108 protein-coding genes, 6 tRNA genes, 1 rRNA gene and 2 pseudogenes (1 of these 117 running past the window's edge) are annotated in these 115,343 nt (G+C 54.0%); 44 read left to right on the top strand and 73 right to left on the bottom strand.

Translation table 11 applies throughout. The features are described 5' to 3' along the window. The 3 genes in view from trkH to pepQ are tightly spaced (at most 38 nt apart) and all read right to left on the bottom strand, a layout consistent with a single transcriptional unit that may run on beyond the window. On the bottom strand, positions 1–582 hold the 5' end (the start) of the coding sequence (trkH, locus tag C3432_RS26905) for a Trk system potassium transporter TrkH (protein WP_103780677.1). The gene continues 870 nt to the left of window position 1, outside the view; the window shows 582 of its 1,452 coding nt (coding positions 1–582); it begins with the start codon at positions 580–582; its stop codon lies off the left edge, out of view. A gap of 38 nt (positions 583–620) precedes the next feature. After that, entirely contained in the window at positions 621–1,235 is a 615-nt protein-coding gene (locus tag C3432_RS26900) for an IMPACT family protein (protein ID WP_103780675.1), read from the bottom strand. Continuing rightward, complete coding sequence (gene pepQ / locus C3432_RS26895; protein WP_103780673.1) at positions 1,235–2,566, bottom strand: Xaa-Pro dipeptidase; 1,332 nt, start codon at positions 2,564–2,566, stop codon at positions 1,235–1,237. The genes C3432_RS26900 and pepQ overlap by 1 nt, the downstream gene beginning before the upstream one ends. A gap of 189 nt (positions 2,567–2,755) precedes the next feature. Between pepQ and fadB the strand changes: the two genes are divergently transcribed. Beyond that, on the top strand, positions 2,756–4,945 hold the full coding sequence (gene fadB / locus C3432_RS26890) for a fatty acid oxidation complex subunit alpha FadB (protein ID WP_103780671.1): 2,190 nt from the start codon (positions 2,756–2,758) through the stop codon (positions 4,943–4,945). A gap of 9 nt (positions 4,946–4,954) precedes the next feature. Beyond that, positions 4,955–6,118, top strand: coding sequence for an acetyl-CoA C-acyltransferase FadA (gene fadA / locus C3432_RS26885; protein WP_103780668.1), 1,164 nt, complete (start codon positions 4,955–4,957; stop codon positions 6,116–6,118). Between the two features lie 216 nt (positions 6,119–6,334). Here the strand turns inward: fadA and fre are convergent, their stop codons facing one another. After that, positions 6,335–7,036 (bottom strand): NAD(P)H-flavin reductase, encoded by a 702-nt coding sequence (gene fre, locus C3432_RS26880; protein WP_103780666.1) that lies wholly within the window; start codon positions 7,034–7,036, stop codon positions 6,335–6,337. Positions 7,037–7,076: 40 nt separating this feature from the next. Beyond that, positions 7,077–8,570 (bottom strand): 4-hydroxy-3-polyprenylbenzoate decarboxylase, encoded by a 1,494-nt coding sequence (gene ubiD, locus C3432_RS26875; RefSeq protein WP_103780663.1) that lies wholly within the window; start codon positions 8,568–8,570, stop codon positions 7,077–7,079. A gap of 313 nt (positions 8,571–8,883) precedes the next feature. On the opposite strand from ubiD, the gene rfaH reads away from it, so the two are divergent. Next, entirely contained in the window at positions 8,884–9,372 is a 489-nt protein-coding gene (gene rfaH, locus C3432_RS26870; RefSeq protein WP_103780661.1) for a transcription/translation regulatory transformer protein RfaH, read from the top strand. A 6-nt stretch (positions 9,373–9,378) separates the two neighbouring features. On the opposite strand, the gene tatD is transcribed toward rfaH, so the two are convergent. From tatD to C3432_RS26820, 10 genes and pseudogenes are all read right to left on the bottom strand, one after another. Next, positions 9,379–10,161 carry a 3'-5' ssDNA/RNA exonuclease TatD gene (tatD, locus tag C3432_RS26865; protein WP_103780659.1) on the bottom strand — a complete coding sequence of 261 codons (783 nt, stop codon included), beginning with the start codon at positions 10,159–10,161 and terminating at the stop codon, positions 9,379–9,381. A gap of 41 nt (positions 10,162–10,202) precedes the next feature. Then, on the bottom strand, positions 10,203–10,994 hold the full coding sequence (gene tatC / locus C3432_RS26860; RefSeq protein WP_103780656.1) for a Sec-independent protein translocase subunit TatC: 792 nt from the start codon (positions 10,992–10,994) through the stop codon (positions 10,203–10,205). Positions 10,995–10,996: 2 nt separating this feature from the next. Beyond that, complete coding sequence (gene tatB, locus C3432_RS26855; RefSeq protein ID WP_103780654.1) at positions 10,997–11,545, bottom strand: Sec-independent protein translocase protein TatB; 549 nt, start codon at positions 11,543–11,545, stop codon at positions 10,997–10,999. Between the two features lie 3 nt (positions 11,546–11,548). Beyond that, complete coding sequence (gene tatA, locus C3432_RS26850; protein WP_103780652.1) at positions 11,549–11,818, bottom strand: Sec-independent protein translocase subunit TatA; 270 nt, start codon at positions 11,816–11,818, stop codon at positions 11,549–11,551. A 78-nt stretch (positions 11,819–11,896) separates the two neighbouring features. Beyond that, positions 11,897–13,537 carry a ubiquinone biosynthesis regulatory protein kinase UbiB gene (gene ubiB, locus C3432_RS26845; RefSeq protein WP_103780650.1) on the bottom strand — a complete coding sequence of 547 codons (1,641 nt, stop codon included), beginning with the start codon at positions 13,535–13,537 and terminating at the stop codon, positions 11,897–11,899. Continuing rightward, positions 13,534–14,139, bottom strand: a complete 606-nt coding sequence (ubiJ, locus tag C3432_RS26840) for a ubiquinone biosynthesis protein UbiJ (protein ID WP_103780648.1) — start codon at positions 14,137–14,139, stop codon at positions 13,534–13,536. The genes ubiB and ubiJ overlap by 4 nt, the downstream gene beginning before the upstream one ends. A gap of 13 nt (positions 14,140–14,152) precedes the next feature. Beyond that, entirely contained in the window at positions 14,153–14,908 is a 756-nt protein-coding gene (ubiE, locus tag C3432_RS26835) for a bifunctional demethylmenaquinone methyltransferase/2-methoxy-6-polyprenyl-1,4-benzoquinol methylase UbiE (protein WP_103780646.1), read from the bottom strand. A gap of 94 nt (positions 14,909–15,002) precedes the next feature. Further along, positions 15,003–16,430, bottom strand: coding sequence for a DNA recombination protein RmuC (rmuC, locus tag C3432_RS26830; RefSeq protein ID WP_103780644.1), 1,428 nt, complete (start codon positions 16,428–16,430; stop codon positions 15,003–15,005). Between the two features lie 65 nt (positions 16,431–16,495). Continuing rightward, a pseudogene (locus tag C3432_RS28205) lies at positions 16,496–16,752 on the bottom strand (hypothetical protein); the annotation flags it as partial. Positions 16,753–16,845: 93 nt separating this feature from the next. After that, a complete protein-coding gene (locus C3432_RS26820; protein WP_103780642.1) occupies positions 16,846–17,571 on the bottom strand; it encodes a GntR family transcriptional regulator in 726 nt (241 codons plus the stop codon). A gap of 139 nt (positions 17,572–17,710) precedes the next feature. On the opposite strand from C3432_RS26820, the gene C3432_RS26815 reads away from it, so the two are divergent. The 15 genes from C3432_RS26815 (at position 17,711) to C3432_RS26740 (ending at position 33,292) form a co-directional block, all read left to right on the top strand. Next, positions 17,711–18,514, top strand: coding sequence for an amidohydrolase family protein (locus C3432_RS26815; RefSeq protein ID WP_103780640.1), 804 nt, complete (start codon positions 17,711–17,713; stop codon positions 18,512–18,514). A 115-nt stretch (positions 18,515–18,629) separates the two neighbouring features. Beyond that, on the top strand, positions 18,630–19,931 hold the full coding sequence (locus C3432_RS26810) for an SLC13 family permease (RefSeq protein WP_103780638.1): 1,302 nt from the start codon (positions 18,630–18,632) through the stop codon (positions 19,929–19,931). Between the two features lie 93 nt (positions 19,932–20,024). After that, complete coding sequence (gene citC, locus C3432_RS26805) at positions 20,025–21,092, top strand: [citrate (pro-3S)-lyase] ligase (protein WP_103780636.1); 1,068 nt, start codon at positions 20,025–20,027, stop codon at positions 21,090–21,092. Then, positions 21,089–21,388 carry a citrate lyase acyl carrier protein gene (gene citD, locus C3432_RS26800; RefSeq protein WP_103780634.1) on the top strand — a complete coding sequence of 100 codons (300 nt, stop codon included), beginning with the start codon at positions 21,089–21,091 and terminating at the stop codon, positions 21,386–21,388. The genes citC and citD overlap by 4 nt, the downstream gene beginning before the upstream one ends. Beyond that, positions 21,385–22,281 carry a citrate (pro-3S)-lyase subunit beta gene (gene citE / locus C3432_RS26795; RefSeq protein ID WP_103780632.1) on the top strand — a complete coding sequence of 299 codons (897 nt, stop codon included), beginning with the start codon at positions 21,385–21,387 and terminating at the stop codon, positions 22,279–22,281. The genes citD and citE overlap by 4 nt, the downstream gene beginning before the upstream one ends. A gap of 3 nt (positions 22,282–22,284) precedes the next feature. Further along, the gene (gene citF / locus C3432_RS26790; RefSeq protein ID WP_103780630.1) at positions 22,285–23,772 is read left to right on the top strand and encodes a citrate lyase subunit alpha; all 1,488 of its coding nucleotides are present in this window, start codon (positions 22,285–22,287) and stop codon (positions 23,770–23,772) included. A 3-nt stretch (positions 23,773–23,775) separates the two neighbouring features. Beyond that, complete coding sequence (gene citX, locus C3432_RS26785) at positions 23,776–24,321, top strand: citrate lyase holo-[acyl-carrier protein] synthase (protein WP_103780628.1); 546 nt, start codon at positions 23,776–23,778, stop codon at positions 24,319–24,321. Then, positions 24,302–25,201, top strand: a complete 900-nt coding sequence (citG, locus tag C3432_RS26780) for a triphosphoribosyl-dephospho-CoA synthase CitG (RefSeq protein WP_103780626.1) — start codon at positions 24,302–24,304, stop codon at positions 25,199–25,201. The genes citX and citG overlap by 20 nt, the downstream gene beginning before the upstream one ends. Continuing rightward, on the top strand, positions 25,195–27,792 hold the full coding sequence (acnB, locus tag C3432_RS26775; RefSeq protein ID WP_103780623.1) for a bifunctional aconitate hydratase 2/2-methylisocitrate dehydratase: 2,598 nt from the start codon (positions 25,195–25,197) through the stop codon (positions 27,790–27,792). The genes citG and acnB overlap by 7 nt, the downstream gene beginning before the upstream one ends. A gap of 127 nt (positions 27,793–27,919) precedes the next feature. Further along, positions 27,920–28,165 (top strand): oxaloacetate decarboxylase subunit gamma, encoded by a 246-nt coding sequence (locus C3432_RS26770; RefSeq protein WP_103780621.1) that lies wholly within the window; start codon positions 27,920–27,922, stop codon positions 28,163–28,165. A gap of 15 nt (positions 28,166–28,180) precedes the next feature. After that, positions 28,181–29,935: a sodium-extruding oxaloacetate decarboxylase subunit alpha gene (oadA, locus tag C3432_RS26765; RefSeq protein ID WP_103780619.1), complete on the top strand. Its 1,755-nt coding sequence runs from the start codon at positions 28,181–28,183 to the stop codon at positions 29,933–29,935. Between the two features lie 12 nt (positions 29,936–29,947). Then, positions 29,948–31,249: an oxaloacetate decarboxylase subunit beta gene (locus C3432_RS26760; RefSeq protein ID WP_103780616.1), complete on the top strand. Its 1,302-nt coding sequence runs from the start codon at positions 29,948–29,950 to the stop codon at positions 31,247–31,249. Between the two features lie 52 nt (positions 31,250–31,301). Further along, complete coding sequence (locus C3432_RS26755) at positions 31,302–31,931, top strand: hypothetical protein (RefSeq protein ID WP_103780613.1); 630 nt, start codon at positions 31,302–31,304, stop codon at positions 31,929–31,931. A 47-nt stretch (positions 31,932–31,978) separates the two neighbouring features. Then, positions 31,979–32,170 carry a hypothetical protein gene (locus C3432_RS26750; protein ID WP_103780610.1) on the top strand — a complete coding sequence of 64 codons (192 nt, stop codon included), beginning with the start codon at positions 31,979–31,981 and terminating at the stop codon, positions 32,168–32,170. Positions 32,171–32,443: 273 nt separating this feature from the next. After that, positions 32,444–33,292 (top strand): fumarylacetoacetate hydrolase family protein, encoded by an 849-nt coding sequence (locus C3432_RS26740; RefSeq protein ID WP_103780608.1) that lies wholly within the window; start codon positions 32,444–32,446, stop codon positions 33,290–33,292. Positions 33,293–33,421: 129 nt separating this feature from the next. Here C3432_RS26740 and udp read toward each other — a convergent pair whose 3' ends face one another. Next, positions 33,422–34,183, bottom strand: coding sequence for a uridine phosphorylase (gene udp, locus C3432_RS26735; RefSeq protein ID WP_103780606.1), 762 nt, complete (start codon positions 34,181–34,183; stop codon positions 33,422–33,424). A gap of 249 nt (positions 34,184–34,432) precedes the next feature. Here udp and C3432_RS26730 point away from each other — a divergent pair, with 249 nt between their 5' ends. Further along, positions 34,433–35,242: a dienelactone hydrolase family protein gene (locus tag C3432_RS26730; protein ID WP_103780604.1), complete on the top strand. Its 810-nt coding sequence runs from the start codon at positions 34,433–34,435 to the stop codon at positions 35,240–35,242. 94 nt (positions 35,243–35,336) lie between these two features. On the opposite strand, the gene C3432_RS26725 is transcribed toward C3432_RS26730, so the two are convergent. From C3432_RS26725 to C3432_RS26705, 4 genes are all read right to left on the bottom strand, one after another. Next, positions 35,337–35,609, bottom strand: coding sequence for an arylsulfatase regulator (locus C3432_RS26725; RefSeq protein WP_103780602.1), 273 nt, complete (start codon positions 35,607–35,609; stop codon positions 35,337–35,339). A 56-nt stretch (positions 35,610–35,665) separates the two neighbouring features. Next, complete coding sequence (locus tag C3432_RS26720; RefSeq protein ID WP_103780600.1) at positions 35,666–36,145, bottom strand: Hcp family type VI secretion system effector; 480 nt, start codon at positions 36,143–36,145, stop codon at positions 35,666–35,668. 232 nt (positions 36,146–36,377) lie between these two features. Then, a complete protein-coding gene (locus C3432_RS26710; protein ID WP_103780596.1) occupies positions 36,378–37,070 on the bottom strand; it encodes a hypothetical protein in 693 nt (230 codons plus the stop codon). Between the two features lie 36 nt (positions 37,071–37,106). Continuing rightward, a complete protein-coding gene (locus tag C3432_RS26705; protein ID WP_103780594.1) occupies positions 37,107–37,682 on the bottom strand; it encodes a recombinase family protein in 576 nt (191 codons plus the stop codon). A gap of 148 nt (positions 37,683–37,830) precedes the next feature. Between C3432_RS26705 and C3432_RS26700 the strand changes: the two are divergent. The 10 genes and pseudogenes from C3432_RS26700 to C3432_RS26655 all read left to right on the top strand — a co-directional run. Continuing rightward, positions 37,831–38,780 (top strand): annotated as a pseudogene (locus tag C3432_RS26700) (DUF4158 domain-containing protein); the annotation flags it as partial. After that, on the top strand, positions 38,776–38,991 hold the full coding sequence (locus C3432_RS26695) for a Tn3 family transposase (protein WP_103780592.1): 216 nt from the start codon (positions 38,776–38,778) through the stop codon (positions 38,989–38,991). The pseudogene C3432_RS26700 and the gene C3432_RS26695, both read left to right, overlap by 5 nt. 266 nt (positions 38,992–39,257) lie before the next feature. After that, entirely contained in the window at positions 39,258–39,926 is a 669-nt protein-coding gene (locus C3432_RS26690) for a cysteine hydrolase family protein (protein ID WP_103780590.1), read from the top strand. 4 nt (positions 39,927–39,930) lie between these two features. Next, complete coding sequence (locus C3432_RS26685; protein WP_103780588.1) at positions 39,931–40,791, top strand: DUF2877 domain-containing protein; 861 nt, start codon at positions 39,931–39,933, stop codon at positions 40,789–40,791. Between the two features lie 90 nt (positions 40,792–40,881). Next, a complete protein-coding gene (gene fdrA / locus C3432_RS26680) occupies positions 40,882–42,441 on the top strand; it encodes an acyl-CoA synthetase FdrA (protein WP_103780586.1) in 1,560 nt (519 codons plus the stop codon). Next, positions 42,438–43,859, top strand: a complete 1,422-nt coding sequence (locus C3432_RS26675; protein WP_103780584.1) for a YlbE family protein — start codon at positions 42,438–42,440, stop codon at positions 43,857–43,859. Before fdrA ends, C3432_RS26675 begins: the two co-directional genes overlap by 4 nt. After that, a complete protein-coding gene (locus tag C3432_RS26670) occupies positions 43,856–44,815 on the top strand; it encodes a carbamate kinase (RefSeq protein WP_103780582.1) in 960 nt (319 codons plus the stop codon). Before C3432_RS26675 ends, C3432_RS26670 begins: the two co-directional genes overlap by 4 nt. Before the next feature lie 18 nt (positions 44,816–44,833). Then, entirely contained in the window at positions 44,834–45,226 is a 393-nt protein-coding gene (locus C3432_RS26665; RefSeq protein ID WP_103780580.1) for an allophanate hydrolase-related protein, read from the top strand. 25 nt (positions 45,227–45,251) lie between these two features. Then, positions 45,252–46,475 (top strand): cytosine permease, encoded by a 1,224-nt coding sequence (locus tag C3432_RS26660; protein ID WP_103780578.1) that lies wholly within the window; start codon positions 45,252–45,254, stop codon positions 46,473–46,475. Positions 46,476–46,552: 77 nt separating this feature from the next. Then, the gene (locus C3432_RS26655) at positions 46,553–47,452 is read left to right on the top strand and encodes a LysR substrate-binding domain-containing protein (RefSeq protein ID WP_103780576.1); all 900 of its coding nucleotides are present in this window, start codon (positions 46,553–46,555) and stop codon (positions 47,450–47,452) included. 32 nt (positions 47,453–47,484) lie between these two features. Here C3432_RS26655 and metE read toward each other — a convergent pair whose 3' ends face one another. Beyond that, positions 47,485–49,746 (bottom strand): 5-methyltetrahydropteroyltriglutamate--homocysteine S-methyltransferase, encoded by a 2,262-nt coding sequence (gene metE, locus C3432_RS26650; RefSeq protein WP_103780573.1) that lies wholly within the window; start codon positions 49,744–49,746, stop codon positions 47,485–47,487. A gap of 235 nt (positions 49,747–49,981) precedes the next feature. On the opposite strand from metE, the gene metR reads away from it, so the two are divergent. Continuing rightward, a complete protein-coding gene (metR, locus tag C3432_RS26645) occupies positions 49,982–50,935 on the top strand; it encodes an HTH-type transcriptional regulator MetR (protein WP_103780571.1) in 954 nt (317 codons plus the stop codon). On the opposite strand, the gene C3432_RS26640 is transcribed toward metR, so the two are convergent. From C3432_RS26640 to pldB, 3 genes are all read right to left on the bottom strand, one after another. Next, positions 50,823–51,722 (bottom strand): carboxylate/amino acid/amine transporter, encoded by a 900-nt coding sequence (locus C3432_RS26640; RefSeq protein WP_103780569.1) that lies wholly within the window; start codon positions 51,720–51,722, stop codon positions 50,823–50,825. The two genes, metR and C3432_RS26640, sit on opposite strands and share 113 nt — an antisense overlap. A gap of 75 nt (positions 51,723–51,797) precedes the next feature. After that, the gene (yigL, locus tag C3432_RS26635; RefSeq protein ID WP_103780566.1) at positions 51,798–52,598 is read right to left on the bottom strand and encodes a sugar/pyridoxal phosphate phosphatase YigL; all 801 of its coding nucleotides are present in this window, start codon (positions 52,596–52,598) and stop codon (positions 51,798–51,800) included. A gap of 8 nt (positions 52,599–52,606) precedes the next feature. Beyond that, positions 52,607–53,629 carry a lysophospholipase L2 gene (pldB, locus tag C3432_RS26630; RefSeq protein WP_103780564.1) on the bottom strand — a complete coding sequence of 341 codons (1,023 nt, stop codon included), beginning with the start codon at positions 53,627–53,629 and terminating at the stop codon, positions 52,607–52,609. Positions 53,630–53,857: 228 nt separating this feature from the next. Here pldB and rhtB point away from each other — a divergent pair, with 228 nt between their 5' ends. Further along, positions 53,858–54,478: a homoserine/homoserine lactone efflux protein gene (rhtB, locus tag C3432_RS26625; RefSeq protein ID WP_103780562.1), complete on the top strand. Its 621-nt coding sequence runs from the start codon at positions 53,858–53,860 to the stop codon at positions 54,476–54,478. A gap of 45 nt (positions 54,479–54,523) precedes the next feature. Here rhtB and rhtC read toward each other — a convergent pair whose 3' ends face one another. The 3 genes from rhtC to pldA all read right to left on the bottom strand — a co-directional run bounded on the left by rhtC (position 54,524) and on the right by pldA (position 57,995). Continuing rightward, positions 54,524–55,144, bottom strand: a complete 621-nt coding sequence (gene rhtC, locus C3432_RS26620) for a threonine export protein RhtC (RefSeq protein ID WP_103780560.1) — start codon at positions 55,142–55,144, stop codon at positions 54,524–54,526. 62 nt (positions 55,145–55,206) lie between these two features. Further along, a complete protein-coding gene (gene recQ / locus C3432_RS26615; protein WP_103780558.1) occupies positions 55,207–57,036 on the bottom strand; it encodes an ATP-dependent DNA helicase RecQ in 1,830 nt (609 codons plus the stop codon). A gap of 89 nt (positions 57,037–57,125) precedes the next feature. Continuing rightward, the gene (gene pldA / locus C3432_RS26610; RefSeq protein ID WP_103780556.1) at positions 57,126–57,995 is read right to left on the bottom strand and encodes a phospholipase A; all 870 of its coding nucleotides are present in this window, start codon (positions 57,993–57,995) and stop codon (positions 57,126–57,128) included. A gap of 296 nt (positions 57,996–58,291) precedes the next feature. Between pldA and yigI the strand changes: the two genes are divergently transcribed. Continuing rightward, the gene (gene yigI, locus C3432_RS26605; RefSeq protein ID WP_005133301.1) at positions 58,292–58,759 is read left to right on the top strand and encodes an acyl-CoA thioesterase YigI; all 468 of its coding nucleotides are present in this window, start codon (positions 58,292–58,294) and stop codon (positions 58,757–58,759) included. 43 nt (positions 58,760–58,802) lie between these two features. After that, positions 58,803–59,699, top strand: a complete 897-nt coding sequence (gene rarD, locus C3432_RS26600; RefSeq protein ID WP_103780554.1) for an EamA family transporter RarD — start codon at positions 58,803–58,805, stop codon at positions 59,697–59,699. Between the two features lie 84 nt (positions 59,700–59,783). Here the strand turns inward: rarD and corA are convergent, their stop codons facing one another. From corA to lptM, 8 genes are all read right to left on the bottom strand, one after another. Beyond that, positions 59,784–60,734, bottom strand: coding sequence for a magnesium/cobalt transporter CorA (gene corA / locus C3432_RS26595; RefSeq protein ID WP_103780552.1), 951 nt, complete (start codon positions 60,732–60,734; stop codon positions 59,784–59,786). A gap of 154 nt (positions 60,735–60,888) precedes the next feature. Then, positions 60,889–60,945 carry a YsgD/CorL family protein gene (gene ysgD / locus C3432_RS27865; protein WP_212723238.1) on the bottom strand — a complete coding sequence of 19 codons (57 nt, stop codon included), beginning with the start codon at positions 60,943–60,945 and terminating at the stop codon, positions 60,889–60,891. A 203-nt stretch (positions 60,946–61,148) separates the two neighbouring features. After that, positions 61,149–63,311, bottom strand: coding sequence for a DNA helicase II (gene uvrD / locus C3432_RS26585; protein WP_103780550.1), 2,163 nt, complete (start codon positions 63,309–63,311; stop codon positions 61,149–61,151). A gap of 77 nt (positions 63,312–63,388) precedes the next feature. Next, complete coding sequence (yigB, locus tag C3432_RS26580; protein ID WP_103780548.1) at positions 63,389–64,105, bottom strand: 5-amino-6-(5-phospho-D-ribitylamino)uracil phosphatase YigB; 717 nt, start codon at positions 64,103–64,105, stop codon at positions 63,389–63,391. After that, a complete protein-coding gene (xerC, locus tag C3432_RS26575; RefSeq protein WP_103780545.1) occupies positions 64,105–65,001 on the bottom strand; it encodes a tyrosine recombinase XerC in 897 nt (298 codons plus the stop codon). Before xerC ends, yigB begins: the two co-directional genes overlap by 1 nt. Beyond that, entirely contained in the window at positions 64,998–65,705 is a 708-nt protein-coding gene (locus tag C3432_RS26570) for a DUF484 domain-containing protein (RefSeq protein WP_103780543.1), read from the bottom strand. Before C3432_RS26570 ends, xerC begins: the two co-directional genes overlap by 4 nt. Then, the gene (gene dapF, locus C3432_RS26565; RefSeq protein ID WP_103780541.1) at positions 65,702–66,526 is read right to left on the bottom strand and encodes a diaminopimelate epimerase; all 825 of its coding nucleotides are present in this window, start codon (positions 66,524–66,526) and stop codon (positions 65,702–65,704) included. The genes C3432_RS26570 and dapF overlap by 4 nt, the downstream gene beginning before the upstream one ends. 36 nt (positions 66,527–66,562) lie before the next feature. Then, a complete protein-coding gene (gene lptM / locus C3432_RS26560) occupies positions 66,563–66,766 on the bottom strand; it encodes an LPS translocon maturation chaperone LptM (protein WP_103780539.1) in 204 nt (67 codons plus the stop codon). A gap of 139 nt (positions 66,767–66,905) precedes the next feature. Here lptM and cyaY point away from each other — a divergent pair, with 139 nt between their 5' ends. Then, a complete protein-coding gene (gene cyaY / locus C3432_RS26555; protein WP_103780536.1) occupies positions 66,906–67,226 on the top strand; it encodes an iron donor protein CyaY in 321 nt (106 codons plus the stop codon). A gap of 77 nt (positions 67,227–67,303) precedes the next feature. Here cyaY and cyaA read toward each other — a convergent pair whose 3' ends face one another. Next, complete coding sequence (gene cyaA / locus C3432_RS26550) at positions 67,304–69,850, bottom strand: class I adenylate cyclase (protein ID WP_103780534.1); 2,547 nt, start codon at positions 69,848–69,850, stop codon at positions 67,304–67,306. Between the two features lie 391 nt (positions 69,851–70,241). Here cyaA and hemC point away from each other — a divergent pair, with 391 nt between their 5' ends. Genes hemC through hemY form a run of 4 tightly spaced genes read left to right on the top strand, consistent with a single transcriptional unit; the run spans position 70,242 to position 74,327 of the window. Continuing rightward, positions 70,242–71,183, top strand: coding sequence for a hydroxymethylbilane synthase (gene hemC / locus C3432_RS26545; RefSeq protein ID WP_103780683.1), 942 nt, complete (start codon positions 70,242–70,244; stop codon positions 71,181–71,183). After that, positions 71,180–71,920 (top strand): uroporphyrinogen-III synthase, encoded by a 741-nt coding sequence (gene hemD, locus C3432_RS26540; protein ID WP_103780532.1) that lies wholly within the window; start codon positions 71,180–71,182, stop codon positions 71,918–71,920. The genes hemC and hemD overlap by 4 nt, the downstream gene beginning before the upstream one ends. Before the next feature lie 20 nt (positions 71,921–71,940). Beyond that, positions 71,941–73,125: a uroporphyrinogen-III C-methyltransferase gene (hemX, locus tag C3432_RS26535; protein WP_103780529.1), complete on the top strand. Its 1,185-nt coding sequence runs from the start codon at positions 71,941–71,943 to the stop codon at positions 73,123–73,125. Between the two features lie 2 nt (positions 73,126–73,127). After that, complete coding sequence (hemY, locus tag C3432_RS26530; RefSeq protein ID WP_103780527.1) at positions 73,128–74,327, top strand: protoheme IX biogenesis protein HemY; 1,200 nt, start codon at positions 73,128–73,130, stop codon at positions 74,325–74,327. A 67-nt stretch (positions 74,328–74,394) separates the two neighbouring features. Here the strand turns inward: hemY and C3432_RS26525 are convergent, their stop codons facing one another. The 20 genes from C3432_RS26525 to trxA form a co-directional block, all read right to left on the bottom strand. After that, positions 74,395–75,423 (bottom strand): ElaD/SseL family deubiquitinase, encoded by a 1,029-nt coding sequence (locus C3432_RS26525; protein WP_103780525.1) that lies wholly within the window; start codon positions 75,421–75,423, stop codon positions 74,395–74,397. Between the two features lie 658 nt (positions 75,424–76,081). Then, positions 76,082–76,158 (bottom strand) — tRNA-Pro (locus C3432_RS26520). A 41-nt stretch (positions 76,159–76,199) separates the two neighbouring features. Next, positions 76,200–76,286: transfer RNA gene (locus tag C3432_RS26515), tRNA-Leu, on the bottom strand. 19 nt (positions 76,287–76,305) lie between these two features. Further along, positions 76,306–76,381: transfer RNA gene (locus C3432_RS26510), tRNA-His, on the bottom strand. A 55-nt stretch (positions 76,382–76,436) separates the two neighbouring features. Then, positions 76,437–76,513: transfer RNA gene (locus C3432_RS26505), tRNA-Arg, on the bottom strand. Between the two features lie 102 nt (positions 76,514–76,615). Then, positions 76,616–78,001 carry a bifunctional threonine/serine APC transporter ThrP gene (gene thrP / locus C3432_RS26500; protein WP_103780522.1) on the bottom strand — a complete coding sequence of 462 codons (1,386 nt, stop codon included), beginning with the start codon at positions 77,999–78,001 and terminating at the stop codon, positions 76,616–76,618. 204 nt (positions 78,002–78,205) lie between these two features. Then, on the bottom strand, positions 78,206–78,946 hold the full coding sequence (gene wecG / locus C3432_RS26495; RefSeq protein WP_103780520.1) for a lipopolysaccharide N-acetylmannosaminouronosyltransferase: 741 nt from the start codon (positions 78,944–78,946) through the stop codon (positions 78,206–78,208). Positions 78,947–78,948: 2 nt separating this feature from the next. Further along, positions 78,949–80,301 (bottom strand): ECA oligosaccharide polymerase, encoded by a 1,353-nt coding sequence (gene wzyE / locus C3432_RS26490; protein ID WP_103780518.1) that lies wholly within the window; start codon positions 80,299–80,301, stop codon positions 78,949–78,951. Further along, positions 80,298–81,377 (bottom strand): TDP-N-acetylfucosamine:lipid II N-acetylfucosaminyltransferase, encoded by a 1,080-nt coding sequence (locus tag C3432_RS26485; protein WP_103780516.1) that lies wholly within the window; start codon positions 81,375–81,377, stop codon positions 80,298–80,300. The genes wzyE and C3432_RS26485 overlap by 4 nt, the downstream gene beginning before the upstream one ends. Beyond that, positions 81,374–82,624 (bottom strand): lipid III flippase WzxE, encoded by a 1,251-nt coding sequence (gene wzxE, locus C3432_RS26480; protein WP_103780514.1) that lies wholly within the window; start codon positions 82,622–82,624, stop codon positions 81,374–81,376. The genes C3432_RS26485 and wzxE overlap by 4 nt, the downstream gene beginning before the upstream one ends. Before the next feature lies 1 nt (position 82,625). Further along, positions 82,626–83,756 carry a dTDP-4-amino-4,6-dideoxygalactose transaminase gene (rffA, locus tag C3432_RS26475; protein WP_103780512.1) on the bottom strand — a complete coding sequence of 377 codons (1,131 nt, stop codon included), beginning with the start codon at positions 83,754–83,756 and terminating at the stop codon, positions 82,626–82,628. A gap of 4 nt (positions 83,757–83,760) precedes the next feature. After that, positions 83,761–84,438, bottom strand: coding sequence for a dTDP-4-amino-4,6-dideoxy-D-galactose acyltransferase (gene rffC, locus C3432_RS26470; protein WP_103780510.1), 678 nt, complete (start codon positions 84,436–84,438; stop codon positions 83,761–83,763). Continuing rightward, complete coding sequence (rfbA, locus tag C3432_RS26465; protein WP_103780508.1) at positions 84,416–85,297, bottom strand: glucose-1-phosphate thymidylyltransferase RfbA; 882 nt, start codon at positions 85,295–85,297, stop codon at positions 84,416–84,418. Before rfbA ends, rffC begins: the two co-directional genes overlap by 23 nt. A 227-nt stretch (positions 85,298–85,524) precedes the next feature. Continuing rightward, entirely contained in the window at positions 85,525–86,592 is a 1,068-nt protein-coding gene (gene rffG / locus C3432_RS26460) for a dTDP-glucose 4,6-dehydratase (RefSeq protein ID WP_103780506.1), read from the bottom strand. Next, positions 86,592–87,854 carry a UDP-N-acetyl-D-mannosamine dehydrogenase gene (wecC, locus tag C3432_RS26455; RefSeq protein ID WP_103780504.1) on the bottom strand — a complete coding sequence of 421 codons (1,263 nt, stop codon included), beginning with the start codon at positions 87,852–87,854 and terminating at the stop codon, positions 86,592–86,594. The genes rffG and wecC overlap by 1 nt, the downstream gene beginning before the upstream one ends. Continuing rightward, a complete protein-coding gene (gene wecB / locus C3432_RS26450; protein ID WP_103780502.1) occupies positions 87,851–88,981 on the bottom strand; it encodes a non-hydrolyzing UDP-N-acetylglucosamine 2-epimerase in 1,131 nt (376 codons plus the stop codon). The genes wecC and wecB overlap by 4 nt, the downstream gene beginning before the upstream one ends. 55 nt (positions 88,982–89,036) lie before the next feature. Beyond that, positions 89,037–90,083, bottom strand: coding sequence for an ECA polysaccharide chain length modulation protein (gene wzzE, locus C3432_RS26445; protein WP_103780500.1), 1,047 nt, complete (start codon positions 90,081–90,083; stop codon positions 89,037–89,039). 12 nt (positions 90,084–90,095) lie between these two features. After that, a complete protein-coding gene (gene wecA, locus C3432_RS26440) occupies positions 90,096–91,199 on the bottom strand; it encodes a UDP-N-acetylglucosamine--undecaprenyl-phosphate N-acetylglucosaminephosphotransferase (RefSeq protein ID WP_103780498.1) in 1,104 nt (367 codons plus the stop codon). Positions 91,200–91,445: 246 nt separating this feature from the next. Further along, positions 91,446–92,705, bottom strand: a complete 1,260-nt coding sequence (rho, locus tag C3432_RS26430) for a transcription termination factor Rho (protein WP_002437993.1) — start codon at positions 92,703–92,705, stop codon at positions 91,446–91,448. Positions 92,706–93,046: 341 nt separating this feature from the next. Then, on the bottom strand, positions 93,047–93,376 hold the full coding sequence (trxA, locus tag C3432_RS26420; protein ID WP_103780493.1) for a thioredoxin TrxA: 330 nt from the start codon (positions 93,374–93,376) through the stop codon (positions 93,047–93,049). 239 nt (positions 93,377–93,615) lie between these two features. Between trxA and rhlB the strand changes: the two genes are divergently transcribed. Beyond that, complete coding sequence (gene rhlB / locus C3432_RS26415) at positions 93,616–94,881, top strand: ATP-dependent RNA helicase RhlB (protein ID WP_103780491.1); 1,266 nt, start codon at positions 93,616–93,618, stop codon at positions 94,879–94,881. 5 nt (positions 94,882–94,886) lie between these two features. Continuing rightward, on the top strand, positions 94,887–96,371 hold the full coding sequence (gppA, locus tag C3432_RS26410) for a guanosine-5'-triphosphate,3'-diphosphate diphosphatase (RefSeq protein ID WP_103780489.1): 1,485 nt from the start codon (positions 94,887–94,889) through the stop codon (positions 96,369–96,371). Positions 96,372–96,415: 44 nt separating this feature from the next. Here gppA and rep read toward each other — a convergent pair whose 3' ends face one another. From rep to C3432_RS26390, 4 genes are all read right to left on the bottom strand, one after another. Then, positions 96,416–98,437, bottom strand: a complete 2,022-nt coding sequence (gene rep, locus C3432_RS26405; protein WP_103780487.1) for a DNA helicase Rep — start codon at positions 98,435–98,437, stop codon at positions 96,416–96,418. Positions 98,438–98,536: 99 nt separating this feature from the next. Beyond that, on the bottom strand, positions 98,537–99,265 hold the full coding sequence (gene pnuC, locus C3432_RS26400) for a nicotinamide riboside transporter PnuC (RefSeq protein WP_103780485.1): 729 nt from the start codon (positions 99,263–99,265) through the stop codon (positions 98,537–98,539). After that, entirely contained in the window at positions 99,265–100,008 is a 744-nt protein-coding gene (locus C3432_RS26395; RefSeq protein ID WP_103780483.1) for a nucleoside phosphorylase, read from the bottom strand. The genes pnuC and C3432_RS26395 overlap by 1 nt, the downstream gene beginning before the upstream one ends. A 28-nt stretch (positions 100,009–100,036) precedes the next feature. Then, positions 100,037–100,738 carry a Crp/Fnr family transcriptional regulator gene (locus tag C3432_RS26390; RefSeq protein WP_103780481.1) on the bottom strand — a complete coding sequence of 234 codons (702 nt, stop codon included), beginning with the start codon at positions 100,736–100,738 and terminating at the stop codon, positions 100,037–100,039. A 194-nt stretch (positions 100,739–100,932) separates the two neighbouring features. Between C3432_RS26390 and ppiC the strand changes: the two genes are divergently transcribed. Further along, positions 100,933–101,214, top strand: coding sequence for a peptidylprolyl isomerase PpiC (gene ppiC / locus C3432_RS26385; protein ID WP_103780479.1), 282 nt, complete (start codon positions 100,933–100,935; stop codon positions 101,212–101,214). 166 nt (positions 101,215–101,380) lie between these two features. On the opposite strand, the gene ilvC is transcribed toward ppiC, so the two are convergent. Next, a complete protein-coding gene (ilvC, locus tag C3432_RS26380; RefSeq protein WP_103780477.1) occupies positions 101,381–102,856 on the bottom strand; it encodes a ketol-acid reductoisomerase in 1,476 nt (491 codons plus the stop codon). A gap of 280 nt (positions 102,857–103,136) precedes the next feature. On the opposite strand from ilvC, the gene ilvY reads away from it, so the two are divergent. Further along, complete coding sequence (ilvY, locus tag C3432_RS26370; protein WP_103780475.1) at positions 103,137–104,045, top strand: HTH-type transcriptional activator IlvY; 909 nt, start codon at positions 103,137–103,139, stop codon at positions 104,043–104,045. A gap of 3 nt (positions 104,046–104,048) precedes the next feature. On the opposite strand, the gene C3432_RS26365 is transcribed toward ilvY, so the two are convergent. The 8 genes from C3432_RS26365 to ilvL form a co-directional block, all read right to left on the bottom strand. Next, a complete protein-coding gene (locus tag C3432_RS26365; protein WP_103780473.1) occupies positions 104,049–104,750 on the bottom strand; it encodes a DUF2461 domain-containing protein in 702 nt (233 codons plus the stop codon). A gap of 115 nt (positions 104,751–104,865) precedes the next feature. Beyond that, positions 104,866–106,410 (bottom strand): threonine ammonia-lyase, biosynthetic, encoded by a 1,545-nt coding sequence (ilvA, locus tag C3432_RS26360; protein ID WP_103780681.1) that lies wholly within the window; start codon positions 106,408–106,410, stop codon positions 104,866–104,868. A gap of 2 nt (positions 106,411–106,412) precedes the next feature. Continuing rightward, positions 106,413–108,263 (bottom strand): dihydroxy-acid dehydratase, encoded by a 1,851-nt coding sequence (gene ilvD / locus C3432_RS26355; RefSeq protein WP_103780471.1) that lies wholly within the window; start codon positions 108,261–108,263, stop codon positions 106,413–106,415. A gap of 194 nt (positions 108,264–108,457) precedes the next feature. Then, on the bottom strand, positions 108,458–109,387 hold the full coding sequence (gene ilvE, locus C3432_RS26350; protein WP_103780469.1) for a branched-chain-amino-acid transaminase: 930 nt from the start codon (positions 109,385–109,387) through the stop codon (positions 108,458–108,460). A gap of 16 nt (positions 109,388–109,403) precedes the next feature. Then, positions 109,404–109,667, bottom strand: coding sequence for an acetolactate synthase 2 small subunit (gene ilvM / locus C3432_RS26345; protein WP_103780467.1), 264 nt, complete (start codon positions 109,665–109,667; stop codon positions 109,404–109,406). After that, positions 109,664–111,310 carry an acetolactate synthase 2 catalytic subunit gene (gene ilvG, locus C3432_RS26340; RefSeq protein WP_103780465.1) on the bottom strand — a complete coding sequence of 549 codons (1,647 nt, stop codon included), beginning with the start codon at positions 111,308–111,310 and terminating at the stop codon, positions 109,664–109,666. Before ilvG ends, ilvM begins: the two co-directional genes overlap by 4 nt. A 2-nt stretch (positions 111,311–111,312) precedes the next feature. Beyond that, a complete protein-coding gene (gene ilvX, locus C3432_RS27860; RefSeq protein ID WP_219816773.1) occupies positions 111,313–111,363 on the bottom strand; it encodes a peptide IlvX in 51 nt (16 codons plus the stop codon). Positions 111,364–111,449: 86 nt separating this feature from the next. Then, positions 111,450–111,548 carry an ilv operon leader peptide gene (gene ilvL / locus C3432_RS26335; protein WP_001311244.1) on the bottom strand — a complete coding sequence of 33 codons (99 nt, stop codon included), beginning with the start codon at positions 111,546–111,548 and terminating at the stop codon, positions 111,450–111,452. Positions 111,549–111,899: 351 nt separating this feature from the next. On the opposite strand from ilvL, the gene C3432_RS26330 reads away from it, so the two are divergent. Next, complete coding sequence (locus tag C3432_RS26330) at positions 111,900–113,420, top strand: YifB family Mg chelatase-like AAA ATPase (protein WP_103780463.1); 1,521 nt, start codon at positions 111,900–111,902, stop codon at positions 113,418–113,420. Between the two features lie 23 nt (positions 113,421–113,443). Here C3432_RS26330 and maoP read toward each other — a convergent pair whose 3' ends face one another. After that, the gene (maoP, locus tag C3432_RS26325; protein WP_042326051.1) at positions 113,444–113,782 is read right to left on the bottom strand and encodes a macrodomain Ori organization protein MaoP; all 339 of its coding nucleotides are present in this window, start codon (positions 113,780–113,782) and stop codon (positions 113,444–113,446) included. Positions 113,783–113,900: 118 nt separating this feature from the next. Between maoP and hdfR the strand changes: the two genes are divergently transcribed. Beyond that, positions 113,901–114,734 carry an HTH-type transcriptional regulator HdfR gene (gene hdfR / locus C3432_RS26320; protein WP_103780461.1) on the top strand — a complete coding sequence of 278 codons (834 nt, stop codon included), beginning with the start codon at positions 113,901–113,903 and terminating at the stop codon, positions 114,732–114,734. Between the two features lie 108 nt (positions 114,735–114,842). On the opposite strand, the gene C3432_RS26315 is transcribed toward hdfR, so the two are convergent. The 3 genes from C3432_RS26315 to rrf all read right to left on the bottom strand — a co-directional run bounded on the left by C3432_RS26315 (position 114,843) and on the right by rrf (position 115,173). After that, positions 114,843–114,918, bottom strand: a tRNA-Trp gene (locus C3432_RS26315). A gap of 8 nt (positions 114,919–114,926) precedes the next feature. Then, positions 114,927–115,003 (bottom strand) — tRNA-Asp (locus C3432_RS26310). A gap of 54 nt (positions 115,004–115,057) precedes the next feature. Beyond that, positions 115,058–115,173: ribosomal RNA gene (gene rrf, locus C3432_RS26305) — 5S ribosomal RNA — on the bottom strand. Positions 115,174–115,343: the final 170 nt, after the last annotated feature.

Genomic DNA, 115,343 nt, shown 5'->3' with positions numbered 1-115,343 from the left:
CACTGTCAGCAAAACATAGATAAGCCATAGCGTTTTCGCCGTCTCAGCGATACGCGGACGCATTTTGTTATCTTTCAATGGACCCGGCATTTCTGCACGATAGAGCTGCATCCCACCAACGCCGAGAATCGGGAGAATGGCCACCGCCAGCACAATGATCCCCATCCCGCCAAACCATTGCAGCATCTGACGATAAAAGAGAATGGCATGGGGAAGTGAATCCAGCCCCACCAGCGTAGTCGCGCCGGTTGTGGTTAACCCGGAGAATGACTCAAAGAACGCATCGGTAATGGTGAGGTTTGGACTCTCCGAGAAGATGAACGGTAGCGCACCCACGCTGCCCAGCACCGTCCAGAACAGCACGACAATCAGAAATCCTTCGCGGGATTTGAGTTCGCCCTTCTCCTTACGGTTCGGCCACCACAACATGGAGCCAATCACCAGAGCGACAAAGAAGGTTTGCGTAAATGCACGTCCCGCCCCATCACGGTAGATGAGAGCTACCAGCCCGGGGAGGATCATTGTCCCCGAAAATAAGATGACCAGTAGTCCAACAATTCGGGTAATGGCACGAAAATGCATCTCTGCCGCTTCCTTAGTTCTTCAAAATAAGGTGGGGATTATTCTTCAATCGCTAACAATTGCAATGAACCACGGCTAAAATCCGCCAGCCTGGCTGAAAATTCGTTCACATTCGCATAAGGAAGCGCCACCCTGAGCCGAACGAATGCCTGGTAATCACTGGAAACAACCTGGCCGCTAAATTGCCCCAACAGTGATTCAATACCTGCCAACTGGCTGTACTCACACTGCAAAGTATATTCGGTTAATGGCGTCTTGCGCTGTGTCGTTAATTGACGCAACGCCTGACTTACGCCACCGCCGTAAGCCTTCACCAGCCCACCAGTGCCAAGCAAAACACCACCATAATAGCGCACCACTACCGCGGTAATCTCGCCAACGCCGCAGCCCATCAACTGCGCAAGCATCGGTTTACCTGCCGTTCCTGCCGGTTCACCATCGTCTGAAAAGCCAAGCTGTTGTGAATCATTCGGCGCACCCGCCACCCACGCCACGCAATGGTGACGGGCGTCCGGGTGTTCGGCTCTTACTGACTCAACAAAGGCTTTCGCCGCTTCAACGCCATCGGTATGGGCGAGAAGCGTAATGAAGCGGCTCTTTTTGATCTCTTCAACAACGGTGACCGGCGCCGCAGGAATTAACCAACTGTCCATCACGCCAGTTTTAAATCCCGCGTCATATTTTCAACGTTGTTCTCGTGGATCACCACGTTGTCTTCGATACGAATACCCCCAAATGGCTTCAGCGCTTCAATTTTTTGCCAGTTGAAGTGTTTGCTGAACTGTCCTTCACGCCACGGCGCCAGCAGAGATTCAATGAAGTAGAGACCTGGCTCAATGGTCAGCACCATTCCCGGCTGGAGCACCCGGGTGCAGCGCAGATATGGGTATTTCGACGGCGCAGCGAGATGCGTGCCGCTGTCATCCTGCATAAAGCCAGCAACATCATGGACCTGTAGCCCAAGCGGGTGACCGATACCGTGCGGCATAAACGGCCCGGTAAGATCGTTCTCAACCATCGCTTCTTCACTCATCCCGGTGATGATTTGATGTTTTCGCAGCAGCTTCGCGATGCGCTGATGGAACTGTATGTGGTAATCCACATAGCTGACGCCCGCCTTCATGGTGGCGATCAACGCCAGTTGCTCATCATTAACATCCTTCACCAGCTGCGCATAGTCATTGTCATTTTTCGCCGACCAGGTGCGCGTCAGGTCTGCCGCATAACCGTTGTACTCCGCACCGGCATCCAGCAGGAAACTGCGAATTTCAGACGGAGCCTGGTGATCCAGCTTCGTGTAGTGAAGAACAGAAGCATGTTCGTTGAGCGCAACGATGTTGCTGTACGGCACATCGGTATCGCGGTGACCGGTTGCGGTCAGGTAAGCCAGATTGATATCAAACTCGCTCATGCCGGAACGGAACGCTTCTTCCGCGGCACGGTGACCACTTACCGCCATTTTCTGCGCTTCACGCATGCAGGCCAGTTCGTATTCAGTTTTGCAGGAACGGTAATAGTGCAGATAATCGATCACCCCTTTCGGGTTGATGTTGCTGGCCGCAATATCCAGCTGCAATGCACGCTCCGGAACCGGTCCGATATAACCAATATTGCCGCGTGCCGCAGGCAGCAGGCTACCAATGCCGTCGGCTTTCGGCAGAGCAATCACCTCGACTTCATCCGTCCAGAAGGAGGTGGGCAGGGGTTCAACGTTATGCCAGTAATCAACCGGCAGCCAGAACCACAGTTTCGGCTTATTCACGCCATCGACCAGCAGCCAGCAGTTAGGAACCTGCGTCACTGGAACCCAGGCTTTAAACTGCGGATTGACCTTAAATGGATACGGATGATCGTCGAGAAAGACGTTAATAAGTTCGCCTGAGTGAATAAGTAAGGCATCCAGCTCGAAGCGCGCCAGCGCGTCACGCGTCCGCTCCTGTAAGGTAACGATATGATTTTTATAGAGTGCGGCCAGTGATTCCATTTTCTACCCTTCTGTTTTTTTGACCCGAAGTCCCCGCATCTTAGCACATCACTTTGTGAGTGCGTGATTTCTGCCGAGCGTGATCGCGCCGTCATTTCTTTAATCATTCATTTGCATTTCTTTAACATAAAATACACACTTTAGCTCATCTGGTATGACCAGATCACCTTGCGGATTCAGGAGACTGACATGCTTTACAAAGGCGACACCCTGTACCTCGACTGGCTGGAAGATGGCATCGCCGAACTGGTGTTCGATGCCCCTGGCTCAGTCAATAAACTCGACACGGCCACCGTTGCCAGCCTAGGCCATGCGCTTGACGTGCTGGAAAAACAACCGAATTTAAAAGGGCTGCTGCTGCGTTCTAACAAAGCAGCCTTTATTGTTGGTGCCGACATCACCGAATTCCTTTCACTGTTCCTCGTGCCTGAAGAGCAACTGAGCCAGTGGCTGCATTTTGCCAACAGCGTCTTTAACCGTCTGGAAGATTTACCCGTTCCGACCCTTGCCGCGGTAAATGGCTATGCGCTGGGTGGCGGCTGCGAGTGTGTACTGGCAACTGACTACCGTCTGGCAACGCCAGATCTGCGTATTGGCCTGCCGGAAACCAAACTGGGCATCATGCCGGGCTTTGGCGGCTCAGTACGTATGCCGCGTATGCTCGGCGCAGACAGCGCACTGGAAATCATTGCCGCCGGGAAAGATGTCGGTGCCGATCAGGCGCTGAAGATCGGCCTGGTTGATGGTGTGGTGAAGCCAGAGAAACTGCTTGAAGGCGCAATGGCGGTTTTACGTCAGGCGATTAACGGCAACCTTGACTGGAAAGCCAAACGCCAGCCGAAGCTGGAACCGCTGAAACTTAGCAAAATTGAAGCCACGATGAGTTTTACCATCGCCAAAGGGATGGTCGCACAGACGGCGGGCAAACATTATCCGGCTCCGATGACCGCCGTACGGACCATCGAAGCGGCCGCCCGTTTTGGTCGTGACGACGCGTTGGATCTGGAAAATAAAAGCTTTGTTCCGCTGGCGCATACCAACGAGGCTCGCGCGCTGGTCGGTATCTTTCTTAACGATCAGTTCGTGAAAGCCAAAGCCAAAAAGCTCACCAAAAATGTTGAAGCGCCAAAGCAAGCGGCTGTATTGGGCGCGGGCATTATGGGCGGCGGCATCGCTTACCAGTCGGCCTGGAAAGGCGTGCCGGTAATCATGAAGGATATCAACGATAAATCACTGACGCTCGGCATGAGCGAAGCGGCCAAGCTGCTGAACAAACAGCTTGAACGCGGCAAAATAGACGGCCTGAAGATGGCTGGGGTGATCTCAACCATCCACCCAACGCTGGACTATAGCGGTTTTGAACGCGTGGACGTGGTGGTTGAAGCGGTCGTTGAAAATCCGAAAGTGAAAAAAGCGGTACTGGCGGAAACCGAAGATCAGGTTCGCCCGGACACCGTACTGGCTTCGAATACCTCCACCATCCCAATCAACGAACTGGCCAGCGCGCTTAAGCGTCCGGAAAACTTCTGTGGGATGCACTTCTTTAACCCGGTGCACCGGATGCCGCTGGTTGAGATCATTCGCGGCGAGAAAAGCTCGGATGAAACCATCGCTAAGGTTGTCGCCTGGGCAAGCCAGATGGGCAAAACGCCGATTGTGGTTAATGACTGCCCCGGTTTCTTCGTTAACCGCGTGCTGTTCCCCTATTTTGCCGGTTTCAGTCAGCTGCTGCGCGACGGCGCAGACTTCCGCAAAGTCGACAAAGTCATGGAAAAACAGTTTGGCTGGCCGATGGGCCCGGCTTATCTGCTGGACGTGGTGGGCATTGATACCGCGCACCACGCACAGGCGGTAATGTCCGCAGGCTTCCCTCAGCGTATGCAGAAAGATTATCGCGATGCGATCGACGCCCTGTTTGATGCTAACCGTTTCGGGCAGAAAAACGGTCTCGGATTCTGGCGTTATAAAGAAGACAGCAAGGGCAAGCCGAAGAAAGAAGAAGATGCCACCGTTGACAGCCTGTTAAGCGACGTCAGCAAAGCGAAGCGCGATTTCAGCGACGAAGAGATTATCGCACGCATGATGATCCCGATGGTCAATGAAGTGGTGCGTTGTCTGGAAGAAGGCATTATTGCCAGCCCGGCAGAGGCCGATATGGCGCTGGTTTACGGCCTGGGCTTCCCGCCATTCCACGGCGGCGCGTTCCGCTGGCTGGACACGCTCGGCAGCGCAAAATATCTCGATATGGCGCAACAGTATCAGCACCTTGGTCCGCTGTATGAAGTTCCGGCCGGACTGCGTGATAAAGCGCGCCATAACGAACCGTATTATCCCCAGGTTGAGCCAGCCCGCCCGGTTGGCAGCCTGAAAACGGCTTAAGGAGTCACAATGGAACAGGTTGTCATTGTTGATATAGTTCGCACCCCGATGGGCCGTTCGAAAGGGGGCGCGTTTCGTCACGTGCGGGCAGAAGATCTCTCCGCACATTTAATGCGTAGCCTGCTGGCGCGTAATCCGGCGCTGGAGCCAACCGCGCTTGATGACATTTACTGGGGCTGCGTGCAGCAGACGCTGGAGCAAGGCTTTAACATCGCCCGTAACGCCGCACTGCTGGCGGAAGTCCCCCACTCCGTTCCGGCGGTGACCGTTAACCGTCTGTGCGGTTCATCGATGCAGGCGTTGCACGATGCGGCGCGCATGATCATGACCGGCGATGCGCAGGCTTGCCTGGTCGGTGGCGTGGAGCATATGGGTCACGTGCCAATGAGTCACGGCGTCGACTTTCATCCGGGGCTGAGTCGTAATGTGGCGAAAGCCGCGGGGATGATGGGGCTGACAGCAGAGATGCTCTCCCGCATGCACGGTATCAGCCGTGAAATGCAGGACGCTTTCGCCGCACGTTCACACGCTCGCGCCTGGGCAGCCACGCAGTCTGGCGCATTTAAAAATGAAATCATCCCGACCGGCGGTCATGATGCCGACGGCGTGCTGAAGCAGTTTAACTACGATGAAGTTATCCGTCCGGAAACGACTGTTGAAGCGCTCTCCACCCTGCGCCCGGCGTTCGATCCGGTTAACGGAACGGTCACTGCCGGTACCTCCTCTGCCCTTTCTGATGGCGCAGCGGCGATGCTGGTGATGAGTGAAAGCCGTGCGCGTGAACTGGGCCTGAAACCTCGTGCCCGCGTTCGCTCAATGGCGGTGGTTGGCTGTGACCCATCCATCATGGGTTACGGCCCGGTTCCGGCCTCAAAGCTGGCGCTGAAAAAAGCGGGGCTGACTACCAGCGATATCGGTTTGTTTGAGATGAACGAAGCGTTCGCTGCGCAGATCCTGCCATGTATTAAAGATCTGGGGCTGATGGAGCAGATCGATGAGAAGATCAACCTCAACGGCGGGGCGATCGCGCTCGGTCATCCGCTGGGCTGTTCTGGCGCACGTATCAGCACCACGCTGCTGAATCTGATGGAACGCAAAGACGTACAGTTTGGTCTGGCGACGATGTGTATCGGATTAGGTCAGGGCATCGCAACGGTGTTTGAGCGGGTTTAATCCAGCAGTGCCGGGGACGCTTCGCTTACCCGGCCGACAAAATAGTTTTTCAAAGCCATTGCTGCCAGAACAAGGCTCAACATCCCCGGAAGCATAGATAACGACTCTGTGACCGGGGGTGAGCGAAGGCAGCCAACGCAATGAAGCGTGGCCATGGCGAAGAGAGAAAGTTTAGTTGCCGTTCTTCCCGCCTGTCAGGGGCGGGTTTTTTATTGCTCAGATAAAGGCAAACGCATCGCCAAACAGGCGGTCTTCACGTGCGCTGCGTTCATTGCAAAACAGTTCACGGGCAATTTTCGCCATCTCAAAACGACCGGCAATATAGATATCATGATCTGCCAGCGTCCCGAAATCCTGCAATACCGCGGTTAACACGGTACCCGAACGGCCACGCCAACCGCTTTCCGGCTGCTCAACCACAGGCTCGACGCGCAAACCAGGATGCTTCACAGAAAGCGCCTCAAGTTCTGACAGATCGTAGAGATGCTTCTCTTCACGACCTCCCCAGTAAATAGTGATATCGCGGTTCGGATTACGCGCCAGCGCCGTCAGCAGGATTGAACGCACGTAAGAGAAGCCGGTACCGCCAGCAATCAGAATTAATGGGCGGTCTTCATCGTCACGTAACCAGGCTTCGCCATGCGGGATATCAACCACGATCTCCCGGTCTTTCAGGATACGATCCATCACCGCCATCGCGTAAAGGTTGATTTCAGAGGCACCGATGTGAAGCTCGATAAAACCTTGTTCATTCGGTGTGGAGGCCATCGAGAACGGACGTTTGTCGCGCTCATCCATTACGACCATCAAATACTGACCAGCACGAAAGGTAAATGCCGCGTCTGGCACTAAACGAACACGGTATACGGTATCGGTGATAGCCTCTACCGAAGTCACTTTACAGCTTAAGGTTGTCATGCGCTCCCTCTGTCGGGTGTTTAGGGCAAACGATCGCGCCTCAGGCGCCTTTACCGTTATCAAAAATGGCCAGTTCATCCCAAATCGCGTCGATACGCGCGGTTACGTCAGGATCTTTTTTAATGGGGCGTCCCCATTCGCGTTGAGTTTCGCCAGGCCATTTGTTTGTGGCATCCAGTCCCATTTTTGAACCAAGCCCGGAGACTGGCGAGGCAAAATCCAGGTAATCAATTGGCGTATTCTCAACCAGTACCGTATCCCGCGCCGGATCCATACGAGTGGTAATCGCCCAAATCACATCGTTCCAGTCACGTGCGTTAACATCATCATCGCAGACAATAACAAATTTGGTGTACATAAACTGGCGTAAAAAAGACCAGACGCCCATCATGACGCGTTTGGCATGCCCGGCGTACTGTTTTTTTATCGTCACAACGGCCAGTCGATAGGAACACCCTTCCGGCGGCAGATAAAAATCGACGATTTCCGGGAACTGCTTTTGCAGAATCGGCACGAACACTTCGTTTAGCGCGACACCCAGCACCGCGGGTTCATCCGGTGGACGCCCCGTATAGGTAGAGTGATAAATCGCATCTTCACGCTGGGTAACGTGCGTGACGGTAAACACCGGGAAGTTATCCACTTCATTGTAATAACCTGTGTGGTCGCCATAGGGCCCTTCTGGCGCCATCTCACCCGGCTCGATATACCCTTCCAGCACGATTTCAGCACTGGCAGGGACTTCGAGATCGTTAGAGAGACACTTAACCACCTCAGTCCTGGTGCCACGCAGCAGTCCGGCAAAGGCATATTCTGATAACGTGTCAGGCACGGGCGTGACCGCCCCCAGGATCGTCGCCGGGTCGGCCCCCAGGGCCACAGAAACCGGGAAGCGTTCACCGGGGTGCGCGGCGCACCACTCCTGATAATCCAGCGCTCCGCCACGATGGGAAAGCCAGCGCATGATCAGCTTATTTTTCCCAATCAACTGCTGACGATAAATACCCAGATTCTGCCGCTCCTTATGTGGGCCGCGCGTGACCGTCAGACCCCAGGTGATAAGCGGCGCAGCGTCATCCGGCCAGCAGGTCATGATGGGGATCCGGTTTAAATCGACCTCATCGCCGGTGAACACCTTCTGCTGGCACGGTGCGCCACGCAGTCGCTTCGTCGGCATGTTCAGCACCTGTTTGAATTGGGGTAATTTATCAAACAGATCGCGAAACCCTTTGGGTGGCTCCGGTTCTTTTAAAAACGCCAACAGCTTACCGACTTCCCGCAGCGCAGTGACATCATCCTGCCCCATCCCCATCGCCACCCGCTTCGGTGTACCAAACAGGTTACACAGCACCGGCATCGAATAGCCTTTGGGATTTTCAAACAACAGCGCAGGACCACCGGCACGCAAAGTACGGTCGGCAATTTCCGTGATTTCCAGATGGGGATCCACCGGGAGCGTGATGCGTTTAAGCTCGCCCTGCTGTTCAAGTAGCGTCAGAAAGTCGCGTAAATCGTGATATTTCATGGCGTCCATTATGGCCTCTTTGCAAGCGACTCATTATACGGTGTTCATCACCGTGATGCTGTCTTTTTGTTAAATTAGCGTGAACTCTGGCAACCGGCAAAGAAGCTGCCTGAAATACGAAGGGTATACTCAAAATAATTCGGGTTGCGGGACACAACGGCGTAGTCATTTTGTACTGCGCTTGCGCTCTGGTCCCGCAGGGGTGAGGCCGAAGGTCGGGTAACAAAGCCAGCATATCCACAACCCGAAGTATGACAAGTATAATTAACTTAGTGCATGGCTTTTGCTATGCTTGCGCCCGAACAAGCGGATAAGAGTCATTATGCAATCCTGGTATTTACTGTACTGCAAACGCGGGCAACTTCAGCGTGCCCAGGAACACCTCGAAAGACAGGCGGTTAACTGCCTGACGCCAATGATCACCCTGGAAAAAATGGTGCGCGGAAAACGTACCGCAGTGAGTGAGCCACTGTTCCCCAACTATCTGTTTGTGGAGTTCGATCCGGAAGTGATCCACACCACAACGATCAACGCCACGCGCGGCGTCAGCCACTTTGTCCGCTTTGGCGCCTCGCCTGCCACGGTTCCGTCCAGCGTCATCCATCAGCTTTCGGTTTATAAGCCTGAAGGCGTCGTTGATCCGGAGACACCGTACCCCGGCGATAGTGTGATCATCACCGAAGGCGCGTTTGAAGGGCTGAAAGCCATCTTCACCGAACCGGACGGCGAAGCGCGTTCAATGCTCCTGCTCAACCTGCTGAATAAAGAGGTTAAGCAGAGCGTGAAGAATACCGGCTTCCGTAAGATTTAATCTTACTCAGAACGTTATCCCAAACAGCTTTCTGACATTGGCATCCGTTGTGGCAGCCAGCCACTGCGGATCTTCCCCACGCCAGTGCGCGATGCGCTCAAGAATATGCGCCAGATAAGCCGGTTCATTACGTCTTGAGGCTGGTTTCGGCGACATGTCGCGCGGCAGCAGGTACGGCGCATCGGTTTCAATCAATAGCTTCTCTGCCGGAATAAACGGCAGCAGTTCCCGCAGTTCCAGACCTCGGCGCTCGTCGCACACCCACCCCGTGATGCCAATAGAGAGCCCACGCGCCACGCACGCCTGCATCTCTTCACGCGAGCCGGTAAAGCAGTGCAGTACCGCGCCGGGGAGCTTTTCCAGCCAGGGTTCCAGCAATGTCAGAAAACGTTCGTGGGCGTCACGACAATGCATAAAGACCGGCATTTGTAGCTCCGCGGCAATACGCAACTGCGCTTCAAACGCCCATTCCTGCTCCAGCGGCGTAGAAAAGTTACGGTTAAAATCGAGGCCGCATTCGCCGATTGCCACCACCTCTGGCTGGCCTGCCAGGGCGACAATCGTCTCTTCGGTTGATGGTTGCCATTGACTGCTGTCATGCGGATGTACGCCCGCCGTTGACCAGCAACGCGGATACTGGCGTGCCAGTATCTGCGCCTGCTGGCTTTCGTGCAGATTAGTGCCGGTGATAAGCATGCCGTTCAGACCTGTGGCAAACGCACGCGCCACAACATCATCACGGTCTTTGGTAAATTGTGAGCTGGTTAAATTCACACCAATATCAAACATGCCTCTCTCCATATGACAACCGCCCTGACGGGCGGTTGAATTTATTCTTCTGCTTTTTCGCTTTTCTCAGCGTCAGCTTCTGCCTCGGCCTCATTATCTTCATCACGCATCCGTCGTTTACCAACATAGAAACGGGAGAAGAACACCCCAATTTCAAACAAGAAATACATCGGTATTGCCAGCAGCGTTTGCGAAAACACATCCGGCGGGGTGAGTAACATGCCCACCACAAACGCGCCAACCAGCACGTAAGGACGCTTTTTGCGCAGATCTTCCGGTGTCGTTATGCCCATCCAGCACAGCAAGACGATAGCCACCGGCACCTCAAACGAGATGCCGAATGCCATAAACAACGCCATGACAAAGCTGAGATAGCTGGCGATATCGGTAGATACCTGTACGCCTTCCGGTGCCGTATTGGCAAGGAAACCAAACGCCAGCGGGAAGACGACAAAGTAAGCGAAAGCCATGCCGATGTAGAACAGCAATGAACTGGAGACCAGCAGCGGTACAACCAGGCGACGCTCGTGTTTATATAACGCCGGGGCAATAAACGCCCAAACCTGATAAAGGATCACCGGGGCTGAAAGAATCAGCGACACCATGAAGGTCAGCTTGATTGGCGTAAAGAACGGCGAAGCCACGTCGGTGGCAATCATCGTCGCGCCCTGCGGCAGCTGTTTGATCAGCGGCGCGGAAACCAGGTGATAAATGTCATTGGCAAAATAGACCAATGCCAGAAAAATCACGATAACCGCGATTATGCAGTTCAGCAGACGCTTACGCAGCTCAATCAGGTGCGTGATAAGCGGTTGGGTATCTTCTACAGCCATGTTTACGGTTTATCACTCGATGAAGGGGAGGAGTCAGTAACAGGCGCAACAGATTTCGGTTCAGCATCCATCGCGTTTACGGAAGATTTTTCCATCGACTCTGGTTTCTTAACTTCAACGGTCTCCGGCGTGTGCTCCGGTGAACTGGCCTGCGCTTCGGCGGTTGCGGGCGTCACACCTGCATGTTCCGCTTCATTCCCTTTCACCACCGGATTATGAATGGTGTGGGCTTCATCGCTTGCCTTTTCCGGCTCATTCGCGACATAAGAGCGCTTCATCGACTCAGCGGCCTGGCGCAGTTCATCCATTGATGCTTTAAGTTCAGGCGTCAGGTTTGTCAGGCTCGCTTTCTCCACCTTCTTCAGACTGTCCTGGAACTCCTGAAGCTTCAGCTCCTGAGTCAGTTCGTTCTGAACGGTGGTTGCAAGAGAACGCAAGGCACGAACCCAACCTGCTACCGTTTTTACCGCAACAGGCAGTCGTTGCGGCCCCAGGACGATGAGGCCGATAATGAAAACCAGTAGCAGTTCGCTAAAACCGATGTCAAACACGAATTACACCTGCTCTTTATCGTGGCGCTTTGCGTCTTCAGTTTTCGTGGCTTCCGGTTGCGCGTCGGTCTGCTTGTCAGCAATAGACTTAGCAGTAAAATCAGCATCCTGACTGGTTTTATCCTGCTTAGGCTCATCATCGCCCATTGCTTTTTTAAAGCCCTTGATAGACGCACCAAGATCGGAACCGATGGAGCCGAGTTTCTTGGTGCCGAACAGCAGCACAACGATGACGGCAATGATCAACAACTGCCAAATACTGATACCACCCATACATGTTCCTCTGTGATAGATGATGAATTAATTAGATCGCATTATACGTTACGCGACCCGCCTTGAGCGATGAAAAAATCAGCGAGTTTTGCGCCAGCCTACAATCCAGGAAACAATACCACCTGCCATTAACCAGCAGGGCATTAACCCCCATTCAGGACGATTGATAAGCAGGAATGTCCCACTTAGCAGCAACGTTGCGCCAATTCCCAATAAATAACGGGATTGTCCCTGCCGCACATGGTTCGCCTGAAGCTCGCGCGCAATCTTATCAACACTGTGTTGTAAATATTTGCCCTGGCGCAAACTGTCGTACACCAGTTCAGGGAGTTCTGGCATTTTTTCGACCCAGAACGGGGCTTTTTCCTTAAATGCTCTAACCAGAGCCGGAATACCCACCTGATCTTTAATCCATGATTCCAGAAAAGGCTTCGCCGTTTTCCATAAATCCAGTTGCGGATAAAGCTGGCGGCCTACCCCTTCAACATACAGCAATGTCTTTTGTAACAATACCAGTTGCGGCTGCACTTCCATATTAAACCGGCGCGCCGTATTGAAAAGATTCAACAAAACATGACCAAAAGAGATTTCCGCCAGCGGTTTTTCAAAAATCGGCTCACACACCGTACGGATGGCAAATTCAAATTCTTCAACATTGGTATCCGGTGGAACCCAACCGGAATCGACATGCAGCTCTGCTACCTTACGGTAGTCCCGGTTAAAGAACGCAATGAAGTTTTCCGCCAGGTAGCGTTTATCCTCTTTGTTCAGGGAGCCGACGATACCGCAGTCAATACCAATGTACTTCGGGTTTTCCGGATGCTCATAGCTGACAAAGATGTTACCGGGGTGCATATCCGCATGAAAAAAACTGTCGCGAAATACCTGGGTAAAGAAGACCTGGACGCCCCGCTCCGCCAGCAGTTTCATATTGGTACCGTTTTTCTCCAGCGCCGTCACATCAGAAACCGGGATCCCGTAGATACGCTCCATCACCATCATATTCTCACTGCAATAGTCAGAATAGACTTCGGGAATATAGAGCATTGGGCTGTCTTCAAAATTGCGGCGCAGCTGAATGGTGTTGGCCGATTCGCGCAGCAAGTTCAGCTCATCAATCAGTGTTTTTTCATATTCACGCACCACTTCCGTTGGCCGCAGACGCCGCCCATCCGGCAGTAAATGCGGTACCCAGCGGGCAAGACGATAGATGAGTTTAAGATCCGCCCTGATAACCGGCAGAATATCCGGACGGATAACCTTAATAACGACCTCTTTGCCGTTTGATTTCAGCCGGGCAGTGTGGACCTGGGCAATCGACGCTGACGCCAACGGCTGGATATCAAAATCATCAAACCAGGCTTCAACAGGCAATCCCTCCATCGCTTCTTCAATCTGCGCTTTTGCCAGCCGGCCATCAAAAGGAGCGACTTTGTCCTGTAGCAGCGCCAGCTGGTCGGCAATATGAGGAGGAAAAAGGTCACGACGGGTCGAGAGCATTTGGCCAAATTTGATCCATACCGGTCCTAACTCTTGCAGAGCCAGCCTCAGTCGCTCTCCCAACGGTTTGTCTTTATGCCGGTTCGGCATCCAGAACAGCGTCATGCGCCACAACCGAAGCGGCAACGTCAGACGCATCTTAGGGATGAGCTCATCAAGTCCGTAACTTAAAAAAGTGCGAATGATGAAATAGAGGCGCCGAATCTCACCTGGCGTCATTGAGCCTCCAGCTTTTCCAGGCGTGTGGTCAACGTATCCACAGCACGCTCAACGGCGGCTGTCTCTTCGGCAAACCATGCGACTTCGAGCGGTCCGGGCGCCATACGCCACTCTTCAGTGATTGCTTCGGCAACATAGCGCTGTTGACGTTGAATGCCGTGGCAGAGAAATTTAGCGCCACCGCGCAGGGCCTTACCGATCCCTTCAGCGGCGATATCACCGGTATAAGGCGCAAGAAGTTCAGCAGGGTCAAATTCGGCCAGATCGGTCAGCGTAACAAAATTTTGAACAACCTGAATGTCGCCCTGCACTTCCAGTTCGCCGCTACGAATCAGCGCGGCAAGGTTCTGGCGGTCGCGCAGCCTGGGTAACACGCTGGCGTGAGTGATTACCGTACAATCGGCCTCGCCCGCCCACTCCCCCAGCACGTCAACCTGACGCTCGCTGAATACCAGAATTAATGATGTCGAAAAGCCTTTTAGCTCCACGCGCAGCACTTTGCCCAACAGACGCGTGCGGGCAGACTTCAGCGCGGACGAGCGGTACAGGAACGTATTGAGCAGACTCTCGATTCCTGCAGTCACTAAGGGTTTAAAAGGCATCCCCGATCTCCTGTCAGAACTTATAGCCACGATGCAGGGCAACCACACCCGCCGTCAGGTTGTAATAGTCGACGCTTTCGAACCCGGCGTCCTGCATCATCGCCTTCAGCGTATCCTGATCGGGATGCATACGAATCGACTCTGCCAGATAGCGATAGCTGTCTGCATCATTGGCAATCATTGAGCCAATACGCGGCAGAATATGGAAAGAGTAGGCGTCATACGCTTTACTCAGCGGTTCCACGATCGGTTTGGAGAACTCCAGCACCAGCAGACGACCGCCAGGCTTGAGCACACGGAACATGGAGCGTAGCGCTTTATCTTTGTCTGTGACGTTGCGCAGGCCAAATGAGATGGTAATGCAGTCAAAGGTATTATCCGGGAAAGGCAGAGCTTCGGCGTTCGCCTGAACATACTCAACGTTGCCAATCACACCGATATTACGCAGTTTTTCACGCCCCATTTTAAGCATAGAGTCGTTGATATCTGCCAATACCACCTTGCCCGTTTCGCCAACCATTCGTGAGAATTTTGCTGTCAGGTCGCCAGTACCACCGGCCAGATCCAGAACGGTCTGTCCCCGGCGCACACCGCTGCAGTCGATGGTGAAACGCTTCCACAAACGATGGATGCCAAAAGACATCAGATCGTTCATGACATCGTATTTTGAGGCCACAGAATGAAAAACGTGGGCCACCATGTCCGCTTTCTGCTCTTTAGCGACGGTCTGAAAACCAAAGTGCGTCGTTTCTTGTGAATTATCCACCATCTCAGTGCCTGCTCATCAAAAAAATGTTTGAGAAGTGTAACAGATTGGGAGGCATTGCCCCACCCTTCTGCCTGCTTCAGCTACCCCTGACGGGTTAGCGTGTCTGCTGCTTTATCTCGTCATCATCGGGGTAAGCCGCATCCTGTCCCTCTTGCGGGACCGAACGTAGACGATACTCGTCATCCTGCGTTGTGGCTTGCTCAGTCAGTTCCGGATTAATCTCGCGTTTAATTTCCACGCCCAAACCGCGAAAGGCTTCTGCCTGCGCCAGTACGTTACCACGGCCTGAAGAGAGTTTTTTCATCGCCTGACGATAGTTGTCCTGCGCTTTGTCCAGGCTCTGCCCAATCGCCGACATATCATCCACAAAGAGGCGCATTTTGTCGTATAGCTTGCTCGCCCTGTCGGCAATTTGCTGGGCGTTGCGGCTTTGATGTTCGTAGCGCCACAGATTCGCAATAGTACGCAGGGCCACCAGCAAAGTCGTTGGACTTACCAGCATAATATTATTTTTGAGTGCTTCGGTAATCAGTTCAGGCTGCCTGTCCAGCGCCAGTAAAAACGCGGGCTCGACGGGGATAAACATCAACACATAATCCAGAGTGCGCAAACCCGGAAGCTGCTGATAATCCTTTCTGCCCAGCAGGCGAATATGGTTACGCACCGAAGCGATATGTTCCTGCAAGGCGTTTTCACGCGTGTAGTCATCTTCTGCGTTGTAGTAACGCTCGTAGGCGACCAGCGTCATTTTTGCGTCGATCACCACATCTTTCCCCTGCGGTAAACGCACAATTACATCTGGCTGCATTCGCGAACGCGCGTCATTTTCAATGCTGACCTGCGTTTCATACTCATAGCCTTCGCGCAGGCCGGAAGCTTCAAGCACCCTTGTGAGCACCACTTCCCCCCAGTTGCCCTGGGTTTTGTTATCGCCTTTCAGCGCGCGCGTCAGGTTCACCGCTTCCTGCGCCATCTGCGCATTCAGCTGTTGAAGATTACGGATTTCATGCGCCAGCGTATGACGTTCCCGCGCCTCCTGGCCAAAGCTTTCCTGCACTTGTCGACGAAAACCGTCCAGCTGTTCCCGCAACGGCGTCAGCAACCCATGGAGGCTCTGCCGATTTTGTTCGTCTACCCGGCGGTTGCTCTGTTCAAAGATTCGGTTAGCCAGATTTTCAAATTGTTCGCTAAGACGCTGTTCGCTGTTGATCATCTGGCGGATTTTATCTTCCGCATGCTGCTGCGTGGCCTCCATACGCGTGGTGACCTCACGCAGATCCGCTTCCAGGGAGGTATTAATACTGCGCAGACTTCGCAGTTCATTATTCAGCAGCTCACATTCATCCCGCCAGTGTGCACTTTGAGCAACCTGCTGTTTTGCCGCGCTTAAATCCGCAACCATCTCCTCACGTTCTGCCAGTTGTTCGGCTTTCTGTTGCGCATGCTGATAGCTGGCAATCAGCCAGCCAATGGCGATGCCCACCAGCGCAATAACCGCATAAACCATGACCGGGATATCCACAATGCCTCCTGACTAACAACGCAGAACCTGACCCCATTGGTTATTTTGCCTGGTGGTTCAGGTTCTTACCCGCACAAAATAGAATTGTGCTGTACAAACGTCCAGTTTGAAAGGAGTTTCCTGCGAGGCGCTACGCAAAATAACAAGGCCGAACGCGTCGGTCTTTTTGCAAAAAGGGAGAATGACAGCAGACGGCGGGCCGCTTCTGCCACGATTTTCACCGCGTGGCGTTCGGGATCTCCTGCCGGGTGCGGTTGATGATGGCTCCCGCAACCATCCCCGCACGCAACCCCTGGCTTGCGCACAGGGTTAGCATGTCTGCCCTGACAGAAGGGCATCGAACATCTTAATTACGGAGTGATGGTTAGACGCAAAACACCAACGGGGCTGCCCCTGCCCGGCACACGAAAAGGGGTTATTTTCCCCGGTACGAGCTGTATTGAATTTCATACTCTTCCCGGTAGAACGTCTCGCCCCACAGCACGGGCGTTTGATCCTGGGCAAGACAAGTATGGCGACGAACCATCACCGGTCGGGCTTTTTTGATCTCCAGTACGCTGGCGATCTCAGTCCCTGGCAGCGTCACGCGAACCTGGTTATGGATAGTGCCAATCTTCACATTCAACTGTTGCTCTATCAGCGGTTGGATCGCCATTACCGCCAGCTTTTCATGACTCAATGACACCGCGAGAGAGGCCTCCAGGTAGCGTATTTCCAGCGCCAGCGGCTTCCCGTTGACAATACGCAGACGCATCAGGCGATAAATTTTAGCCTTCTCCCCCAACTGTAAGTTTTTTCGCAGGGCAGGAGTCAGGGGCGCAGGAGCAAACTCCAGCAAGCGGTATTCAACGGTAAGATTGCTCCCCTCAAGATCTTTTTCAAAAAAACCCAGTTCCTGCGTGCGAACCTGGGTAACGATTGGCGACGCCTTAACAAACGTCCCCTTGCCGCGAATGCGATCGATCAACCCATCCGACAAGAGCCCCTGCATGGCGTGCACCACCGTCGCACGGGTGGTCGAAAACTGGTTTGCCAGTTCATTTTCAGAGGGAAGACGCTCGCCAGGCTTCCACACTCCATCAGCAATCCCTTCCCGAATTTTGTCCTGAATGCGAATGTAAATCGGTGAATTGTGAGCCATGTACAAATTTTCCTGATCTTTTGGTTGCATAGTCAAGTTTAAGTTGAATAGTCAACTATACAGGCATAGGATACATTCCATTACACACAGGAATGATATGACAATTGTATCGCTATGTTTACTAAAAGGATAATTCACGATGCGTTTTGATACCCATGCCCACGTTTTTGCTTTGGGCTTACCCCTGGCCGAAAACTGCCGCTACGTGCCTGATTACAGCGCAACACCCGAGCAATACCTTGACCATCTTGACCAGCATGGCATCGATGCAGGGATCCTGGTGCAACCCAGCTTTCTGGGCACCGATAATCATTACATGCTGGAAGCATTGCGTCGTTATCCAGGCCGCTTCTACGGCGTGGCGGTGGTTGATACCGCGATTACGATCGCCGAAATGCAGGAAATGCGTGAGGCCGGCGTCATCGGTATTCGCCTGAATCTGATAGGTCTACCGCTACCGGACTTTCAGACTGCCGCCTGGCAAACGCTGCTGGGTCACGTCAACGATCTGGGCTGGCATGTCGAACTGCACCGCAGCGCAAGAGATCTCCCGCCGCTTATCGGGCCTTTACTCGCTGCCGGCGTAAAAGTGGTGGTCGACCATTTTGGGTTGCCTTCAGAAACGGACAAAGCGCAGGATGAAGGGTTCCGCTATTTACTAACGCTCGCGGCAAGTCGCCGGGTTTGGGTAAAAATATCCGCCAGCTACCGCAACGGTTCCTGTCAGAACAGCGCGCAAAATATCCTGCCACTGCTGCCGCCTCTTCTCGCGGCATTTAGTCCCGATCGCCTGCTGTGGGGAAGCGACTGGCCGCATACCCGTTTTGAAGATCGTATGAGCTACCCGCAAGTTTGTCATGAATTCCAACAATGGCCGCTAACTGAGGAACAACGCGACATTATTTTACAGACCAGCGCAGAACAATTGATTCACCAAAAATAACCGGTATTAACCCAATACAAGGGATCCGGAATACCCTACATAAATAAAAAAACGAAAACTGCCTGGCGGCCGTCTTCTCTGCTGGTCGGTCGTTACGGTAGTACAAGGACATAATATGAATATTAGTGTGATTGTTATATTAGCAATTGCCATTGCAATTACTCTTGGTTACAAAACAAAACTTAATACCGGCTTCTTCGCTATTGTTTTTGCCTACCTGATAGGTTGTTTCCTGCTGGATATGAAGGCCAGCGAAGTCGTCAAGTCGTGGCCGATCAGTATTTTCTTTGTTATTTTTGCCGTTTCTCTTTTTTATAATTTCGCATTAATTAATGGCACGTTAGAAAAACTGGCGATGTACCTGCTGTATGCCTGCCGCCATTTTCCTTCAATGCTGCCGTTTATTATTTATCTGGCCGCAACCTTTGTCGCCAGCCTGGGGGCAGGATTCTTCACCGTACTGGCGTTCTTCGCCCCGTTAACGCTGCTGCTGTGCCGGAAAACCGGCATGAGTAAGCTGATTGGTGCCGTGGCGGTCAACTACGGCGCGCTCGGCGGCGCAAACTTTATGACCAGCGCCAGCGGCATTGTTTTTCGCAGTCTGATTGACGACGCCGGTTATCACGCCCAGTCTTTCCAGTATGTCGCCACCATTTTTATCGTCTCATTTATCCTGCCGCTGCTGGTCATTGCTCTGCTGATTACCCTGACCGGCAAAGGCCAGCGCATCACCAGCAGCACCTTCCAGGTTGAAAAGCCAGAGCCGTTTGAGCGTAAACAGAAAATCAACCTGGCGCTGATTTTCGCCATGCTGATGGTGGTGCTGATTTTCCCGGTGCTGCATCTGTTCAACAGCGATAGCGTGTTCATTACCTTTATCAACAGCAGAATCGACGTCGGCCTGGTCGCCATTGTGTTTGCTGTCATCGCGCTGTTCCTGAAGCTGGGCGATGAGAAAAAAGCGATCGCCCTCGTTCCCTGGAATACGCTGATCATGATTTGCGGCGTAGGGATGCTGATCCAGGTCGCCATTAAAGCGGGCACCATTGATATGCTGGCAGGCTGGGTCGGCAGCAGCCTGCCTAATGCCATTGTCCCCTACGCGCTGGCGCTGATCGGCGGCATGATGTCCTTCTTCAGCAGCACGCTCGGCGTCGTCTGTCCGGCGCTGTTTCCGGTCATCCCGTCAATTGCCGAAGCCAGCGGCGTCAGCGCTATTATTTTGTTCACCGTGACGGTCATCGGTGCGCAGGCCACCGCGATTTCGCCCTTCTCCTCCGGCGGTAGCCTGATCCTGGGCTCCTGCACCTCGGAAGAGGAACGCAACGCCATGTTCCCGGAGCTGCTGTTTAAAGCCGTACCGCTGTGCGTGTTCTTTGCATTACTGAGTGTCACCGTCATGACGCTAATCTTTTAATGACGGCTGATGACCGGAATCACCGTGAAATCCGTTAACCAGGAACCTGCCCGTCAGACGATAACCTGATGAGTCTGGCTCTAAGGATAAGAAATGTTTACTGACATCGACGTTATGTATATTAACGCGACCCAACAGGATCGCGTTAATCAGCTGGCATTATTCCTTCATAAAAATGGATTGCAAATTGATTCCGGAATCAGCGAATTTGTTACGCTATATCAGCGTAATCAATTAATCGCCTGCGGTGGGCTTGATGGCAATATTATTAAATGTGTCGCCATTACGCCTTCGCTACGCGGAGCAGGAATATTATTACGCCTAATCACTGAATTAATTTATCTGGCTTTTGAAAAAGGCCGCCGTGATTTATTTGTTTACACAAAGCCGGAAAACGAAAAAGCATTTCGCTCCTGCGGCTTCACCACGCTGGTGCATATTCCCGGCGTAATGATTTTTATGGAAAACAGCACGCAGCTCGCTCGCTATACCGGGCAGCTGGCTTTATTACGCCGCCCCGGTAAAAAAATCGGGGCTATCGTGATGAACGCCAACCCCTGTACGCTGGGACACTTGCACCTCATCCGCTACGCCGCCGCACAGTGCGACTGGCTGCACGTTTTTCTGGTCAACGAAGACAAATCCACATTTCCTTTCGAGGACAGGCTGCGCCTGGTGCGCGAAGCCTCCGCCGGGATCGATAAACTGACGATCCACCCCGGTTCGCAGTATGTCATCTCCCGCGCCACCTTCCCGGCCTATTTTCTGAAGGAGAGCGCTGTCGTCCGGCACTGCCACGCCGAAATCGACATTACCCTGTTTCGCCAATATCTGGCGCCCGCCCTGGGCATTACCCATCGCTTTGTCGGCAGCGAACCGTTTTGCCCGCTGACGGCAGCGTATAACCAGGAAATGCGCCACTGGCTGACCACGCCGACGCTTCCCTTCGCCAGAATTGAATGGGTGGAGATACCGCGCCTGATGCACCAGAAGCGCGCCATCTCGGCATCCACCGTCCGGGCGCTGTTTAACCAGGGCGATCTCGCCGCTGTCGCGCCGCTCGTGCCCCCAGCCACGCTTCGCTATTTACAACGCCGTCGACCCGCCTCCTCAGTGGCGACGGCGTGCGACAAAAAACTCACGAGTACAGGTACGTTATGAACACAATTATCCCCGCCATAGCCGGAACGCTGGAATCCAGCGATGTTCTGGTACGCATCACGCCAGCGCCTGATGCGCAATCCGTCGCTATCGTCATCGCCAGCAGCGTAGAAAAGCAGTTTGGCGACGCGATCCGCGCCACCGTCCACAACGTTCTGACAGACCATCACATTACCGGCATTGACGTCGCTGTCGAAGACAAGGGCGCACTGGATTGCGTACTGCGCGCCCGCCTGATGTGCGCCCTGGTAAGAGCGGGCTTCCCCCTGCCAGTAACAACAGGAGAAGCGCAATGAACCACGCCCACCAACCACGCCTTCGTCGCAGTATGCTGTTTATCCCCGGTGCCAACGCCGCAATGGTCAGCAATGCGTTTATCTATCCCGCCGATGCGCTGATGTTCGATCTGGAAGATGCCGTGGCGCTGCGTGAAAAAGACGCCGCACGGCTGCTGGTCCATTACGCGCTGCAACACCCGCTGTATCGCGATATCGAAACCATCGTTCGCGTTAACCCACTGGACTCCGAATGGGGGCTCGCCGATCTCGACGCGGTGGTCAGTGCAGGCGTCGATATCGTTCGCCTGCCTAAAACCGACAGCGCTGACGACGTCGTGGCGATGGCCAACGAGATTTCACGCATTGAACGCGAATGTGGCCGCGCCCCTGGCAGCACCGGCCTGCTCGCCGCCATCGAATCCGCCCAGGGCATCATTAACGCCGCCGCCATCGCCAGCGCCTCGCCGCGGCTGATCGGTATTGCGCTTGGCGCGGAGGATTACGTCCGCGATTTACGTACAGAACGCTCAGCCGACGGCATCGAGCTGCTGTTTGCCCGCTGCACTATCCTGCAGGCCGCGCGCGCCGCAGGGATCCAGGCTTTCGATACCGTCTATTCCGACGCCAATAACGAAGCCGGCTTTTTGCAGGAAGCGGCGCATATCAAACAGCTCGGTTTTGACGGCAAATCGCTGATCAATCCACGCCAGATAGCCCTGCTGCATTCTCTGTACGCCCCCACCTGCAAGGATGTCGAACAGGCGCAACGCATTGTCGATGCGGCAGACGCCGCTGAGCAGGCCGGACTGGGCGTGGTTTCCCTCAACGGCAAGATGATCGACAGCCCGGTCATTGCCCGCGCGCGTCGGGTGCTCTCCCTCGCAGACGTTTCCGGTATCCGGGAAGAATAAGGTATGAACATGATGAACTCGACACCACACTATCCGCTATTCCAGGAACACAACAAACAGCAGCAGCGCCGCCAAAAGGCGCAGCAGGGCAAACGGTGCGCTTCGCTGGAAGAGGCCGTCCGCCGTAGCGGCTTACAGGATGGGATGACCATTTCTTTCCATCACGCGTTTCGCGGCGGCGATCTCACCGTGAATCAGGTTATCGACACGCTCGCCGCGATGGGCTTTAAGCACCTGACGCTGGCTTCCAGCTCACTGACCACCTGCCACGCGCCGCTGATCGAACATATCCACAACGGCGTTATCAGCCGGATTTACACCTCCGGGTTGCGCGGCCCGCTGGCAGAGGCGATCTCTCACGGCCTGATGACGACCCCGGTGCAGATCCACTCGCACGGCGGGCGCGTGCATCTGGTTAAAAGCGGCGAACTCAACATTGACGTCGCATTCCTCGGCGTGCCGGTCTGTGATGAACACGGCAACGCCAGCGGTAGCGAAGGCAAAGCCTGCTGCGGCTCGCTGGGCTACGCAATGGTCGATGCGCAGTATGCCCGCAGCGTCATCCTGCTGACGGAAGCCGTCAAACCTTACCCTGCGCATCCCGCCAGCCTGCATCAGGATCAGGTTGACCTTATCGTGCAGGTCGGGCAGGTGGGCGATGCGGAAAAAATCGGCGCTGACGCCACCCGCCTGACCTCTAACCCGCGCGAATTATTGATTGCGCAAAACGCCGCGCGGGTAATTGAGGCTTCCGGTTATTTCCGCGACGGCTTCTCTCTGCAAACCGGCAGCGGCGGCGCGTCGCTGGCGGTTACGCGCTTTCTCGGCGAGAAAATGCGGCGGCGTAATATCCGCGCCTCGTTCGCCCTGGGCGGTATCACCGCCACTATCGTCGATCTGTATGAAGCGGGCTACATTCGCAGCCTGCTGGACGTGCAGAGTTTTGATCGCTGCGCGGCGCAGTCGCTGGCGCGCAACGCCGGTCATATTGAGATCAGCGCCAACGAGTACGCCAATTTCAGTTCCAAAGGTGCCGCCGTCGATCGGCTGGACGTGGTGGTTCTCAGCGCGCTGGAGATCGATACCGAATTTAACGTCAACGTGCTGACCGGCTCTGATGGCGTGCTGCGCGGTGCCTCCGGCGGGCATTGCGATACCGCCGCCAGCGCGGCGCTGTCGATTATTGTCGCGCCGCTGGTGCGCGGACGCCTCCCGACCGTCGTCGATAAGGTGCTGACGCGCATCACCCCCGGTTCCGACATCAGCGTGCTGGTGACGGATCACGGCGTGGTGGTGAATCCGGCGAACCCGGAACTGGCGCAGCGACTCCGGCAGGCGGGGATCGAGCTGGTCACTATCGAGTGGCTACGCGACCGCGCCCGGCAGCTGACCGGTGAAGCCAATCCTGTCGCCTTTACCGACAATCCGGTCGCCATCGTGCGTTACCGGGACGGTTCAGTCATTGATACTGTTTATCAGGTGAAGGACTGAGTAATGACATTACTGCCTTCCCGGCTCGCCAGTCAGCAGGCGCTGTCGCTTGATGAGGTACTGCTCGCGCGCGAAGCGCGTCAGCTACAGCAGCAGCTGTGGCTTGCCCGTCACGCCACGCCGCTTCTCTCATTTAGCGTGCTGGCGCCAGGCGCAATTAAAGACAGCGTACTGACACGACGTATTTTTAACGAAGGCTGGCAGTCTTTGCAGCAGCTGATTAGCGACATGGCATGGCCGCTGCTGGCAGAGCAGGTCAGCGCCACGCCGCTTGGCGGTTACGGCCTTATCGCGCTGAACGTCGATGCCCTGCAACTTAAACTGTCGCTGGTGGCGCTGGAAGAGCGCCACCCGCTGGGGCGCTTATGGGATCTGGACGTCATCAAAAAAGACGGTCGTCCGCTTTCGCGTCAAACATTCGCCGCCCCGCCGCGCCGCTGCCTGATTTGCGAACGCCCGGCCAGCGAATGCGCCCGCACACGCAGACACAGCACTGACACATTGCTGATCCGGATGGAGGCGCAAATTAATGCTTGTTGCCCTCAATAATCCCGCCCTGTCTGCATTTTGCAGCCACTACGCTCACCTGGGCTGGCTGGCCATGATGACGGAAGTCAATCTGACGCCCAAGCCGGGACTCGTGGATCGCCGTAACAATGGCGCGCACAGAGATATGACGCTCATGGATTTTCATCGCAGCGCCAGCGCTATCGCCAGGTGGCTACCCAAGTTCATTTTGTATGGCGCACAAACCGCAGGCATGACGGAAGCCCATATCCTGCCAGGGTTGCGCTCTTTAGGGCTGGCCTGTGAAAGAGAGATGTACCTCGCCACAGAAGGCATCAATACCCATAAAGGCACCATTTTCTCACTCGGACTGCTTTGCGCCGCGTTGGGTCGCCACTACCAGTTGCACCATCCGCAACAGCCAGAAGCGCTTTGCGAAACCGTGGCGAAAATCTGTCGCGGGCTGGTCGCGCGCGAGCTACATATCTTATCGCCAGAGCAGGCGAAAACCGCGGGGCAACGCCTGTGGCTGAATATGGGTCTTAGCGGCGCGCGCGGCGAGGCGGAGTCCGGGTTCGCGCTGGTGTGTAATCTGGCGCTTCCGCACTATCGCCAGTGTCAGAAGGAGGGGCTTCCTCCCTCGCTGGCGCTGCTGAACACGCTGCTGGTGCTGATAGCCCATAACAAAGACACCAATGTTGCTTCACGCGGCGGTTTATCAGGGCTTAACTGGATACAGCACACCGCGCGAGAGTTGCTGGCGAGGGTCCCGACCTCCCATCGCGAGCACCTTGCCGCCATTCGGCAATTTGATGACCAGTGTATCAAACGCCATCTCAGCCCCGGCGGCAGCGCCGATCTGCTGATCGTCACTTGGTTTCTCTCCCATCTTTCTCATTTTCAATGGAGCCTATCGTGCTGAACGACTACCGTAAACATCAGGCGGCGCGCGCCGCCAAAGGGGTTGTGCCCAAACCTGTAGATGCAAGCCAAATGACCGCGCTCGCCGGGCTGCTACAGAACCCACCCGCGGGCGAAGAGGCGTTCCTGTTAGATCTGCTGACACATCGCGTTTCGCCGGGCGTTGACGAAGCCGCTTACGTTAAAGCCGACTTTCTCGCCGCCGTCGCCAGAAGTGAAACGACCTCCCCGCTGATTAGCCCGGAAAAAGCCACTGAACTGCTCGGCACCATGCAGGGCGGCTACAATATTCAGCCGCTGATCGAGGCGCTGAATAACGAAAAACTGGCCCCCATCGCCGCGAAGGCGCTCTCCCATACCCTGCTGATGTTCGACAGCTTCCACGATGTGGCAGAAAAAGCCAGAGCGGGTAACCCATTTGCGCAGCAGGTAATGCGCTCCTGGGCCGGGGCTGAATGGTTCCTCAGCCGTCCACCGCTGGCCGAAAAGCTGACCGTCACCGTGTTTAAAGTGACCGGTGAAACCAACACCGACGATCTCTCCCCGGCGCCAGAGGCGTGGTCGCGACCGGATATCCCGCTGCACGCGCTGGCGATGCTGAAAAACGCCCGTGAAGGCATCGAGCCGGATCGGCCAGGCAGCGTTGGTCCGATTAAACAGATAGAAGCATTAGCGAAAAAAGGTTTCCCTCTGGCTTACGTCGGCGACGTGGTCGGAACCGGTTCTTCGCGTAAATCCGCCGCCAACTCGGTGCTGTGGTTTATGGGCGAGGACATTCCGTTCGTGCCGAACAAGCGCCGCGGCGGGCTGGTGCTCGGCGGCAAAATCGCGCCAATTTTCTACAACACCCTGGAAGACGCCGGCGCGCTGCCGATCGAAGTGGACGTCTCAACGCTCAGTATGGGCGATGTGATCGACGTTTACCCGTACAAGGGCGACGTGCGCAACCATCAGACCGGAGAGCTGCTGGCAAGCTTTACGCTGAAAACCGACGTGATCTTCGACGAAGTGCGAGCCGGGGGGCGTATTCCGCTGATTATCGGGCGCGACCTGACCGCTAAAGCGCGCGAGGCGCTGGGTCTGCCGCACAGTGATGTTTTCCGTAAAGCGAAAGACGCTGCCGAAAGCAATCGTGGCTACTCGCTGGCGCAGAAGATGGTCGGTCGCGCCTGCGGCGTCCCTGGGGTGCGTCCGGGGGCGTACTGCGAGCCGAAGATGACCTCCGTCGGTTCTCAGGACACCACCGGCCCGATGACCCGTGACGAGCTGAAAGACCTGGCGTGCCTCGGTTTTTCTGCCGATCTGGTGATGCAGTCCTTCTGCCACACGGCAGCCTATCCGAAGCCGGTTGACGTCAATATGCACCACACGCTGCCGGACTTCATGATGAACCGTGGCGGCGTGGCGCTGCGCCCGGGCGATGGCGTCATTCACTCCTGGCTGAACCGGATGCTGTTGCCGGATACCGTCGGCACCGGCGGCGACTCCCACACCCGCTTCCCTGTCGGCATCTCCTTCCCGGCGGGTTCCGGGCTGGTGGCGTTCGCTGCCGCCACCGGCGTGATGCCGCTGGATATGCCGGAATCGGTGCTTGTCCGTTTCAAAGGCAACATGCAGCCGGGCATCACCCTGCGCGACCTGGTTCACGCTATTCCGCTGTACGCCATCAGACAGGGGCTGCTGACCGTTGAGAAGAAAGGTAAGAAAAACATCTTCTCTGGCCGCATCCTGGAAATTGAAGGCCTGCCGGATCTGAAAGTGGAGCAGGCGTTTGAGCTGACCGACGCCTCTGCTGAACGCTCGGCGGCGGGCTGCACCATCAGGCTGAACAAAGAACCGATTATCGAATACCTGAACTCCAACATTGTCCTGCTGAAATGGATGATCGCCGAAGGTTACGGCGATCGCCGCACGCTGGAACGTCGCGTGCAGGAGATGGAGAAATGGCTGGCGGAACCTGAGCTGCTGGAAGCGGACGCCGATGCGGAGTACGCGGCGGTGATCGAGATCGATCTGGCGGAGATCAAAGAGCCCATCCTCTGCGCGCCGAACGATCCGGACGACGCGCGCCTGCTCTCTGACGTGCAGGGCGAGAAAATCGACGAAGTATTTATCGGTTCCTGCATGACCAACATCGGCCACTTCCGCGCGGCGGGCAAACTGCTGGACGCCCATCAGGGCACGTTGCCGACCCGTCTGTGGATGGCGCCGCCAACCCGGATGGACGCGACGCAGCTGACCGAAGAGGGCTACTACAGCGTGTTCGGCAAAAGCGGTGTGCGGGTGGAGATCCCCGGCTGTTCACTGTGCATGGGCAACCAGGCGAGAGTGGCGGAAGGGGCGACGGTGGTTTCAACCTCAACGCGCAACTTCCCGAACCGTTTAGGGACTGGCGCAAACGTCTATCTGGCCTCAGCAGAGCTGGCGGCGGTCGCGGCGCTGACGGGCAAACTGCCGACGCCGGAGGAGTATCAGCGCTATGTGTCACAGGTAGATAACACCGCGGTGGATACCTACCGCTATCTGAACTTCAGCCAGCTTGCTCAGTACACCGGGAAAGCCAATAACGTCATTTTTCAGCAAATGATTTAACCCATACGCACAGTCGCGACGGTGGAACAGTCGTATCCGAAGGGCCAGGGAAGGCCTGGAATGATTGCCTCTCCACTTCGGAGAAAACCGCCCACCGCCGTTGCTGTGCACCTTATGAGAGTACGCGATGAACAATAGTTTGCTTTTAAGCGAAGGCGTCACCCTGATGTTTCTCGGCATGGGGTTTGTGCTGGCGTTTCTTTTTATCCTGATTTTCGCTATTCGCGGGATGTCCGTCGCCGTGAACCGCTTTTTCCCGGAGCCAGCCCCGACGCCTGCTCAGCCTGCCCCCAGCGCGGCTAAAGATGACTTCGCACGCCTGAAACCGGTGATTGCCGCCACCCTGCACCATCACCGCTCGCTTCACTACTGATTTATGGAGAAAACCATGACCGTTGCCATTACTGACGTCGTCCTGCGCGACGCCCACCAGTCGCTGTTCGCCACCCGTCTGCGCCTCGACGATATGCTCCCCGTCGCCGCCCGTCTTGACGACGTGGGATACGGCTCCCTTGAGTGCTGGGGCGGGGCCACCTTTGACGCCTGTATCCGCTTTCTTGGCGAAGACCCATGGGTTCGCCTGCGCGAGCTGAAAAAGGCGATGCCGAAAACGCCCCTGCAAATGCTGCTGCGCGGGCAGAATCTGCTCGGCTACCGCCACTATGCCGACGACGTGGTGGAACGCTTCGTCGAGCGCGCCGTCAAAAACGGCATAGATGTGTTCCGCGTCTTCGACGCCATGAACGATCCCCGTAATATGCAGACCGCATTACAGGCGGTACGCAGCCACGGCGCACATGCTCAGGGCACCCTCAGCTACACCACCAGCCCCGTCCACACCCTGCAGACCTGGCTGGATCTGACCGAGCAGCTACTGGAAACCGGCGTCGATTCCATCGCTATCAAGGATATGTCCGGCATTCTTACCCCAGAGGCGGCGTATGAGCTGATCGGCGAAATCAAGAAGCGCTTCAACGTGCGCCTGCATCTGCATTGCCACGCCACCACCGGTATGGCAGAGATGACGCTGCTGAAAGCCATTGAAGCAGGCGTTGACGGCGTGGACACCGCGATCTCCTCCATGAGCGGCACCTACGGCCATCCGGCTACCGAAGCGCTGGTGGCGACCCTGGCGGGCACCCCCCACGATACCGGGCTGGATCTCAACAAACTGGAGAACATTGCGGCGTACTTCCGCGAAGTGCGTAAAAAGTATCACGCCTTTGAAGGCCAGCTGAAAGGCACCGACAGCCGAATTCTGGTCGCCCAGGTGCCTGGCGGGATGCTGACCAACCTTGAAGGCCAGCTTAAACAGCAGAACGCCGTCGACAAACTGGACGCCGTGCTGACGGAAATCCCACGCGTACGCGATGATCTCGGTTTTATCCCGCTGGTGACCCCAACCTCGCAGATTGTTGGCACCCAGGCGGTGCTCAACGTGCTCACCGGCGAGCGTTACAAAACTATCGCCAAAGAAACCGCCGGGATCCTGAAAGGTGAATATGGCCGCACGCCAGCCCCGGTCCACACCGCGTTGCAGACCCGGGTACTGGAAGGTGGCGCCGCCGTCACCTGTCGTCCGGCGGATTTGCTGCAGCCGGAGCTGGTGCGGCTGGAAGCGGACGTGCAGCGCCAGGCGGCGCAGAAAAATATCACACTCGCGCAAAACGCTATTGACGATGTGCTCACCGTGGCGCTGTTCCCGCAAATCGGGCTGAAGTTCCTCGAAAACCGCCATAATCCGGCGGCCTTTGAACCGCTGCCGCAGGTGGAAAACGCCGCGCCTGCCGCCAGACCGCAGGCCGCAGCCTCTCCTGGCATCTATACCGTTGAAGTCGACGGCCAGGCTTTTGTGGTGAAGGTCAGCGAAGGCGGTGACATCAGCCAGCTCGGCGCGCCGGTTCAGGCTGCTGCGGTCCCGGCGGGGGTCGGGACGCCCGTCGCCGCGCCGCTGGCGGGGAATATCTGGAAGGTGGTGGTCAGCGACGGCCAGCGCGTAGCGGAAGGCGATGTACTGCTGATTCTGGAAGCCATGAAGATGGAAACCGAAATTCGCGCCGCGCAGGCCGGAACGGTTCGCGCCATCGCGGTGAAAGCCGGTGATGCGGTGGCCGTCGGCGACACCCTGATGCAACTGGCGTAACGGAGAATGGAAATGGAAAGTCTGAACGCCCTGATTCAGGGTTCGGGGCTGATGCACCTGCAGGCGGGACAGGCCATTATGCTGCTGGTCAGTTTGCTGCTGCTGTGGCTCGCCATCGCCAGAAAGTTCGAACCCTTACTGCTGCTGCCGATTGGCTTCGGCGGCCTGCTGGCTAACATTCCGCAGGCCGGGCTGGCGATGACCGCGCTGGAAAGCCTGCTCGCCGCTCACGACGCCGGGCAACTGGCGATAATCGCCGCAAAGCTTAACTGCGCGGCGGACGTGGCGGCGATTAAGCAGGCGCTGGCTCTGGCGCTGCCGTCGGTGCAAAACCAGATGGAAATGCTGGCGGTGGATATGGGCTATTCGCCCGGGGTGCTGGCCCTGTTCTATAAGGTGGCGATTGCTTCCGGGGTCGCGCCGCTGGTGATTTTTATGGGCGTCGGCGCAATGACTGATTTTGGTCCGCTGCTCGCCAACCCGCGCACTCTGCTGCTGGGGGCGGCAGCGCAGTTCGGCATCTTCGCCACGGTGATCGGCGCGCTGGCCCTGAATTACTTAGGGATCATCCACTTCACTCTGCCGCAGGCCGCCTCCATCGGCATTATCGGCGGGGCGGACGGTCCGACGGCGATCTACCTCTCCGGTAAGCTGGCACCGGAGCTGCTCGGGGCGATTGCGGTGGCGGCGTATTCCTATATGGCGCTGGTGCCGCTGATTCAGCCGCCAATCATGAAGCTGCTGACCAGCGAGAAAGAACGAAAAATCCGCATGGTACAGCTTCGTGCGGTCAGCAAGCGGGAAAAGATGCTGTTTCCGGTACTGCTGCTGTTGCTGGTGGCGCTGCTGCTGCCGGACGCTGCGCCGCTGCTGGGCATGTTCTGCTTCGGCAACCTGATGCGTGAAAGCGGCGTGGTCGAACGGCTGAGCGACACGGTGCAGAACGGGCTGATCAATATCGTGACCATTTTCCTCGGCCTGTCGGTGGGGAGCAAGCTGGTGGCGGACAAGTTTCTGCAACCGCAGACGCTGGGCATTTTGCTGCTGGGGGTGATCGCCTTCGCTATCGGCACGGCGATGGGGGTACTGATGGCGAAGCTGATGAACCTCTTCAGCCGTAATCCGATTAACCCGCTCATCGGCTCCGCAGGCGTCTCGGCGGTGCCGATGGCGGCGCGGGTATCAAACAAAGTGGGTCTGGGAGCGGACGGACAAAACTTCCTGCTGATGCATGCGATGGGGCCAAACGTCGCCGGGGTGATTGGTTCCGCTATCGCCGCTGGCGTGATGCTCAAATACATCACCGCCCTGTAATGACCGGATCCGGGGCGGCGATTAGCCCCCCTTTACAAATAAGGAAAAAAGAATGGAAAGCACAACCACGGCACAAATAATGGACGCTGTCCGCAGCGCACTGGCGCATCTGTCCGCACTCACCCCCACCTTAACGCTGCTTAATAACGGCGGTGAGACGCTGGCGGAATCACATCTGTTGGCCGCGTTTGAGGACGGAGAACACGAATTCGCACCGGTAGATGACGCGCCGCCGCTCCCGATAAGTGAAATTTTTGCCAGGACGATGGGAACCATGATGGCGAAAAAAGAGCCGCTCACGCAACACCAGATCTGCGACTGCGCTGCCCGTTTTGTTCGCCGCCACCCACACTGGCCGCCGATACCCGCAACAGAAATCATCCGTAGCGTAACATTACCCGTGTATTGTCGCCTGATCCGCGACGGCCATAGCGAGGCTATCGCGTTGCCGCAAACCTTACTGCATATCCTCGCCTGGAAAAGCAAAGAAGGCTGGGTTCAGGATCAGGCGCAGCGTTTATTGTGGAAAGGCGGCGTATTGGGCGAGGAAGGAAACCGTGAATTTAAGATACTGGATGATAACCTGGCTGCCCGCGGTTTTAGCTTTGCGGGTCTTGAAGAAATATTATTTATCACCGCACTCCTGGCCTGTCTGCCGAAAGGTCAACTCTTCATGAATTAAATATTACGCAGTCCCCCTGCTACATCATTATTAAATGGAGAATAATTATGAATGACTCTGGCAAAAAAAATGGCGCATATTTTTTAAAAATAAGCCTGCTGGCTGTATTGGCTCTCTCAGTCAACCTGGCCTCTGCATCATTAACGATTAAATCTATCGGTGGATTTCATACCGGCAGCGAGAAAGTGGAATTAAAAGGGTTACCGCCGGACACGACGTTTATATCAGCGATGCGGTAGAGCGTGGCCGCGCCTCATGGGCGAAATATCCGGAAATTTATCCGGGGCCGCCGTTCTGAGCCAGTTGAAAAATATTCCAGTACTGGTTGTCTGGGGTGATTACATTAAAGGCAATAAACATAAGTTTGAACCCGGAGCGTACACGTAGTACATGAGGATTTCGAGCACTGCCCAGGTTCAAAATGGCAAGCAAAATAGCCTGATGGGACAGTCGATAAGTGTATGTTACCGGATAAATTTATGTCATCAGGCTTTTTATCAAGAGAGCAGAAAATGAAGTTAGCCAGTTTTTCTATTAATCATGTTCAGCATTATGGGATTATCATTGAGGACGGGATTATCGATTTGAAAAAGCGCTTTCCCCACTATTCTTCATTAAAATATTTCCTGGCGCATTTGGGTGATATCGATCACCCACGACTTTACGACCGCTCTGCGGATTATGCTCTCGATGAAGTGACATTTCTTCCGGTGATCCCCGACCCGCAAAAGATCCTGTGCGTCGGCATGAACTACCAGGCAAAGCGCGAGGAGTTTAATGAGGAAAGCCCCGCTCCGACGCTGTTTATCCGCTTTGCCGACTCGCAGACCGGTCATCGCTGTCCGCTGATAAAACCACACCTCAGCGAGCAGTTCGATTATGAAGGCGAACTGGCGGTCATTATCGGCAAAGCCGGACGTCATATTCCCACCAGCGCGGCGCTGGAGCACGTCGCCGGGTACAGCTGCTATATGGATGGATCGGTACGCGACTGGCAGCACGCATGGTTTACCGCCGGGAAAAACTGGCCATCGACGGGCAGTTTCGGTCCGTGGATGGTGACGGCAGACGAACTTGCCGATCCGCAAACGCTGAATATTATCACCCGGCTAAACGGCAAGGTTGTGCAGGAAGACAACACGGCACATATGGTGCGCACGATCCCTGAACTCATTGCCTATATCAGCGCGTTCTGTCCGTTGCAGCCAGGAGACGTTATTCTGACCGGCTCACCGGGCGGCGTCGGTAAAAAACGCCAGCCGCCGCTGTTTCTCAAACCCGGCGATATCACGGAAGTCGAGATTGAGCAGATTGGCTGTTTGATCAATACCGTGGCGGAGGAAGTAAAACGCGATAGTTAAAGTCCGAATATGCTGAAAACACGGTGTTTCGCAGGCCGGATAAATCACTTTTGACGTCATCCGGCAAACGAGCGCGACGTCGTTTGTCAGCAGTCTGAGGGGCCAACGGCCCCTCAGACACAGGGGAAATTACAGCAGGCGGCGGGCCGCTTCTACCACAATTTTCACCGCGTGGCTTTCGGTTTGCTTCATCGTTTCGGCGTTCGGAATCTCCTGCTGGGTGCGGTTGACGATGACTCCCGCAACCATCCCCGCGCGCAGACCCTGGCTTGCGCACATGGTCAGCAGGGTGGCGGATTCCATTTCGTAGTTCATTACGCCCATCGCCTGCCACTCTTCCATGGAGCCTTTGAAACGGCTCACCACGCGTCCGGAGAAGGTGTCGTAACGCTCCTGGCCTGGATAGAAGGTGTCTGAAGAGGCGGTGACCCCTACGTGAGTGGTCGCACCCACTGATTTCGCCGCTTCAACCAGCGCGGTGGTACATTCGAAGTCCGCCACTGCCGGAAATTCCATCGGTGCAAAGTGCAGGCTCGCGCCGTCCAGACGAACAGATGCGGTGGTCACCAGTACATCACCAACATTAATGTGCGGCTGAATTGCCCCCGTAGTACCGATACGCAGGAAGGTACGAATTCCCAGTTGCGCCAGTTCCTCTACAGCAATAGAGGTGGAGGGGCCGCCGATACCGGTAGAGCAAACAATCACAGCTTTACCGTCCAGCTCAGCACGCCATGTGGTGAATTCGCGATGGGCTGCCAGCTTAACCGGCTTATCCATCAGCGAAGCGATCTTTTCCACACGCTCCGGATCGCCAGGGACGATGGCAAGCGTAGCCCCTTGTAAATCGTTTTTAGTGAGGCCGAGATGAAAAACATCAGACTTGGACATATAAAACTCCTCTGTGAATCGGTTTTGTCAGAAGAAGCAAAAAGACACTTTACCGAAGGAATAAAGATAATTTCGTGACACCCATCACCATGATGTAAATAACTTGCATAGATTTACCGCCATATAGTGACTCAAATCACAATTAAAGATTGCCATTGCATAAAAGATAAGCAGCTTAGGGCAATGTGATTTGTCAGACGCTGTCTATAGTTAACATTGCGCTATTTTCATAAGGGTACGGAGAATACCATGACAACAACACCACAATCTGGCTTTGCACCTGCGGCTTCCCCCCTGGCCTCATCCACCGTTCACACACCGGACGACGCCATTGTCGCAGGCATTACCTCTATTCCTTCACAGGGCGATGATATGCCCGCTTACCACGCGCGTGCGAAAAACAGCGAAGGCCCGCTTCCCGTGGTCATTGTAGTGCAGGAAATTTTTGGCGTGCATGAACATATTCGCGACGTGTGCCGCCGTCTGGCGCTGGAGGGATATCTGGCGATTGCGCCGGAACTCTATTTCCGCGAAGGTGATCCTAACGATTTTGCCGATATTCCAACGCTGTTAAGCGGCCTGGTCGCTAAAGTGCCCGATACCCAGGTACTGGCCGATCTGGACCACGTCGCCAGTTGGGCCTCCCGCAACGGCGGCGATGCTCACCGTCTGATGGTAACCGGTTTTTGCTGGGGCGGGCGTATCACCTGGCTATATGCCGCGCACAATCCGCAGTTAAAAGCCGCCGTGGCATGGTACGGAAAACTGGTGGGCGATAAGACGTTGAATTCACCAAAACAGCCCGTTGATATCGCCACCGATCTGAACGCCCCAGTCTTAGGGTTATATGGCGGCCAGGATCACAGCATTCCACAGGACACCGTCGAAACCATGCGCCAGGCGCTGCGCGCCGCCAATGCCAAAGCAGAAATCGTTGTTTATCCCGATGCGGGTCATGCCTTTAATGCCGACTATCGCCCGAGTTATCACGAAGAGTCCGCCCGGGATGGCTGGCAGAGAATGCTGGCGTGGTTTGCGCAGTACGGTAGTAAGAAATAAGTTGCTGGCCCTGGCTCCGGTCAGGGCATCCCGGCGAGAAATAAGCGTATTGGGGTTCTACGCCGGAACCGCCGAAATTTCCGGTCCGTTGTTTTTAGTGATCTTTCGGTACCTCAATGACTCCATCAGCAATACCCTGAGCCAGCCTTTCCATCCATTTTGCAAAGCGAAAATATCCAGGGTATTGAAGGCAAATGTAGTCCATCTGGACTTTTGAGGCGCTGTCCATCACCCGTTTAAAGGCATCCATATAGTCATAACAGCCCTGCAATAATTGAGCATCACCATTTTCTGTCAGAGGAAACCGACAGGCATAATCATGAACTATCTTCGCCAGCTGTCGTTGTTCAGCAGTTAAGTCGACCATTTTCTCTCCTCGTTAGTGCCAGAGGAGGTATTTGCCTCCTCTGATGCCCCTAGTTATCAGGCGCAGCAACGATCGTTCCATGAATCACGATAGATGATATTTCCTTCCGTATACTTCCAGGTGATCGCCTCATAACGCAATTCGAGCGTTTCAAGGTGGGTGCTACTCATACCGTTAGGAGCCAGATACGGCGCAACTGTTGTGAACTTGACGTTTTCAAGAATGATATTGAAATACTCTGCCTCGATGCCTGATTCCAGAATATGGTACATCTTGATTGTCGCCTTTTTCATGGTCCGGCCTTCGCAGACAGCGCGGTACAGGAGTGGTGTTGTCTGATCAAACTCTTTCACTATCGTGATCGGGCTATGAACGCGCGTTCCTGTAAGTTTGCCCCAACTGGGATCTACTGGAATGGTTACGCCATGCGAAAATGATTTTAATTCGATGGAACCCAAACGCAGGGGCATTAAACAACTGCCAACAATCGGCGATCCATTTTCATCTTCAAGCCATAAATGAGCGGGAGTAGACATATTATTCCCTTATAAAAACTTACGATAATTTAACGTTTGAAATTTACAATCTCATATATAGATAAAACAATCATCACAAACACAAAAAATAAAGGGATAAGCCAGATTGGGCTATCTGGGAATAACACCCCCTGAACTAAAGCGAATATGATTGTCAGTACGGCCGGGCCATACATCGAAACCAGTGACCTGAACATCCGCCTGAAAAACCTTTTGACAAGATTCATCATGGTTATCGAATCATCCTGGTTATAATGTCTGCAATTTCATCATCCGATACCCATTGGGCTTTAAACGCCCCAGCCCATTCAAACAATGGCTCTATCAGGAAATACATCATTTCCAGCTCTTGAGCATATAGCGATGAGTAGTACTCTGGATGAGTAATATGAAGACGACGCGCACTATCTGCTGCTTTTTGCACAACACCATATAAGCCAATAGCCCCAACAACCTGTCCCGTTCTTCGCCCTACCAGGGCACTGAGTTCAAGGCTTAGATTCATGCCTGCAGCAACAAATGATGCCGTTGCTAAAGCAAATCCCATGTTTGTGAGTGAGCTTGCGGCAATATGGATATTAACAGCCATAAGCATCTGTTTAATACGTTCAAGCTGTTCTGATGTTTTATATTTAAATATTTCCTCAAAATATATTTTTAGCATGTCATACGCAACGTTGCCATGCCGAAGAAGATAAATAACACCATTTTTGAACCGAATGTCTTCAGACTTTTGCTGCTGACATACGTCCTGGTATTCATCAGTAAAGCAGGATGTATAATAAAGTGCACGCGTTGCACCTGCGCCGATCGTTTCAATCTGATTTGATACAGCCTTTCCTACGCCCGTTAATGCGTGGTCGAGTTTTAACGCAAGAATCTTATTTGCCTGTAAATAACTGATAATTTCATTGTTGCCGTACATAAATGCTCCTTGCTTATTTTCATTAGATCCAGTTTTTCATTTTTTCCCACGTGAAAGCGTCCGGTAAACAGTTGGTCGAGAAACGGAAAATAATTCAGCCAAATCGCTGATTGAGTACTCGCCGCTTCCGTGCATCCTGCAAAGCTCTTTTTGCTGCTTATCTGAAAGCTTCGGCTGCTTCCCCCGCAGTTTCCCTTTTGCCCTGGCGATAGCCATCCCTTCGCGAGTACGCAGGCGTATCAGGTCACCTTCAAACTCTGCAAAGGTCGCTAACACGTTGAAGAACATTTTGCCCATCGGGTCTGCCGGGTCATAGATGCTTGTACCGAGAGCCAGTTTCACACCACGTGCCTGTAGTGCATCGGCAATTTCCCAGGCATCAGGAACTGAACGGGCAAGCCTGCCCAGCTTAGGTACGACCAGCGTGTCTCCCTGACGAACGGCCGCCAGCGCCTGATCCAGTCCGGGGCGCTGGCGATTTGAACCGGTCAATCCCTTATCCGTATAAATCCGGTCCGGGGAGACGCCCAGGCTGACCAGGACTTCCTGCTGTGCAGCCAGATCCTGGCGGTCAGTTGAACACCGGGCATAGCCAATGCGAATTTCAGTCATAAATATGTACGTATAAGGGGCCGTCAAAGAGATTGATATCGTACCAGTGATATGAGACAACGTCAGCAGTGATTTTATCTGAAGCGCAAATTCAAATTTTACTGTCCGCAGAACGATCCTCTTACGGACATGATTAATCGGGGTCAGGATGACAACGCGCGGCAAAGTGACAGGCAAAAGCGAACGACTGGCGATTTTAAATAGTGCCGAGCAGGAGCACTGTATGGCCTTCCCGATTTCGATGATGAACAGCGGCTGGAGTTCCTGGCGCTGAATGAGTCTGAACTGGCGCTGGCCTGTAGTCGTCAGGGGCTTCATGCTCAAGTTTATTGCATCCTTCAGATCGCTTACTTTAAAGCTAAACACCTGTTTTTCCGCTTCGGATGGAATGATGTTAAGGACGACAGCAACTTTGTTCTGAGCCGTTATTTCCAGGGGGAGTCACTTCAGGATCAGCCTCTCACTAAGCACGAACGCTATGCTCAGCGCGAAAAAATATGCACACTGTTTGGTTACCGCCCGTGGTCATCTTCGCTGTCTTCACAGCTTGAACAGCAGGCCGCCCACATTGTACACAGGGATGTAACCCCCGGTTTTGTTGCCACGGAGCTGATTATCTGGCTCAACGAACATAAAATTATCCGGCCCGGTTATACCACGCTTCAGGATCTGGTGAGCCGGGTTCTTTCTGAAGAAAGGTAGCGGCTGGGGCGTATACTGACGGAACAGCTTGATGATGCAACTATTGCTGACCTGAACAAACTGACTGAACGTGATGATACCCTTTCCCGGCTCGCGGTCCTCAGGCAGGATGCACGTGACTTTGGCTGGCGCCAGATGGTCCACGAACGGGAAAAGCGGGCTATCCTGGAGCCGCTGCACCATAAAGCCTGTGACATGCCGACACTGAATATTTCGCAGCAAAACCTGCTGTACTACGCCAGTCTGGCAAATTTCTATACCGTTTACGATCTTCGCAACCTGAAGCCGGAGCAGACCCGCCTTTACCTGCTGTGTTATGCCTGGGTTCGCTATCGCCAGTTCAGTGACAACCTGGTGGATGCGATGTTTTTCCATATGAAACAGCTTGAGGATGATCTCCAACGCGATTGTTTATTATAACTCCGCGATCCTGTCACGATTACTGGAACGACTGGAAGCCGAAGGTAACGAAAGGGGCATTGAGGCTCTGACCCGGATATCGCCGGTGGCCTGGCAGCACATTTTGCTGAACGGGCATTATACCTTTCAGAACAATAATGAAATTATTGACCTGGATGCGCTGGTTGCCGGGCTAAAACTGGGATAACGGAAATTTCGGCGGTTCCGGCGTAGAACCCCGTATTGCATCACACTCTTGCAACCATTTTTTTAATCACATCGACCCACAGCATCAATTTTTTTGCTGCTAAAGACGGTGTTATGACCGCCTTCACATTTGCCGTTACCCTGCCTGTCGAATGCAAAATTTTCGTTGCTCAGCGCCAAACTATTTTTCTGTTTAACGTCGCTATTCTCCTGAATACTCAGTCATAGCCCCAGCGAATTGCTTATTCTGTGAACAGGAGATAGATCATGACGCAACACACTTTTCAGGCCCAACCTTTCGCTCTGCCTTTTGATCCGCAAACCACCGCGCTGGTGATGATCGATATGCAACGTGATTTTGTCGAGGCCGGTGGTTTTGGTGAAGCATTAGGGAACGATGTCTCGTTGGTTCGAAGCGCAATTGAACCCTGCAAAGAGGTTCTGGCCGCCGCACGGGATAAAGGCTTACTGGTGATTCATACTCGTGAAGGACACCGTGCCGACCTTAGCGACTGCCCGGCGGCGAAACTCACCCGCGGCGGTAAAACCTTTATCGGTGAAGCCGGCCCCATGGGACGCATCCTGGTACGAGGTGAAGCAGGTCACGACATTATCCCTGAATTGTACCCCGTCGCGGGCGAGCCGGTTATCGACAAGCCCGGCAAAGGCGCGTTTTATCAGACCGATCTGCATCTGATTTTGCAAAATCACGCCATCAAAACCCTGATTGTCTGCGGCGTTACAACTGAAGTATGCGTGACGACGACGGTACGGGAAGCCAACGATCGCGGCTATGAATGCATCATCCCTGAAGATTGTGTGGGTTCCTACTTTCCGGAATTCCAGAAGTATGCGCTGGAGATGATCAAAGCTCAGGGCGCAATTTTCGGTTGGGTGAGTCACGCTGATGCCATTATTGCAGGGCTGAAAGGCTGACGTCATGACGCCGGCGGCGCTCTCTGCGCTTTCGTTAGGGTATCTCTTCCCGGCGAAAGAGCGGCACGTTTTGCAGGTTCACAGTGCCTTTCAACATGCCCTGAACCTGCGCTCGGAAGAGGGAACGCACCTTACGCTGCTGTGCGCAAAGAAGTACCAAAATCTGCCGGATGCAGCACGGGTCATGCTGCCAGAGCAGTGGGACTGGCGGCGTGAAACCGCAGGCTGCGGGCCAGTTCGGTTAACCCATGGCGTAGTGATAGCCCAGCGCTTTCGTATAGACCTGAACAGGGCCACGGTGTGGCAACCCCAGCTCCGGCGTGCTTCGCGGGATCCGAAAACAGGTTTGTGGCCTCAGCGTCACTACAAGACGCTGGATGCTCAACTGCTGCTGTTTTGCCTTGAGCATAAGGTTGGAAGCGCGTTGCAGTGGCAGGGGAATATCCTGCATCAGGGTTTAAGGCCACAGGAGTCACCGAAACAGCTTGAAGATCAGGTACCCCGGTTGATTGGCTACGGTAAGGGGTTAACGCCGGATGGTGATGACTATCTCCTGGGTTATCTGGCTGCGCTTTGGCTATGGAAGCTGCCACCGATGCTTGCGGCTCACTACGCCAGGTTACAACAGGCTATTGAACGGCAGCTGCCGCACACTACGGACATCAGCCAGCATTATTTACGTGGCGCACTGCGGGGACATTTTTCGCAACTCATCTGCGAGTTGCTCAAACAGCTTAATGCTGACGCGCCGACAACAACGGTTATCGCCTGTGCAGAACAGGTCATGCAATTTGGTGCGACATCAGGCGTCGACTGCCTCGCCGGTTTACTTCACGGCATGAGAACACTGAACGCACACCATTAAATGAATAAAAGGTTCTCGTAGCGCGCATCGCTACGCGGATTCTCTGTACCCAAATTCTGGGTTCGGGTGATAAAAGATGGACTTAACCAAATGAAAGTAAAGCATAAAGTTTTCAGCAACCTCTATCAGGATTCCGTATCTCTGATGCAGATTTCCGCGCAAATTAGCGCGCTGCCTGGCATTCAGCAGGCCTCAGTGGTTATGGGAACATCAACCAATCTTGAGCAGCTTCGTGATGCAGGGCTTGGCGATGATGTGAAAGCAGGACCAAACGACCTGGTCATTGCGGTGATGGGAGAAGATGACATCTGCGCCGAAGCGCTGGACATCGCAGAACACAAGCTGACCAATAAGCCGGAAGAAGAAGGCGACGATGGCATCAAAGCACCGGATTTAGTGAGCATAGAAATGGCGCTGGAGAAAGACCCCGACGCCAATCTGGCGCTGATTTCAGTGCCTGGCGACTATGCCGCAGCAGAAGCGATTAAAGCGCTTAATCTTGGCCTGAATGTCATGATCTTCAGCGATAACGTGAGCATTGAGCAAGAAAAAGCGATCAAAATCCTCGCTCGCGAACGTCACCGCCTTGTTATGGGACCCGATTGTGGAACCGCCATTATTAACGGCATCCCTTTAGGTTTCGCTAACGTGGTTAACCGCGGCCATATCGGCGTCGTGGGCGCCTCCGGCACAGGAATACAGGAGGTCACCTGCCGCATTGACCAGCTGGGTGCCGGGATCTCTCAGGCACTCGGCACAGGCGGCCACGATCTCAGCGAAGATATCGGCGGGATCTCAATGCTGTCTGGCTTGCAATCCCTGGCAGAAGACGAAGCGACCCATGTCATTGTGCTGATCTCCAAACCGCCTTCCCCTGCGGTAGCCGAACGAATTCTGCAACTGGCGCAATCTGCTGGCAAACCGGTCGTCGTTAATTTCCTCGGGGCCGACCCGCAAACCGTCACGCGACCAAACGTAACCGCAGCGACGACCCTTGCCAGCGCCGCCGACCTTGCCGTCGCATTGCTCAACAAACGCGCATTGTCGGAGACGAAATCTCAGCCTTCACAGCAGGCTCTTAATGCGCTGCAACAAGCCAGTCAGCGCCTGTCCCCAACCCGCCAGGCGATCCGCGGCGTGTTTGCCGGAGGAACCTTCTGCTATGAGGCGCAACTTATTTGTCAGCAACACGGTTTTACCGCCGCGTCAAACACACCCGTGTCAGGCAACCATAAGCTCACCAGTATCTGGCAAAGTCACAGTCACACGCTGATAGACATGGGTGATGACGATTTTACCCGGGGTAAGCCACATCCCATGATCGACCCGACGCTACGCAATCAGCGCCTGCTCGCTGAACTCAACGATCCTCAGACTGCCGTTGCCCTGTTCGATCTGGTGCTGGGCTACGGTGCATCAGAAGCACCGGCAGCCGAATTACTCGAACAGCTTGCCCGGATTGACCCACGGCAAGCTCCCCTGCTGATTGCCCACGTTTGCGGAACAGAGAACGACCCGCAGCAAAGAAGCCGTCAGGTCAGTGCTTTACAGGAAGCGGGGATCATTATCGCTGACTGCAATGCCCAGGCGGCGCAATGGGCCAGTATCGTGGCGCAAATTCAGATTCAGAAAAAGGGAGCAAGCGCATGAATACCTTGTTTAAGCAGCCGCTTAAAGTCGTAAACGCCGGGTTACAGAGCTTCGCCAGCAATATTCAGAAAGTCGGCGGCGAAGCGATAGCGCTGAGCTGGCAGCCGCCCGCACAGGGAAATGTGAATGTCGGTCTGGAACTCGCCTTTTTATTACGTCATCCACAGGTTGAGCAGGCGAATAAAATTGCCATGGAACGCTACCTTAGCGCCCAACCGGTACTGGTCGATGTGATGCAGGCCCACGAGGCGATTCCGGCAATGGCTGAGCGTAAGCTTATTCTCCATTCCGGGCCACCAATCGCCTGGGAAAACATGTGCGGCCCGGTGAAAGGCGCCATCGTCGGCGCGATGCTGTTCGAAGGTTGGGCCTCCACTCACGAAGAGGCGGAATGCCGCATAGTGGCGGGAGAAGTCGACCTTGAACCGTGCCACCACTATCACGCCGTCGGGCCAATGGCGGGAATTATCAGTCCGTCGATGCCACTATGGGTGATTAAGAACAAAACCAACGGTCAGCGCACCTTCAGCAATTTTAACGAAGGGCTGGGCAAGGTATTACGTTTCGGCGCAAACAACGATGAAGTGCTCAACCGCTTATCCTGGATGCGCGACGAACTGGCTCCGGCACTGAAAGCGGCAGTCATTCAACTTGGTGAGCTGGAGTTGAAACCGCTGATGGCCCAGGCGCTGCATATGGGCGACGAAGTTCACAACCGAAATGCCGCCGCGACAGGTCTGCTTATCAAGCGTCTGCTGCCTGCACTGCTGTCCTGTAAGCTGCCTCCGGAACATGTGCAGCGAGCGGTGACCTTTGTTACCGGTAACGATCACTTCTTCCTTAACCTTTCGATGGCGGCCTGCAAAGCAATGATGGACGCTGCCGCCAGTGTCCCCTTCAGCTCCCTGGTTACCGTCATGGCCCGTAACGGCGTGAATTTTGGCATTCGTCTTTCGGGTACGGGCGACCAGTGGTTTCAGGCGCCGGCCAATGCCGTGGAAGGGTTATTTTTCCCCGGCTACGGCGTGGATGACGCAGCGGCCGATCTCGGTGACAGCGCGATTACCGAAACCGCAGGCGTTGGCGGTTTTGCGATGGCCTCGTCCCCGGCGATTGTGAAATTTGTCGGTGGAACACCAACGGATGCCACCAATAACAGCAGACTCATGCAGGCAATCACGTTCGGCGGCAACCCGGCATTTACGCTGCCAGCGCTCAATTTCGCCCCGACGGCGGCAGGAATTGATGCGCGTAAGGTAGCCGACCGGGGCATTTTACCGATCATTAATACCGGTATTGCCCATAAACAGGCCGGTGTCGGTCAGATTGGCGCGGGGATTACAACTGCCCCAATGCGCTGTTTTGTTGATGCCATTGCCACACTGGCGCAAACCGTCGCAAGCGGAGAGACATCATGAACAAACCTCTGGCTGTCGTTGCCGTGGGCGGCAACGCGCTGATTCAGGACGATCGGCGCAACAGTATTCCCGATCAGTACGAGGCCGTAACAGAGAGCGTCAGGCACATTACCGACATGGTCGAGGCGGGATGGGACCTGGTATTGACTCATGGAAATGGCCCGCAGGTAGGCTTTATCTTGCGTCGCTCCGAGTTAGCAAGCAGGGAAGTCTCTCCGGTCCCGCTGGATTATGCGGTCGGAGATACTCAGGGCGCTATCGGCTATATGTTCCAGAAAGCGCTGCATAACGAGCTGGTGCGCCGGGGTATCCATAAGCCGGTGGTGACGCTCATCACGCAGACGCTGGTCAGCCAGCATGACGATGCCTTTGCTAATCCGGGTAAGCCCATCGGCGCATTTCTGGATGAAAGCACCGCACGAGAACGCCAGCAGCAGCTGGGCTGGACGCTAATGGAAGACGCAGGACGCGGCTGGCGGCGCACCGTTCCTTCGCCAAAACCGCTGGAAATCATCGAGCGAGACACCATCACGCAGTTGGTACGACAAGGCTATATCGTCATCGCCTGCGGCGGCGGCGGGATCCCCGTTGTGCGCGATGCGCAGCAACAGCTGCAAGGTGTTGAGGCGGTGGTTGATAAAGATCTCGCTTCCGCGCTGCTTGCCAGCCAGCTGGAGGCGGATTTGCTGATTATCCCTACCGGCGTGGAAAAAGTAGCGATTCATTTCGGTACGCCGCAACAACAATGGCTGGACACGCTCAGCATCGCGCAGGCCCAGAAACTCTTGCGGGAAGGACAGTTTGGCGTCGGCAGTATGCAGCCCAAAGTTGAGGCGATTCTCGATTTCATGAATGCCAGCCGACAGCAGGGGAAAAATGCCCGCGGTCTGATCACCAGCCCGCAAGCTATCAAATCTGCGCTGGCCCATCAGAACGGCACATGGATAACCCTTTAGCTTTTTTTGGAGAACAGGATGACAACTACCACTCTACTGGCCGTCAACGGAACCCTGATGCGCGGCCTGGAACTCAATAAAAATATGCAAAAAGCAGGCGGGATCTTTGTCCGTGAAGACCGCACTGACGCTCACTACCGTTTGTGGAGCATCAATGACCGCCATCCAGGCATGATCCGCGTGACAGAGGGCGGCTCGCACGTCGCGCTGGAAATATGGCGGTTACCGCTGGCCAGTTTTGCTGAGCTACTGCTGAGCGAGCCCGCCGGGCTGGCAATAGGCAAGGTCAAACTCGAGGACGGCAGTGAAGTTCTGGGCGTACTGGCGGAAAACTGGCTAACAGAAGGACAACGGGAAATTACCGAACCGGGAAGCTGGCGCACATACACAGGTCATTTTCATACCGTGTAATGCGCATTAACAGAGGGAATAAGATATGCGTAAAACAGAAGAAAGTATTGATACTGCGTCAGGTTTGCGAATTGCCATGATTTTGCTGGGGATCGCCGTGACCCCCGTTCTGCTTTCATCCTCAAGCCTCGGCAACCAACTCTCCCGCAGCATCCTGGTCACCGTGGTGGTGTCAGGGGGGTTAATCCTGACCATCCTTGCCGCTATCACGATTAGCGTTGGCGAAAAAGCCCGCCTGCCGACATACGGAATTGTGAAATATGCTTTCGGTGAAAAAGGGGCGATTGCCATTAATATCCTGATGGCTATCAGTCTGTTTGGCTGGATTGCCGTCACTGCAAATATGTTTGGTCACTCTGTACATGATTTACTGGCCCAACACGGCGTACAACTCCCCGTCTCTCTGCTGGTAATGGCGGGTTGCGTGATATTTGTCGCGTCAACGGCATTCGGCTTTGCCGTACTTGGCAAGGTTGCGCAGATCGCTGTGCCGGTTATCGCCCTGGTACTGTGCTATATCCTCTATCTTGTCACGCACAGTGAGGTTACCGCCCCTGCGGAAGTTGTCAGCATGAATACAGGCGTTGCTGTCTCAACCGTTGTCGGCACAATTATCGTCCTGGTCGCCACGTTACCTGACTTTGGTAGCTTCGTGCATAACCGCAAACATGCCCTTATCGCCGCTGGCGTGACGTTTCTAATCGCCTATCCGTTGCTCTACTGGGCCGGTGCAACGCCCAGCGCGCTCAGCGGCCAGGGCTCTCTGCTGGGAGCCATGGCAATATTTGGCGCCGTACTGCCTGGCGCGCTGCTGCTGATTTTTGCCTGCGTCACGGGTAACGCCGGAAATATGTTTCAGGGTACGTTAGTGGTTTCAACGCTGTTGACCCGTTTTCCTAAATGGCAAATCACTGTCGCTCTGGGCGTGCTCTCTGCAATTGTCGGCAGTCTGGATATTATGGCGTGGTTCATCCCATTCCTGCTGTTCCTGGGAATCGCGACGCCGCCGGTGGCAGGAATATATATTGCCGACTTTTTCCTGTATCGCCGAAACGGTTACCAGGAAGCGGTTTTGACGCAAGAACCCCAGATCAAAGTACTGACGTTCATTGCCTGGTTCCTGGGCGCCACCGTTGGCTTTATGACAGTAAAAGGGCTTTTCACCCTGACCAGTATTCCTTCAGTAGATTCGATTGTTGTGGCTTGTGTCGCTTACATACTGTTAAGTCGATTGGGTCAACATCGCTAGCTCCTGGGTATAATTGGCGTCATCATTACGGCTGAACCCGCAGTGGTTCAGCCGCTCTATGCCAACCAGGAAACCTTATGTTCATCTCTGACGAAACTCTTCGTGTCATCCATCTGGTCGCCGGACATCAGAGCATCACCGTCGCCGCAGAGCAATTAAATAAGGTGCCTTCCGCCATCAGCTACACCATCAGAAAAGCGGAAGAAAGCCTGGGGGTGGCGCTATTTATTCGCAAAGGTCGATATATCGAAATCACTGCGGCGGGTCGCTATTTTATTGAACATAGCAAGACCATTCTCGGAGATATGGAGGCGCTGAAACGTAATACCGTCCTGATCCATGACGGCGTCGAGCGCGAGCTGACCATTGCGGTGAACAATATTATTCCCTCTTCTTTGCTGGTGGCGTTTATCCGCGATTTTGAGCGCCAGTTTTCCTCTACCGCCCTGACGGTCTGCCTTGAGGTCTACAATGGCTGCTGGGATGCGCTGTACAGCAGACGCGCCGATCTGGTGATTGGCGCGCCACATGCGGTCCCCAGCACTGAAGGTATTATCAGCGAACCTGTTGGTCAGCTTGAATGGGATTTTGTCGTCAGCCCGCAGCATCCACTCGCCAGTGAGCGCCACCCGCTGGAGAACGCTGAGCTGCGCCAGTACACGGCGGTGTGCATTCGCGATACCTCCATAAATTTTACGCCGCTACAGGCATGGTTGCTGGAGGGACAAAAACCGCTGTTCGTACCAGACTTCGTCACGGCAATTGCGCTTATCGAACAAAACGTCGGCATCGGTTATATCCCACACCATTTAGCGCTCCCGCTGCTAAACAGTGGCAAACTGTTGAAAAAACCGATGCGTGAGCATAAACATGCGACAAAATTATTCCTTGCTGCCCGCGCAGACGGCATGGGGAAAGTGTGCCAGTGGTGTATTGACTATTTAAAAAAACCGGCTCTTTATGCCAGTTTAAATTAGAAAAGCGGAGGCTCTCGCCTCCGCGATAATAATTACGCCTGACGCAGGTTCTGCGCGGCTTTAACCATGTTCGCCAGGGCGGCGCGGGTTTCCGGCCAGCCACGCGTTTTCAGGCCGCAGTCCGGGTTCACCCACAGACGCTCAGCCGGAATACGCTGCTCTGCTTTTTTCAGCAGCGCTTCAATCCACTCGACGCTCGGGACGTTCGGCGAGTGAATGTCGTACACGCCCGGCCCGATTTCATTCGGGTATTCAAACTCTTCAAACGACTCCAGCAACTCCATATCTGAACGTGAGGTTTCAATCGTTATCACGTCTGCATCCAGCGCGGCGATGGAGTCCATAATGTCGTTAAACTCGCAGTAACACATGTGGGTGTGGATCTGGGTATCATCTTTCGCCACCGCCGCGTTGATGCGAAAAGCATCCACCCCCCATTGCAGATAGGCATCCCAGTCGCTACGGCGCAGCGGCAGGCCTTCGCGCAGCGCCGGTTCGTCGATCTGGATAATGCCAATGCCTGCCGCTTCCAGATCTGCCACCTCATCGCGCAGCGCCAGCGCAATCTGTTTGGCAATGGTTTCGCGGGTGACATCCTCACGCGGGAAGGACCAGCAGAGAATGGTCACCGGGCCGGTCAGCATCCCTTTTACCGGCTTGTCGGTCAGAGACTGTGCGTACTTCGCCCACTCCACGGTGATCGGTTCCGGACGGCTGACATCGCCAATGACCACTGGCGGCTTCACACAGCGGGAGCCGTAGCTCTGCACCCAGCCATTTTGAGTAAAGACGAAACCGTCCAGATGCTCGCCAAAATATTCCACCATGTCGTTACGCTCGGCTTCACCGTGCACCAACACGTCCAGCCCCAGACGCTCCTGCTCAACAATCGCTTGCCTGATGTGCCCCGCGATACCGGTACGGTAGTGGTTCGCGTCAAGGTTGCCCTTTTTAAAATCCAGACGCAGGCCGCGGATTTCCGTCGTTTGCGGGAACGAACCGATCGTGGTGGTCGGCCAGGCTGGCAGGTTGAAGCGCGCACGCTGTGCTTCGGCACGAACCGGGTAAGCGCTGGCACGCTGACTATCCTGGGCAGTAATTGCGGCCAGGCGTTTCTCTACCGCTGCGTTATGGACGCGGGTGGAGTAACGACGGGCCTGAATCGGCGCGCTCCATTCAGAAATCGCGCCGGTATCACCGCTGTTCAGCGCATCACGCAACAGCGCCAGCTCGCCGCATTTTTGCAGGGCGAACGCAAACCAGCTCTTTACTTCCGCATCCAGACGGGTTTCCACGCTCAGGTCAATCGGGCTGTGCAGCAGGGAGCAGGACGAGGCCACCCACAGCGCACGTTTGCCGACAATGTTCTTAATCTGCGCATACTTTTCCGTTAAATCGGCACGCCAGACGTTACGGCCATTCACCAGACCCGCAGACAGCAGCCAGTCGGCCGGGAGACGCGCGTGCAGTTCCGCGACCTCATCTTTCCCGTGGACCAGGTCAACATGCAGACCCTGCACCGGCAGCGCGGCGATGGTGTCGAGGTTCGGCGTGACACCTTCAAAATAAGTGGTCAGCAGCAGCTTCAGCTGGCCTGTCAGCGCGTCGTAGGCCGGTTTAAAAGCGCTCAGCCATTCCTGCGGCAGCTCCAGCACCAGCGCTGGCTCATCAATCTGTACCCATTCAATACCACGCTTCGCCAGCCCGGCCAGTACCTGCTGGTAAACCGGCAGAATATCTTTCAGCAGGCTCAGACGGTCAAACGACTCGCCCTTCACTTTGCCCAGCCACAGATAAGTCACTGGTCCCAGCAAGACAGGCTTCACGTTATGACCCAACGCCAGCGCTTCATCCACTTCGTCCAGTAACTGTGTCCACGTCAGTTTGAACTGCTGGCCCTTAACGAACTCCGGCACCATGTAGTGATAGTTGGTATTAAACCATTTGGTCATTTCCGCCGCCGCTGCGGGTTCGCCGGTTGGGGCGCGACCACGGCCAATGCGGAACAAGGTGTCGATGTCGACAACGCCGTCGTTGTTCTGATGACGAGCCGGCACGTTGCCAAGCAGCAGGCTGGTGGTCAGAACATGGTCGTACCAGGCAAAATCACCCACCGGCAGCAGATCGATCCCGGCTTGCTTTTGCTGATCCCAGTGACGGGCGCGCAGTTCGCGCCCCACCGCCAGCAGTTCTTCACGGGAAGCGTTGCCCGCCCAGTAGCTCTCTTGCGCTTTCTTCAGCTCGCGACGCAGGCCAACGCGAGGGAAACCGAGGGTGTGATTAATAATTGTCATTTTTCTTCCTCTAATTATATGTAAATCCTGAGCATTTTAAATTCAGGGAAGGCGGCAAGTTTGCTCATCCCCGGGCGCTTACATAAGTAAGTGACCGGGGTGGGATAACGCAGCCAACGCACCATCAATTTAAAAGACGACGGATTTTAGACGTCTGGATGTTTACACATCTATAATTGACAGGTACTGTATATTCCTCAAGCGCAATTTGTTCATGCCGAAGTGAAGGACTTTCATGATCGAGATTAAACACCTGAAAACGCTCCAGGCGTTGCGGAACACCGGGTCACTGGCAGCCGCCGCCGCGACGCTGCATCAGACCCAATCCGCCCTGTCTCACCAGTTCAGCGATCTGGAACAACGCCTTGGCTTTCGACTTTTTGTGCGAAAAAGCCAGCCGCTGCGCTTCACGCCACAGGGCGAAATCTTGCTACAGCTGGCAAATCAGGTGCTGCCGCAGATTAGCCGTGCGTTGCAGGCCTGTAATGAGCCGCAGCAGACTCGCCTGCGCATCGCCATTGAATGTCATAGCTGTATTCAGTGGCTGACCCCTGCGCTGGAAAATTTCCGCGCGAAATGGCCGCAGGTGGAGATGGATTTCAAATCCGGCGTGACGTTCGATCCCCAGCCCGCCCTACAGCAGGATGAACTGGATCTGGTGATGACTTCCGATATCCTGCCGCGCAGCGGACTGCACTATTCGCCGATGTTTGATTTTGAGGTGCGGCTGGTGCTGGCCCCCGATCATCCACTGGCTGGCAAAAGGCAGATCGCGCCGGAAGATTTAGCCAGTGAAACGCTGCTGATCTATCCGGTGCAGCGTAGCCGACTGGATGTCTGGCGACATTTTCTACAGCCTGCGGGCGTCAGTCCGTCGCTGAAAAGCGTGGATAACACCCTGCTGTTAATTCAGATGGTTGCCGCCAGAATGGGCATCGCCGCCCTGCCGCACTGGGTAGTGGAGAGTTTTGAGCGCCAGGGTCTGGTGGTGACCAAAACCCTGGGAGAGGGGTTGTGGAGCCGTCTGTACGCCGCCGTGCGCGACGGCGAGCAGCGCCAGCCGGTTACCGAAGCGTTTATTCGCTCAGCGCGGAACCACGCCTGCGATCATCTGCCGTTTGTACGGAGCGCGGAGCGACCCAGCGGCGATGTACCCACAGTGAAGCCACTATCACCAGCGCGCCTGTGATAAAGCTCGGCCAGTGGGGTTGCTGGTGCCAGATCGCCAGGTTAACCAGCAGTCCCGCAGGCACATGCATATTATTCATGATACCCAGCGTCCCTGCATCGACCTGCGTAGCCCCATAGTTCCACATGAAGTAGCCAATCCCCGAAGCCACCACGCCAAGAAAGACCAGAATGCCCCACTGTAGCGATGTTTCCGGCATCTTTTGCGTGTTACCCAGCATGAACCAGGCAATAACCGCCACCAGAAAGGCCCCCACGTAAAACCAGGCAAACGCGTTATGCTGCGGCATCGGACGCGTTTCCATCAGCCTTTTGTAACCGACCATCCCGATAGCAAAGCTGATATTGGAAAGCTGGACCAGCAGCAGGCCGGTCCAGAAGTGATCCGTGACCTGATCATAACGAATAATTCCCGCGCCAATCACCGCCAACAGCGCACTGAAGGCGTAGCCCCAGCGCAGACGACGCTTGCTCATCAGATCGTAAATCAGCGTGATATAGAGCGGTGTCAGGACGGTAAACAGCAGCAGTTCGGAAACGGTCAGCCAGAGATACGCGCGGAAACTCAGCATGTACATGATGCCAAGCTGTATCGCCCCCACCAGCATATACAGGCCAACCGTTTTGGCGCTGTGCCCGCGGGTACGCAGAAACGGCAAAAATACCAATGCGGCCAGCCCAACCCGAACCAGTACGGCGAAATAGCTATCAACATGACCAGCAAGGTACTCGCCAAACAGACTGAAGGAGAAGGCCCACAGGATCGTGGTAATAATCAGTAACGCCACAATGGATGTCTCACAGAACCGGAAACATCCATTGTAGCGGAGAGTTTAGTTGACATCTGGTCAACTAAAGAGCAATCACTTTAAAAAGAGATCGCACAGATAGTGCGGCACCGCGTCGTCGGCGTTGATACCTATCACGTCCAGCTCAGGATGCAGATCCTTCAGGCGCTGGTGGGCATTACCCATAATGCAGCCTTTACCCGCCATTGAGAGCATTTCAGCGTCGTTCATGCCGTCGCCAAAGGCAATGCAGTCTTTCAGGTCGTAGCCCATTCTTTTCGCCACCGCTTCCAGCGCATGGCCTTTGGAAACGCCACCTGCCATCACTTCCAGACAGGTCACGGTCGAGAAACTGACATTCACGCGATCGCCCCAGCGGGCGTTGATCGCCTGTTCCAGCGGTAGCAATTTTTCATGCGCATTACTGGTAAAAAATACTTTGCTGATGCCTTCCGGCTCCAGCAATCCCGGCTCGAACAGTTCATAGTGGAATACCGCCTCCTTGAAGAAACGCATCTCTTCAGGGCGATGACGGTTCATAAACCATTCGTCATCACGATAAACATTGGTCACGATATCAGGGTTGGTATGCACCACGCCAAACAGATCGGCGGCGATGTCACGATCAAGGTTATGTGCGAACACCTGATTTCCGTCGGTATCGTGTACGCGCGCGCCGTTAGAGGTGATCATGTAGGCCTTAATGCCCAGACCATCGCGGATTTGCCCAACATCAATGTAGTGACGACCTGTGGCAAACACAAAATTAACGCCGCGCGCAGTCAGCAGTTTCAGCGTCTCTTTTGCATAAGGGGATAACGTGTGGTCGGGGGAGAGCAGCGTGCCATCTAAATCAGACGCAACAACCTGGTACATAGGAAAATTTAACCTCTAAGCAAAGCGGTTTCCGCTGGTGAGTTATGCCTGTCGAAAAAATCGACAATGGCGTTAAGCGCGACTGAGCGCATAGCGTCCTTTTCAAAAAGGATCTCATGGTACGCGCCTTTTATGACCAGCGGTTGCCCCCCTTCAACAGGGTGACCCGCTGCGGCGCGGATTTCACAAAAACGGTCATGCGCACGGTTATCCACCACGCGCTCTTCTTCAGCCTGAATTAACAGGGTTGGCGTGGCGTCATCGCCCGCCCCCGCAAGCACCTGCTCACCTGCCAGGATCCCTTCTCGTACCCAATGGTACGTCGGACCTCCGACACGAAGCGTCGGCTCATCCGCGTAAAAACGTAAATTGCGCCGATAGCGCGGTCGACTGTGGGTTAACGCGTTCATGCCAAACGGCAATGCCCGCCAGCGTCCGGTCCCCATCGCGTAACCTTCACGGATACTCTGATACCCTTCCGCCCAGTCGAGAATATGACGAACCATGAACGAAGGAAGGCGCATTACGATACCAAACATCGGCGCACAAAGCGCAATGGCATCACACTGATTCGGGTGACGCTGCAGGAACAGAGTGGCAATTGCACCACCCATTGAGTGCGCCAGGATATAACGCTTGCGCCACGGACCCGGCTGCACTTCCTGTTCCCAGAAAGCGGTCAGATCGTCGACATAGTCATTAAAATTATCGACATGCCCCCGGTGCGGATCCGGCAACATACGTCCGGAACGCCCCTGTCCACGATGGTCGATGATAAGGACATCAAAGCCCATATGAAACAGGTCATACGCCAGTTCCGCATACTTTACGTAGCTTTCGATACGCCCAGGGCAGACGACAATCACACGATCGTTTTCTGCTGCACGAAAGCGGACAAAGCGAACCGGGACATTGTCCACTCCCGTAAACTCCGCTTCTTCCCGCTGATGCCAGAAATCTGTCAGTGGCCCCATGGAAAAAGCTGCAAACGCGTTTTCTCTTGTTTCCCAGTCTTTTTGCTGCTGAAACATCGGGTATCCAGCCTCGTTTACCAGGTAAAAATCGTTTTTTTTATGGTGCCTGACACATTAGTGTGACAGTAGCGTATTGTGGCATATACCCGTCATACTTCAAGCTACAGATGTGCTGACAATAACCCGGCCCATCAGGGGCTTGCCCTTACGGGCGCTGTTAACAGCGTTCAAATTCGTTCCAGACGAATATGTTAGGCTACAAATTTAAACAACCCGGGAGTTCTCATGACCTTTGAATGGTGGTTCGCCTACCTTTTGACATCCATAATTTTAAGCCTTTCTCCGGGCTCTGGCGCCATCAACACCATGACGACATCCATTAACCACGGCTATCGTGGCGCATCGGCATCCATCGCGGGGCTACAGGCCGGGCTTGGCATTCATATCGTGCTGGTAGGCATAGGTCTGGGAACGCTCTTTTCACGCTCAGTTATCGCCTTTGAAGTCCTGAAGTGGGCGGGCGCCGCCTACCTCATTTGGTTGGGTATCCAGCAGTGGCGCGCCGCAGGTGCAATTGATCTCAACACCCTGGCTCATGCCCAGTCGCGGGGACGCCTGTTTAAACGTGCGGTATTTGTGAACCTGACCAACCCGAAGAGCATTGTCTTTCTTGCTGCCCTGTTTCCGCAGTTCATCATGCCCAAAGAGCCCCAGCTGATGCAGTACATCATCCTTGGGATAACCACGATTGTGGTGGATGTGATTGTGATGATCGGTTACGCAACCCTGGCGCAGCGAATAGCCGCGTGGATCAAAGGGCCGAAGCAAATGAAAGCGCTGAACAAAGTGTTTGGATCGCTGTTTATGCTGGTAGGCGCGATGCTGGCATCGGCCAGACATGCCTGATGTAAGTGCCGGACAGGCCTACCGCGTATCCGGCTTACGGGTAAATCAGCGCGAAATAATCAAATGAATGCCGAACCCGGCGAACAGCGCGCCGGCAAAACCGTCTATCCATTTCGCCAGACGCTGATAGCCGCGACGCATTTTCGGCAGTGCGAACAGGCTGGCAACCACGGTAAACCACGCCAGCGTTTCGACGACGATCAGCACAAAAATGCCCCAGCGTGCGGCAGTGCCGACGTTATCGCCGACAAACAGCGAGAACACCGAGCCGAAGTAAATAATCGCTTTCGGATTTGCCAGATTCGTCAGCAAACCTTTTAAAAAACTGCGACCGCTTTGCGCCAGTTCAACCTGCGGCGCGGGGCTGGCAACATCTGTTTTCTTAAACGCGCCGCGCAGCATCTGGTAGCCCATCCAGCACAGATACAGGCCACCGCCCACCATGATAATGGTATGCAGCCAGGCCATTTTTTCGATGATCAGATGCAGACCGAGCAGCGCCACGCCAGCCCAGACCATCACACCACAGGTGATACCCAGCACGCCCATCATCGCCTCTTTACGCGAGCGGCTGACAGCAGTTTGAGAGACAAAGAAAAAGTCGGGGCCAGGACTCATCAGCGCAACGATATGCACCATAGCCACGGTGAGAAATAGCATTAACATATATTTGGCTCGCGGGGGATAGTTCAGTGAATCACCATCCTGGCACTTTTTTGCCCGGCTGACTACTCTTCGTCGTCACCATCGACATGCGCGCGGATCAGCGCCATAAACTCTTTGCCAAAACGCTCAAGTTTGCGCATCCCCACGCCGTTGACGCTCAGCATTTCACTCGCAGATACCGGCATCTGTTCGGCCATTTCAATCAGAGTGGCATCATTGAAAACCACATACGGCGGGATATTCTCTTCATCGGCAATCGCTTTACGCAGCTTGCGCAATTTGGCGAACAGCTTGCGATCGTAGTTGCCGCCAAAGGATTTCTGCATGACACGAGGCTTCAGCGCGATAATGCGCGGTACCGCCAGCTGGAGCGGAGCCTCGCCGCGCAGAACGGGACGTGCTGCATCCGTCATCTGTAATGCTGAGTGCTGGGCTATATTTTGAGTCACCAGGCCTAAGTGAATGAGCTGGCGAATAACGCTCACCCAGTGTTCATGGCTTTTGTCCCGCCCCATGCCATAAACCTTGAGTTTATCGTGGCCCAACTCACGGATACGCTGGTTATTCGCACCACGAATCACTTCCACCACGTACCCCATACCGAAACGCTGGTTAACCCGGCCTATCGTGGAAAGCGCAATCTGCGCATCGTTTAAACCATCGTACTGCTTCGGCGGATCCAGGCAGATATCGCAGTTGCCGCACGGCTCCTGACGCCCTTCGCCAAAATAGTTGAGCAGGACCAGGCGGCGACAGGTTTGCGCTTCGGCAAATGCGCCCATCGCGTTCAGCTTGTGCCGTTCGATATCCTGCAACTGCCCGGCGGGCTTCTCTTCCAGGCAGCGGCGCAGCCACGCCATATCCGCCGGATCGTAAAATAACATGGCTTCCGCAGGCAGGCCGTCGCGCCCGGCACGACCGGTTTCCTGGTAGTAGGATTCAATGTTGCGGGGAATATCAAAATGCACGACGAAACGCACGTTAGGTTTGTTGATCCCCATACCAAACGCCACGGTCGCCACGACGATTTGCAGATCGTCACGCTGGAATTTCTCCTGCACATCGGCCCTGACGTCGTTTTCCAGCCCGGCATGATACGCCGCAGCGCTAAGACCACGGCTTTGCAGACGCGCTGCTGTGTCTTCCACCTTCGCCCGACTGTTGCAGTAGATAATGCCTGACTTACCGCGCTGCTCTTGTACATAGCGCATCAACTGATCGAGCGGCTTGAACTTCTCCATCAGCATGTAACGAATGTTCGGGCGGTCAAAACTGCTGATCTGAATTAAAGGATCGTTGAGGCCTAGCAGACGGACGATATCCTGCCGGGTGGTGTCATCGGCGGTGGCGGTTAACGCCATAAACGGCAGGGCGGGGAAGCGCTGGCGAAGCTGTCCGAGTGCGGCGTATTCCGGGCGGAAATCGTGCCCCCACTGCGAAATACAGTGCGCCTCATCAACCGCTAATAATACGGGGTTCCAGTGCGACAGATGCTCAAGAAAGTTATCCAGCATCAGGCGCTCAGGCGCGATATACAGCAGGCGAATTTGCCCGGTGCGACACCCCGCCATCACCTCAAGCTGTTGTTCACGGTTCTGCGTCGAGTTCAGACACGCCGCCGCCACACCGTTCGCCAGCAGCTGGTCAACCTGATCTTTCATCAGGGAGATTAGCGGAGAGACCACAACGGTCAGCCCGTTTAACAGCAGCGCAGGAATCTGATAGCACAGGGATTTCCCACCACCGGTTGGCATCACCACCAGGCAGTCGCGCCCTGAAAGCACGGTATCAATGATCTCTTCCTGACCCGGGCGAAACTGTTGGTAGCCAAAGGTTTCCTGCAAAACCTGTTTGGCCCCTGATTCCAGATTCAACACTTCCGCCTGCGCCACATTAACCCCGTTAGCTGTAAATCAAAACAGGCGCTATTTTCAGCGCCTGAGAGAGAAACTGCAATGTTTAAAACACAATCATTGTCCAATCAGAAGATGTCATTCAGCATAACGCCCACGCCGACACGCGTCTGATTAAAGTTATAGTCGATTAACGATTCACCATAACCGCTGTACACCTGAGTATAGAGTCGAACGTGCTTCGTCATCGGATAGCTTAACCCCAGCTCCGCGCCACCGTAACCGGTGTTCCAGTTATACTGCCCTTTCGCGCTTAACACCGCATCCCCCAGGTGATAACCGATTTTAAGCTGGTAATAGCCCATATATTTGGTGATATCCGGGTTATCGTCGGTGCTGCCGATGACGTACCAGGGTTTCACCTCCACCAGCCAGTTTCCGTTTTCCGCCATCAGGCGGGTATACAGACGGTTCCAGCTACGCGATGTTGGATCGGAACGGCCATTCGAGTCATGGTTATAGCCCATTTCGACATCACGCAGCGTCCACCCGGCAAAGCGATAATCCGTGGCAAAACCCAGGAATAACTGCGGCTCATAGTTAGTCTCGCGAAACGGTGAAGACTCTTCACTGTTGGAGAGCTGCCACCAGGATTTCTGAGTATAAGAAGCACCCAGTACCGAGTTCGCCCCTAAAATCCCGCGCCAGAGCGGAAACGCCAGGCTGAGTTGAAATTTCACCTCATCTTTACGCGCATTGTCAGACCAGCTATAGCTACTGATAGCCTCTTTATTCATGTCGCTGGTATTGGTGTAGATGAGGTAGTTGGTGTCGTAAGGATACAAAGTGAAAGGATTATCATGCTCCTGCAGCATATTAGCGATAATACTGCCCTGCACCGCAGGCACATCATGAACCTCTTTGATGGTGGCCTCTTGCGCATACGCAACCACGGGAAGCATTGCAGCAGGTAACAGCCAACCCAGAATCGACCGCATTGGTAGTGTTCTCCTTAACTATCTATTTTTGAATTGTATAATTGACTGGCAACTATTCTACATACTTACATACAACCTCGTTAGTTATCCCGTCTTAAAGTAGAAAACAACAAACAAGAAGCATAAAATAAACATTTCATTAACCATATATCCTAAATAATTCGAGTTGCAGGACAAAACACGTAGTCGTCCTGAACAGCGCTTGCGCCGGAACCGAAGGGGCGAGGCGCTGGGATGGGCCGGGTAACAAAACACCTGCAACCTGAAGCATGACGGGTATGGAGTGTCAGGATCGTATGTCTGCTGTATTAACTGCTGAACAAGCCCTGAAATTAGTGGGTGAGATGTTTGTGTATCATATGCCATTCAACCGGGCACTGGGGCTGGAGCTGGAACGCTATGAAAAGGAATTTGCCCAACTGGCCTTTAACAACCAACCAATGATGGTAGGCAACTGGGCGCAAAGCATTCTGCATGGCGGGGTCATCGCCTCCGCGCTGGACGTGGCCGCCGGGCTGGTCTGCGTTGGCAGTACCCTAACCCGCCACGAAACGATCAGCGAAGATGAGTTACGCCAGCGTATGTCGCGAATGGGAACGATCGATCTGCGCGTTGACTACCTGCGTCCCGGCAGAGGAAATCGCTTTACGGCTACCAGCAGTCTGCTGCGTGCCGGGAATAAAGTTGCCGTGGCGCGCGTGGAGCTGCACAACGAAGAACAATTGTATATTGCCAGTGCAACCGCGACTTATATGGTGGGGTGAAAACAGGTAGACTGTTGTTACACTTCTGACATGAGTTTTCCCGATGGATGCAAAGCAAACGCGGCAGGGCGTATTACTCGCTCTTGCCGCCTATTTTATTTGGGGTATCGCACCGGCGTACTTCAAGCTGATTTACTATGTTCCCGCTGACGAGATCCTGACGCATCGCGTGATCTGGTCCTTCTTCTTTATGGTGGTGTTAATCAGTATTAGCCGTCAGTGGTCAAACGTAAAAAAACTGCTGCAAACGCCAAAGAAGATCTTCCTGCTGGCGCTGTCCGCAGTGCTGGTTGGCGGTAACTGGCTGTTATTTATCTGGGCGGTAAACAACCATCACATGCTGGAGGCCAGCCTGGGCTACTTTATCAACCCGCTGGTGAATATTTTGCTGGGTATGATGTTCCTCGGCGAACGTTTTCGTCGGATGCAGTGGCTGGCGGTGATTCTCGCGGTTTGCGGTGTACTCGTTCAGCTCTGGACATTCGGCTCGCTGCCCGTCATCGCGCTGGGGCTGGCGTTCAGCTTCGCGTTTTATGGACTGGTGCGTAAGAAGATTGCCGTTGAAGCGCAGACCGGCATGCTGGTTGAAACCCTGTGGCTCCTGCCCGTTGCCGCTATTTACCTGTTTGGCATTGCCGACAGCCCAACCAGCCACATGGGAGAGAACGCAACGTCTCTCAACCTGCTGCTGATTGCCGCCGGGGTGGTGACCACCATTCCATTACTGTGCTTTACCGGTGCGGCAACGCGGCTGCGTCTTTCCACACTGGGTTTCTTTCAGTATATCGGCCCGACGCTGATGTTTCTGTTGGCGGTGACGTTCTATGGTGAAGTGCCGGGCGCAGATAAGATGGTGACTTTCGCCTTTATCTGGGTGGCGCTGGCAATATTTGTTGCGGATGCTATCTATACCCAGCGAAGAACCCGCATGAAAATGTAATGCCTCTTTGCCGGATAACGGCTGCGCCTTATCCGGCCTGGGGGATCGACAGGCCCGGTATGCGTCGCACCACCGGGCGGAATATCACAGCCAGTTCTTACGTTTAAAGTAAAGATATGGCGCCAGACCCGCGATGATCATAAAGATAATCGCCCCCGGATAGCCAAAGCTCCACTTCAGCTCCGGCATAAACTCAAAGTTCATCCCATAGCTGGATGCCACCAGCGTCGGCGGCAGGAACACCACGGATACCACCGAGAAGATCTTGATGATGCGGTTCTGCTCGATATTGATGAAGCCCATGGCCGCCTGCATCAGGAAGTTCACCTTCTGGAACAGGGATTCGTTGTGCGGCAGCAGGGATTCGATATCGCGCAGGATCTCACGCGCCTGCTCCAGCTGTCCGCCCGGCAAGCGCGCTTTGCGCACCAGGAAGTTGAGCGCACGCTGGGTATCCATCAGACACAGGCGCACCTTCCAGCCGATATCTTCCAGTTCCGCCAGCGTGGAAAGCGCTTCGTCGTACTCATCGCCCTGATGCCCTTCCATAATCACCCGGCTCAACTCTTCCAGATCGCTGTAGATGTTCTCTATTTCATCCGCCAGCTGTTCGATCTTGGTTTCAAAGAGGTCCAGGAGCAGCTCATAGGCGTTACCATCAACCATTGCCTGGCTACGGGCACGCATACGATACAAACGGAAGGCGGGAAGCTCACGTTCACGCAGAGTGAACAGACGACCGTCACGAATGGTAAATGCCACGGTGGAGTTACCGGCGTGATCTTCCGCATCTTCGAAGAAGAAAAAGGAGTGGATGTGCAAACCGTCTTCGTCTTCAAAGAAACGCGCGGATGCTTCGATGTCTTCCAGCTCAGGGCGTGTCGCCAGGCTCTGGCCCAGCTCAGATTGTACGCGCAGACGTTCGTCATCGTCCGGCTCGACCAGGTCGACCCACACAGCGTCAATCAGGGTTTGTGACTCTTCGACTTCCAGCCGGGTGAGTCGGTTATTTTCCAGTTGAAATGCGCTCAGCATGACCGGGACTCCCAATGCTTAAAAATATCGGACAGTTCGGTGGGCACACAGAAACAATATGGGTTTCAGACCATTAAACAGCCTGACTCAGCGCGACGGAAAAGTGGAGAAGGTCGCTGACAACCGCTAAGGCTATCAGCAAAAAGGGATAGCCTTAGGAGTTGATCCTGGATGACAGGATAATGAGCCAGTATCTACTGGGTGTGTCCAAGGCGAATGTCCTCTTAGCGTAATCGTGCGCGCATGTTACGCCAGCAAAAATTTGCCGTCAACACGCAACGGAACGCGAAAAAGTAATAATTTCCCCTTATGCAGAAAGGTTAGCAGAGGAGGATTATTTATCTATGATTTCAGAATATTAAGCGGCAGTTTGCCGGATGGCGGCTGCGCCTTATCCGGCAATGGTAAAGGCGGTCAGACCGCTTCCAGCCTAGCATACGCCGCAACTAACCACTTGATTCCCTGCCCCTGGAACGCCACCTGTAACCGGCTATGTTCACCGCTGCCTTCCAGATTGACGATGGTGCCTTCACCAAACTTCGCATGACGCACGCGCTGACCGAGTTTATAACCGGTGTCGTTTTCCGCGACCGGCGTCCCCATCCGCTGATGACTCACCGGGCGGCTGACGGTAGCCCGGAGACGGACCTCTTCCACACACGCTTCCGGCAACTCGCCGATAAAGCGTGACGGGCGGTGATACACTTCTTTGCCGTACAGACGACGCGTTTCGGCATAGGTTAGCGTCAGTTTCTGCATCGCACGGGTCACGCCGACGTAAGCCAGACGACGCTCTTCTTCAAGGCGTCCGCCTTCATCCAGCGACATCTGGCTGGGGAACATCCCCTCTTCCATCCCGACGATAAACACCTGCGGAAATTCCAGCCCTTTCGCCGAGTGTAGCGTCATTAGCTGCACCGCATCCTGCCAGGTATCCGCCTGTCCTTCGCCAGCCTCCAGCGCCGCATGGGAGAGGAATGCCTGTAGCGGCATCAAATCTTCATCTTCTTCGTTGTAGCTGAACTGGCGCGTTGCCGTCACCAGTTCTTCTAAGTTTTCAATACGGGTCTGGCCTTTCTCACCTTTTTCCTGCTCGTACATCATCCGCAGGCCGGAGTCTTTAATCACCCGGTCGGTCTGCACGTGCAGCGGCATATCAGCCGTCTCCTGTGCCAGCGCATCGATCAGCTCCATAAAGCGCTGCAACGCGCTGGCGGCACGACCGGCCAGCGCTTTCTCCTGTAGCAGTTCTCGACACGCCTGCCACAGCGTAAGCTGGCGATCGCGCGAGGTCTGACGCACCACGTCCAGGGTACGATCGCCAATCCCACGCGTCGGAGTATTCACCACACGCTCAAACGCCGCATCATCATTACGGTTGGCAATCAGACGCAGATAAGAGAGCGCGTCTTTAATCTCCTGGCGTTCGAAGAAGCGCATACCGCCATAAATACGGTACGGCATACTGGCCTGCAATAAGGCCTCTTCCAGCACACGCGACTGGGCGTTACTGCGATAAAGAATGGCGCAGTTTTCCAGCGCGCCACCATTGTCCTGCCAGGTTTTAATGCGGTTTACCACAAAACGCGCTTCGTCCAGCTCGTTAAACGCGCAGTAGAGCGAAATCGGTTCACCGTCGACGCCGTCGGTCCACAGCTTTTTACCCAGACGCCCGTTGTTATTTTCAATCAGGGCGTTCGCCGCGCTAAGGATGTTACTGGTCGAACGGTAGTTCTGTTCCAGACGAATGGTTTGCGCGCCGGGGAAGTCGTTAAGGAAGCGCTGGATATTTTCCACCTGCGCTCCACGCCAGCCATAAATGGACTGATCGTCATCGCCGACGATCATCACCTTGCCGGTATCGCCCGCCAGCAGGCGGATCCACGCGTACTGAATGTTGTTGGTATCCTGGAACTCATCCACCAGAATATTGGTGAAACGCTCGCGGTAGTGCTGAAGAATATGCGGTTTGTTGAGCCACAGCTCGTGCGCACGCAGCAGCAGCTCGGCAAAGTCCACCAGACCGGCGCGATCGCACGCTTCCTGATAGGCCTGATAGACCTTTTGCCAGGTCTGTTCAACCGGATTGCCGTAGCTTTGAATATGATGCGGACGCAGGCCTTCGTCTTTCTGGCTGTTGATGTACCACATCGCCTGACGCGGCGGCCACTGCTTCTCGTCGAGATTCATGGCCTTAATAAGGCGCTTGAGCAGGCGCAGCTGATCTTCACTGTCGAGGATCTGAAAATCCTGCGGCAGGTTGGCATCCATATGGTGTGCGCGAAGTAGGCGGTGTGCCAGCCCGTGGAAGGTGCCAACCCACATGCCGCCCTGACTGGTGCCCATGATCTGACCGATACGGTGACGCATCTCCGCCGCCGCTTTGTTAGTGAAGGTCACCGCCATAATCGAATATGGCGAGTTATTTTCAACCATCAGCAACCAGGCGATACGGTGCACCAGGACGCGGGTTTTACCACTCCCTGCCCCTGCCAGCACCAGAACGTTGCTACGTGGCGCGGCCACCGCTTCGCGCTGTTTATCATTGAGGCTGTCGAGCAGGTAAGAAACGTCCATTGGCACCGCCGAAAGTAAGATGCCCGACGGCAGTCACGGCCAGGGCATACTGTTAATTTATACAATACTGCTGGTGATTATATCAGCGAGGTCAGAGATGCCAACCGCGAAATTTCCAGATGCGGCAGTAAACGACTGTCATTGGTCTGCATCAGATCGGCATTTTCCGGTTTAATCCAGCAGGCCTGCATACCGCAACGGATCGCCCCGGCGACATCGGTCGTCAGATCGTCGCCCACATGCAGGATCTCACCGATCGGGACATTCAGCCTTTCGGCCGCAAGAAAATACATATCGCTGAACGGTTTTGAGCGACCATCCGGACCGGCGCGTAATACAAATTCAAAGTAATCCCCCAGACCAAACCGCTCAGGCTGGGCGTTACCGTTAGTAATCGCCACCAGCGGCCATTTCTTCGCAAGCCGCTGTAAGGTATTGTGCGTCGCCTCGGGAACATCGACCCGACTGCGCCACTTCGCAAAGTTCATCATCGCCGCATTGGCGCCCGCAACCGCCTCTTCTGCCGACAGCCCGGCGTTCAACATGGCGCGTTCAACCGCGCGATGACGCCAGCGGGTCACATCATGATAAATTTCAGGTTCTGCTTCCCGCACAACCTGGCGCAGGCGATGCAAATCGGCATTCTGTAATGTCCGCAGCGCGGGGTGATAGTTCTGAACAAACGCGAGCGCTTCCTGCTCGGTACGCTGGATCACCGGACGGTTGTCGTAAAGGGTATCATCCAGGTCAAAGGTGAGCGCAGCGATGCGCCCCAAAGGCCGGTAAAAACGCATTATTTCTCCCGTTTGGCGCGTGGATGCGCCGCATCGTACACCGAGGCCAGGTGTTGAAAATCAAGATGAGTATAGATTTGCGTGGTGGAGAGGTTGGCGTGTCCCAACAGCTCCTGAACACCGCGCAGGTCGCCGCTCGACTCCAGCATATGCGTGGCAAACGAGTGACGCAGCTTATGTGGATGCACGTGGCTATTCAGCCCCTGCTTAATGCCCCATTCGGCAAAACGTTTTTGCACGTTACGCGCGGAGATCCGTTTTCCGAGCTTCGAGAGGAACAGCGCGTCTTCGTCAGAGCCAAACAGCCCGCGCAGATCCAGCCAGTGCTCAATCCACGCAACCGCATTACGGCCAATGGGCAGACGACGCTCTTTGCTGCCTTTCCCCATGACCCACACTTCACCGGTATCGAGATCCAGATGCTTAATATTCAGGCCCACCAGCTCCGACAAACGCAGCCCTGCGCCGTACATCACCTCCAGCATCGCCCGGTCGCGTACGGCGAGCGGATCGTTGAGGTCGATATCCAGCAGGCGATTAACATCATCCACATCGATATTTTTGGGCAAATGGCGCGGCGCTTTCGGCGCGGAAACGCCTTTCGCCGGATTGGCTTTTAGTTCGCCCTGGCTGACCAGCCAGTCAAAGAAGCTGCGCAGAGCGGAAAGACGCAGCGCCAGGCTGGCCGCCCCCAGTCCTTTACGGCGACTGCGCACTGCAAAACTGCGTACCGTCGCAATATCACATTGTTGCCAGCTTTGCAGACCGGTTTCTTCGGCAAACGCAATGATGGCATCAAGCTGACGCTGATAATTCAGCAGCGTAATGGGGCTAAGCTGGCGCTCCACGCCGAGATAGCACAAAAATCGTGCGACATCTGAAGAAAGGGCGGTCATACGCGTTCAATCCAGCGCCCCAGCAGCTCCGGCAGCATCAGCGCAATTTCCTGCAGTAGCTGTGTTCCCTGCCCCTGCTGATAATGATGTACATCGCGGCTGCTGAAGAGAATCACGCCAAGATCGCCATCGCGTCCCAACATGGACATCGCCACAGAGCCAATCGCTTTCGCTTCTGGTAACACGACCAATAATTCCGGACCGTTCAGCGGACCAAGATAATGGCGCTCCTGGCCCAGCCGCTGAATGCGTAGCGACTCAAAAGCCTGACGGCTTAACGCCAGATGGGTATAACTCGACGGCGCGCCGAGCCGCCAGCGGTCCGGGAACAGGCGTATAGTCGCCCCGGCAAGCCCCAGATCGCGTGCCCAGCGGTGAAAACGGATCAGCATATCGTCAAGGCTGCTGGCAGAGACCAGCTTTCCTTGCAGATGCAGCAGACGATAGAACAGGCTTTCGTTGGCGTTAGCCTGGTCCATCAGCAGTGACATGTTCTCTTCAAGAACATTGATATGGTTACGCGCGCGCGCCATATGCCACTCGACTAACGAAATTGAGCCTCTCACCGGGTGAGGGACGCGTATCGCCTCAACGGCGCGTGCATTGCGGATAAAAAACTCAGGGTTTTGCAACAGATAATCGACGACCGCCCGGTCATCAAGTTCAGTAAGCGTTTCCTGTAGTTCTTCCCCTGGCTGTTTCATAAATGAATAAACCCGTCGTAGACATGTGTCGCCGGGCCAGTCATATATAACGGATGACCCGGACCCTCCCAGGCGATATCAAGGCGACCACCCGGTAATTCCACGCGCACTTCTTCTGCCAGCAAACCTTGCTGAATGCCCACCGCAACCGCAGCGCATGCGCCACTGCCACAGGCCTGAGTCTCTCCTGCCCCACGTTCATAGACGCGTAAACGGATATGTTCGCGTTTCACTACCTGCATAAAGCCGATATTGGCGCGCTCGGGAAAGCGCTCATGACTTTCCAGAACCGGCCCCAGCGTTTCAACCGCCGCAGTGTCAACATCATCAACCGGAATCACGCAGTGTGGATTTCCCATTGAAACAACGCCGCACAATATTGTCTGTTCGGCGGCTCGCATAATATAAGTCTTTTCCGCTTTGTTAGCGCGAAAAGGCACCTGCGAGGGTTCAAAGTTGGGTTCACCCATATCGACCCGCACCAGTTCGTCATCCGTTACGCTCAGCACCATGCGACCGTTAGTCGTACTGACGCGGATATCGCGTTTATTGGTCAGCCCTTTCAGACGAACAAAGCGGGCGAAGCAACGCGCGCCATTACCACACTGCGAAACTTCGCTCCCGTCGGCATTGAAGATACGGTAATGAAAATCCAGCTCAGGATCGTAAGGTGGTTCGACAACCAGCAGCTGATCAAATCCTACGCCCAGATGCCTGTCAGACAAGCGACGGATCAGTTCTGGTGAAAAAAAGACATTCTGCGTTACCGCGTCGACGACCATAAAATCGTTGCCAAGGCCATGCATTTTAGAGAACTGCATCATTTACTCCATTCACGCGGGTGCAGAAACACACCGTCAGTAATTAACCTGGGAAGGCCCATCTCCCGTTGCGCGATCGTTTTGATCGGGCGTCGTTGACTGCGTTTGCGAATCAACTGGCTTCGTCGGCGGCGGCGCGTTCTTGTCAGCCGGCGGGAAATAGAGCGGACCTTTAAGCCCACAGCCCGTCAGGCTGAACAGAGTAAGAAGTACAGCGAGTGGCTTTAACACATTTTTCATTATGGATTGCCTGTAAAGTTCATACTTTCTGCGTTCTATCATCGCAGGAGAAGGCGTAAAAGCAAGAGTTTGGCTGAAAACTGCAACGCGATTTCTTTCAGGTTATACTCTCGCCATCACTAAAAAACGGGAAACAACAATGAACGACAGTGAATTTCATCGCCTGGCCGATACCCTGTGGCTGACCATTGAAGAGCGTCTGGACGACTGGGATGGCGACAGCGATATCGACTGTGAAATCAATGGCGGTGTGCTGACTCTCAGCTTCGGGAACGGCAGCAAAATCATCATTAACCGTCAGGAACCGCTGCATCAGGTGTGGCTGGCGACCAAACAGGGCGGCTACCATTTCGATCTGAAAGGCGACGAGTGGATCTGCGACCGCAGCGGCGAGACTTTCTGGGATCTGCTGGAGCAGGCGGCAACGCAGCAGGCAGGTGAAACGGTGAGCTTCCGTTAAATCTTTTGCCGGATGGCGGCTTCGCCTTTCCGGCCTACCCCAGGCCCGGTAAGCGTAGCGCCACCGGGCAAGACAATTCACGAAAAATATTGTTGCAGCAGCGGCGCGTCGTTGTCCTGTCTGGCGGACGGTATGTTATCAATTGACTGGGTGCGGAACGGAATCACCTGCTCACGCCCATCGACCTTCACAATCTGGTAGAACTGCGGCAGGTTAAAGTTAATAAAGCTGGAGCCGTACGTGAAGCGGTCATGCGAAGAGGAATAGAAGCGGCTGACGTCGCGTACCAGCTCCTCTTTGCTGCCTTCGCAGTGGTGATACACCTCCACCCGATTGCTCTCGTCCAGAATATAGATGTTAAAGCCCTGCTCTTCACCCGACTCTTCAAAGAAGAACTGGATAATTCCTTCACTGGCAAAACCATCCACCACTGACGGCAACCGGATGTGGTTAGTCTCAACCTGCACAGAGAGTCCGTGCAGCTTGTTATGCGAAATCGCCCCGTAGAACTCAATGGCGTTTTCCAGTTTCTGTACCGACACGTTCAGACGTTCAAAGAACAATCCCCATGTCTGACCAGAGACGCGCAACGCCTTGAAGCGCCCGGTTTCCTGGCGCGTACTGGACAGGCGCAATTCAATACACTCTGACACCAGCTGTTGAACGCGAGTACGAATCAAACCGCGCAGATGCTGGCTGTAGCAGAACACGTCCACGCTGTCCGGCGGCGCAGCATCCTGATGCATTTTGCCCAGAATCGTTTTCAACGCCTCGATCATTGCCTGCCCGCCATTGAAGTGCAGGGTACGAACTTCGTTCCACGAGTTGCGATACAGCAGGTCTACGCTGCCGACCAGGCAATTTTGCTCTTCTCCGAAGCTGAAGACATCCAGCTTACGGAAGTCAAAATGCACCACCTGATTGCGGAACGCCGCCGTCGGGTCATATTCGAGATTAACAATAATCGCCAGATGACGGATTTCACACGGGCTATAGAGCGCTTTCGGCGTCGGCGCGGGCAAACGCAGCGGGAAGTGATGCGACACATCAGCCACCATCTCCTGCAATTTCGGCAAATCTACAATGCCGTTGCCCTTAATAAACAGATGGGTACGCGACGTCAGCAGGCCGTTAAACCAGGCCCACGCCACCAGCTTATTCAGATAACGGTTATATTCCAGCGGCTGATGGCTAATAATCGAATTCATGTCAGGCGCGCGGTTGTAGAGATACCAGCCTGAGCGGTTGGCTCGACCCGGCGGCACATGAATAAAAGTGAGGTGAGGTTCAGACAGATCCGGTGAAATTTGTGGGTTCACCAGCGTCACTTTGCCCGGCAGTGCTTCAAACGCGGCATACAGCTTACGGGTAAGAACGCCGATGTCCTGCGGACTGGCGCTAACGCTAAGATTGTTACGGCGCGCAAAGCGAATCAGGTTACGGTAGCTCTGCATCATGGCGTCGAGTAGCTCGTTGTGCGCTTCGCGAACCCGATCGATCTTCCAGTTTGCCCGATTATCCAGCATCGCCAGACGGGCATCGTCCCATCCCCACTCTTTGACTAACTGACTTAACACCTCACGACGCCAGCCAACGCAGGCGCGTTCGCGGCTCAGTTTTTCGCACACTTTTAAATAAAAACATCGACGCACCAAATCCAGCCGCGTCGGATCTTCAATCGCCGTGAGGTATTCAGTTACGCGCTCCAGCATCATGCAGTACGGATCGAGACCAAACGACACGATCTCGCCATCATGCAGACGCTGCTTAATATCTTTCGCCAACAGGCGCGGATTGGGATATTCCCAGGAGTACGCTTCCAGCAGCAGCGTTTTCAATACCGCTTTGTAAGGGGAGTCAATACTCTTGTACAACTGCCAGAGGCTGGCGCCAAAGTACTCTTCGGCAGAGAGCGAGCTTAATCCGCCGAGATCCAGCCATTCGTTTGGCGTGAGCACACCCTGTGCGTAGAGCGTCATGACATAGTCATCGTAATGCTCTTCTTCGTCGCACGGCACCATATTCCACAGAATACGCTTACCGGCAAGGCGCACAGCGGTGCGATAGAATTCGTCGAGCAACAAAATATGCTGCGTAGAGCCGCAGTCTTCACCGCCCAGACTGCCGCTTTCATTATGGCGGAAACGGTTTTCATCTATCAGGAAGAAGCTGACTTCCACCCCAAGCGAGGCGGCCCAGCTCTCCAGCAAGCTGCATTTACGCTGCAACAGCTGGCGCTCTTCGCTATCAAGCCAGGACTGGTGACAGACCCAGATATCCAGGTCAGAAGAACAGCTTTGCCCCACTGAAGAGGTACTGCCCATCGAGTAGACGCCGGTGATCGGCAATTCACCCTTTGGCGGATCCTGCACGGATGTACCGCGATACAGTTCCAGTTCATTCAGGTAGTGGCGTTGGGTTTCATCAGGCGCGTAGAAGCAAATGCCTCTGGGTACGTTACCATCAAGGTAGCCCGGCATCAGTGGATGGTGATAGTGCAATAATGTCGGCAGCAGACTGTAAACCTGTTGAAAAGCAGGTCCCATGGCAGCAAGCGCGCGATCCACGCGCAATTGATTGATGGCATCCAGTCTCTGTTTCAAAGTCTCAATATAGAGGTACAAGACGTATCGCCTGATGTTGCTACCCGTCATGTTGTCGATTGCTGCAGCGCATGCGCTCACTGGCAACCGTCACCACTCGGGATAAACCGTATGTCAAAAATAACCGTTACCTTTTTCATCTGCATTTTTATGGGGTACAGACGAAAAAATGGTCTAAAACGTGATCAATTTAACACCTTGCTCATTGACCGTAAAGAAAGATGCGCTACATACAAGTGTAGCACCATTCACAGCGTGTAAATCTCATAATACGGTAGGGCCGTTTCTCGTCATTCTTCACTGCCAGTGACGATGCCACGCCTTATCCTCTTAATCACGATTGACCGTAACACTGACATCCCACTTGTAAGGATGTTAGGATGTTCCATGGATGATAATGACGGTAACAAGCATGTTAGACAATGTTTTAAGAATTGCCACACGCCAAAGCCCCCTTGCGCTCTGGCAGGCACATTATGTCAAAGACGCCTTAATGGCAAACCATCCTGGGCTGGTTGTAGAGCTGGTGCCAATGGTGACGCGCGGCGACGTAATTCTTGATACCCCACTGGCGAAAGTAGGCGGTAAAGGCTTGTTTGTGAAAGAGCTGGAAGTCGCGCTACTGGAAAAACGCGCCGATATTGCGGTGCATTCCATGAAAGATGTGCCGGTCGAGTTTCCACAAGGCCTGGGTCTGGTCACTATTTGCGAACGCGAAGACCCGCGTGATGCCTTTGTCTCTAATAAATACAACAATCTCGATGAACTGCCCGCAGGCAGTATCGTTGGGACTTCCAGCTTACGCCGTCAGTGCCAGCTGGCCGAACGCCGTCCGGATCTCATCATCCGTTCGCTGCGCGGCAACGTCGGTACCCGTCTGAGTAAACTGGATCACGGCGACTACGACGCCATTATCCTGGCCGTTGCCGGTTTAAAACGTCTGGGGCTGGAAGCACGTATTCGCACTGCGCTGCCGCCAGAGATCTCCCTTCCTGCCGTAGGCCAGGGGGCCGTCGGTATTGAATGTCGGCTCGATGATGCGCGCACTCAGGCGCTGCTGGCGCCGCTGAATCACGAAGTGACCGCCCTGCGGGTTAAGGCCGAGCGGGCAATGAATACCCGTCTGGAAGGCGGCTGTCAGGTCCCTATTGGCAGTTATGCCGAAATGATCGAGGGAGAGATTTGGCTCCGTGCGCTGGTTGGGGCACCGGACGGCTCGCTAATGGTACGTGGAGAGCGTCGGGGTTCACCGCAGGATGCAGAGCAGATGGGCATTTCGCTGGCGGAAGAGCTGCTGGATAACGGTGCCCGCGCTATTCTTACCGAGATTTATAACGGAGAAGCGCCCGCATGAGTATTCTGGTCACCCGCCCGTCTCCCGCAGGGGAAGAGTTAGTGAGCCGTCTGCGCACACTGGGGCAGGAGGCCTGGAGTTTCCCGCTCATCGAGTTTACACCGGGTCGGCAACTGGCAACGCTTGCCGACCAGCTGGCAACACTCACCGCTAATGATTTAGTGTTTGCACTCTCGCAGCATACTGTCTCTTTTGCCCATGCTCAGTTGCAAAAGCAAGGTCAAGCCTGGCCCACGTTGCCACACTATTTTGCGATTGGTCGCACCACGGCGCTCGCTCTCCATACCGTCAGCGGGCGCGACATTCGCTACCCTCTGGATCGGGAAATTAGCGAAGTCTTGCTACAATTACCTGAATTACAAAAAATTACGGGCAAACGTGTACTGATATTACGTGGCAACGGTGGACGTGAACTGTTGGGCGAAACCCTGACGTCACGCGGAGCCGATGTGACTTTTTGTGAATGTTATCAACGCAGTGCAAAACATTACGCAGGCGCGGAAGAGGCGATGCGCTGGCAGTCTCATGGGGTGACGACGGTGGTTGTCACCAGCGGTGAGATGTTGCAGCAGCTCTGGTCGTTGATTCCGCAATGGTATCGTGAGCACTGGTTACTACGCTGTCGGCTGTTGGTCGTCAGTGAGCGTCTGGCGTACCTCGCCCAGGAACTGGGCTGGCAAGACATTAAGGTCGCCGATAACGCCGACAACGATGCGCTATTGCGCGCATTACAATAACTCTCATATGGGAAGCCATAATGACGGAACAAGAAAAATCCTCCGCCGTGGTTGAAGAGACCAGGGAGGCCGTGGAAACCACGCCACAGCCAGCCAATACCAATACCGAAAAGAAGAGTAAAAACAGTACTGCTCTGGTCCTCAGTGCGGTTGCTATCGCCATTGCTCTGGCGGCAGGTATTGGGCTTTATGGCTGGGGAAAACAGCAAACGGTCGAGCAAAATGCCACCAGCGACGCGCTGGCCAGCCAGTTAACGGCGTTACAGAAAACGCAAGAGAGCCAAAAGGCCGAGCTGGAAAGCGTGATTAAACAGCAGGCAACGCAGCTGGAGGCAGCGAATCGCCAGCAGGCCGCACTGGCGAAACAGCTGGATGACGTTCAGCAGAAAGTCGCCACTATTTCCGGCAGTGACGCAAAAACCTGGCTACTGGCTCAGGCCGATTTTCTGGTGAAACTGGCCGGTCGCAAGCTATGGAGCGATCAGGACGTCACCACTGCGGCTGCGCTACTCAAGAGCGCGGACGCCAGCCTGGCGGATATGAACGATCCGAGCCTGATTACTGCGCGTCGCGCCATTACCGATGATATCGCCAGCCTCTCCGCCGTCGCACAGGTTGACTACGATGGCATCATCCTTAAGGTAAATCAGCTTTCTAATCAGATCGATAACCTGCGTCTGGCTGATAACAATACCGACGATTCCCCTATGGACGCCGACAGCACCGAGCTTTCCAGCTCAATCAGCGAATGGCGCGTCAATCTGCAAAAAAGCTGGCAGAACTTTATGGATAATTTCATCACGATTCGACGTCGTGATGAAACCGCCGTTCCGCTGCTGGCGCCAAACCAGGATGTCTACCTGCGAGAGAACATCCGCTCTCGCCTGTTAGTGGCGGCGCAAGCGGTGCCACGCCATCAGGAAGAGACTTACCGTCAGGCGCTGGATAATGTCTCCACATGGGTTCGCGCGTACTACGATACCGATGATGCAACGACAAAAGCGTTCCTTGACGAGGTGGATAAGCTGAGCCAGCAGAGCATCACGATGGATGTGCCGGAAACGCTGCAAAGCCAGGCGATCCTCGAAAAACTGATGCAAACTCGCGTGCGTAATCTGCTGGCGCAACCGGCGGCCTCTGCGACTGAAGCGCCCCCTGCCCCTGCTGCTGCTGCTGCGCAGACAGCCGCGCCGCAAGGAGAATAATGATGCTGAAAGTATTGTTGCTCTTTGTGTTATTGATCGCCGGGATTGTTTTAGGTCCAATGATCGCCGGTCATCAGGGCTATGTCCTGATCCAGACCGATAACTACAATATCGAAACCAGCGTAACGGGACTGGTGATAATCCTGATCGTTCTGCTGGTGGTGCTGTTCGCCATTGAGTGGCTGTTGCGGCGAATTCTCCGTACCGGTGCGCACACTCGCGGATGGTTTGTTGGTCGTAAACGCCGTCGCGCGCGTAAGCAGACAGAACAGGCACTGCTGAAGCTGGCGGAAGGTGATTACCAGCAGGTTGAGAAGCTGATGGCGAAAAATGCCGATCATGCTGAACAGCCGGTGGTTAACTACCTGCTGGCTGCCGAAGCCGCCCAACAGCGTGGGGATGAAGCGCGCGCGAATCAGCATCTGGAACGTGCCGCGGAGCTGGCTGGCAATGACACCATTCCGGTGGAGATTGTCCGCGTACGTCTGCAACTGGCACGCAATGAGGACCATGCTGCGCGCCACGGGATAGATAAATTACTGGAAGTCACCCCGCGTCACCCGGAAGTCCTGCGTCTGGCGGAGCAGGCCTACATCCGCACCGGCGCATGGAGTTCACTGCTGGATATCATTCCGTCAATGGCGAAAGCCAACGTTGGCGATGAAGAACATCGCGCAATGCTGGAACAGCAGGCGTGGATTGGTCTGATGAACCAGGCTCGCGCCGATCAGGGTAGCGAAGGTTTACGTGAGTGGTGGAAAAACCAGAGCCGTAAAACTCGCCATCGGGTGCCGCTACAGGTGGCTATGGCAGAACACCTGATCGAATGCGACGACCATGATATGGCGCAGCAGATCATCATCGACGGACTGAAGCGTCAGTACGACGATCGTCTGGTGTTGCCCATTCCCCGTCTGAAGACCAATAACCCGGAACAGCTGGAAAAAGTGCTGCGTCAGCAGATTAAAACCGTTGGCGATCGCCCCTTGTTGTGGAGCACGCTCGGTCAGTCGTTAATGAAACACGGTGAATGGCAGGAAGCCACGTTCGCCTTCCGTGCAGCGCTGAAGCAGCGTCCGGATGCCTACGACTACGCCTGGCTCGCCGATGCGCTCGACAGACTGCATCAGCCGGAAGAAGCGGCCACCATGCGTCGTGACGGACTGATGCTGACGTTGCAAAACAACAATCCCCCGCAGTAACCTGCAGGCCCGGTCGCGTGTCGCCGATCGGGCCTGAAATCCTTCTTCCGCGCTTTGCCATGCGCACCTACAGAATACTATATTCATACAACTGACGACGGTTCTGTATATTAAATAACATTTGATCTTCTTCTGATAATCTGGCGAAGCTATCAGTAAACGCTTTCAGCGTCTCTACCGGTTTATCTTCAGGGATAATTGAGAGTGCTTCTGCCGCCTTAATCACGAATATTCCACATCCGTTTGGCACATTTTTTTGCATATCCCCATGCATAAAATCGATATTTTTTTCAGAGACCCCGGCTCTTTTTGCTGAAGCAATAAAATTGCTTTTAGTATCTTCATGTAACTCACTCAGAGAGTTAAATATAGCGCACTTAGTATTACAGTCAGACTCATCATTATACAAAACAAACAACACCCAATGGCCTCCGGTGTTAACCGGGAAAATCTCAGTTTTATCAATATTTGTTTTCGTTTTCATCTTTTCAGAAATTATCTCAGATAAAACATTTGATTTTGTTGTCGGTTCAATAAGTCCGACTGGAAAATTTAATGACAATTTATCCACATGCTGCGTTAAACCACTTATGGCGGCATTTATCTCATCGGTCGGCAGCATACGGGCGTTACTCCATAAATCAATCTGTCCAAGCTGCTCGAACGGTGACTGAGCGATCTCCCCTTCACTGAAAATGGCGGATATATCCTGTTTCTGCGCTATATTGGTTATCGCAGAACCCGCCATGTACAGTAGTTTAGATGGCGAATGAAATTTCTTCATATCTTCATTATTTTTTTCTTTAGCGCTACAGGCCGTCTCATATAACTTCATACTGGCCTGCTGAATTTCTTCGACAACCCCCGACTTCCCCTGGGTTTTCCCACTAAACAAATCAAAAAGGATATTCTCAGCCCTTTTACCCACATCATCATGGCGCAGGGCAAGGTTATGCAACATATCAATACAATCAAGGTTGCCGTCGGCTGCTGATTGACTCAGTACATCAAGCGTCCTTATATTTACGTTGTCTGTAAATAAATTATTAAACTGCGCTGTATTTAGTTGATATCGGGAATAGTTTCCGGCGATCATTGGGTTTCCTTATCAAAATAGCTCATTTTCAGGCTGATGTTTTTCTATACTAGATCAGATGAGTAATGAACAAATTCCGCAATTCGCTCCTTTACAGGTTTATTTGATAGCCATAAAAAATGGATGGGCGCAGTTTTTAGATGTAAAAAAACGCCCACTCCTGATGAAGCGGGCGTTAAACAGGTCTGTATGACAACATAAATGGGTGCTTCACTCAACGTTATGTCCATGGTGTTTGATGAGGCCGAAGCGACATCTGTCAGTGGACGATAAGCACCGTAAACGGCTCTGCATCATTCCTGAGTTTATGAAGCACTATGGCGAGCATAAGAGATGGAATGAGCATCTACCTGTATATTATTGCACATTGCATGCCAGGATTGCACTGCTAAAAATAAGGATTAAGAATTTTTACCTTGCTGGTATTTCATGACGTTACGTCAATTCGCCCCGTAGCGCTGAGGAATAGCTCAGACCGCTGTCGTCAGGTAACGACATCTCTCGTCAAAATACATAAAATCTTATTGAATCAGTCTGTTAACCGTCACCAAATAGCGACAACAGAAAGTGTGGATGTCTCAGACAGGCAACAGAATATACCGGGTGGATTCAGAAGGATGTTAAAAACAAAAAACCCCGCCGAAGCGGGGTTCAAAATTGGTCGGCGAGAGAGGATTCGAACCTCCGACCCACTGGTCCCAAACCAGTTGCGCTACCAAGCTGCGCTACTCGCCGATGTACTGCTTTTTGAATTTTTAGTTCAATTCTTTAAGTCGTGGTGCGAGGGGGGGGACTTGAACCCCCACGTCCGTAAGAACACTAACACCTGAAGCTAGCGCGTCTACCAATTCCGCCACCTTCGCATTTCACAACTTTTAATAATGGGGTGGCTAATGGGATTCGAACCCACGACAACTGGAATCACAATCCAGGGCTCTACCAACTGAGCTATAGCCACCACTACAAATTTTTTACGCGGTATCGAAACCACCGCAGCTCCAGCACCGGATTAATGGTGCGCCCGACAGGATTCGAACCTGAGACCTCTGCCTCCGGAGGGCAGCGCTCTATCCAGCTGAGCTACGGGCGCTTAGCGCCGTTGCGGGGGTGGATAATACGGACTTCACACCCCGCTGTCTAGTGCCTTTTTAAATAAAATGCGCGTTTGGTTACGCTTTGCGCGTTTTGTTGCTTATTCCCCCGCTTTCTGCGCAATGCCGTGACGGTTGAGGCCAAAAACCTTATAAACGATCGTCACAGCGAACAGGAAGATAATACCGACAAACAGCGACATACGGGTATCTTCATTAAAGTACATGCCGATCAGTACGCAAATCAGGAACGCCATCGTCAGATAATTCGCCCACGGGAAAAAAATAGAACGGAAAGGATGACTGGCGATGGCCTCTTTATGGGCTCGACGAAAGCGCAGCTGGCTAATCAGGATCACAAACCACGGCACCATCCCCGGCAGTACGCTCGCACTATAGACATAAACAAAAACGCGCTGCGGATTAGGTATGATGTAGTTCAGGCATGAACCTACCAGCAGAATCAGGATAGAGAGAGCCACCCCCGCCACAGGCACTCCATGACGGGACACTTTCGCCATCGCCGCAGGCAGCTGGCGGTTTTTCGCCAGCGCATAGAGCATGCGCCCGCAGCTGTACATACCGCTGTTACAGCCGGAAAGCGCAGCGGTCAGTACCACAAAGTTGATAATGCCTGCCGCAGCGGTGATCCCGATTTTCGCAAAAGTCAGAACAAACGGGCTACCGTTACTGCCAATCTCATTCCACGGGAAGATAGTGACGATAACAAAAATAGCACCCACATAGAAAATCAGGATACGCCACAACACCTTACCCACAGCGCTACGCAGCGTAACCTGCGGATTCTTCGCTTCACCGGCGGTGATGCCAATCAGCTCCACGCCCTGATAGGAGGCAACGACGATACACAATGCGGTGAGGAATCCTTTCCAACCACCGGCAAAGAAGCCGCCGTGCCCGGTGAGGTTGCCAAAACCAATCGCCTGGCCGCCGTTACCAAAACCAAAGAAAATCACGCCCAGTCCGACGATAATCATCACAATGATGGTCGTAACTTTGATCATCGCAAACCAGAACTCGATTTCACCATACAGACGTACTGCGGCAAGGTTTGCCAGCGCGACCAGACCAACGGCAATTAGCGCGGGTATCCACTGCGCCATGTCAGGGAACCAGAACTGCACATAAACTCCGATGGCGGTGATTTCCGAAATCCCGACGGCCATCCACATAAACCAGTATGACCATGCGGTGAGATAGCCGAAGAATGGACTCATATAACGGTGGGCGTAAACGGCGAATGAACCGGTTACAGGTTCAAGGAACAGCATCTCCCCCATCGAACGCATGATGAAAAAGACGAACAGCCCGGCGACGATATACGCCAGCAGCACCGACGGTCCCGCCCATTTAAGGGTACTGGCAGCCCCCATAAACAGGCCAACGCCGATGGTGCCCCCGAGGGCAATTAATTCGATATGCCGAGCCTCCAGCCCACGCTGAAGCTCAGATTGATTCTCTGCCATAAATCCTCTTGTCGTGTTTTGCCATTGTTCCGGTAGCGCCGGTTATTGTTATGGGTACATCAAGCGATGCGAATGGTTTCTTAAATTTGGCAAAATGGCAAATGAAGCATTAAAAAAATGTATGTTTTGTGTAAAAAGCAAACAGGAGAAGGGGTCGGGGCAGCACATTAAACAGAATGCGCTGCCCGTCTAAAAAAGGGAGGGTTACAGGTTACCGGTATAATGCCAGCGAAGGTAGCGCAGCAGGCGCAGTTGACGGGTAATGCGGCTCGGTTGAGACAATAAGCGATACAACCATTCCAGGCCGAGGTTCTGCCATACTTCAGGCGCACGCTTAACGTGTCCGGTAAAGACATCATAAGTGCCGCCCACGCCCATATACAACGCCAGCGGATAAACTTCCCGGCAATCGCGCATAAAAATCTCTTGTTTCGGCGAGCCCATTGCTACCGTCACAATCTGCGCCTCGCTGGCGCGAATGCGTTCAAACAGTGCCTGGCGCTGCTCCTGAGTAAAGTACCCGTCCTGACTGCCGACAATGTTAACGTTCCACTGCGTACGCAGTTTTTTTTCCGTTTGCGCCAGCACTTCGGGTGTGCCACCCACGAGGAACACCGGCGTGCCCTCTTTGCCCGCCCGCATCATTAATGCTTCCCAGAGATCGGCCCCGGCGACGCGGGAGACCTGTGCTTGCGGGTACTTCTTATGCACCGAACGCACCACGCTGATGCCATCGGCATACTTGAATTCCGCAGCCTCAATCAGCGCCCTCACCTCCGGGTTGTCCTCCACCGTCAGCATCTTCTCGGCATTGATCGCCACCAGCGTTCCCTGTTTTAGCCGCCCGTCGGCGAACAGGTAGCTGAGTGCGTGTTGCATATCTCGCCAGCCGATCAGTTGTAAACCGCGTAATGTGTATATCGGCGCAGTGGTATTATCTGTCATTACTATCCTTCAACCGGTGCCCGGGGCTGTGATTTTGTTCGTTTATGGATGAGTCCGGCGCTGTCAAAAAGCCAGAAAAGAAGTTTCGCAACCAGCAGACAGGCTCCGAAAACCACAAGGAAGAAGACCACGCGTGAGACAAAGGCATCCAGCCCCTCGCGCGCCAGCACAATCATGTTGAAGATTGCGCCAAAGCAGAAGCTGTGCAAAATCGCCGCCTTATAGCGATTCGTCTCGCGGTTACCTAACTCATACAGCCAGTCGAACCATTTGATGATTAACCCAACCACCACCGCCCCAAGGGGGATAAACAGCGCCCCCCCCATGATCACCAGAGAACCAATCAGCGTAGGTGAAATGGCGAGGCCAGAGTGGTTATTCAGTACTTCCCAGGTAAAGTAGTTTGCCGAGTTCAGAACAATACCCGGTCGTCCCGGCCACAGCCAGGAAGGAATAAAGACATAAAAATCGCGAACAATCGGTGCCAGCCCCTGGAAATCAATGTTGTCGTAGTTTTGCAACAGCAGCGCCAGGTTTTCCCACGGTGAGAAGGTATCGCGGGTCAGATACAAAAAGGTATAGAACGCTTCATCGCCGCTCACGTTCAGCCCGTAGCGCTTCAGGGCCAGCCAGAACATGCCTACAATCCCCAGCACGCCCGCAGCCGCCAGCATCCACAGCGAGATCCAGCCGCGAATAATGCCGATAAACAGGAAGATGGCGAACGCAATGATGATGTTCGCACGTGTCCCGCCCACAATCATGTAAGTTAGCAGGCCAAACGCGACGGTGCTGACAAGGAAAAACAGCCAGGCTTTGCTGTCCTGACGCAGGAAATAAATCACCAGCATCGCCGGAATGAAGAAGTAGAAGAAGCGCTTTAACGCCACGCCGGAAACTTCACTGGAGAAGATCTGGCTGTAGGAGTGCAACCGGAACAGCAGGAAACCGTTGTGCATAAAAAAGATGCCAACGCTCACCAGCGCAATCCCCATCAAAATCACCCAGGTGAGATGGGTTTCGACCCGGTTCATGGTGAAAAGCGGCGCGCGCGGGACGTCAGAGGCTCGTTTACGTAAGCGCGTCTTATAGGTCACATAGTAGACAGCATAAAAACAGGCGGCAGAAAGCAGCGCCTGCAGCAATATCTCCGGCGGCGCAACGGCAACGTCAAAGCGGAAGACCAGCGCACAGGTCAGCGGAAATCCGAAGAAAAAGGTCAATAAAAACAGCAGTGAAAAGAAAACGTTGAAGTTAAAACGCACGCGACGGAATTCAAACCAGGTCAGCGTGGCAATAAACAGAGAAGAAAGCAGCCAGACCATCAGCAAGCCACTAAACTGCATCAGGCTCATACGGTCTCTCCTGCGGCGATGTGCAACGCCCTGAGCCAGGGTTGCTGATAGTTTGGACTAAAGAACGTAATCTCGCTTTTATCCACGCAGGCCAGCTGGCGCTGCGCCTCACGAATCACCTGTTCATTAATATCATCGCCGATAAACAGCACAGGAAGATGTTGCTCCACCATATCCTGCCAGAAGGGATTTTCACGGTTAAGCACGCAGGGGATCCCTGCCTGAATCAGCAGGCACAGCGTGCCGATTCCCTGCTGGCGGGCAAAAATAAAGTAGCCCAGATCGCACTGACGCAGTAACGCCAGATAGGCAGAAAACTCCAGCTTTTCGCTGAGGATTTTTACATTATCCGCGCTAAATAACGCCAGGCCAGCCTGACGCACTTCATTGATATAGGCCTCGTTATTCGCCGGATAACCCATCGGGACAATGACATTCACCGTGTCGCCAAACTGCTGATGCACCGCACGTAATGCCGCAATATGCTCATTACTGCGATCGCCGGAGTTACCCACCAGAATTGTCATTTTCCCTTCACGCGAGCGATCGTTCGTCATCTCGTTGAGCGCAGGATCCATCCGCGTAGGAAAATAGAGCAACTCCCCGCGCACGCGAGGATGTTGATGGGAGAAATAGTTCAAATCGCCACGCGTGGCGAAGACGCAGCCCACCCGGCTTTGCGCCAGACGGCGAAGCGGATAAAACAGACGAAATTTCAGCCCGCTGGAGACCTCGTACAGATCGGCCCCCCAAATGTGCCAGTTAAACTGGCTGGACTTAATGCCACCGCTAAGCAGCGCCAGCCACAACGCGGTGTTGAACTGCCCGTGGAAGAGGAAACGCTGCTGACGGTTCGCTTTCGCTTTGGCGATTACCGCCCCGGCCAGCGCCTTTTTTCCATCGTAGAAATCGATTGATAACGCCGGACAGCTTTCACTCAACCCAACGTCCTGACCCGCAACCATAAACTCGCGTGCGTGCTCGCTTTTTTCAGCCAGAGCATCATTGAAAAACCGCAGTACGGTTTGATTATGGTGAGGGATATCCGATCCCAGTACGTGAATCAGTACAGTCATGTCCGCCTACGCCAGAGTAAAAACACGCCACAACAGAAAGAGAAATAGACGACATAGGTTGCCATATACGCCTGTGCCGCGCCCAGCGCGCCATGCGCAGGGATCAGCCAGTGAGCAAATGCCGTCAACAAAATAAACTGGCTAATCTCAGCCAGAATATAAAACCGTAGCGATGCTTTCGCGATCACCAGATAGCCAAACACATACGCGCCAACCTTCAGCACATCCCCGACCAGTTGCCAGGCGAACAGATCGCGCATGGCAGTGAATTTGGCGGAAAAAAGCAGCCAGATGGCGAAATCACGCAGCAGCCAGACGGTAAAACTCGCCACCGCCACCGCAGGCAGAACAAACTTCAGCGATTTTACGATTTCGCGCGTAATGTCGCGCTTTTCGGTCAGCCGCGACAACGTCGGCAATAAATACACGCTAAATGACGCGGTAATAAATTGCAGATAAGCGTCAGAGATACTGCTCACCCCCTGCCAGATACCGACATCATCCCAGCTGTAGTGCGCTGCCAGCAGGTTTCGCATCATCACATATGCCACCGGCAGCGTGACGGACGTAATTAGCGCCATCAGCGTAAATTTGCTGAGCTGCCCGGCAAGCCCCTTATCCCACGAAGGTTTCAGGTAACTCAGCGGGATTGCGCCTCGCCTGACGAGCATAATCGCTGCCGGGATAACCACCAGGGCAGGCACCAGCGCCAGACCAAGCAGCGCGCCCTCATAGCCGCCAAGACGGTAACAGCCGTAATAGGCAACAACGCCAACCAGGCTGCCGATAATCAGCGATAGCGCATTTGCGGCGGCATCACGAAAACCTTTCATCAGCGCCAGCAGCAGGTTGGCCCAGGCAATCCCCATCTGAACCAGCGCCACTAAGCGCACCAGCCCCTGGTAGTGGCTATGACCAAACAGCCCCTGACTGACAGGCGCCGCCGCCAGCAAAAAGAACACGGCCATCAGCGTGGAAAATCCCAGCACCATCGCGGAGGACGTGCCAACCACCTTGCGTAATCGCATCGGATCATCATGGTGCTGGGCGACATATTTGGTGACGCCGTTAAAGATCCCGGCACCGGCCAACACCCCCAGCACCGTGACCATCTGACGGAAGTTTCCCGCCAGGCCCACACCCGCAGGTCCAAACGACACGGCGAGCAGTTTTACAACCAGTAACCCAGTCCCGATTTTTACCAGCGTACTGGCCGCCGTCCACAGGGACGCTTTCGCGAGCGACATATCAGGAGAAATAATTCAGCAAGGTTGCGATAACCGTACGCTGATTGACGGGCGACAGATTGTAGAACAGCGGCAGACGCAGCAAACGCTCACTCTCCTTAGTGGTGTAGCGATCTACACCGGCAAACTCGCCAAACTTGTCGCCAGCCGGACAGTCATGCAGCGGGATATAGTGAAACACCGCCATGATTTCCGCTTCCTTCAGGAAGTTAATCAGCGCACTGCGATCGTCAATATCGCGCAGCTTAATATAAAACATATGCGCGTTATGCACGCAGCTGTCCGGGATGGAGGGCAGGTCAATGCGCCCGGCGTGCGCCAGCGGTGTCAGCGCGTCATAGTAGTTCTGCCACAACGCCAGACGCTGCTGATTAATTCGCTCTGCCGCTTCCAGTTGCGCCCACAGATATGCTGCCTGAAGATCGGACATCAGATAACTTGAACCAATATCGCGCCAGGTATATTTATCCACCTGACCACGGAAGAACTGGCTGCGGTTAGTGCCTTTTTCACGAATGATCTCCGCCCGTTCAATCAACTTACGGTCGTTAATCAGCGTCGCACCACCTTCCCCGCCCGCCGTGTAGTTTTTGGTTTCGTGGAAGCTGAAGCAGCCAATATGCCCCATTGTCCCCAGCGCGCGACCTTTATACGTGGACATCACCCCCTGCGCGGCGTCTTCCACCACAAACAGGTTGTACTTTGCCGCCAGCGCCATAATGGTATCCATTTCGCAAGCTACACCGGCATAGTGTACTGGTACAATCACACGCGTTTTATCGGTGATCGCCGCTTCAATCAGCGTTTCATCGATGTTCATGGTATCCGGGCGGATATCGACGAAGACAATTTTCGCCCCGCGCAGCACGAAAGCATTGGCGGTAGACACAAATGTGTAGCTCGGCATGATGACCTCATCACCCGGCTGGATATCCAGCAGCAATGCCGCCATCTCAAGCGAAGCCGTGCAGGATGGCGTGAGTAATACTTTCGCGCTGCCAAAATGCTGCTCCAGCCACTGCTGGCATCGACGCGTAAATCCTCCGTCGCCGCACAGCTTGCCGCTGCCCATTGCAGACTGCATATAGTCGAGTTCAGTTCCCACCACCGGCGGTGCGTTAAATGGAATCATTTTGTCACCTGTATAACCAGTATGCGGTGCTTTCCACATTCGCACCGCTCTGTATATATCGTTTAAGCGCGGCGGTGTTGCCCATCTGGGTCGCCACCCGCAATGTTGTTTTACCACGCGCCTGCGCCCAGCCAAGCGCCGCCTGCATCAGCTCAGCTCCCGCGCCACGCCCGGCCAGCAGACCGATTCGCACGTCGGTATCATTAAGTTCCCGCAGCGAGACGTAACCACGAATATCACCGACCCCGTCACGCAGGATCAGACACTGGTGATCAAAGGTGCCACGCACCGCGTTCTCAATCCATTGCGCGTAAAAACGTGCGCTGGCGTCCGGCGCATACCACGGCGCCCGGAAGCGGCTTTGCGCGAAGGCCTCCGCTGCCTGTTGGCGCAAAACGGGAATGTCCGTAAGACGTGCAATTTCCGCGCCAGATATTTCGTCAGCAGGCGTAACCGACAATACGAAGTCCACCTCGCCTTCCACCAGCGAAAAGCCCAGCCGTTGCAGCGCATCTAACTCATCTGCCCGCGCAGCAGGGATTTTTACCTGCACCCGTGACCAGGGCTGTAGTTCAGCTTCAGTCAATACTGGCGCGCAGGGATCGATACGCACAATGGCGCTATCGACGCCAAAGAACGTACTTTCCCAGCTCAGCGGTTCAATACTGGCGCGGACGAGCACGGAGCAGCTCCAGCAGGTATTGGCCATAACCGGTTTTGGCAAGCGCACTGGCGGCGCGTTTCACGCCTTCATCGTCCAGCCAGCCGTTACGCCAGGCAATCTCTTCCAGACAGGCGATTTTAAATCCCTGCCGTTTTTCAACCGTTTGCACGAAAGTGCTCGCCTCAATCAGGCTGTCGTGGGTTCCGGTATCCAGCCAGGCAAAACCACGCCCCAGCAGTTCAACCGTCAGATGCCCCTCCTCCAGATACATCTGGTTGATAGAGGTAATCTCCAGCTCTCCACGCTCAGAAGGCTTCACGCGCTTCGCATACTCCACCACGTTGTTGTCGTAGAAATAGAGGCCGGTCACCGCCCAGTTGGATTTGGGCTCTTTCGGCTTCTCTTCCAGCGAAATGGCGCGGAAATTATCGTCAAACTCCACCACGCCAAACCGCTCAGGATCCATCACCTGGTAACCAAAGACCGTTGCACCTTTCGTGCGCGCCGCAACGTGGCGTAATTTGGGGCTGAAACCCTGACCAAAGAAGATGTTATCGCCCAATACCAGGCAGGATGGCTCGCCGTTAAGGAACGTTTCACCAATGATAAACGCCTGCGCCAGTCCATCCGGGCTGGGCTGTTCCGCATACTGCAAATCGATGCCAAATTCGGAACCATCCCCCAGCAGCCGCTGAAAATAGCCTTTATCTTCCGGGGTGGTGATGATCAGAATTTCGCGAATTCCCGCCAGCATTAATACCGACAGCGGGTAGTAAATCATCGGCTTGTCATAGACTGGCAGTAGCTGTTTCGATACGCCGCGCGTAATGGGGTGCAAGCGGGTGCCTGAACCACCCGCCAGAATGATACCTTTCATACGTTCCTTCCTCCGGGAGCCATAGTCAGGCTCATCAGGCGTGATTGTCGCAGCCAGCTTGAACACGGACGGCACGTCGCAACCGGGGCGTACACGCAGTACGTGAGGATGATTCGCGACGCTCACCCTTCAGGTCGCCGCAAACGGCGTTCAAAACGCTGCCGGGTTTTGTGCGCGCACTGCCCTGGTTCAAAATGGCAAGTAAAATAGCCTAATGATACGGGCTTTTAGCCCTTCAGACCTAAACGTTCGCCCTGATAGCTGCCGTCTTGTACGGGCTTCCACCAGGCCTCATTCGCCAGATACCACTGCACGGTTTTTCGCATTCCGCTGTCAAAGGTTTCCTGTGGTATCCAGCCGAGCTCACGCGCAATTTTTGCTGCGTCAATAGCATAACGCAAGTCATGACCAGGCCGATCGTCAACGAAAGCGATCAGGTCGCGGTACTGCGTCACGCCCTGCGGTTTATTCGGCGCCAGCTCTTCCAGCAGGCTACAAATCGTCTCAACCACATCCAGATTCTTTCGCTCGTTGTGACCGCCGATGTTGTACGTCTCCCCCACAACGCCCGTCGTGGCCACGCAGTACAACGCGCGGGCGTGGTCCTCCACATACAGCCAGTCGCGGATCTGCTGCCCGTTGCCGTACACCGGCAACGGTTTACCCGCCAGCGCGTTGAGGATCATCAGCGGAATCAGTTTTTCCGGAAAGTGATAAGGGCCATAGTTGTTAGAGCAGTTTGTCACCAGCGTTGGCAGACCGTAAGTGCGCAACCAGGCACGCACCAGATGATCGCTGCTGGCTTTAGAGGCGGAATACGGGCTGCTTGGCGCATACGGCGTGGTTTCCGTAAAGAAATCATCCGCGGAATGCAGATCGCCATACACTTCGTCGGTGGAGATATGGTGGAAGCGAAACGCTGCTTTTTTCTCACCGGATAATGCGCTCCAGTAAGCGCGGGATGCTTCCAGCAGCGTACAGGTGCCAACGATATTCGTTTCAATAAATGCGGCCGGACCATCGATGGAGCGATCGACATGACTTTCTGCCGCCAGATGCATCACATAATCCGGCTGATACTGCTGAAAGATCCCGTCCAGCGATGCCCGGTCGCAGATATCCACTTTTTCAAAGGCAAAACGCGCGCTCTCCGCGATCGGCGCCAACGACATCAGGTTTCCGGCATAGGTGAGTTTATCCACCACCACAACCGCATCTGCGGTTTCTTCGATGATATGCCGTACAACCGCAGAGCCGATAAATCCCGCGCCACCGGTAACCAGAATTCGTTTCATTAGCGCCAGACTCCTTTCGTATCAACCACAAATTGCTGGTGAACCGCATCACCTTTAATTGCTTTAAATTCGTTGTGATCGACCAGCATTACCAGCACATCAGCCGTTGCCAGCGCGTCATCAAGCCTTGCCAGGGTACAATGCCCCTCCAGCTTCTTCGGTAGCTGATGAACATTCGGCTCTACGACTAACGTCTCACCAACGTGCCACTGCGCAATGCTCTGCGCGACGCCCATCGCCGGGCTTTCACGCAAATCATCAATATTTGGCTTAAACGCCAGGCCAAAGCAGGCTATTTGCACGTCGCTGGCTCGCTTATTGGTGGCGGCCAGGCAATCCGCAACGGCGGCTTTTACCTGATCGACAACCCAGTGTGGTTTACCGTCGTTAACTTCACGCGCAGTACGGATCAGCCGTGACTGTAAAGGGTTTTGCGCCACAATAAACCACGGATCGACGGCAATGCAGTGCCCGCCAACGCCCGGACCAGGCTGGAGAATGTTCACGCGGGGATGGCGGTTGGCCAGACGAATCAGCTCCCAGACGTTAATCCCCTGATCGACGCAGATGAGCGACAGTTCATTCGCAAATGCAATATTCACGTCGCGAAAACTGTTCTCCGTCAGCTTGCACATCTCGGCGGTGCGGGCATTGGTCACCACACATTCACCTTGCAGGAAAATCTTGTACAGTTCACTGGCACGTGAAGAGCATACGGGCGTCATCCCGCCAATGACGCGATCATTTTTAATCAGTTCGACCATCACCTGCCCGGGAAGAACGCGTTCAGGGCAGTAGGCAATGTTGATATCAGCCTGTTCGCCAGCCTGCTGCGGGAACGTCAGATCCGGGCGCATTTCCGCCAGCCACGCCGCCATCTGCTCGGTTGCCCCCACCGGAGAGGTGGATTCGAGGATCACCAGCGCCCCTTTTTTCAGCACAGGTGCGATGGATCTCGCCGCCGATTCAACATAAACCATGTCAGGTTCATGCTCGCCTTTGAACGGCGTGGGTACCGCAATCAGGTAGGCATCAGCGTCAACAGGCGTGGTGGTTGCACGAAGGTATCCCCCCTCAACCGCCGTCCTGACGACCCTCCCCAAATCGGGTTCCACAATATGAATTTCGCCACGATTGATCGTATCTACTGCATTCTGATTAACATCGACGCCAATAACATGTTTTTGGCAGGAAGCAAAAGCCGCTGCCGTTGGCAACCCGATATACCCCAATCCAATAACAGAGATGGTCGTAAAACTCATAGCGACACCCGATTGTTTTTCAACGCCTGTAAAATACGACCACATGCCTGCCCGTCACCGTACGGGTTATGGGCACGACTCATGGTTTGATATTCATTTTCGTCATGCAGCAAACGGGTGACTTCTTCCACAATACGTTGCGAATCAGTCCCCACAAGACGTACGGTACCGGCACTGACCGCTTCCGGACGCTCAGTGGTTTCACGCATCACTAACACCGGCTTACCCAGTGAAGGTGCCTCTTCCTGAATTCCACCGGAATCAGTAAGAATCACCCAGGCATGATTCATTAGCCAGACAAAGGGCAGATAATCCTGCGGCTCAATCAGCACCACATTTTCAACATGACTAAGGATGCGATTCACCGGTTCACTCACGTTAGGGTTCAGGTGTACCGGATAGACAATCTGTACATCGTCGTGCGTGGCGGCAATCTCTGCCAGCGCATGACAGATTTGCTCAAAACCAAGCCCGAAGCTTTCACGGCGATGACCGGTCACCAGGATCATCTTTTTATTATGATCGAGAAAAGGATACTGAGCCTCCAGTTCCGAGCGCAGAGCATCGTGTCCCAGGACTTTATCGCGTACCCAAATTAACGCATCAATCACGGTGTTGCCGGTCACAAAAATACGGCTATCGGGGATATTTTCACGTAACAGATTTTGCCGTGAGTTTTCTGTCGGCGCGAAATGATACATCGCCAGATGGCCGGTTAACGTACGGTTAGCCTCTTCCGGCCAGGGTGAACAGAGATCCCCTGTGCGTAATCCCGCTTCCACATGCCCGACAGGGATACGCTGATAAAAGGCCGCCAGACTGGCCGCGATGGTCGTCGTGGTATCGCCATGAACCAGCACCACATCCGGCTTGAAATCGGCAAGAATAGGTTTTAATCCTTCCAGAATACGACAGGTAATTTCCGTCAGCCCCTGGCCTGGCTGCATAATATTGAGATCGTAATCAGGCACAATAGAAAAGAGGTTTAATACCTGATCGAGCATTTCACGATGCTGCGCCGTAACGCATACCCGGGCTTCAAAATCAGGATCTTTTGCCAACGCATGAACCAGAGGAGCCATTTTAATGGCCTCCGGTCGCGTGCCAAATACAGTCAATACTTTCACATTGATTCTCTTCGGATAGGCAGTGAGAGCCCAGCCTCTCACTGCAGTTGTGTTGCTAGATTGTGCGACGGCGAGTCAAGGCAACCCCTGCACCAATCAGTCCGCCGACGATACCCCACATAATCATGAGAAACGCACGGCGTGGGCTATCGCGTTTTACCGGTTCTTCCGGTGTACGCAAATAGCGATAGGTCTGAAAACGAGGATCCAGAGTTGGACCAACATTAAGAGTGTTCAGCATGGCCAGGTTTTGTTCATAGTCGAGATCAAACGCTGGCCCGACGGCTTGCAAATTTTCCAGACGCGCTTGCAGCATCGGGCGCCCAAGCAGGAACAGTTCCGAGTCCGGAAGTTCATCAGCCGGGATATCCGTAGCGGCGCGGGAGATATTATGCTGTTCGGCGATTTTCAGCGCCTGCTCAATACTGTGAACGCGGCGGGAGAAGATGGCTTTCGCGACCTCATCCTGACGTTTAACCTGCGCCTTCATTTGCACGGTACGCGCCGCCCACGCACCTTTTAATTCATCATTCAGGTGGCTGGCCGCGCGCTGGCTGGCGAACGCGACGTACTGACGCAGCAGATTGTTGGCGTCTGGCGCAGTCTCAGCGATAAGCTTCACGCTGTCATTAATCGCACGGGTGAAATCGCCTGGCGTGAACTGGATGTTGTTGATCAGCTCATCAAGCATCGCCGCGTCGGCTTTACTATTCCCCACCATGCGCTGCTTATAATAGTCAGTTTGCAGCCAGAACTCCCGGCGGGTATCCCAGGACGCCAGTTGCATAACAAACTCTTTATAGGCTTCATCCATCACTGAAGGCTGATCGACCTGTGCGCTGCTGGTTCTCATATCCAGATTACGCAAAAATTGTTGCTGGGAATAAAAGCCGCCCAGCATGTTGACAGTTGGACGATCCGAGATGGCAGTCGCGCTCCACTCCTGACGCGCAAAAAAGGTATACGCTAACGCGATCAGAGCAAACAACAGCGCCATCCCAATAATCCACAGCTTTCCAGCCCACAAGGTACGAAACAACCCACGAATATCCAGTTCATTTTCAGCGCCCACGGCCTGTTCTCCCGGTAATGGTTGTGTCATCGCACCCTCAATTTACTTGGTTAAATTTGGATTGTTATCACGGCTTCTGCGTAGTCTACGCTTCACACGTTTGATAAATCTTGCGACCTTCCAGGCACGCTTAATGCAATATCCATAAAGGAAGAATGCTAGCAAAAAGAGTACCAACATGACCCATTCGGGGACAAAATGAGAATATTCTGCAAGCACGCCAATTGAGGCCAGAATTGCAGCAGCAAGCGTAATCAGAACGAACGCCTGGCGGGAAGTAAACCCTGCACGCATGATTAAATGGTGAATATGCTGACGATCCGGTGAGAAGGGGCTCATGCCTTTACGCAACCGCCGATACATAATCGCCACCATATCCATCAGCGGAATAGCGATGATCCACAGCGCGGTAACCGGGCTAATAGGGTGTGTTTTGCCCTGGGTGGTTTCCAACAGGATCCAGATAACCGTAAAACCAATCAGCGTACTGCCGGCATCACCCATAAAGACTTTGTAGCGACGGCCCAGCACACCGAGATTGAGCATAATGTAAGGCAAAATGGCAGCGATCATCGCGAAACACCAGATTGCCAGACTGGTTTGTCCATCAAACCACAGAATCAGCCCCATTGCGGCGAAGGAGACGCTGGACAATCCCCCCAGTAAACCATCGATACCATCAACCATATTGAAGGCATTGATCGCCGCCCAAACGGCGAAAAGGGTGAGGAAATAGCCAAAAGGACCAAGAACCATCTCCCAGGGGCCAAAAATATAGCCCAGGCTGCTGAGATAGAGCTTACCGACTACCATCATAATCACACCGATAGCAGCCTGAATCGTAGCGCGAATTTTTACGCTGATGTCGTAGCGATCGTCCAGCGCGCCAATAAAAACCAGCACGCCAGCGCAGGCAAGGTAGAGAGACGCATGCGGAATATAGTAATCAACAATCCCAAAAGTGAAGCAAATTCCTGCGTAAACTGAGATCCCTCCAACCAACGGAATCAGCCCCTGGTGGCGTTTACGAAAGTTGGGTTTATCCACTAAACCGACCTTTTTTGCTACCTTACGCGCAAAAAACAGGAACAGTGTCGTGAATAAAAAAATACTGATGAGATCAGTACTTACTGTCAGTAAATTCACAATGCGTGCTCTCAGAGACAATTAAAAAATTAATAGTAGAAGTATAACCACGAAGACCTTTATTCAGAAGGGAAACTCCGTTCCAAAACCTCTGTTTTGTATAATTATTGACCAAATATTCAAATTCAGAACAAAGCGCATAATAAATATGGGTCATTTCGCACTTTTGTTACGCTACCGTTAAGATTACAGACCTAAAAGCAAAACGCCACGTATTTACGTGGCGTTTTTTAGTTTAAAGCCGATTTATGAGCGCTTCATCATATCGAAGAAGTCGTCATTGGTCTTGGTCATTGCCAGTTTATTAATGAGGAACTCCATTGCATCAATTTCACCCATTGGATGGATGATTTTGCGCAGGATCCACATTTTCTGCAGCTCTTCCTGAGTGGTAAGCAGCTCTTCTTTACGGGTACCGGAACGGTTGTAGTCAATCGCCGGGAAGACACGTTTTTCAGCGATCTTACGGGAGAGGTGCAGCTCCATGTTACCGGTGCCTTTAAACTCTTCGTAGATAACTTCATCCATTTTCGAACCGGTGTCGATCAGCGCGGTTGCGATGATCGTCAGGCTACCGCCCTCTTCCACGTTACGCGCCGCACCGAAGAAACGCTTCGGACGATGCAGGGCGTTGGCATCCACACCACCGGTCAGAACTTTACCGGAAGCCGGAACAACGGTGTTGTAGGCACGCGCCAGACGAGTAATGGAGTCAAGCAGGATGATAACGTCTTTCTTGTGCTCAACCAGACGTTTCGCCTTCTCGATCACCATTTCTGCGACCTGAACGTGGCGAGATGCCGGTTCATCAAAGGTTGAAGCAACGACTTCACCTTTAACCAGACGTTGCATCTCGGTCACTTCTTCCGGACGTTCGTCGATCAGCAACACCATCAGCACACAGTCAGGATGGTTGTAAGCAATACTCTGCGCAATGTTCTGCAACAGCATGGTTTTACCGGCTTTCGGCGGTGCAACGATAAGACCACGCTGACCACGACCGATCGGAGATGCCAGATCCAGTACGCGCGCCGTTAAGTCCTCAGTAGAACCGTTACCACGTTCCATACGCAGACGAGAGTTTGCGTGCAGCGGGGTTAAGTTCTCAAAAAGGATTTTATTACGGGCATTTTCTGGTTTGTCATAGTTAACTTCGTTAACTTTCAACAGCGCAAAGTAGCGTTCGCCTTCTTTCGGCGGGCGAATCTTACCAGAAATGGTATCACCAGTGCGGAGGTTGAAACGGCGGATTTGGCTGGGGGAAACGTAGATGTCATCAGGACCGGCGAGGTAGGAGCTGTCTGCAGAGCGGAGGAAACCAAATCCATCCTGCAATATCTCCAGCACACCGTCACCAAAGATATCTTCGCCACTCTTTGCGTGCTGCTTCAGGATGGCAAAAATAATGTCCTGCTTGCGCATACGAGCCAGGTTTTCCAGCCCCATATTTTCGCCGAGAGTGATCAGCTCAGAAACCGGCGTATTCTTTAATTCGGTAAGATTCATAATGGTGTGAGTTCTTAAACTTGGGGTAAATCTCGAACTTAATGTTGTGAATGGTATGGCAGGATCATCCATGCCTGTTTATGGCCATCAACTCATGTCTGTTCGCTGTCTGGTCACAGGAAAGTACACAGAACTGAAACGACAAGACGGATTGAATGATAAGCCAGGAATCTGTCTACTTCTCGCGCGAGAAAAAACGGGAAGCATTGGATATAACAAGATTCAAACTTAATAAGGTATGTTTAATTCGAAGTCAACACTAACTTAGCACGACTCAAGTCGGGCGTCCAGTCATCCGAGTCAATTAGGAATCCTGGGCGCCCGAACAAGAGACATCTTTGTTACGCCAGGTTGGCGTCAAGGAACTCTTTGAGCTGACCTTTGGACAGAGCGCCCACTTTGGTTGCAGCCACTTCACCGTTCCTGAACAGCAGCAGAGTCGGGATGCCACGGATACCATACTTTGGCGCGGTGCCTGGGTTCTGGTCGATGTTCAGTTTAGCAACCGTCAATTTGCCCTGATATTCGTCAGCGATTTCATCCAGAATCGGGGCGATCATTTTGCACGGTCCGCACCACTCTGCCCAGAAATCAACGAGGATGGCCCCGTCCGCTTTGAGTACATCCGTGTCAAAACTGTCGTCAGTCAGGTGAATAATTTTATCGCTCATAATAACTCCACAGGAAAAAGCCTGGTGTGTTGGTGTATGCACATCATCCTTCAAGCTGCCTCTTTGTTGGCTGCGCTCTTCGTCCCAGTCACGTACTATGTATGCTCCAGGGACTCATTCACTCGCAGCCTTGATGCCTCATGAATGATTTTGTATCTGGCATTAACCAACTAAAGGTTGACTTTATTTCACCGGATACGCTTTCGTAAAGCAATAGTAAGCTGATATTCTACCACACTATGAGCAAAACACATTTAACAGAACAGAAGTTTTCCGACTTCGCCCTGCACCCACAGGTGATTGAAGCCCTTGAAACTAAAGGGTTTCATAATTGTACACCCATTCAGGCACTGGCCCTTCCGCTAACGTTGGCGGGTCGTGATGTTGCTGGGCAGGCGCAAACCGGTACCGGAAAAACGATGGCGTTCCTGACGTCAACGTTTCATTATCTTCTCTCTCATCCCGCGATCGCCGATCGCAAGGTGAACCAACCGCGTGCGCTAATTATGGCGCCAACGCGTGAGTTAGCCGTGCAGATCCACGCCGATGCCGAACCGCTGGCGCAGAGCACAGGCCTGAAATTAGGCCTCGCTTACGGTGGTGACGGTTACGACAAACAGCTGAAGGTGCTGGAAAGCGGCGTCGATATTCTGATCGGCACCACGGGTCGCCTGATCGACTACGCGAAACAGAACCACATTAACCTCGGCGCAATTCAGGTTGTCGTCCTTGATGAAGCCGATCGCATGTACGATTTAGGCTTTATTAAAGATATCCGCTGGCTGTTCCGCCGCATGCCGTCTGCTAATCAGCGCCTGAACATGCTGTTCTCCGCTACCCTCTCTTACCGCGTTCGTGAACTGGCTTTTGAACAGATGAACAACGCCGAATACGTTGAAGTCGAACCGGAGCAGAAGACGGGTCACCGTATTAAAGAAGAGCTTTTCTACCCTTCTAACGAAGAGAAAATGCGTTTACTGCAAACGCTGATCGAAGAAGAGTGGCCGGACCGTGCGATCATTTTCGCCAACACCAAACATCGTTGCGAAGATATCTGGGGTCATCTGGCTGCCGATGGCCATCGTGTCGGTCTGCTGACTGGCGACGTCGCACAGAAAAAACGTCTGCGTATTCTGGATGAGTTCACTCGCGGCGATCTCGATATTCTCGTTGCAACCGACGTTGCGGCACGCGGCCTGCATATTCCAGCCGTTACGCACGTCTTCAACTACGATCTGCCGGACGATTGCGAAGATTACGTTCACCGTATTGGCCGTACCGGCCGTGCTGGCGCAAGCGGTCACTCTATCAGCCTGGCCTGTGAAGAGTACGCGCTGAACCTGCCAGCAATTGAGACCTATACTGGCCACTCAATTCCGGTTAGCAAGTACAATCCGGACGCGCTGATGAACGATCTGCCGAAGCCGCTGCGCCTCACGCGCTCACGCCCTGGCAATGGCCCGCGTCGTACTGGCGCTCCGCGTAATCGCCGTCGTTCAGGTTAAGAAATATGCTAAGCACTTCCTCGCTGTACGCCGCAATTGATTTAGGTTCGAATAGTTTTCATATGCTGGTGGTACGCGAGGTGGCGGGAAGTATCCAGACGCTGACGCGTATTAAGCGCAAGGTGCGTCTGGCCGCTGGCCTGAACAGCGATAATGTGCTCTCTGCTGAGGCAATGGAGCGCGGATGGCAATGCCTGCGTCTGTTTGCTGAACGTCTGCAGGATATTCCGCAGCCGCAAATCCGCGTGGTCGCCACTGCGACATTACGCATTGCCGTCAACGCCGGTGAGTTTATCGCCAAAGCGCAAGAGATCCTCGGCTGTCCTGTCCAGGTAATTAGCGGTGAAGAAGAAGCCCGGCTGATTTATCAAGGGGTTGCTCATACTACCGGCGGCGCAGACCAGCGTCTGGTGGTGGATATCGGTGGGGCCAGCACAGAGCTGGTTACCGGCACCGGAGCACAAACCACTTCCCTGTTTAGCCTCTCCATGGGCTGTGTCACCTGGCTTGAACGCTATTTTACCGACCGCAATCTGGCGCAAGAAAACTTCGACGAGGCGGAAAAAGCCGCGCGTGAGGTGCTGCGTCCGGTCGCTGACGAATTGCGCTATCACGGCTGGAAAGTCTGCGTAGGCGCCTCCGGTACCGTCCAGGCGTTGCAGGAAATCATGATGGCGCAGGGGATGGACGAGCGCATTACGCTTGCCAAACTACAGCAACTCAAACAGCGGGCAATCCACTGCGGACGTCTGGAAGAGCTGGAGATTGAAGGTTTAACGCTGGAACGCGCGTTAGTGTTCCCGAGTGGGCTGGCGATTCTGATTGCCATTTTCACCGAACTGAACATTCAGTGTATGACTCTTGCTGGTGGCGCACTGCGTGAGGGGCTGGTCTATGGGATGCTGCATCTGGCGGTTGATCAGGATATACGCAGCCGGACGCTACGCAACATCCAGCGTCGGTTTATGGTTGATACCGATCAGGCGCATCGCGTGGCGAATCTGGCGATAATTTTTCTCAATCAAGTAGAAAAAGCATGGCATCTTGAACCGATTTGTCGCGATATTCTGCAAAGCGCATGTCAACTGCATGAAATTGGTCTGAGCGTTGAATACAAGCAGGCACCGCTGCATGCGGCCTGGCTGGTACGCAATCTGGATTTGCCGGGATTCACCCCCGCGCAGAAGAAATTGTTAGCCACTCTGTTGTTAAACCAGACCAACCCGATCGACCTCTCTTCCCTTCACCAGCAGAATGCGGTCCCGCCACGCGTGGCGGAACATCTGTGCCGTCTGCTGCGACTGGCGATCATTTTCGCCAGCCGTCGCCGGGACGATCTGGTACCTCATATCACGTTACAGGCACATGACGAGAATCTGACGTTAACGCTACCGGAAGGCTGGCTGGAACATCACCCGTTGGGTAAAGAATTGATCGATCAGGAAAGCCAGTGGCAAAGCTATGTCCACTGGCCTCTGGAAGTTCATTAGATGCTGGCTGCCGGATAGCACTTACGCTTATCCGGCCTACAAGACTACTTCTCTTTTGCTTTCGCCATCATCGCCCGTATATTGGCGATGCTGGCCTGCCCCTTCTGCATCCGTTCTTCGGCACTCACCACTTTACGTTCCTGCTCCCAGACAAGATCGTCCTGCGGCAGTTCCAGCAGAAAACGACTTGGCTCCGGGCGCACCAGTTCGCCATACTGACGCCGCTCTTTACACAGTGTGAAGATCAGTTCTTTCTGCGCACGAGTAATCCCTACATAGGCCAGGCGGCGTTCTTCATCGATATTATCTTCGTCAATGCTGCTCTGGTGCGGCAGGAATCCTTCCTCCATCCCGACCATAAACACGTACGGAAACTCCAGACCTTTTGAGGCGTGCAGCGTCATAAGCTGTACCTGATCCAGCTCTTCTTCGCTCTCTCCGCGCTCCATCATATCCCGGAGGGTAAAGCGGGTGACCACCTGAGTCAGCGTCATGGGCTCATCAAGTTCACTGCCTTCGAGCATTTCGGTCATCCAGCTAAACAGCTGGTTGACGTTCTTCATGCGCATTTCCGCCGCCTTCGGGCTGGGCGACGTTTCATACAGCCAGGATTCATAATCAATCCCGTGGATAAGATCGCGTACGGCAGCGATCGGCTCACGCTCAGCCAGACGCTGGACTTCCCCCAGCCAGTGGGTAAAGCGGGTCAGTGAATCATAACCACGCCCTGTCAGCGTCTGGCTAAGCCCCATATCAAAGCTGGCGGTGAACAGGCTTTTATTGCGCGTCATCGCCCATTCGCCCAACTTTTGCAGCGTGGCCGGACCGATTTCCCGTTTCGGCGTATTCACGATACGCAGGAAGGCGCTGTCATCATCCGGATTGGTCAGCACGCGCAGATAGGCCAGCAAATCTTTGATTTCAGGCCGGGAAAAGAATGACGTCCCGCCGGAAATTTTGTACGGGATCCGGTTTTGCATCAGAAATTTTTCGAATACCCGCGACTGATGGTTACCGCGATACAGAATGGCGTAATCTTTATAGTCCGTTTTATTCACAAAGTGATGGGCAATCAGCTCGCCGGTTACGCGTTCGGCTTCGTGCTCTTCATTATTTGCGCTCAACACTTTGAGTTCCGCACCGTAACCCAGCTCAGAAAAGAGACGCTTTTCAAAAACATGTGGGTTGTTAGCGATGAGAATGTTCGCCGCTTTCAGAATACGTCCGGATGAGCGGTAGTTCTGCTCCAGTTTGATCACCTGCAACGTCGGGAAATCCTGGCTCAACAGCACCAGGTTCTGCGGACGTGCGCCGCGCCAGGAGTAAATTGACTGGTCATCGTCGCCCACCACCGTAAAACGCGCACGTTGCCCAACCAACAGCTTCACCAGTTCGTACTGGCTGGTGTTGGTATCCTGGTATTCATCCACCAGCAGATAGCGAATTTTATTCTGCCAGCGCTCGCGCACCTCTTCATTACGTTGCAACAGCAGCGTCGGTAGCAGAATCAGGTCATCAAAATCGAGAACGTTACACGCCTTCATGTGCGCATCGTACAACCCATAGCAGTGGGCAAAGATACGGTCACGCTCGCCTTTTGCGCCAGCCGCCGCCTGAGCAGGCGTTTTCAGATCGTTTTTCCAGTTGGAAATCGTCGAGATCAGCTGTTGCAGCACAACCTTGTCATCTTCAATCAGACCTTCCGTCAGCTCTTTGAGCAGTGCCACCTGATCGGTATCGTCAAACAGCGAGAAATTCGACTTCATCCCCAGTGCGGCATATTCGCGCTTGATCACCTCCAGCCCCAGCGTGTGAAAAGTGGAGATCATCAGACCGCGCGCCTCTTTGCGGCCAAGCGTTTGTCCGACACGCTCTTTCATCTCGCGCGCCGCTTTATTGGTAAAGGTTACCGCCGCAATATGACGCGCCTGATAGCCGCAGCCACGGATCAGGTGGGCAATTTTATTGGTAATCACGCGGGTTTTACCTGAACCTGCGCCCGCCAGCACCAGGCAGGGTCCGGTGACGAATTCGACAGCGTGTTGTTGGCCGGGGTTTAAACGCATGGGAATATTGCTCAATCTTCGAACGGGGGAAGGATTGTAGCAGAAAGCGAGGCCGAGGGAGTAACAGGCTGCCCCTTCAGGCAGCCAGGAAAAGATAAATCAGGGTGCGCTGGCGGCAAGCGGCGTATAACCGTTACGTTTTGCGCTCAGGATCCAACTGTAAGAGCCCATCACCGCAATCGCCGTTAGCAGGACATACTCCAGCGACATCGCGTAGACCCCCTGAACCGCGTAAATAACGACGCTAATAACGTCGATAAGCACCCACAGCAGCCAGTTTTCCACATATTTGCGCGTCATCAACACCATCGCCGCAATCGACAGCACCAGCATGGTGGAATCCCAGAACGGGAACGCATCCGGTTGTAACTCAGGCATCGCCACCTGAACCCCCACCGTTTGCAGCAGCGCAAGCATAACGCGAGTCAGCATGGCGAACACCGGATCAATAAACAGCGTCATCAGCAGGATGGCGACAATGCACACGCCACCCAGTACCAGCGTTTGCTGCCGGGAAAGCCAGCGCACTTTCAGCGCCGCCTCTTGAGCCTCATTCTGGCGGCTCCACGCATACCAGCCATAGATATTCGCGGCAAAGAAGAACACCTGAAGCAGCAGGCTGGCGTACAGCTGAATCTGGAAAAAGATAGCGGCAAACAGGGTTACGTTAATCAGACCAAACAGGTAATTGATGATTTTTTCCCGGCTGGCGCACCAGATGCACAATAAACCAAAGATCGTACCAATAGCCTCAATCCACGACAGCGCATACCCGCCTTCACCGAGAGGAATATTGACCATCACATTGTTAATACTGAAAAAGTCCATCATTGCTCTCCTTGCTGACTATCGGAATAAATGGCCTGTAGCGCCAGGGAAATCTGCCGTTCTTCACCCAGCTGACACAGCGTTTCCTGCTGAACATAATTGTTGATGCTGTTGCCCAGACAACCGTTGTGAGCGACAACCACATTGAGTAGCGATGCCGTGCGAAGTCCACGTAATGAACCAACAGTCATCAACGCGGCGGTTTCCATATCCGCACCCAGAATACCGCGGCCGGACCATTCGGCATCCAGTTCAGCCTCATGATCGGTGTAAAAGCTGTCGTGGCTGCGAACCAGCCCGCAAACGGCGGGAATCTTCATCTGCTTAGCCTGCTGCATCAGCATTGCCGTAAGCAGGGGATCCGCGCACGCCGGATAACTGACAGGCGCATAGGTTTTACTGGTACCATCATCCGCGACCGCGCCGCTGGCAATAATTACCTCGCCCAACGCCAGCGCGTCCTGCAATGCCCCGCAGCTACCGATACGGATCAGCGTGTTGACGCCAATCTGGCGTAACTCCTCAATGGCGATGGCAGTAGAGGGCCCGCCGATTCCCGTCGAGAGTACAAGAATTTCAACGCCCTGATACCAGCCGCGCGCCGCGCGGAACTCCCGATTTTGTCCCAACATTTCAGGGTCATCCAGAAAACGCGCTATCCGATCCACCCGCTCTGGATCGCCAGGTAATAACGCATACTGTGCGCTGGTCATGCTTTTGCTTAATCGAATATGGGGTTGCATCTCCCGTCTCCTCAGGACGCCGGGGTTCTCAGATCTCCGCCTCCTGTTTCAGTTTTTCAGGAGACATCAGAACGATCCGCTCACCGTCGGTATCAATAATTTTCAGCGATTTAAGATCGTGCAAAATGCGGTTAATACTCCGTGTCGTCGCCGCAAACTCCTGACTGAGATTCTGCTTATCCAGCAAAATCGAGGTCGATTCATGTTGTTGATATCGTTGCCATAATACCTGACACACTCGCTGATGCAGCGAGTACAAATTGTCGCTGCTGGCCTTTTTCGACAGCTGATAATACTGCTGACTGAAAAAGCGCAGCATCCGCTGATTGAAATGGTTATCCAGCGCCAGCCAGCGATTAAAATATTCCTGCGACAGACTTAACAACTGCACGTTACCTGTTGCCACTACCGAGCAGATGTAATGTCGTGACGCAAAAATCTCCAGCTCGCCCAGCATGTCGCCTTTACAGTAATGCGCCTGTCGATAACGACGACCATCTTCAGCCTCGTAAAAGACATCCACCTCACCAGACACGATCAGCGAAAACTGTCGGCAGATTTCACCCTGACGACAAATGAGCCCACCGCGCGGAATATCCTCAAAACGCCAGTTCTGCATAACCTCCAGCGGGCAGTATTTGAGCAGCTCGTACAGCACGGGATCGCGTACCACCTGAGTTAACCCGGTAAGCCAGTCACCTGAAAAATCTGCTTTTTTCATTGTGTTCATGTTATCTCTTCCCCCAGACGCAAAGACAGGACCCCTGTCCCGCTCCTCCTGCAATACGACAGATAAAAATGATGTCCACCTCCCGGTTCGCTAAACCGGATGGGACATCTGTCCTGCGATGGCGAAGAGTATATGTCTGACACCCTGAGGAGTGATAAAGTGGCGGGCAACCTTTGAGACATGAGAACGAAATAATGGCCAAAAACGCAGCAGCACTGCATATCCTGGTAAAAGAAGAGAAGCTGGCACTGGAGCTTCTGGAACAAATCAAGAATGGCGCCGACTTCGGCAAGCTGGCGAAGAAGCATTCTATCTGCCCGTCAGGCAAAAGAGGCGGTGATTTAGGTGAATTCCGTCAGGGCCAGATGGTCCCGGCATTCGATAAAGTGGTCTTCTCCTGCCCGGTGCTGGAACCAACCGGTCCGCTGCACACCCAGTTCGGTTACCACATCATTAAAGTGCTGTATCGCAACTAAAAAGCCGGGTGGCAGATTCGCCTTACCCGGCCTACGCGATAAATTTCCCTATGGATTTCAGCTTGCAGGAAGGCGGCAAGCGAGTACAGCCCAGGAGCATAGAAACTCTGTGACTGGGCTGTACGAACGAAGACAACGCATCTGCAAGCTGAAAGACGACGGGAAATTAACCCGCTACCGCAATACGCTTCATATCCGTCATATAACCGCGCAGTTTCTTACCTACCTGCTCGATAGCGTGACTGCGGATTGCTTCGTTCACATCGCGCAACTGCGCGTTATCTACCGCACCTTCGGCAATCGCTTTGCCCAGATCGCCGGTCTGGAGAGTGGTCATGAACTCTTTCAGCAGCGGTACGCACGCGTAAGAGAACAGGTAGTTACCGTATTCTGCGGTATCGGAGATAACCACGTTCATTTCGTACAGACGCTTACGGGCGATAGTGTTCGCGATCAGCGGCAGCTCATGCAGTGATTCGTAGTAAGCAGACTCTTCGATGATGCCGGAATCGACCATGGTTTCGAATGCCAGCTCAACGCCCGCTTTCACCATCGCGATCATCAGAACACCTTTATCAAAGTACTCTTGCTCACCGATTTTGCCTTCATATTGCGGCGCGGTTTCAAACGCGGTTTTACCGGTCTCTTCACGCCAGGTCAGCAGTTTCTTATCGTCATTCGCCCAGTCAGCCATCATGCCGGAGGAGAATTCACCGGAGATGATGTCATCCATATGTTTCTGGAACAGCGGCGCCATAATCTCTTTCAGCTGTTCAGACAGCGCGTAAGCACGCAGTTTCGCCGGATTAGACAGACGATCCATCATCAGCGTGATACCGCCCTGCTTCAGCGCTTCGGTGATGGTTTCCCAACCGAACTGGATCAGTTTTTCCGCGTATGCCGGGTCAGTGCCTTCTTCTACCAGCTTATCGAAGCACAGCAGAGAACCAGCCTGTAACATACCGCAAAGGATAGTTTGCTCACCCATCAGGTCAGACTTCACTTCCGCCACGAAGGAGGATTCCAGCACACCGGCACGGTGACCACCGGTTGCCGCAGCCCAGGCTTTGGCAATCGCCATGCCTTCGCCTTTGGGATCGTTTTCCGGGTGAACCGCAATCAGCGTCGGCACGCCAAAGCCACGTTTGTACTCTTCACGTACTTCCGTACCCGGGCACTTCGGCGCCACCATCACCACGGTGATGTCTTTACGGATCTGCTCGCCCACTTCCACGATGTTGAAGCCGTGAGAGTAGCCCAGCGCCGCGCCATCTTTCATCAGCGGCTGAACGGAACGCACAACGTCAGAGTGCTGTTTGTCCGGAGTCAGGTTAACCACCAGGTCAGCCTGCGGGATCAGCTCTTCGTAGGTACCCACCCTGAAGCCGTTTTCGGTCGCTTTACGCCAGGAAGCGCGCTTCTCAGCAATCGCTTCTTTACGCAGCGCGTAGGAAATATCCAGACCGGAATCACGCATGTTCAGCCCCTGGTTCAGACCCTGCGCGCCACAGCCGACGATGACCACTTTTTTACCCTGAAGGTAGCTTGCGCCATCGGCGAATTCGTCGCGGCCCATAAAGCGACATTTGCCCAGCTGTGCCAGCTGCTGGCGCAGGTTCAGTGTATTAAAGTAGTTAGCCATGATGGTGTACTCCGTGTGTTGTGTTGTTTTATTACTCTATGGATTTCACGTTTTAGTAAGGCGTCACGTCTGCGAATCCCCAGGAGCTTACTCAAGTAAGTGACTGGAGTGAGTTGACGCAGATAGCGCACCTGCAATGTGAAAGACGACGAGTAATTTATTGTTCGGTTCGCTTTTGCGAAATTGAACCCACTATATGACAGGAAATTCATTGCGGAAATTGATATATTCACAACGTCACATTGCAATTTATGCAACGTAGAAAACAGGAGACCTGTCTGTGGATTTACGCGATCTGAAAACCTTCCTGCATCTGGCGGAAAGCCGCCATTTCGGCCGTAGTGCACGAGCGATGCACGTCAGCCCCTCCACGCTCTCGCGTCAAATCCAGCGCCTTGAGGAGGACCTCGGGCAGCCGCTGTTTGTGCGCGACAACCGTACGGTGACGCTAACCGAAGCGGGGGAAGAGTTACGCGTTTTCGCACAACAAACCTTGTTGCAGTATCAGCAACTGCGCCACACCATCGATCAACAAGGGCCATCCCTGTCAGGTGAGCTACATATTTTCTGCTCGGTAACCGCCGCATACAGCCATCTGCCGCCGATTCTCGACCGCTTCCGCGCCGAACATCCATCCGTAGAAATCAAACTCACCACCGGCGATGCGGCTGATGCGATGGAAAAAGTGGTGACGGGAGAAGCCGATTTAGCGATCGCCGGGAAACCGGAAACATTGCCGGGCGCGGTGGCATTTTCCATGCTGGAAAATCTGGCAGTGGTCCTGATCGCCCCGGCGCTCCCCTGCCCGGTACGCAACCAGGTTTCTGTAGATAAACCCGACTGGGCAACAGTGCCGTTTATCATGGCCGATCAGGGGCCGGTCCGTCGCCGCATTGAGCTGTGGTTCCGTCGCCACAAAATCAGTAATCCGTCGATTTACGCGACGGTGGGGGGGCACGAGGCGATGGTCTCGATGGTGGCGCTGGGCTGTGGTGTGGCGCTGTTACCGGAAGTGGTGCTGGAAAACAGCCCCGAACCGGTGCGTAATCGCGTAATGATTCTGGAGCGTAGCGACGAGAAAACGCCGTTTGAACTGGGCGTCTGCGCGCCTAAAAAGCGGCTACATGAGCCGCTGATTGACGCCTTCTGGAAGATTGTGCTGGAGAGGAAAATCGAAGAAGGGAAATGAACGTTATAAATCCGCCGGGTCGATCTGCTTCATCGTTTCTACCGTCATCAACCACTGGTACAGCGGCTCCAGCTGGCGGAACCCGTCGGCCAATAGCGTGACCAGATCGGCGTGGAAGAGTTTTTCGATGTCGTTATCCGTGGCCATCGCGGCAAAAGATTTACGGTGATACCAGTCTGAGATCGTCGGTTCAAGGTCTTTCACAAGCAGCCGCTTATAGCTCTCCCCCACCAGCTCAAACGGAGCACGGCAACTCCCGGCGACGTCCAGAAACTGCTTCGGACGCTGTTTCAACGTGTGGCGAAACAGATCCATCGTCGGCTTACTGGCACGGTAATAACCCAGTCCATAACGCAATGTATCCGGACTGATTTCAAAAAAATACGCGGGTGCATCGGTCCAGTTCTTCGCGGAACGCTTAAAGGTCAGCCACATCCGGCTGCGGTAAAGAGATTTATCGTGCGAGAAGCGGGTATCGCGGTGAATGCGCGATAAGGTTTTGCCGATAGCTGATCGGGTTTCCAGCTGCGGATCGATCTCCAGCATCGTCGGCGCTAAATCCTCCACCAGCGCACGAAACGGCGTGAGGACGCTGCGATCAAAAATAAAACGGTGCTCTTCAAACCACGTCTTATCGTTTTCGATCCGTACTTGTTGAAGAAAATTGAGCCCTTCTTGTGCAAATCCCTGAAAGCGTCCTGCCATCTGCTTACCCTTTTCACTGAGGAGGTTTTCAGCGCATTATCGCACCTGCCGATCTGCTGTCTATGCAATTCTGACGGATGACCGGAAGGGCACTTTCTTCCGGTCATCATAATCACTAACCTGCGAGAAAGAACCGAAACGCCGGGTTACTGCTCTCATCATGACAGTCGTAACCCAGTTCGTTTAGCCGGGTTTCGAAATCAGGTTCGTGCTCGCCCAGTTCAAATGCCGCCAGTACACGACCGTAGTCGGTGCCATGGCTACGATAGTGGAATAACGAGATATTCCAGTGAGTACCCAACGTGTGCAGGAACTTCAGCAGTGCACCGGGAGATTCAGGGAACTCAAAGCTGTAGAGACGCTCCTGCAAGGGTTTCGACGGACGCCCACCCACCATGTAGCGCACGTGCAGTTTTGCCATCTCATCATCAGAGAGATCGACAACGCTGTAGCCGCCGTTATGCAGCAGGCTAAGGATCTCTTTACGCTCTTCCATCCCACGGCTCAAACGAACGCCAACAAAGATGCAGGCATCTTTCGCGTCGGCAAAGCGGTAGTTAAATTCCGTTACCGAACGGCCTCCCAGCAGCTGACAAAACTTCAGGAAGCTGCCCTTTTCTTCCGGGATGGTGACCGCCAGCAGCGCTTCGCGCTGTTCACCCAGCTCGCAGCGTTCAGACACATAGCGCAGGCCGTGGAAGTTGACGTTAGCGCCAGAAAGAATGTGCGCCAGCCGTTCGCCGCGAATGTTGTGCTTGGCGATATATTTTTTCATCCCCGCCAGCGCCAGCGCTCCCGAAGGCTCCGCGACTGCGCGCACATCCTCGAACAAGTCTTTCATTGCCGCGCAAATCGCATCACTGTCGACGGTGATGATATCGTCAAGATATTCCTGACATAAACGGAAGGTTTCATCGCCGATGCGTTTTACCGCTACCCCTTCGGCAAACAGCCCGACGCGCGGTAAGTCCACCGGATGCCCCGCATCCAGCGCCGCTTTCAGGCAGGCCGAATCTTCCGCTTCAACGGCAATGACTTTGATTTGCGGCATCAGTTGTTTGATCAATACCGCCACGCCAGCCGCTAAACCCCCGCCGCCAACCGGAACAAAAACCCTGTCGAGATGCGCATCCTGCTGGAGCAGCTCCAACGCCAGCGTGCCCTGACCCGCAATCACCATTGGATGGTCGAACGGCGGCACCCAGGTAAAGCCCTGCTGTTGCGCCAGTTCAATGGCTTTCGCTTTCGCTTCATCAAAGTTCGCGCCGTGCAGCAACACTTCTCCGCCAAAGCCACGCACTGCATCCACCTTGATATCGGCCGTCGCAACAGGCATTACGATCAGCGCCTTTACGCCAAGACGTGCGGAGGAGAACGCCACGCCTTGCGCATGGTTGCCCGCCGAAGCGGTGATAACGCCATGCGCTCTCTGCTCTTCAGTCAGCCCGGCCATCATGGCGTACGCACCACGTAGCTTGAAGCTGTGAACCGGCTGACGGTCTTCACGCTTCACAAGAATAACGTTGTCGAAGCGCGAAGATATTTTTTCCATTTTTTGCAGCGGCGTAACCTGCGCTGCTTCATATACCGGCGCACGGAGCACCGCGCGCAGATACTCCGCCCCTTCCGGGGCGGTAGACAGAGGTTGAGATTCAGCCATCATCAACCTCCCAGTTTCGATTTATCGCGAACCGCGCCTTTGTCTGCGCTGGTCGCCAGGCTGGCATAGGCACGCAGCGCAAAAGAGACCTGACGCTGACGATCTTTTGGCGTCCAGGCTTTGTCGCCACGGGCCTCCTGCGCTTCACGACGTGCGGCGATTTCCGCATCGCTGAGTTGCAGTTGAATACCACGACCTGGAATATCGATGGCAATCATGTCGCCATCCTCGATGATCGCGATATTACCGCCGCTGGCCGCTTCCGGTGAAACGTGGCCGATTGAGAGGCCAGACGTACCGCCGGAGAAACGACCGTCGGTGATCAGCGCACAGGCTTTGCCAAGCCCCATCGATTTCAGGAAGGTGGTCGGGTAGAGCATTTCCTGCATCCCCGGACCGCCTTTCGGCCCTTCGTAGCGGATAACGACCACATCGCCTTCCACCACTTTGCCACCGAGAATCGCTTCTACCGCCTCGTCCTGGCTTTCATAGACTTTGGCCGGACCGGTAAATTTCAGGATGCTGTCATCCACACCCGCGGTTTTTACGATGCAGCCGTTTTCAGCAAAATTACCGTACAGCACGGCCAGACCACCGTCTTTGCTGTAGGCATGTTCCAGCGAACGGATACAGCCTTCGGCGCGGTCATCATCCAGCGAATCCCAGCGACAATCCTGCGAGAAGGCCTGCGTGGTACGAATGCCTGCCGGACCGGCGCGGAACATTTTTTTCACCGCATCGTCCTGCGTTACCGTGATGTCGTACTGCTCCAGCGTTTGCGGGAGAGTCATACCCAGTACGTTTTTCACATCGCGGTTCAGCAGCCCGGCGCGATCCAGTTCCCCCAGAATCCCTAACACGCCGCCCGCACGATGCACATCTTCCATATGATATTTCTGCGTACTCGGCGCGACCTTACACAACTGCGGTACTTTGCGGGAAAGCTTGTCGATATCACTCATGGTGAAGTCGATCTCCGCTTCCTGCGCCGCTGCCAGCAGATGCAGAACGGTATTGGTGGAGCCGCCCATCGCGATATCCAGGGTCATGGCATTTTCAAACGCCGCCTTGCTGGCGATGTTGCGCGGCAGCGCGGAAGCATCGTCCTGCTCGTAGTAACGTTTGGTCAGCTCAACGATGCGTTTGCCTGCATTGAGGAACAGCGCTTTCCGATCGGCGTGAGTTGCCAGCAGAGAACCGTTGCCCGGCTGCGACAGGCCCAGTGCTTCAGTCAGACAGTTCATTGAATTTGCGGTAAACATTCCCGAGCACGATCCACAGGTCGGGCAGGCGGAGCGTTCAACCTGATTACTCTGATCGTCAGAAACTTTCGGGTCCGCCCCCTGAATCATCGCGTCAACCAGATCGAGTTTGATGATCTGATCGGAAAGTTTGGTTTTACCGGCTTCCATCGGGCCGCCGGAAACAAAGATCACTGGAATATTCAGACGCAGCGACGCCATCAGCATTCCAGGGGTAATTTTATCGCAGTTGGAGATGCAGACCATCGCATCCGCACAGTGGGCATTCACCATGTACTCAACTGAGTCGGCGATCAGCTCGCGAGACGGCAGTGAGTAAAGCATGCCCCCGTGGCCCATGGCGATACCATCATCCACCGCAATGGTGTTGAATTCTTTGGCAACGCCACCGGAGGCTTCAATCTGCTCAGCAACCAGTTTCCCCAGGTCTCGCAGGTGAACGTGACCCGGTACAAACTGGGTAAACGAGTTCACGACGGCGATGATCGGCTTACCAAAATCGGCATCGGTCATTCCGGTTGCGCGCCACAGCGCGCGGGCTCCTGCCATATTGCGGCCATGTGTGGTTGTGGCGGAACGATACTTAGGCATGCTTTATTTACTCCCAGTGTCTGTCTCATTAGAGGGACGGTGCGTGCCGTCCCATCTTATTTCTTATATCCCCTGAATAGTTCAAGTTGCATGAAGGCGGCAAGTGAAAGAATCCCCTGGAGCTTACACAAGTAAGTGACTGGGGTGAACGAGCGCAGCCAACGCACATGCAGATTGAAATATGACGGGCATATTTATTGATTAACCTGATCCAACCAACCCCATTTATCCTCAGTTTCACCGGTGAAGAGGCCAAAGAATGCTTGCTGGATGCGTTTAGTGACCGGGCCACAGCGACCTTCGCCAACCTGGATACCATCTACGCTACGGACCGGCGTGATTTCCGCTGCGGTACCGGACATAAAGACTTCATCCGCCAGATACAGTGATTCACGGGACAGCACCTGTTCGCGCACTTCAAGACCCAACTCTTTCGCCAGCTTGATGATCGCGTCACGAGTAATGCCCGGCAGTGCAGAGGAGGTAAACGGCGGGGTAAAGAGCACGCCATCTTTCACTTCAAACAGGTTTTCACCCGCACCTTCAGAGATATAACCGTTCACATCCAGGGCAATACCTTCCTGATAACCATGGCGACGCGCTTCGCTGCCGACCAGCAGAGAAGAGAGGTAGTTGCCGCCAGCCTTCGCCGCGGTCGGGATGGTGTTTGGTGCTGCACGGTTCCAGGAAGAGACCATTGCATCGATTCCCTGATCCAGCGCTTCAGCGCCCAGGTATGCCCCCCAGGGGAACGCGGCAATAATCACATCGGTGGTATAACCAGCTGGCGGGTTAACGCCCATACCCACGTCGCCCACGAATACCAGCGGACGGATGTAGGCGCTGGTCAGATTGTTTTTACGGATCACATCGCGGCAGGCTTCCATCAGCTCATCAATGCTCTGAGAAACCGGGAAACGATAAATTTTGGCTGAATCATGCAGACGCTGCATATGCTCACGATGACGGAACACCACTGGCCCTTTGTGAGAGTCGTAGCAACGGATCCCTTCGAATACCGAAGTACCGTAGTGCAGAGCGTGGGACATTACGTGAACTTTCGCGTCTTCCCAACGAACCATCTCACCATTGAACCAAATGTAATCAGCTTTTTTCGTCGTCATTTTTCTTCCTTTGCGCTCAGGCGCGGATCTGTTGTGATGTGGTTGTGCTCTGGCAGATAGCAACGTGTGCAACATCTACCAGTTTACTTAACTGACTAAACAGTAAGTCGACCGACCGGGGACTGGCAACGGTCAATTCGATATTTATATTTTGCGCATCACCTGCGGCTTCCATATTCATCGCACACACCTGAAAACCACGGTGGCGCACTACGCGTAAAACACGTTCTAACGTTTCCGGATTAAAACGAGCCGCGACATTGACCTGATGTTGCATCATGATAATTTCTCCAGCATTTCAGAATTACTGGCGCCAGGCGGCACCAGAGGCCAGACATTCTCAAGTTCGTCGATTGAGACATGAAGCAGGTATGGCCCATCACTGTTCAGCATGGTGTCGAGTGCCGCTTCAACCTGGTCTTTACGGGTGATGTGTTGGCCAGGGATGCCGAAGGCGCTGGCTAACATGAGGAAATCGGGATTATCGGTAAGGGTGGTTTCGCTATATCGCTCCTGGAAAAACAGCTGCTGCCACTGTCGAACCATCCCTAACCGTTGGTTATCGAGTAAGACTATCTTCAACGGTAACTGCTTGCGTTTTACGGTGCCCAGCTCCTGTATATTCATCATGAAAGAGCCGTCACCGGAGATACAGATAACGGTATCGTCAGGTCGCGCAACCTGCGCCCCGACGGCGGCAGGTAAACCAAATCCCATCGTGCCTAAGCCGCTGGAGGTGATGAAATTCTCCGGGCGAGCGTAAGTCATATGCTGCGCGGACCACATCTGATGCTGGCCTACATCCGTCGTCACGACACAATCTTTGGGCTTACGGTCCGATAACTGTTTCAGCAACAATGGCGCATAAATAGATTCGCCGGGATGATCGTAACGCCAGGCATGTTCAGTACGCAGATCCGCATTACGCTGACGCCATTCATCGATATTTACCGTTTGCTGCAAAGCGGGTAACAGCATATTCAAATCGCCCTGCAGCGCCACGTGCGCCTGACGCAGCTTGTTCATTTCAGCCGGGTCGATGTCCATATGAATCACGCTGGCGTGTGGCGCAAAAGTATTCAACTTACCCGTCACACGGTCATCAAAACGCGCCCCCACCGCAATCAGCAGATCGCACTCCTGTACCGCAAAGTTTGCCGCTTTGGTGCCGTGCATCCCCAACATGCCCAGATAGTACGGGTAATCAGCGTCAACGGCGCCCAGACCTTTTAACGTACAGGTAACCGGCACTTGCGTTATGGCGATAAACTCACGCAGGGCCGGAACCGCTTGCGCCATTCCCACACCGCCACCCACGTACAGCATAGGCTTTTGCGCCTGAGCCAGCATTTTGCGTGCCTGTTCAACGTCAGCGTGTGGGAAAGTCGCCTGGCTTTCGACAGTGGTGAAATACGGATCCAGCATCCCACTGGCTAACTGGATATCTTTCGGGATATCAACCAGAACCGGACCTGGACGGCCTGAATTTGCCACCTCGAACGCCTCCGCCATGATTCGCGGCAGCTCTTCCAGTGACTGAACCAGGAAACTGTGTTTGGTACATGCCAGCGACAGGCCTAACACGTCCACTTCCTGAAACGCGTCAGTACCAATAAGCGGAGCAGCAACCTGACCAGTGATCGCAACAACTGGCACGGAATCTAACAACGCATCTGCCAGCCCCGTAATCAGGTTGGTTGCACCGGGACCGGAAGTAGCAATGCAGACTCCCGTTTTACCGGTAGCACGGGCATAACCGATGGCAGCCATTGCCGCACCTTGCTCATGTCGACACAACAGGTGTTCCACGCCGCCGTCGTACAACGCATCGTAGACAGGCATAATTGCGCCACCGGGATAGCCGAAAACGGTCTCGATCCCCTGAGCTCGCAACGCATGTACCACCCACTGTGCTCCATTCATAGTTAGTTCCCCGCCGTAAATCTGGAGAAACAGAATTTTATGCTGTTATTCATTATCTGTTCCTCTGTTGTGTTTTTAAGGTCAAAAAAAACCCCCGGACCTTTCGGTGCGGGGGTCTTAGTTCGTTAAGGCTTGATTTTTAAGCCTTTCCTCGTCCAAGTGCAGCCCCGCACGGTGGGATAATAATCACCACCACGCTAATCACGACCAGGCTAATCACTCGTAGAAGGGCTGTCATTTTTGTCTTTTCTTGCATCTTGTTCGAAGGAATACCTAAAGAGTTACCATAGATTTTGCTGATAGCACAAGAATTTTTTATTTTCATTTTTCTGACAGAGATAACGGCTTTGGAAAAACTCATTGTTTTTTATACAAAAAAAAGAAAATGAAAAAAATTCATTTTCTGTACGGTAATAATCGACTTTTTTCAGCATTTCTTTACTCATTGTCTTTTTTGCGAGTCGGTTTCCAGGAAATTTTCAGAGTTTCTCATTTACACTAAAAATTGAGGAATCTGCATCTAAAAATAGCAATTTCACAGGATACGGCGGCGATCTGTTGCGACAGAATAGCGACACCAGGAGGGTCTATGTCACTGTCAATCGTTCACACTCGCGCCGCACTTGGCATCCATGCACCAGCCATTACCATCGAAGTACATATCAGCAATGGCCTGCCGGGATTAATCATGGTTGGATTGCCTGAAACGACGGTCAAAGAGGCCAGAGATCGGGTACGTAGCGCCATTATTAATAGCGGATATGAATTTCCAGCGAAGAAAATCACTATCAATCTTGCCCCGGCAGATCTGCCCAAAGAAGGAGGGAGATATGATTTACCTATCGCTGTCGCACTCCTGGTGGCGTCTGAGCAACTTACAACCCATAAATTAGACGCATATGAGCTGGTGGGCGAACTCGCGCTTACAGGCGCATTACGCGGCGTTCCTGGCGCCATTTCCAGCGCAACAGAGGCCCTTCGCGCCGGACGGGGAATTATCGTCGCTAAAGAGAACGAGACAGAGGTAGGGCTTATCAGTGAAGAAGGTTGCCTGATCGCCGATCATCTGCAAACCGTCTGTGCGTTCCTGGAAGGGAGGCTGGCGCTCGCAAGACCAGCGCCCTTCACAGCAATGTCGTCGGCACCTTATAACGATCTCAGCGATGTTATCGGCCAGGAACAGGGCAAGCGGGGTCTGGAAATTACCGCGGCGGGTGGGCACAACCTGCTACTTATTGGCCCGCCAGGAACAGGGAAGACAATGCTCGCCAGCCGCCTCAGCGGATTGCTACCCTCACTCAATGACAAAGAGGCACTGGAAAGCGCAGCCATCCTCAGTCTTATCGGTGTAGACAGCGTGCAGCGACAGTGGAAACAACGCCCCTTTCGCTCACCTCACCATAGCGCCTCGTTAGCCGCAATGGTAGGAGGCGGTTCAATACCCGCTCCAGGTGAAATTTCTCTGGCACATAATGGCATCTTATTTCTTGATGAGCTGCCAGAGTTTGAACGACGCACGCTGGATGCTCTACGTGAACCAATTGAATCCGGGCAAATCCATCTTTCGCGTACCCGGGCTAAGATCACTTACCCTGCACGTTTTCAGCTGATCGCTGCAATGAATCCCAGTCCAACAGGGCATTATCAGGGAAACCATAATCGTTGTTCCCCTGAGCAGACGCTACGCTATCTCAATCGGCTCTCCGGCCCCTTCCTCGACCGTTTCGATCTTTCACTGGAAATCCCTCTGCCACCTCCCGGTATACTCAGCCATGCGGAGATAAAGAGTGAGAGTAGTGCCGTTGTCAAACAACGCGTCATCATTGCCCAGGAGCGCCAGTACGAACGTCAGAGCAAACTCAATGCTCATCTGGATAATCGAGAGATCCGCGCATTCTGTCAGTTAGATCCTGAAGATGCACAATGGCTGGAAGAGACGCTCACCCATTTTGGACTATCTATACGAGCCTGGCAGCGACTGCTGAAAGTCGCACGAACCATTGCCGATCTGGAGCACGCTGAACATATTACGCGTCAGCATCTGAAGGAAGCCGTCAGCTATCGGGCGGTTGATCGAATGCTTATCCATTTGCAGAAGTTACTGACATAAAAAAAGGGCTTTCGCCCTTTTTATCAGTCATCAGACTCAGTGTAGTCTTCAGCACCTTCCATCTGCGGTTTACCGCCAGACAGGGTGTGAAAGCGTTTTGGACGCTTTATACGCGTCATGTATTTGGACCAGACGCGTTCCGCCTCAGTCACCGGCTCACGTTCACCACGGCATACTGCAACGAAGAGCTTCTCTTCCTCGGTAACCGGCTCGCGTTTGCCCAGATCCAGCTCATTGAAGGCATAACCATGACGCTCAAGCAGTTGTGCCTCTTTGATGGTGAAATCACCATGACGAGAGAATCCGCGTGGATAATATTTGTTGTCGAAATATCGATTAGTCGTCGTAAAGCTTTCCGCCATCCTGCACGCTCCTAATTCTTTGGCCGAGCTATTTATGGCGCGGAGTATTAGTTACGCTTGACAGAGTGTAAAACAAAACATTTAAATCATAACGACAAATAATTTTGCGGAGAGTACTGTGGATACGGAATTGTTAAAAACTTTCCTGGAAGTTAGCCGGACGCGCCACTTTGGCCGGGCAGCAGAAGCACTTTACCTGACTCAGTCGGCGGTGAGTTTTCGAATAAGGCAACTGGAAAATCAGCTGGGAGTGAATCTTTTCACCCGGCACAGAAACAATATCCGCTTAACCGCCGCCGGTGAAAAGCTTTTGCCCTATGCGGAAACACTGATGAACACATGGCAGGCGGCACGCAAGGAGGTCGCCCACACGTCACGACATAATGAGTTTTCTATAGGTGCAAGCGCCTCCTTGTGGGAATGTATGCTTAATGGCTGGTTGGCACGTCTGTACCAGTCTCAGGATCCGCAAACCTGCCTGCAATTTGAAGCCAGAATTGCGCAGCGTCAGTCACTGGTTAAGCAGCTACATGAACGTCAGCTTGATCTGCTGATCACCACAGAAGCACCCAAAATGGATGAGTTCAGCAGTCAGTTACTGGGACATTTCACGTTGGCATTGTATTGCACAAACCCTTCAACAATGAAAGAGTCTCTAAATTACTTACGTCTGGAATGGGGTCCTGACTTTCAGCAACATGAGGTTGGTCTGATTGCTGCTGACGAAGTTCCGATGCTCACTACGAGTTCTGCAGAACTTGCCCGACAGCAACTCTCTCTTCTTAATGGTTGTAGTTGGCTACCAGTAAACTGGGCCAGGGAAAAAGGCGGCTTACATACCGTTGCTGACAGTGCGACACTTTCGCGTCCTTTATATGCAATATGGCTGCAGAATAGTGATAAATACGCATTGATCCGCGATCTTTTAAAAACGAATGTACTGGAAGATTAAGAGGTATTGCGTACTGGCAAGGATGCCGGGACCGGTGCTACTGAGTGGTTACCAGGGCGCTGTTTTTCAGGCAAAAAAAATCCTTAGCAGATGCTAAGGATTATTTTCTGGCAGGGGCGGAGAGACTCGAACTCCCAACACCCGGTTTTGGAGACCGGTGCTCTACCAATTGAACTACGCCCCTAATTAGGGTGGCGGAACGGACGGGACTCGAACCCGCGACCCCCTGCGTGACAGGCAGGTATTCTAACCAACTGAACTACCGCTCCACCGAATTTTTATACAACCACTGATTTTTACATCAGTTTACTGCTTAATTTGATGCCTGGCAGTTCCCTACTCTCGCATGGGGAGACCCCACACTACCATCGGCGCTACGGCGTTTCACTTCTGAGTTCGGCATGGGGTCAGGTGGGACCACCGCGCTGTTGCCGCCAGGCAAATTCTGTCTGTCAACACGCATTCCTGCGCATCAACTAATCTGTATCAAACTGAATATTGTTTCTGTCTCTCATCCGCCAAAACATCTTCGGCGTTGTAAGGTTAAGCCTCACGGTTCATTAGTACCGGTTAGCTCAACGCATCGCTGCGCTTACACACCCGGCCTAT

Source organism: Citrobacter amalonaticus (genome assembly GCF_002918555.1).
GTDB classification, from domain to species: Bacteria; Pseudomonadota; Gammaproteobacteria; order Enterobacterales; family Enterobacteriaceae; genus Citrobacter_C; species Citrobacter_C amalonaticus_A.
Note: the sequence above shows the minus strand (reverse complement) of the source record. Positions and strands in the feature narration are given on the sequence as shown.

Bases quoted from the DNA above. Each gene is read 5' to 3' on its own strand.
- C3432_RS26900 (WP_103780675.1), bottom strand. From the start codon at position 1,235: ATGGACAGTTGGTTAATTCCTGCGGCGCCGGTCACCGTTGTTGAAGAG.
- pepQ (WP_103780673.1), bottom strand. From the start codon at position 2,566: ATGGAATCACTGGCCGCACTCTATAAAAATCATATCGTTACCTTACAG.
- fadB (WP_103780671.1), top strand. From the start codon at position 2,756: ATGCTTTACAAAGGCGACACCCTGTACCTCGACTGGCTGGAAGATGGC.
- fadA (WP_103780668.1), top strand. From the start codon at position 4,955: ATGGAACAGGTTGTCATTGTTGATATAGTTCGCACCCCGATGGGCCGT.
- fre (WP_103780666.1), bottom strand. From the start codon at position 7,036: ATGACAACCTTAAGCTGTAAAGTGACTTCGGTAGAGGCTATCACCGAT.
- ubiD (WP_103780663.1), bottom strand. From the start codon at position 8,570: ATGGACGCCATGAAATATCACGATTTACGCGACTTTCTGACGCTACTT.
- rfaH (WP_103780661.1), top strand. From the start codon at position 8,884: ATGCAATCCTGGTATTTACTGTACTGCAAACGCGGGCAACTTCAGCGT.
- tatD (WP_103780659.1), bottom strand. From the start codon at position 10,161: ATGTTTGATATTGGTGTGAATTTAACCAGCTCACAATTTACCAAAGAC.
- tatC (WP_103780656.1), bottom strand. From the start codon at position 10,994: ATGGCTGTAGAAGATACCCAACCGCTTATCACGCACCTGATTGAGCTG.
- tatA (WP_103780652.1), bottom strand. From the start codon at position 11,818: ATGGGTGGTATCAGTATTTGGCAGTTGTTGATCATTGCCGTCATCGTT.
- ubiB (WP_103780650.1), bottom strand. From the start codon at position 13,537: ATGACGCCAGGTGAGATTCGGCGCCTCTATTTCATCATTCGCACTTTT.
- ubiJ (WP_103780648.1), bottom strand. From the start codon at position 14,139: ATGCCTTTTAAACCCTTAGTGACTGCAGGAATCGAGAGTCTGCTCAAT.
- ubiE (WP_103780646.1), bottom strand. From the start codon at position 14,908: ATGGTGGATAATTCACAAGAAACGACGCACTTTGGTTTTCAGACCGTC.
- C3432_RS26820 (WP_103780642.1), bottom strand. From the start codon at position 17,571: ATGGCTCACAATTCACCGATTTACATTCGCATTCAGGACAAAATTCGG.
- C3432_RS26815 (WP_103780640.1), top strand. From the start codon at position 17,711: ATGCGTTTTGATACCCATGCCCACGTTTTTGCTTTGGGCTTACCCCTG.
- C3432_RS26810 (WP_103780638.1), top strand. From the start codon at position 18,630: ATGAATATTAGTGTGATTGTTATATTAGCAATTGCCATTGCAATTACT.
- citC (WP_103780636.1), top strand. From the start codon at position 20,025: ATGTTTACTGACATCGACGTTATGTATATTAACGCGACCCAACAGGAT.
- citD (WP_103780634.1), top strand. From the start codon at position 21,089: ATGAACACAATTATCCCCGCCATAGCCGGAACGCTGGAATCCAGCGAT.
- citE (WP_103780632.1), top strand. From the start codon at position 21,385: ATGAACCACGCCCACCAACCACGCCTTCGTCGCAGTATGCTGTTTATC.
- citF (WP_103780630.1), top strand. From the start codon at position 22,285: ATGAACATGATGAACTCGACACCACACTATCCGCTATTCCAGGAACAC.
- citX (WP_103780628.1), top strand. From the start codon at position 23,776: ATGACATTACTGCCTTCCCGGCTCGCCAGTCAGCAGGCGCTGTCGCTT.
- citG (WP_103780626.1), top strand. From the start codon at position 24,302: ATGCTTGTTGCCCTCAATAATCCCGCCCTGTCTGCATTTTGCAGCCAC.
- C3432_RS26770 (WP_103780621.1), top strand. From the start codon at position 27,920: ATGAACAATAGTTTGCTTTTAAGCGAAGGCGTCACCCTGATGTTTCTC.
- oadA (WP_103780619.1), top strand. From the start codon at position 28,181: ATGACCGTTGCCATTACTGACGTCGTCCTGCGCGACGCCCACCAGTCG.
- C3432_RS26760 (WP_103780616.1), top strand. From the start codon at position 29,948: ATGGAAAGTCTGAACGCCCTGATTCAGGGTTCGGGGCTGATGCACCTG.
- C3432_RS26755 (WP_103780613.1), top strand. From the start codon at position 31,302: ATGGAAAGCACAACCACGGCACAAATAATGGACGCTGTCCGCAGCGCA.
- C3432_RS26750 (WP_103780610.1), top strand. From the start codon at position 31,979: ATGAATGACTCTGGCAAAAAAAATGGCGCATATTTTTTAAAAATAAGC.
- C3432_RS26740 (WP_103780608.1), top strand. From the start codon at position 32,444: ATGAAGTTAGCCAGTTTTTCTATTAATCATGTTCAGCATTATGGGATT.
- udp (WP_103780606.1), bottom strand. From the start codon at position 34,183: ATGTCCAAGTCTGATGTTTTTCATCTCGGCCTCACTAAAAACGATTTA.
- C3432_RS26730 (WP_103780604.1), top strand. From the start codon at position 34,433: ATGACAACAACACCACAATCTGGCTTTGCACCTGCGGCTTCCCCCCTG.
- C3432_RS26725 (WP_103780602.1), bottom strand. From the start codon at position 35,609: ATGGTCGACTTAACTGCTGAACAACGACAGCTGGCGAAGATAGTTCAT.
- C3432_RS26720 (WP_103780600.1), bottom strand. From the start codon at position 36,145: ATGTCTACTCCCGCTCATTTATGGCTTGAAGATGAAAATGGATCGCCG.
- C3432_RS26710 (WP_103780596.1), bottom strand. From the start codon at position 37,070: ATGTACGGCAACAATGAAATTATCAGTTATTTACAGGCAAATAAGATT.
- C3432_RS26705 (WP_103780594.1), bottom strand. From the start codon at position 37,682: ATGACTGAAATTCGCATTGGCTATGCCCGGTGTTCAACTGACCGCCAG.
- C3432_RS26695 (WP_103780592.1), top strand. From the start codon at position 38,776: ATGATCTCCAACGCGATTGTTTATTATAACTCCGCGATCCTGTCACGA.
- C3432_RS26690 (WP_103780590.1), top strand. From the start codon at position 39,258: ATGACGCAACACACTTTTCAGGCCCAACCTTTCGCTCTGCCTTTTGAT.
- C3432_RS26685 (WP_103780588.1), top strand. From the start codon at position 39,931: ATGACGCCGGCGGCGCTCTCTGCGCTTTCGTTAGGGTATCTCTTCCCG.
- fdrA (WP_103780586.1), top strand. From the start codon at position 40,882: ATGAAAGTAAAGCATAAAGTTTTCAGCAACCTCTATCAGGATTCCGTA.
- C3432_RS26675 (WP_103780584.1), top strand. From the start codon at position 42,438: ATGAATACCTTGTTTAAGCAGCCGCTTAAAGTCGTAAACGCCGGGTTA.
- C3432_RS26670 (WP_103780582.1), top strand. From the start codon at position 43,856: ATGAACAAACCTCTGGCTGTCGTTGCCGTGGGCGGCAACGCGCTGATT.
- C3432_RS26665 (WP_103780580.1), top strand. From the start codon at position 44,834: ATGACAACTACCACTCTACTGGCCGTCAACGGAACCCTGATGCGCGGC.
- C3432_RS26660 (WP_103780578.1), top strand. From the start codon at position 45,252: ATGCGTAAAACAGAAGAAAGTATTGATACTGCGTCAGGTTTGCGAATT.
- C3432_RS26655 (WP_103780576.1), top strand. From the start codon at position 46,553: ATGTTCATCTCTGACGAAACTCTTCGTGTCATCCATCTGGTCGCCGGA.
- metE (WP_103780573.1), bottom strand. From the start codon at position 49,746: ATGACAATTATTAATCACACCCTCGGTTTCCCTCGCGTTGGCCTGCGT.
- metR (WP_103780571.1), top strand. From the start codon at position 49,982: ATGATCGAGATTAAACACCTGAAAACGCTCCAGGCGTTGCGGAACACC.
- yigL (WP_103780566.1), bottom strand. From the start codon at position 52,598: ATGTACCAGGTTGTTGCGTCTGATTTAGATGGCACGCTGCTCTCCCCC.
- pldB (WP_103780564.1), bottom strand. From the start codon at position 53,629: ATGTTTCAGCAGCAAAAAGACTGGGAAACAAGAGAAAACGCGTTTGCA.
- rhtB (WP_103780562.1), top strand. From the start codon at position 53,858: ATGACCTTTGAATGGTGGTTCGCCTACCTTTTGACATCCATAATTTTA.
- rhtC (WP_103780560.1), bottom strand. From the start codon at position 55,144: ATGTTAATGCTATTTCTCACCGTGGCTATGGTGCATATCGTTGCGCTG.
- pldA (WP_103780556.1), bottom strand. From the start codon at position 57,995: ATGCGGTCGATTCTGGGTTGGCTGTTACCTGCTGCAATGCTTCCCGTG.
- yigI (WP_005133301.1), top strand. From the start codon at position 58,292: ATGTCTGCTGTATTAACTGCTGAACAAGCCCTGAAATTAGTGGGTGAG.
- rarD (WP_103780554.1), top strand. From the start codon at position 58,803: ATGGATGCAAAGCAAACGCGGCAGGGCGTATTACTCGCTCTTGCCGCC.
- corA (WP_103780552.1), bottom strand. From the start codon at position 60,734: ATGCTGAGCGCATTTCAACTGGAAAATAACCGACTCACCCGGCTGGAA.
- uvrD (WP_103780550.1), bottom strand. From the start codon at position 63,311: ATGGACGTTTCTTACCTGCTCGACAGCCTCAATGATAAACAGCGCGAA.
- yigB (WP_103780548.1), bottom strand. From the start codon at position 64,105: ATGCGTTTTTACCGGCCTTTGGGGCGCATCGCTGCGCTCACCTTTGAC.
- xerC (WP_103780545.1), bottom strand. From the start codon at position 65,001: ATGACCGCCCTTTCTTCAGATGTCGCACGATTTTTGTGCTATCTCGGC.
- C3432_RS26570 (WP_103780543.1), bottom strand. From the start codon at position 65,705: ATGAAACAGCCAGGGGAAGAACTACAGGAAACGCTTACTGAACTTGAT.
- dapF (WP_103780541.1), bottom strand. From the start codon at position 66,526: ATGCAGTTCTCTAAAATGCATGGCCTTGGCAACGATTTTATGGTCGTC.
- lptM (WP_103780539.1), bottom strand. From the start codon at position 66,766: ATGAAAAATGTGTTAAAGCCACTCGCTGTACTTCTTACTCTGTTCAGC.
- cyaY (WP_103780536.1), top strand. From the start codon at position 66,906: ATGAACGACAGTGAATTTCATCGCCTGGCCGATACCCTGTGGCTGACC.
- hemC (WP_103780683.1), top strand. From the start codon at position 70,242: ATGTTAGACAATGTTTTAAGAATTGCCACACGCCAAAGCCCCCTTGCG.
- hemD (WP_103780532.1), top strand. From the start codon at position 71,180: ATGAGTATTCTGGTCACCCGCCCGTCTCCCGCAGGGGAAGAGTTAGTG.
- hemX (WP_103780529.1), top strand. From the start codon at position 71,941: ATGACGGAACAAGAAAAATCCTCCGCCGTGGTTGAAGAGACCAGGGAG.
- hemY (WP_103780527.1), top strand. From the start codon at position 73,128: ATGCTGAAAGTATTGTTGCTCTTTGTGTTATTGATCGCCGGGATTGTT.
- C3432_RS26525 (WP_103780525.1), bottom strand. From the start codon at position 75,423: ATGATCGCCGGAAACTATTCCCGATATCAACTAAATACAGCGCAGTTT.
- thrP (WP_103780522.1), bottom strand. From the start codon at position 78,001: ATGGCAGAGAATCAATCTGAGCTTCAGCGTGGGCTGGAGGCTCGGCAT.
- wecG (WP_103780520.1), bottom strand. From the start codon at position 78,946: ATGACAGATAATACCACTGCGCCGATATACACATTACGCGGTTTACAA.
- wzyE (WP_103780518.1), bottom strand. From the start codon at position 80,301: ATGAGCCTGATGCAGTTTAGTGGCTTGCTGATGGTCTGGCTGCTTTCT.
- C3432_RS26485 (WP_103780516.1), bottom strand. From the start codon at position 81,377: ATGACTGTACTGATTCACGTACTGGGATCGGATATCCCTCACCATAAT.
- wzxE (WP_103780514.1), bottom strand. From the start codon at position 82,624: ATGTCGCTCGCGAAAGCGTCCCTGTGGACGGCGGCCAGTACGCTGGTA.
- rffA (WP_103780512.1), bottom strand. From the start codon at position 83,756: ATGATTCCATTTAACGCACCGCCGGTGGTGGGAACTGAACTCGACTAT.
- rfbA (WP_103780508.1), bottom strand. From the start codon at position 85,297: ATGAAAGGTATCATTCTGGCGGGTGGTTCAGGCACCCGCTTGCACCCC.
- rffG (WP_103780506.1), bottom strand. From the start codon at position 86,592: ATGAAACGAATTCTGGTTACCGGTGGCGCGGGATTTATCGGCTCTGCG.
- wecC (WP_103780504.1), bottom strand. From the start codon at position 87,854: ATGAGTTTTACGACCATCTCTGTTATTGGATTGGGGTATATCGGGTTG.
- wzzE (WP_103780500.1), bottom strand. From the start codon at position 90,083: ATGACACAACCATTACCGGGAGAACAGGCCGTGGGCGCTGAAAATGAA.
- rho (WP_002437993.1), bottom strand. From the start codon at position 92,705: ATGAATCTTACCGAATTAAAGAATACGCCGGTTTCTGAGCTGATCACT.
- trxA (WP_103780493.1), bottom strand. From the start codon at position 93,376: ATGAGCGATAAAATTATTCACCTGACTGACGACAGTTTTGACACGGAT.
- rhlB (WP_103780491.1), top strand. From the start codon at position 93,616: ATGAGCAAAACACATTTAACAGAACAGAAGTTTTCCGACTTCGCCCTG.
- gppA (WP_103780489.1), top strand. From the start codon at position 94,887: ATGCTAAGCACTTCCTCGCTGTACGCCGCAATTGATTTAGGTTCGAAT.
- rep (WP_103780487.1), bottom strand. From the start codon at position 98,437: ATGCGTTTAAACCCCGGCCAACAACACGCTGTCGAATTCGTCACCGGA.
- pnuC (WP_103780485.1), bottom strand. From the start codon at position 99,265: ATGGACTTTTTCAGTATTAACAATGTGATGGTCAATATTCCTCTCGGT.
- C3432_RS26395 (WP_103780483.1), bottom strand. From the start codon at position 100,008: ATGCAACCCCATATTCGATTAAGCAAAAGCATGACCAGCGCACAGTAT.
- C3432_RS26390 (WP_103780481.1), bottom strand. From the start codon at position 100,738: ATGAACACAATGAAAAAAGCAGATTTTTCAGGTGACTGGCTTACCGGG.
- ppiC (WP_103780479.1), top strand. From the start codon at position 100,933: ATGGCCAAAAACGCAGCAGCACTGCATATCCTGGTAAAAGAAGAGAAG.
- ilvC (WP_103780477.1), bottom strand. From the start codon at position 102,856: ATGGCTAACTACTTTAATACACTGAACCTGCGCCAGCAGCTGGCACAG.
- C3432_RS26365 (WP_103780473.1), bottom strand. From the start codon at position 104,750: ATGGCAGGACGCTTTCAGGGATTTGCACAAGAAGGGCTCAATTTTCTT.
- ilvA (WP_103780681.1), bottom strand. From the start codon at position 106,410: ATGGCTGAATCTCAACCTCTGTCTACCGCCCCGGAAGGGGCGGAGTAT.
- ilvD (WP_103780471.1), bottom strand. From the start codon at position 108,263: ATGCCTAAGTATCGTTCCGCCACAACCACACATGGCCGCAATATGGCA.
- ilvE (WP_103780469.1), bottom strand. From the start codon at position 109,387: ATGACGACGAAAAAAGCTGATTACATTTGGTTCAATGGTGAGATGGTT.
- ilvM (WP_103780467.1), bottom strand. From the start codon at position 109,667: ATGATGCAACATCAGGTCAATGTCGCGGCTCGTTTTAATCCGGAAACG.
- ilvG (WP_103780465.1), bottom strand. From the start codon at position 111,310: ATGAATGGAGCACAGTGGGTGGTACATGCGTTGCGAGCTCAGGGGATC.
- ilvL (WP_001311244.1), bottom strand. From the start codon at position 111,548: ATGACAGCCCTTCTACGAGTGATTAGCCTGGTCGTGATTAGCGTGGTG.
- C3432_RS26330 (WP_103780463.1), top strand. From the start codon at position 111,900: ATGTCACTGTCAATCGTTCACACTCGCGCCGCACTTGGCATCCATGCA.
- maoP (WP_042326051.1), bottom strand. From the start codon at position 113,782: ATGGCGGAAAGCTTTACGACGACTAATCGATATTTCGACAACAAATAT.